Genomic DNA, 84,187 nt, shown 5'->3' on the forward strand with positions numbered 1-84,187 from the left:
CGGTCTCCAGCCGGCTCCGGGTGTACGCGAGCATGGGCCGCAGCTCCGCGAGGTGTTTGTCGGCGTTCGCCGCGAGGGCCTGGTACCTGATGACCTGCTGGAGGGCGTCGTCACGTAACTGGTGCTGTCGCACCAGCTCACCGCCGCCGGGCGGGGAGCCGGTGGTACGCCGCTCGGCGTCGGCGGCGTTCCACAGCTCCAGAGCCCGGAGGGCCTTGGCGTTGCGTGCCGGGCCAGGCGGGGTGTACGACTCCACCAGCTGTCCGACGAGCTGCTTGGGGATGAGTTTGGAACCGTTGAGGTAGTTGCCCCAGCTGGAGCTGCTGCACCCGAACCGCGTGGCCAACTGCCGGACCGACGCTCCCCTGGTCAAGCCGACCAAGAAGTCGGCCAGTTGACCGCCTGCCGTACCCAGGTCGATCTCACGCTGCGGCGACACCGCGCTCCCCCTCGACTGTGCCGTCCACGTCTGACCACGCGATGACCACGCCCGTAGCCCCTCCGACCAGGCCCGACACACCGCACCTGCCCTTGGACAGCCCTCTCGAGGCAACGCTCTCCCCACTGTCGGACCCACTACCAGGGAGAGCACATATGAGCATGACCATGTCCACGCTGTACTCCTTCCTCGCCCACGACGTCCTCGGCAACGCCCTCGCCACGGTCCTCGTGGCGGGGACGGCGTACACAGCCAAGAAGCTGCGGACCGGGCTCCGCAAGCGGAACGACCAAACCCGCGACACCGGCCAGTAGCCGACCGCACGGCCGAGGTTCCGAAATCGACCAGGTGCAGGGGGCGCGACCAGGTGCAGGAGGCGCAGGCAGGCTGAAGGACGGCGCCGGGCACGCTGCCACTGTCGTCCCGACCGGAGTCCGGCCTCTCCCGCCTTTCCCACCCGGACTTTCGATGAGTTTTACGCTCTCGGGCCAGGGGGACAGCCCGGAGCACCATCATTGGCCCATGACCGCACTCACCCCGGCCCGGCGCATCGCCGACCAGGTTCAGCACCTCCTCGGCGACGGTCCGTTCCCCCAGCCCGGAGGCTGGACGCACATGGGGGCCGTGGTCTGCGACGCCAGTTTCCATGCCCGTTGCAAGTACGAGGCGACCCTCCGGCCACGACTTCTGCGGCTGCAAGAAGCCTGGCCCGATGCCGCGACGGTACGCGGGTTTCAGGCGCGCCTCGCCACGCACGACCTGTCAGCCGCCATGGACTTCCACAGCGCCCGCAAGGTCGCAACAACTCACGCCATCACTGATCTGCTGGTTGCCCAGGGGGTCGACACCCGCGACGACCTCCATGCGTGGCTCGGCGAGCGGGTCAATCGTGCTGCTCTTCGCACGGTGAAGGGTGTGGGGCCGAAGAGCGTCGACTACATCGGCAACCTCGTCGGCCGTTCGCAGGTCGCCGTGGACGTACACCTGCGCACCTTCGCTGCGGATGCCGGAGTCTCGGGCCTCCCGTACGAGCAGCTGCGAGCCGTATACGAGGAAGCTGCTGCGATCCTTGGACATGAACAGGGCGGGCTGGAGCATGCCGTCTGGCGGTACAAATCGCAATCTCTTCAGCCCACCGCTTCGCCGCCCGACCACGGAGTGCGTCTCGGCCTGAGGCCCGGCTGAGCGGCCGTACGCGTCTTCGAAACCGATTGGCCTGCTTGCGCCGCGCTGCGATGATGCTTCTGTTCCGAGGCGGAGGACGTTTGTTCGTTTTCGTGTGCGCGGGGTGCGGCGCTGAACTCACCAACCCCGTGTCCCAGGTTGCCCTGCCGGTCCACGCCCATCAGAAGTACGGGAACGGGACTCAGCTGCCGGTGCTCATGGAGCCGGGCACGTTCGCCGTGGAACCGGAACCCTGGGGCCCGCCGTGGCGGACCTGGGAGAAGATCCATCCGGACGAGGCGGCCGCCCGCGGTGTCTACGCGCCGGTCTACGCCCTGTCCGACGGCGCGCCTGGTGCAACGGTCATCGCACCCGGCGACGCGCACGGCACCGTACTGATCCCGGAGCGAGCCGGCGGCTACTGCTGCGGCCTCGACGAGGCCGCCGGCCCCAACGTGGCGTGCGCGGCCTGTGCCCTGCCCGTGGCGAGCCGGATCGACGACTGCTCCCTCTGGCAGGCCATGTGGCTCGCCCCGAGCGCAGTACGCCGCCTCCCCGTCGACGGCACCGACGTCGGCGCCGACGTCGAGCCGCTTTCCTGGGCGCAGCTGATCGCGGAGGGCAAGGGCACACCCCCCTTCGAACCGATCGCCGCGTGGGGGTCGCGGCTGGGAGCGGGCCGCTGGTCGAATCACCGGTGGTCGTGGAGCCCGCGGTGGGAGGCGGCGGCCGGCCGGGCACTCGCCCACCTGCTGGCCGCCTCGGAAGGCCGGCCCGTGACGGTCCCGGACGGCTTGACCGCTGAGGTGTTCGGGCGTGCGCTCGACGCCATGCTCCCCGCGGGTCCGCCGCCGCGGCCCGCTGTCCTGGCGGGGCCGGGACGGCCGGCTCCCGACGGGGATGCCGGCATCCTCCTCGTGCCGACGCATCCGCAGACCGGGGAGGTCTGGGCCCCGGCCGGCGATGCGGCGTACCGGGTGCCGCTGCCGTTCGGGGTCTGGCGGTGGCTGGCCTTCCCCGAGCCGGACCCGCCCGTCCCCACATCGGGCGGCCTCCCCGACGGCGTCCTCCGCGACGACTTCGACCCGCCGGCGCCGCACCCCCGCCACCTGTTCCGAGCCGACCCCGAGATCTTCCGGCAGACCCTGGTCCGGCTGCCGGACGTCCGCAGCCCGTGGCTACGCGACATCCTCGACAACCTCACGCAGTACATGCGCGCCGGCTACTTCTAGCCCGCAATCCGCCCACCTGGTCGGCCGGGCGGCTGCGGGTCCCGAGCGGGTCTGTGCGGGGAGCAGGCGCCGAGACCGCCGGTGGATCCGGCCGAGGCAGGATTCCCCGGCCGTGAGCTCCATCTTCACGTGCCCCGCGGACGCCCCGCACCCGATCCGCCTGAACGTCCAGTAGCGACGCGCGACAGCATGATGCGACGGTTGTCCGGGTCGACGCCGATGATCCGGACGGTGAGGAGGTCGCCGACCCGGACCCCCTCCTCGGGCCGGTCCGGCATCGGTGTTTCGGCCGGTTCGGTGTGCTGCAGCAGTCCCTCGATGCCGTCGTCGCGGTCCTCGATGCGGACGTAGACGCCGGACGGTGTGAGCCAGGTGACCGGTCCGGTGACGATCCGGCCGACCTGCTGCGCGATCATCCGCAGCGGGTCTTCCTGCGATGTGAGCGACAGCGGCACCCGCTGCCGGACCAGGTCGACGTCGAGGATCTCGGCGGTGACCTCCTGGCCCACCGTCAGCACGTCGGTGGGGTGGTCGATGCGGCGCCAGGACACCTCGGGCAGATTGACCATCGCGGTGAAGCCGCCGATGTCGACGAAGGTGACGCCGAAGTCGGGCATGGCCACGACGGTGCCCGTGCAGATCTGTCCCCGGCGCAGGGTGGTGAGAACCGCCCAGTCGCGGTCGTCGGCGGTCGGCTCGGTCTGCCAGCGTGCCCGCAGGACGCCGTCCTCGTCGGGCAGGACAGCCGTCATGAGCGGTTGCCGTTCGTCGACGTAGAGGGACAGGACGGCTGCGGCACGGGCACCGGAGACGAGCGCCACGAGCTGCGCGAACTCGGTCTCGTCGGCGTCGGCGTCGGCGACGGCGACGGCGACGGCGACGGCGACGGCGACGGCGACGGCGACGGCGACGGCGACGGCGACGGCGACGGCGACGGCGACGGCGACGGCGACGATGCTTGAGATCCGGCCGTGCTCGTCCTCCCACACGAGCTCGACCAGGCCCTCCTCCGGCAGATCCGCGAGCACGGCTCCGACATCGCTGGAGAGGTCCGGCCAGACGGCGAGCCGGGAGCGGGGAGTCAGCCGGGCGCGGACCGCGGCCAGCGAACCGGCGTCGAGCCGGTGCCAGCGGGCGGCGTTGCCTACGTGGCGCTCCTCCAGGAGCATCGCCCGGCGCGACGCGAGGAGCCAGCCCACGCGGGCCCAGAAGACGTCATCGGCGGGCCGTCGCATCCCCGGCTCATCGAACTCGGCATCGTACGGGGAGACTTCCAGTGGTTCGGGGAACAGCCCGAGTGCGCGGGCACGGGCCACGGCCGTCGGGCAGGGCTCGCTGCTGCCGACGTAGACGTACTGGTCCCAGCCGACGTGGATCGCGAACCTGCCCTCCGCCTCCAACCGGCACCAGGCACCGCCGTCGCGCAGCATCGCGCGGACCAGTTCCAGGGCGACGGTGAGCGAAACCTGCGCGCCGTCGTGATAGCCCGCGTGGTCGGGCGGGAAGAGCCCCGCCAGGCCGTCGCCCTCGACGGCGGGTTCCGCGCCGAAGGCGGTGGATCCGGCCGCGACCTGCGGTTCGCGTATGGCAAGGCGGTCGATGCCGGTCTCTTCCGCGAACGCGGCGATGGCCTGGAGGTAGGCGGCTTCGACCGGACCGCGGTCGCTGTGCGTCTCCTCGGCGCCGGTGTAGTGGCCGTGCTGATCGCGATCGGCGGGATCGTACTTGGTGATGCGGTGGACGTAGGGCAGCACGCTACTGCCTGCCGTCGGACATGTGGGGATTGAGCATGCCCGCATCATGTCGCCGCGGAACACCTGCCCGCCACCTGCTTTCGCAGGCCAGGGCCCCGGCCGTCCGGCCTGGGTCTCCGGCCGGACGTCGACCCGGCACCTCAGTGCCGTCGGCGCCCGGACCCGTAGGGGAAACTGAGCCGACAGCGCGGATCCGTCGCCTGCTGCTCGTCAAGGCTCAGGCGTCTCAGTCCCTCGACCGCTCCGGCGCCGACGTACCAGCTCACCATGGGAGTTCAGCGAATGCCAGCACGGCCGACCCTCGTGGTGGTCAGCGGTCCACCCGCCACCGGAAAGACCACCCTCGCGCACCACCTCGCCCGCGAACTCGGCTGCCCCGCGATCATCCGTGACGAGATCAAGCAGGGGATGGTCATGAGCGCCACGGCCCACCGGCCCGGCCGGGGCGACCCTCTCGACGTCCCGGCCATGCACGCCTTCTTCGACACCCTCGCCGTGCTCCTCCGGGCCGGTGTCACCGTCGTCGCCGAGGCCGCCTACCAGGACCGGCTCTGGCGTCCCGGCCTCGAACCCCTGACGAAGGTCGCCGACCTCCGGATCATCCGGTGCAGCACTTCGACATCCACCATCATCCAGCGCATGACCGAACGCGCCGACTCGGACAGGCATCGCGCCGCCCATGACGACCGGCGACTCCTCACCGATATCGCCGTCGGCGCCTATCGCCCTGAGAAGTTCGTCGACATCTCCCTTGACGCCCCTGCCCTGCTCGTGGACACGTCCGACGGCTACCGCCCCGGGGCGGCCGAGATCGGGGCCTTCGTCCGAGCGCGCTGACCGCAAGGCCGTAGGCGTGATCCCTGCGGGCAGGGGCTCGGCGCTCGGCCGGGCTAATACGCGGGGGCGTGCGCCGTCACCAGGAGCGTCCCCAGCCGCTTGCCTTCGGGCGGCGGGATGATACCGGCGCTGATGTCCTCGAACCCCGCGCCCTTCAGCAGCAGCTCCCACTGCTCGGGCTCATGGTCGAACCGCTTCACGAACAGGGGCTCGTCGCCCGCCCGCTCCGGCTTCATCTGCGACACCTGCGCGCCGTAGCAGCCCGCGAGAGCCGGTGGATTGTGCGAGAAGGCATAGACACCGCCGGGGGTCAGCGCCTCCCGGACGAGCGGGAGGAGCGCGTCAGGGTCGGTGAACCACGACGCCCCGTAGACGGAGTAGATCACGTCGTACGGGGCGTCAACGGCGGAGAGGAAGCGTTCTGCCCGCTCGTGCCGGACTTCGAGACCGGGCCAGCGCTGCTGTGCCTGCACCACCTGGACCGCGGACATGTCCACGCCGACCGCTTCCGCGCCCAGCGTCGCCACGTGGGCCAGGTTCCCGGCGCTTCCGCACCCCAGCTCCAGCACCCGCCTACCGGGGCCGACGTTGCCGAGCACTTCCTCTCCGGGCCCCCAATCGGGGTACATGGTCCAGTTGAACCACGTTGACTCTCCTGCGCCGTTCACTTCGCGTCGTCCAGGCCGGTCACGACCCCAGACGTCCCACGCCAATACGTCCTGCACCTGTCCTCTTCCGTCGGGCTGCACAAGTGCCCCGCCCCCAGGGCCGCGAACGGCTCCGAGGACGGGGCGGGGTGGTGCCGTAGCTACTACTGCCCACCCGCGGGACTGTTGCTGCACCCTGCGTAGCACTGGGAGCAGTCAGCCGCCACCGATGGCCAGAATTCCTCGTCGACCGGGAACCCCGCGGCGGTGATCGCCGCGACGGTACGGTCCCGCGCCGCTTCCTTCAGTTCGATCGGGGCGGCCACGTCGGCCGGCTCGTGGTCGATGTACCCGCCCGCGACGAGGTCGGAGAACGTCCTGTAGGACCGGGTCCGGGCGATGAACGCGTGCCAGAACGTGTCCACGGGCTTGGACGGGGACAGGTCCGTGCGCGTACGTGCGCCGGCGACGAGGAACGCGACCATCTGCGTCACGCCCCGTTCGCCCTGGTCGTCCGTCAGCTCTGGCCATTGTGCGCGGACATCCGCGATGAGGTGGGCCCGGAGTTCCGGGCTGATGAGAGTCAGGGCCGCCGCCGGCCCACCCTGTGTGATCGTCACGTCTTTCGCCTTCCGTGGTCGGATGGTGCGTGAACGTTCTGGTTGCTACCCACCCCGCGAGGAGCCGACGTACGAGCCGACCCGCGAGCCGACATACGAGCCGACGCGCGAGCCGATCCGGGAGCCGACGCCGCGAGCCGATCCGCGAGCCGACGCGCGGGAGGGACAGCACTGCTCAGGGGCGTATCTGCTCGATAAGACGGATGTTGCAGGAAGCCTGGGACTTGCCCTTGCCGTTCTTCGGCAGCACCCAGAAGGACCCGTCTCCGTCGCGCCCGGTCACACGGGGCGTGGACCGCAAGGAATCCGGTACGTAGCCCCGCGCCGCCCTGTACAGGTCGACGAGCGCCTCCTCCCTGCTCTTGTTGCCGCTCACCGGACGAAGGGCCGTGACCTGCCGGTACGTCACCGCCCCGTTCTCCGTGACCGTTTCCTCCGCGATGATCAACCACGTGGGCATCGACGAGCCTCCTTCTGCATCGTGTTCGGGGGGCTGGGCGGGAAGGAGCCGGAGCCCCTTGCCCGCCCGGTCTGCTGCGTCAGCCGCGGCCGTCGCACGCCTTGCAGTCGCCGCTGCCCCTGCAGCTGTCACACTTGGCGCCGCTCCAGCCCCGGAATCCGGAACCGCCGCAGGTGGTGCACTTGCCGTCGCCCTTGCATCGCTGGCACATGTGGGTCATTCCTCTCGTGGTGGCCCCACCTACGTACGCCCGCAGGTAGGTAGGTAGGTAGGTAGGTAGGTAGGTAGGCGGGTACGCATCGGTGGGTGGACGAGGTGGTCGGGCCATCAGTAGGACCGGCTCGCCTCCCAGCCCCGGGCGCTGTTCAGCGAGACCTCGAAGTAGTGGTTGGGCGTCGTCCTGCCGTCCGGCAGCGAGGATCCGGTGAGGGCAGGGCTGTAGCTCCGGAAGATCTCCAGGGACTTGGTCAGGCAGTTGTTCGTCAACACGGCGTAGCCGTTGGCCTTCATCCGTCCGTACGTCTGCTGCGCGGCCGCGAGGTTCCCGCCGGCGGTGTTGATGCACCGGTAGTTGTCGTAGCGGGCCAGGCTGATGCTGCCGCGCAGCTGCTTCCAGGTGCCGCCCTTGATCCAGCTGCCGTTCGGGGAGCCGGCCGGGATGTACATGCCGTTCGCGGGGCCCTCCGTCGCGCCCCAGATCCAGTGGCCGGAGTCCTTCGGGTCGCGAACGGCCCAGGCCACGTGGCCGGCGCCCTGGGCGCCCTCCTTGTCCTGGAACAGGCATGCCCTGCCGAGCGGCGCGGCCTGCGCCTGGGCGGCGGGCAGCAGTGCGGGCGCCAGGGCCCCGAGCAGCGCTGCCGCGGCGAGGGTCGAGCCCGCCGGGCGACGCTTGCGCACGTTCGTTCGAATCATGGTGCGTTCCTCTCGTGTGATCAAGGGAGTTGAGGGATCGGCGGCGTGTTGGCCGCGCCGTCAGAATCACAGTGCCGGGCTCGGCGTACGGGAGGCGACAGGGCAGGGGCAGGTGCATGTTGCAGGGCAACTTGCACCTCTCCGACCAGCGCGAACCAGTGCCGGCGTGCAAGCGGAGAGAGGGTCTGCAGGGTGGGAAGCACGAACGAGGAACTGATCGACGAGTTCGGCGACGCGCTGGACGCGTGGGCGAGGGAGGTCAGGGAGGCCTGCCGCCTCTCGGCGGTTCAGCATCAGCAGCTCGCGAGCCGGATGACCGAGCTGAGGAAGCGCGGGACGGTGACCCCGTCCCGGGTCTCCAAATGGCTGAGCGGCCGCAGGATCGTCACAAGCGGTGGCGCGGGTCTGCCGGGCAGGGGCGTCTCCCGCGACATCGTGCGGGCCCTGGGCCTGGAGGGCGTACGCGCACAGCGGGTGATGCGCCTGGGCGAACGGATCGACCTCGTACAGGCCCAGTTGGAGCGCCGTTACCCGAGCGGGTGGAGGGTGGCAGCGCAGGCTCATCTGCTCGGGCATTCCACGCCCGCTGCGACCGTCACGGACGGTCCGGCTGTCGAGCAGGCTGGGGCTGTTGAGCGGGCCCAGGCTGCGGAAGGGGCCGAGGCTGTTGAGCGGGCCGAGGCTGGTGCGGAAGCCGAGGTTGCGTTACCCGGCGTGGCGGCGGGTCCGCCTCCACCGGCCGGGGCCGGCGGCGGGCCACACCCACGGAACTCCGCCGCGGCAAGGCTCATCGGCTCGGAGGAGCCTCTCCCCTCCTCCCCCTCTCCGGTGCGTACCGCCGCCGCGGGCGGTACCTCCCCGGATGACCAGCAGTCCGGTCTGCTGAGGCGGGTCAGGCGACGGCCGTGGCGGGACCGGCCGCGATGGATGCGGGTTCTGGCCGGCGGGCTGACCGTCGCCGCCACGGCCACGGCGATCACCGCCGCCGCGCTCCTGCTCCCGGCCGACGGGGAAGGGGGTTCCGGGGCAGGATCCGGTTCCGGGGCAGGATCCGGTTCCGGAACCGGGTCCGGACCTGGCCCCGTCCAGGCATCCGCGGACTCGGCAGCTGCGGGCGGCAGCCCGGTGGCACGCGCGGAGGCGACCAAGACCCTGGGGCTGGAGAAGGGGTCGCTCGGGGAGGACAGCCGGTGCAGCTCCCCGTTCCAGGGCCCCGATGTGATCACCTGGCGGGTGTGCGCGCGGGTGGAAGCGGAGCGCGTCTCCTTCGCCCTCAAGGTCACGAACGGGGGCCGCGCGGCCTCCACCGTCAGGATCCGGCTGGAGTACGCGCAACTGTCGGCGTTCCACCCCTGCCCGCAACAGCCGGACACCCGTTCCCTGGACATCCCGGCCGGGCAGACCGTCATCACGGATCCCCGGCAGTGCGCCGTCCCCCGGGAAAAGGTGCCGTTCGCGTACCAGGCCGTGGGCTGGGTGGTCACGCAGGAGTCGAACGGAGGCTCGTACGAACTCTCCCCCACGGCGCACGTCTACCCGGACCGGATCATCTGGAAGCCGGACCTGGTGTAGGCCCGGCCCCCGGACCGACCCAGGGCCAGGCGCGTCGGACGCGGACCCCAAATCCGCTCCGGGCAAAGGGCGTTCCGTGCCCGGACGCTCGGGATTCCAACCGGGTCTTCGGTATCCGACGGGATCCGCGACCGGTGCCACCGCCGGTGCGGGGGCGTTCCGAACACGACCCCGGTCCCGCACCGTCCGGGACGTTGACCTGGCCATTTGGCGTTCGGAACACGCCGGAACGGTCATTCGATCTTGCCATTGCCCGTCGGCCGTGGTGAGACTGGACGTGTGCGGCCGCTCCCAAGGGCGGCCGCGACCGTGCAATCTCCCGTCAAGTCCTCCTGGGCCCGGCGCGGACACGCCACGGAAAGGGGAGGGCTCCTGTTACCGGCAGGGGCCCTCTTCCGCACACGCTCCGCAGCCACGGCCGCCCTTCCGAACGACCCCCGCGGATCCCGGCGATCGTACCGAGCGCGCATGCCCGGGCACGCTGAAGACGTGAAGACGAAGACGTAAACGCACCCTCAGCCCGGCCGCCGGCACAACACCGCCGCACCCCCCGCCCGGCCGGCGCGGCAGGTCACCGCCCAGGGACGCAACCGCCTCTCGGCCCCGTCCGTCGCTCCGTCACCGCGTCCTCCCGTCATCCCGTCGTCCCGTGGTCCCGTCACGAAACGGCAACACTGGTCACGTTCCTCCCCGAAAGGCGATCAGATGAGGCCCCTCACGTACCCAGGGGATCCCATGAACCGAGCAACCCACGCCGCTGCAGCCGTCATCACCGCCGCGCTGCTCGTCGGCTGTAGCACCTCCACCAGTACGCCCACGGCGGCGACCCCCAACGGACAAGCCACCCCCGCGCCGGCCCCAGGCAAAGCCACGGCCGACGCCACCAGCGCGTTCGCCGCCCTGTCCGCCGCCGTCCCGTCTGCCAAGCTCGGCGGCACGGTCACCGCCGAGAACGACCCGAACCACTTCCTCGGGCGCCCTCACCAGTACACGTCAAAGATCACGTTTACCGACGGGCGGATTCCGGCCGGCGAGACGGAGGGCTACCAGCCCGGCGACGTCGAACTCGGCGGCAGTATCGAGGTGTTCCAGACCGAAGCGGACGCCAAAGCACGTCACGACTACATCCAGGCCGTGACCAAGGGAATGCCCGCCCTCACCGAATACGACTACCTCCAAGGCGAAACCCTGATCCGCGTCAGCAGGCTCCTCACCCCGGCACAGGCAACCGACTACGAGAAGGCCGCCGCCCATCTCCCCTAGGACCCGTCTTCAACTTGATCTTGCCCAGGTCCGGAGGGATGCGGGTGTAACTGCTGCTTCGAGGTCACGGGCGGATCGTCCCGGGAAATGAGCGGCAGGGTCCTCCTGCCACTCGGTCGGTGCGCCGATTTCAGCGATCAAGAAGTTCCGAGTGACCTCTGGCTGCGCGGAACCCTCGCGCCGTACACGCTTCTGGTGTGAAGCGCCGGGGTACGTCATACCGCCGCCACCGGAGGGGTTCACCACGTGGGACGACTTCCCCCCTGACTTCCCCCCCCTGCCTCCGGAGGGGCAGGGGTCATGGTTCGCCTGCAGCGCCGTCGGGCGTGGGCCCGCGCCTGTATGTCCAGCGCGTCCCCGAGGGGAAAGCCGCCGACAAGAACCGGGGGCATCTCGACGTCGGGGTGGCACCGGCTCGTGAGGGATGAGCGCCTCGCCACGCTCGAAGCCGAGTGCACACGACTGGTCGCGCTCGACGCGACCCATGTGCGAACGCCGTAGCCGATGAGGAAAGCGAGTACGTGCATCCCGATGCTGGACATCGGGGGCAACGAGTTCTGTATCGACTGAGCACTGTCCGAGCCGGGGAGGTTGGAACCACTCCCCGGGCTCTCTGATCTGGCAGGTACAGCGGACAGGTACGTCATCACGGGCCCTCACGAACCCCGCCGCACCCCGCACCACACGCCACTTCCGTACGGCCGAACCGGGCGCCGGCGCCGCCGCCCTGCAGGGCGGCGGCGGACCCGGCACGCTCGAATGGGCGGCGTCTGCCGGCAGCGGCTCAGGACCCCGTGGAGCGGAGCGAACCGGTGCTCGCGCCCCTGCTGTCGCCCAGGAAGCAAGTGACCTCGCGGTCGCCGAAGGTCCAGGACGTCAGCTGGGGATAGTAGTAGTACACGTCCAGCGTCTCCGAGAGCTTGGCGCTCCTGCCCACGTAGTCGGCCAGCTTCGTCCCGGCGCACTTCTCCTCGGCGATCGAGACGACCTTGTCCGTGCCCGGGTACGCCCCGTCCTCCAGGTTGAAGACGGCGTACGCCTCCCCCTTGTGGGGCTGGTCGCAGGACACGATGCGCACCGAGCGGCGGGCCTGGCCGCCCTCCTTCTCCTGGTAGGACGCCAGATCGTCGTCCGTGTTGAAGCAGTCGCCGGTGCGGATGTCGTTCACCGGGCTGCTGGGTCCCGAGCCGGTGACCTGGCCGCCGGTGTCGCGCTTCGGCGAGGATGCGTCGCCGGCGTGGCCCAGCGATCCGGTGAGCCCGAGGATCACGAAGATCGCATAGAAGGCGATGGTCGCACCGTGGATGGCAATGGCCGCGATGGCCAGGCCCTTGCCCTTCTCGCCCCGATTGCGGATCTGGGACAGGGCGACGATGCCGAGGACCAGGGGGACGAGCGGAATCGCGCAGACGAGCGACATGACGAACGCAACGATGGCCAGCGCGTTGGTCTTCTGCGACACCGGCGGCGGGTACCAGCCCTGCGGCGCGCCATGCTGCCCCGGTTGTCCGTACGGTCCGTGCGGCGGGTACGGCCCGGGGGACGACATCGGTTGCGGCGGTACGGACATGCGGCGGGGAACTCCTTGATCAGGGGGTGAAACGCAACCCGCAGTCACGGACTGCGCGCTGTGCAGCGCCACGGAGGGCAGCCTCGGCGGGTTGGCGGCCAAGGGGAGACCGGGGAAACGACCGATGCGGCGCCGCTGTCGAGCAGGGACCGCACCTCAAGTCGCTGCAACGGAGGCCACTTGCCGGATGCGCTCGTCCGGGGTGCCCTCGAAGCGCATGCGTCGGGCCGAACGTGGACGGAGGCGCCTGTGTGAGCAGGCGGACGCGCCGATGATCGTCTCCAACCCTACTATCCATCATGCACACCACAAGCTCCAAACCGCCGAGTGCATGACCGGGGAGGACGGGGCGCTCACGCCGGGGCGCTCACGCCAGGGCGCAAAGCTGCCGGCGGCCGCACGCCTGGAGGTGCTGCAGCCTCATCTGCCATCGGCGACTCGCCCGCCGACGTGAACTTGCGGCAGCTGCACCGCCATGCCTGCCAGCGGCTGGCTCTGCCGACAGTCGCGACGTGAGACCGTCGGCTGCAGCTATCAGGGTCCGGGGACGCGCCGGCACTCCTCCTGTCGGCAGGAGTCGTTTTGCCGGTGGAGTCGCCGAAGGTCATGCAGGGCGGCGACCGGGAAGGGGTGGGCGTCCCATTTCTTCCGGTATCCGGCCTCGCCGTGAGTCCGCAGCACCTCCTCAGCAGCCTCCATCACCGCGTGGCACAGCACGCTGCGGGGCTGAGTGGTGCTCCAGGAGAGGGACCCCGCGTCGTCGGGCTGGTCCCAGCTCGTCATGCTGTCCGGGAACCGGTAGATGTCGATGGTGACGTCCGCACCACGGCGCCGAAGTCGCCATCTTGCTTCGGCCGGTTCGAGCTCGAAGGAAATGCGCTCGACATCCGAGGCTCCGTAGAGCCCGACCATCGCATGCAACGTGTCGGCCAAGGCGTCGCTGAGGTAGCTGACGATGTCCTTCCACTCGGAAGTGCCATCGGCAATCCGGCACGTAGCCCACCCGGAACCGCCCAGTTCCCAGCTGAACCGGAGATCACCCGCCATTCCTGCCCTCCCCATTCGGTCTTACCCTCCCCATTCGGTCAAAACAGCGCATCAGCGGTTGACGCGGACCTCGTAGATGATCTCGCACAAGGCGGAGGAAATGACCGCGCCCGCCGTCTCCACCGGCTGCCCTGGTCCGAACAGTAGGAGTAGGCCCGCCTGATGCTGACCCTGCCGCCCCACGGGCCGGCGGGGGGTCAGTTCCCGTCCTCGTACCTGGAGCCGAGGTTGTTCCACATGAAGGCGTCTTTCCAGTCCGGGCGTCCCTTGGACCAGCCGTTGAGCGCGACGATCACCTTTTCCTGGGAGATCGTCCGGGTCTCGTAGTGCTCTGCGGGTGTCCCGTCACGGAACTCCAGCTGATAGGTGTTGTCGTTCCTCAGCCATGCCTGGACATACCAATCGCCAATCGTCGCATCATCGACGCGCTCGACGATCACGAAGGCGTTCCCCCGGCCGAGGTTGGCCACCATCCGGCTCAAAGCCGTGGGCCCCGGGTTCTTCACCTGACGACCGTGCTCGTCTCTCGCTTGCAGCATGGCCCGATCATCTCCTTGAAATCAGGGGCCTCGGGATTGCCGGAAATGGGGTCAGGCGCGGTCTCCACGGGCCTCCGGCAGCCGTCCGGCAGCGGTGCGCGACCCCAGCGCCGACCTCCTCCGAGCAGGCGCCCACCCGCCCGTCCACGCCCTCGACGAACAGGGCCTGACCTGGTGTTTTCCCTGGATCCACCTAGGCTTGAGGCTTCGCTGGAGACACCATTGGGGGACTTCATGAGTGACGCCGCCAACCCGTACGACGCCAGCCACATTCAGATGCTGGAGGGATGGGAAGCCATCCGGAGGCGGCCCGGGATGTACATCGGCTCGACCAGCCAACGCGGCCTGCACCAGGTGGTGTTCGAGGTCGTCGGCCGAGCGGTGAACGAGATCGTGGCCGGCCGCGCCGGCAGCGTCGACGTCACCCTCACGCCCGACGGTGGCGTACGTGTCGCCGACGACGGTCCTGGTGTCCCCGTCGAGACCTCCGGGGACGCCGGCAGTCCCGGCCTCGAAGCCCTGCTGACCCAAATGCAGTTCGGGGCCGAGCCAAGGGGCCGCCACGCTGTGGCAACGAGCCTCTTCGGCATAGGGCCCTGCGTCACCAACGCCCTGTCGAGCCGCCTGAGAGCCGAAGTGCGGCGCCAGGGGATCGGCTGGGTCCAGGAGTACACGCGCGGCGTCGCGCTCACCCCGCCCACCAGTACGGGACCGACGACCAGAAGCGGCACCACCATCGCTTTCTGGCCCGACACCGACATCTTCGAGACGACGGATTGCTCGTTCGCGACGCTTACGGAGCGGTTCCAGGAACTGGCCTTCCTCAACCAGGGCCTGGACATCTCGCTGACCGACCAACGCCCCCCGGACGGCCCCCGATCGGTGCGGTGCCGGTTCCCGGGCGGGGCTCGGGACTTCGTCATCTTCCTCGACGCGCAGAGGGGAGCGTCCGTTCACCCGGACGTCATCGGCTTCGAGCGGGAGGACCCACGGATGGCCGGGACGGTCGAGGTGGCCCTGCGGTGGCAGGACTCCCACGGGGAGCGGCTCCAGAGCTACGCCAACAGCGCGCCCACACCCTGCGGCGGCACGCACACGGCAGGATTCCGCGAAGGGGTGGCGGCCGCCGTCAACGCACACCTGCGCGAGCGGCGACTCCTGGCGGAAGCAGCGCCCGATCTCAGCGCCGACCAGATCGGCGACGGTCTCACGGCGGTCGTGTCGGTGAAGCTGGACCGGCCCGAGTTCTCGGGCTCTACGCACGGCGCCCTGGGCGGCGCCACGGTACGCGCCGGCGTCGCCAAGGCCGCACGGGAGCACGTCGGCACGTGGCTGGAGAGGCACCCGGAGCAGGCCTCGGCCATCATCGGCCGGATCATCCAGGGCACCGGCCAGAACTGACCAGCCGCAAACCGCCCCTGCCAGTGCCCGGAAAGTTCGCCGCCAGGGGCGGTCGGGTTGGAAGCGGTCCCAGGCCGCACGTTTGCGCAGTGCATCGATCGGGTGTCCGTGCTTACGGCCGTCTGGGCGGCCGCGAGAGGGCGACGCAGCCGTACAACCAGCCGTCCGTCGACAGCTCTGCCTGGCTGCGTGGGCGGTCGGTGCGGCGCGCACTCGTATCCGAGCCCCGTCGGCCTCAGGGCCGGCGCACGGCTCCGTGAGAGGCTGAGCGGCATGGGTGCTGAACTGGACGATCGCGCTGCAAGGGAGTTTTTGGCATCGATCCGCGTCGGTGACCTCTGCCGCGGGACGGTTACAGAGGTCACCCGGTCGCGAGGGCTGGCGGTGACCCTGGACGGGTTCCCGGCGCGCCCGCTGGGGATGGTCGGCCCCTTGGAGATGTCATGGCGGCCGTACCCGGCGAGTCCTCTGCAGGCTGGTCAGAGCATCACGGGTGAGGTGACCTGCGTCGATCTGGAGGAGGGCATCGCCTGGTTGTCGTTGGCCGCCGCCGAGAATCCTGAACTCTGGGCGTTCCTGCAACCCCTTCGCCCGGGCGAGATGCTCTCCGGGACAGTCGCTGCCATCGAGCCGTTCGGCGTGTTCGTGGCGCTGGATGAGGGCCCCGAGCATCCGGTCTTCCCGGGCGTCGGATTCATCTCGATCCCCGAGTTGTCCTGGCGGCGTTTCGACGCGATTGCGGACGTCGTCAAGGTCGGGGAACGCGTCTCGTGCGCGTTCCTCTACTTCGATACGTGGAACGGGGAAGCCAGGCTGTCCCTGCGAGAGACTCAGCCCGACCCGTTCCAGACTTTCGCGGACAGCCACTCGGTGGGTGAGACCCTGCGTGGACAAGTCATCAAGCTGGTCCCGATCGGCGCTTTCGTTCAGGTCGCGGACGGTATTGAGGGTCTGGTCCCGCTTCATGAGCTGGCGTCGCCGGCAGTGGATGATCCGGAGGAGGCCGTCCAGGTCGGCGAGGAGGTCTCGGTCGTCGTCATCGAAGTCGACCGACAGTGGCGCAAGGTGTCCCTGTCTCGAGGTCGAGTCGCTCCCCCAGACGTCCGCTGAGCCCTTCGTCGGACTCCGCTCCGGGATGCGCGGCGACGTTGCCGCCTCACGGTGCGGTCTTCGGGAGGACCGGCTCCTGGCCGCGGACGGAAGTCCCGGCCAGCGTCGCGGTAATTGCGGCTGCAATGTTCGGGGTATCCGTCAGGATGACCGGACGCGACCAGCCGATGGTGGGGCCGGCGGCCTGCGGGATGGGGAGACTGGGAGATGGGGGGCGGGGGGACGGTGCAGTCGTTGTCGGCCGAGGTGGAACGGGGCGCGATCGACCGGTTTCTGTCGGCTGTCGACGTGGTGATGAACAGCAACACCTTGCTGCTGAAGGCCGACGCCGGCCGGCCGCTGACCGTCGACAACCGGCAGGGGCTGCTGGACGCGTACCTGCGGAGCGACCTGTTCGAGCGGATGATGCGCGCAGCCGACCGACAGCGTGAGTGGTACAACCTCAGCGACTTCCTCGACGATCCGGACGAGATCGGGAATCCCGCAGGCGATGGCGCCCGGGTCGGACTGCTGCGCGAAGGATGCCGCGCAACAGTCACTGCCCTCCGGGAGGAGGAGTTCATCGAGCGGCTGCACTGGATGCTGACCGAGGCGCCGTCCCCGTACAGGCATCGGCTGCCGGTGGACGAGGCTGCCGGGATCGTCGGGGGCTTCCTTCGCGAGGTGCTGGGTCCGGCGGGGAGCGGTGGTCGGGCCGCCGGGCAGGGGTGGCAGTTCGCCTCCGTGGAGCCCGACTTCCTGCGCTCGACGGAGTACTACACGGACGAGCCCCCGCTCCACCCCGCCTACTTCGACGGGTCCGTGAGCGACACCGCCGCGCTCTTCCACTGCGGGCCGGTGTTCTACCTGCTGCTGACGAACGGCTCACCGTAGCCGTCGCCCCGCCCGTCTTCCTTCCGTGGATGGTCCACGGATGATCCACGGATGAAATCCCGCCCCTCGTTCCGGTCCGCATGGCAGCATGTGCCGCATGACGACGACCAGAAAGGTCCATGCCGCGTAGACGGCCGGGACACCTGCGTGCTGTGTTCCCACCGCAGCGCCGGACCCATGCATCGAGGCCGGGCATCGACGGTCTCTCCGGGCGGGCGGTGGCGGAGGTCGCCCGCCTCGAACACAGCCGGAACCACCTGGAGCCAGGAGACGTCATCCTGGCCCTGGACCGCTGGAAGCAGTACGTACGCGGCCCCGGGAACCGACTGTGGGACGAGTGCGAGTGGGGCGACGTGCACTGGTACTGCTGCGGCAATCCCCTGGAAGGCCGGGCGCTCCTCGACCGCGTGCTCCTGGCCATGACACCTCGCAGCGCCCGCGAACTCCGGGCAGTGCTTGCCGAGTACGACGCGCTTTGGGTCCCCCTGTCCCCCCTGTCCTGGCTAACGCGTCACGGCTGAGGCGGCACTCCCCGCGGCGGCCCCAAATTTCTGTCCGCGGACAAGAGTCTGAGTCTGCCGACCTTCCTCACCGCCACTCCCCCGCCTATAGGAGGAGATGCCGCGCCCCGTCCAGTGCCCCGGCGCCACTCGTGGCGATCTCGAAGCTGAGCTGGAAGCCCAGCTCCTCGAAGCCCAACGCGGCGGCGACGCGGCGGGAGGCGGCAGGGCGTGCACGCCACTGCGGCAGCAGCCCGGCCGCGAGTGCGTGGGAGACCGCCGCCGAGGCCGTCACCCGCGCGAGTCCGCGCCCTCGGACTTCCAGCGCCGTCAGGACGCTGATGTGGGCCGTTCGCCGTGGCCACATCTGGTATCCCGCGACGGAAACCACCCGGCCCTGCGCGCGGACGACGAAGGCGGGCGAGGTGATCTCGTCCAGAGCGGCCTCACCGGCGTCCTCCTGGCCGGCCGCCTGCTCCAGGCTCCGCACATCCGGATGGGCGGCCGGCAGCTGCTGCACCGCGGGCGCGTCGGCTCCCGCCGGCCGGAAACCCGCCGGGGATGCGTAGGACAGCGTCGCCGGCCCGAGCATCCGCGAGACCGCAAAGGCCTCGCGGATCAGAGCGCTGCCCCGGGCACCGTCCCTGAGGGCCTGCAGCGACAGTTCTCCCAGTACGTCACGAACGACCGCGGCGGCGCCGTCACTCGGTGCGGTCACGACCGCCGATCCACCCAGGGCCACCACTCCCACCCAGCCGGGCGGGCACAGCCCGGATTTCGGGGAGACCACCACGTTCACACCGCCCGGCGGTGCGAACGACACCGGTACGCGGGCCAGGTCCTCCCAGAGCCCGCGGGCCCTGGCGACCAACAGATCGATCGGCATGGCGTCGATCCTGCCAGTCGGGGCAGGCTGTCGAGCCGCGTATCGACGAGGGACATCGCCGGCTGCGGTATACGGGGCGGGACGACTGCGGCCGTCGGCCTCTCGCCGCGTTGATCCGGCGGACGCACCCCGCCATCATCGAGGAGTGTTCGACGTGCTGCCCGGAACGGGCCTCGCTCTGCCGCACCGTGCCGGCGTGCTGCGCTTCGGCATGTCCGAGCGGGAGTCCCAGTGGGCCGTATCGACACTGGCGGATGTGCGCGAGACCTGGATCTGTCAGACCGGCTGGGCGTTCACGGCCCGCTACGAGGGATTGGAACTGCTCGCGTACGGGGACTGCACGGACCGCTTCGGCCGGACCGGCCGCGACGTCCCCGGTCTCGCGGCCGTGCACCTGTGCCGGTCCCGGTCGGGTCCGACGGGGCCGACCGGGCCTTCCGCCGTACCGGTGGTTCTGCACGGCATCGACCTGTTTGGGTATCCGGCCGCCGAGGTGTTGGCCGCTCTGCAACCGGGCCCGCCAGCCGGGGTGAAGGCGGAGCCCGCCCGGTCTCCGAGCGGTTATCTACCGGAAGTCCGGCTCTCGGCGGGGTGACAGCCGAACCCCGGATGGAGCACTTGCACGTGCCGGGGCCGCCCCGGCCCGGAACGACCGAGGCCGGCGGGTCCTCCTCAGGTGGCGCCTTCGCAGGTGGTGCCGTGGTCCCCGTGGTGCCGTGGTCCTCGTGATCCCGCCGTCCCTGTCGTCCCCGTGGTCCCTGTGGTTCCCGTGATCCCGTGGTCCCGGGTGGTCAGGGGAGGAACTTCACTGCCGGGAAGGCCGGGGACGGGCCGTCGAGCAGGTGGCCCCGGCGGTGGCGCAGGTGCTCGTCGAAGAACGCGAGCGGGTACGCCTGCTGGATCTTCACCGCCTGGTCGGGATCGAGGGTGCCGATCACGTCCCGGAGCTGCTGCGCGCTCCATCCGTACACCTTCGCCACCTGGGGGAACAGCGCCTCGTTGTCGCCGTACGAGATGTGGACGGCGCCCTGGGCCCGGATGTCCAGCCGCCAGCCCCGCAGGTGCGACCAGAACGCGGCGGCCTCGGGGTCCGTGGCCCGGGTGAACGCGGCGGACATCATCATGAACGGCCGGTCCAAGTCGCCGGCCAGTGGCGGGTTCATCTGCATCGGGCCGTCGAGGCTGAGCCCGGCCCGGATGCGCTCGTCGGCGAGCGTGGCGCAGGCGGTGGCCGTTCCGCCCTTCGACCAGCCGAACGCACCCATGCGCCGCGGGTCGAGGGAGCCGAGCAGCCCGGCCGGCAGCTCCCTGCAGTCGACGTCGGGGTTGCGTCCGGCGGCGAGCTGCTCGACGCAGTCGAGGACGAAGCGCAGGTCGGCGGCGAAGTCCCCGGGCAGCGTCGGCCCCTGCCGGTCGCGGAGCGGGACGGCGATCCGGCCGTCGGGGTACTCGGTGTACGTGTCGTACTGGTGGGCCACCGTCACGGCCGCGTACCCGTGGCTGGCGAGTTCCTGGACCATGACGGTGTGGTCGCCCTGGTGGCTGCGCGCGCCGTGGGAGAAGACGACGACGGGCAGCCGTCGGCCCGTTCGCAGCACCGGAGCGCCCACGTGGCCAGCGGTGAGCGGACCCAGGGAGGCCAGATCGCTGAATCCGACGTCGGCGAGGAACGCCTGGAACGCGCCGGCCGGCATCCAGGGCGCCACCGGGTACCGCCCGACGTCGCGGGCGGGGTACCAGACGGTGGCCATCAGCTCGCGGAAGTGCCCGGGGCCCGCGATGTCGTCCGGACGTGACCGGTCGACGAGGTGCAGCTGGACCGTGCCCACCGGGTGCGGCCCGGTCGGCGCGGGCAGCATGAGCCTCGTCGCGGTGGGGGCGGGGGCCGGCGCGGGCGCGGCGGGGGCGGGCGACGCGGCCGGGGCGGCGGGATGGGCCCACGCAGGACCGGCAGTGACGGCGAGCGGCACGGCGGCGCCGGCGGCCAGCGCGGCTCCCAGCATGCCGCGGCGCGTGATGCCCTTCCGGCTGATGAACGGCGTGGTGGTCATGGGCCCTCCCGTGGTGACGGATCGTCAACCGTGCCGCGACGGATACTCCGTGGGCACAGTGGAACGCTGTCACGTGTGCCTGTCGGGCAGCATCGGTCCACGGGTGTACGCCCTGGGGCTGATGCGGTCTGGTCACGAGGGCGGGTCGTGATGCAGATGCTCTCCGGCCGGCCGGAGCGCGGTTCGCGCGGCGGCTCGCGCGGCGGCTCGGGCGGTCGGTACGCCCTGAGCAGCGCGTCCAGGGCCGCGTCACGGCTGCGAAGCTCCTGCTCGGCGGCCCGCTGTCGCATGTAGGGAGAGCCGCCCGCCGCCGGGGCGGCCCTCACCAGTACGGAGGCCGCCGGATACGACCGGCTCACCTACGGAAAGGCACCCTCGGGCAAGCGCTGGTTCTACGACGGTCCGGGCGAGAGGCCGATGGGCGCAGTGCTTCAGGTCAACGCCGTCGAGTGGGACGCGCGGCTGGCCGCGGAGAAGCGCACCTGACGCGCCTCGCGCGCCTTCCCCGGGCCGGGCCGAGCCGCCCGCGACGGGGCTGTCAGCGCCCACGGTTACAGTGCCGTTCGATTGTTCGTGCAGTGCCGGGGGTGGGGAGACATGAGCGCACGGCTGAGGGAGACCGCGGCGGAACTGGCCGTTCTGTTGTGGCGGGAGCACACCGTGTACCGGGAGAGATCGGGCGGGGTGGTCATCCGCGGGGACCACGTCGGGCGGTGGATCAGCCTGGCCCCGACGGGCGTCGACGGCGAACTGCTCGTCCGGGCCGGCCGGATCCTGCCCGGCGGGACCACGGCACCGGCCCGATGCGAGGCCGTGGCGGACCCGGCCTCGGGCACGCCCGGCCTCGCGGCCCTGTGCCGCCGCCTCCTCGCCGAGACCGCGGCCCCGGCCGTCCCCCGGCAGCGCGGCGGACACCCCGCCGGAGCCGGCCGCCGACGTGTGCGCGGCCGGCGTGACGCCCGCCGGACCGGACGTCACACGGGCGCCGCCTCCTGGGCGGTCCTCCTGGGCATCACGGGCCTGTTCGTGTACCTGTACCTCGCCACCCGCAGCGGATAGGACCACGAGGGGCCCGCAACCGGTCCGCAACCGGGTGGCTCCCACTAAGCCCAGGCCTACCGTCCGGGCCGTCCCACCCGGCCCGTTGCGGACGGCCGGGGTTGCCGGGGCGGCCGGGGCTACCGGGCCGGACCGGGTTGCCGGGACGGCCGGGGTTGCCAGCACGGACCGGGTTGCCGGCACGGACCGGGTTACCGGCACGGACCGGCTTACCGGCACGGACGGGGTTGCCGGACCGCGCAGTCGCCTGCCCACGGCCTGCTGCGCCGCGGGCGGGCGGTGACCCCGCGCCCGGTCACTCGCGGAGGACCGCGGCGCCCGGACCGCCTTCACCACCCGTGCCCGAACACCCATACCCGCCCCTCCCCTTGTGGCCGCCCCGCACATGGCGGGCGGTCACGGGCGGTCCTAGCCTCCCGGGAAATCCCCACCCACCGAGGAGGCCCCCGTGAAGCACAAGCCCCGCTTCCCGTGGCTGCGCCGGACGGCTGTGATGCTGCTGCTCACCGCCGCGGCTGCGGCCCAGGTCCCGACCGCGGCCGCAGCCCGTGCCGCGGCGTCGGCCCCCACCCCCGGCGAGCTGAAACCGCACCCCATCAGTGCCGCCTACACCGCCGGGGTCTCCTCCGGCGGCTACATGGCGACGCAGCTCCACGTGGCGTACTCCGGCACGTTCGCCGGATCCGCCGTCTTCGCGGCCGGACCGTACGGCTGCGCACAGGGCGACCTCTACCGCGCCCAGTACGCGTGCATGAAGACGTACCAGGACCTGCGGCTGGACGCCCTCGAACGCACCACCCGCGACTGGTCCGCCCAAGGGCTGGTCGACCCCGTCGCCAACCTGTCCGGCGACCCCGTCTACCTCTTCAGCGGGTCGGGGGACGCGACCGTGGAGCGGCCCGTGGCCGACGCCCTGGCCTCGTACTACGGCCGCTTCGGCGCGCGCGTGCGCTACGACGACACGACCGGCGCCGGACACGCGTGGATCAGCCCCCTCGGGCCGAACCCGTGCACCGTCACCCGGAGCCCGTACGTCAACGCCTGCGGCATCGACGCCGAGCGCGACCTGCTCGGCCACCTCACCGGGCCGGTGAACGACCCCGCCCCGGCCCCCACCGGCACGCTCGTGCGCTTCGACCAGAACCGCCACGTCCCCGGCGGCTCCGCGTCCGCCGTCTCCATGGACGACAGCGGCTTCCTCTACGAGCCGGCCGCCTGCGCCGACGGCGCCACCCCCTGCCGCCTGCTCGTCGCCCTGCACGGCTGCAAGCAGGGGTACTCGTACCAGGGCTTCGGCACGCGGTTCATGGAGACCGCCCACCTCGACGAGTACGCGGACACCAACCACCTGCTCGTCCTCTATCCGCAGGCCGCACCGACCGCCACCCCCGACAACCCCAACGGGTGCTGGAACTGGTGGGGGTACCTCGGCGACTCCGCGTACGCCCGGCACGGCGGCAAGCAGATCGAGGCCATCATGAACATGGTCCGCGCCCTCGGCGGCGCGGGCGGCGGCGGTACGGAGCCGCCGGCCCCGACGACCACCCTCACCCTCCCCTCCCTCGACGACCAGGACGGCTACGTGAAGGCCGCCCCCGACGGCTCCGGTGCGGAGGTGGGCACCCTGGAGGCCTTTTCGGGCCTGGCCCTCGGCCGCGGCGGCGACGCCAAGGACAACCGCACGCTGCTCTCGTTCGACACCTCCCGCATCCCCGCCGGGAAGGAGGTGGCCCGGGCGTACCTGACGGTCACCCGCGCCGGCGGCTCCGGCGACCCGTGGGCCTCCCCGGCCGGCAACCGCCTCCTGCTGGACCTCCGTACGGGCTGCTTCGGCGCCTCCTGCACCACCGAAGCGGGCGACTGGTCCGCCCCCGCGTCCGTCCCCGCCGTCGCCGAGCTGCCGGCGTTCTCCTCCGGCACCCGGAGTTCCACGGACCTGTCCCCCGCCGCCCTGTCCGCCCTGTCCGCGCCCGATCGCCCCACCACCATCCAGCTCCGGCTCCGCTTCGCCTCCCCGCAACCGTCGACCGCGTACGTCTTCCTGGCCACCTCACCCCGCCCCGCCCTCACGGTGGAGTACCGCTAGCTCAGGTCCACCGGCCCGGACCCGACCCGACCGGGCCCCTGCGGGGCCCCTGTCAGCGGCGGCCGGTACGGTCGGCACACCTGATCCGCGGAGGAGAACGACCCATGCGAGCGCCGGCCGAGCTGGACCGCGTCCAGTGGCACACCCTGACCCACGCGTACGGCTCCGCCGAGGACGTACCCGAGCTGATCGCGGCGCTCTACGAGGACGACGAGGAGACGGTCAGCGAGGCCCTCTACGAGCTGTACGGCACCATCCACCACCAGGGGACGGTCTACGCCGCGTCGGCGCCCGCCGTGCCGTTCCTCGCCCACGCCGCGCGGCACGCACCCGCCAAGCGCGACGAACTCCTGATGCTGCTCGCCGTGCTCGCCGACCACGACCCGGCGGACGTCGCACTGCCGCACTGGGCGGACACCCCGGTCGCCGCGATCTGCGCCGAACTGGCCCGGGTCCTCCCGGAGCTGCTGCCGTGCCTCGGTGACCCCGACCGAGCCGTGCGCCGGGCGGCGCTGCGGGTGGTCGCGGCCCCGGCCGGACAGCTCACGGCGCAGCAGCGGGCCACGGCCGTGGCGCGGGTCGCGGAGGTGTACGCCGGTGACCCCGTTGCGGCGGTACGGGCGGACGCCCTGGTGGCCCTGTCCCGGTACGGGCAGGAGGAGCAGGCGGCACTCGACAGCCCGCTGCCCGAGGTCAGACTGGCGGCCGCCGCTCTCGCCCTCGCCCGGTCCGGACCGCCCTACCCGGCCGGCCTGGTGGACGTGATCGCCGAGGACGGCGCCGACCCCGACCCGGGCGAGGACGCGTTCCCCTGGCCGGGCACGGACACCAACGGCCCGGACGATCACCTGCGGGACCTGCTCACCGAAGACCCGGATGCCGCGCTCGCCGTGGCCGCCCGCTGGATCGGGGCCGGAGACCTGGGCGCACGGGGATCCTGGCTGGCCGAGGGGGTCGCCGAAACCTGGCGGGACCGGGAACCGGCGGTCGTGGCCCTCATGGCGGCGGCCCTGCCCCATCAGCGGACCGCCACGGAACTCAACGCCCGCCTGCGCACCATCGGCCACTGGATCGACCACCTCCCGGAGCCGGACGCGGGACTGCGCGACACCCTCTTCCGGTACGCGGACACCGACGGCGAGACCGCCGCGCCCGCCCTCCTGGCGCTGGTGCCCTCCCGCGACCCCCGCGCACTGGAACTCGTACTGCGCCGCACCGCCGCCGGGCCCGCCGCCGGGGTCGGCGTGGCGGGGCGGCTGCTCGCCGCGGCGGCGCGCGCCTTCCCCGAGGCCGCCGACCGGCTGGTACCCGAGATCCGCCGCCTGCTGGCGGCCGGCGCCACCGGCAACGAGGCCATCGCCCTGGTCGGCGCCCTCGCCGAGTTCGGCACCACCGCCCGCCAGGCCCGGCCGGAGCTGGTCGGCTGCCTGCGCACCCGCCGCGCGGCCATCGTCGCCGCCCGCCGGCTGGGAGCGGACGGCGTCGCGACGCGCGAGGTCACCGACGTACTGCACGAAGCCACCGGCTCCTCCGACGCCTCGCTGCGTGCCGCCGCGGCGGCGGCCCACTGCCGGCTAACCGGGGACCCCGGGCCCGCTCTGCGCACCTTCGAGGAGCTGCTCACCGGTGGGGGCCAGGCCTCCTGGTACCTGGGCTCCCTGGCACCGATGGGCGACGCCGCCGCGCCCCTGCTGCCACTCGTCGAGCGGCACCTGGGGTCCGGGGACGCGTGGACCCGGCTGGCGGCGGCCGAAGCCCTGCACCGGATATCCGGCTCAGCGGACCGCAGCGTCCAAGTCCTCGCCGAGCTGGTCGGCCCCACGCCGGTGGGCCTGCGCGCGCTCGAGGCGCTCGCCGCCGTCGGCCGCGCCCCGGAGGAGGTCCGCCCCGTCCTCCACACCCTCGCCTCCTCCCCGCGCCGCCTGCTCAGCGACGCACCGCATTCCGGCACCGGCCACCCGGACGCCGAACTGCGCGCGTCGGCCCGGCGATTGCTCGAAGCCGGCCGGCCTCGGGAGTCGGCCTGACCTTCTCCCCCCAGCCGAACGCATGGCGGTGATGTCGCGCGGTCGCTGGACATCTACGCGCAGGGCGAGACGGCTGATCAGCCCCTGGAGTCCGAGCTCGCCGCAGGGTTCGCGAAGGCCGCCGGAACGGCGGTCCTCTTCCCTGCCGAGGAAGCACCCCCGAGTGCCTACTGGGTCGTGACGCCGGAAGGTCTCCTCACCCGTGCCCGGCTCGAACCTTCCGACGACGAGCCGCCGCTCTACTCGGTCACTGCCGTCGAGGCGCCGGTGCCTCACCTGCCCCGGGCAGCTGTCACGAGATTCGCCGAGATCGTAAGGGAACAGAGGCGTGACACCCCCCTGGCCCATGCCTTCGCGGCATCGGTGGAGAAGAGGAGGCGGGCCGCCTCGGACCTTGTGAGACCTTCCCCCGACGATGACGTCAGCAGCGCCCTCCGGTCCGCGAAGAGCAACCTCGTCGTGTGGGAGCGGGTGATCCGGGAGATGGAGTCAGGGTGGGCTCCAACAGGCTGGTATCCAGCCGCCCTCTACCGAGAGAGGCTGGAGGCCCGTGACGAACTCTCCGGCATCGGCGCCCGCCTCCCGCGTGAGGTCTCCGAGCTGCTTGGCGAGGTGCTGGAGGAATTGGATCGGCGGTTTGCCGCAGCAACGGAGGCCGACCCGTCCGGAGGCCTGCGCAGGGAACTGACGGGCGAGTCCGCAGCCCGGACCCCGGTCGGCGGCCGGTGGTGGCGGCGCCGCCCGGATCCCACGCCTTGGGAACAGGACTGACGGCGCGCACAGCATGCAGTGCATGCGGGAGAAACCGGATCCGACGGCTTCTGAACTACCTGCCGGGGGACGATGGTACGAGCAGAGGCGGGACGGGCCTGCCCGGCTTAGGAGCGGGACTTGGCGCGGCCGCCGTGCGGGCCGTACGGACGGCGCTGCCGTGCTGACGGGCCCCGCCTGGGCCGGCCCGGGTGGGGATCCGCATCATGGTCGCCATGGCACTGACATCGACACCGATCACGGACATGGACCTCACCGGCTTCACCGAGCGCGAGCAGGGGGTCTGGACCGACGAGCAGGGTCTCGTGTTGTCGGTCCACTTCTTTCCGCTGGTGCCGGACCTGCCGGCGCCGCTGCACGAGACCGACCGGCTGCGGCACGGCCTCGCCCGGTCCGTCGCCCGGGCGGGCGGGGGTCTGATCGAGGCCGTACCGGGCGAGGTGGACTCCGTCCCGGCCGTCCGTCAACTGGTCAAGATCCGGCGGCCGAACACCGAACACGGACTGGTCTTCCTCGCCTCCTGGACCGTGCCGAGGGCGAGCTGCAGCACCGTGATCAAGGTGCAGGCGGCCGAGCGCGGCACGACCGGGATGCGCGAGGCCCTCGTCGGCGCCCGGGTGGGCCACGAGAACTACTTCCGCCCGCACCCGTACGGGCCGGACGTCCAGGGTGGGCTGCCGTACCACGTCGCCGACTTCGAGGAGTGGGACGCGCAGTTCCCGGACCACCCGCTGACGCTCGTCCGCGGCGCGCTGCGGCGGATCGTGCCCACGGTGGCGCTGGAGGAGGGTTTCAAGGCCCTCCCGTCGTTCGGCCCGCCGGCCGCCCCTCGGCGCCGCTGGTTCCGCCGCGCCTGACCCGGAGCAGCGCGAAGGAGTCGGGGGGGCCGTCACCGATCGGGTGCGGGAGCCGAGCAGCGGGCCGCATAGCGTCTGTGGCCGGATGCAAGAGCTGGGAGTGAGGGGTGGGGGCATGAGGGCTCATCGTCCGGGGCGGCCGCAGGACCTTCCGGAGGCGGGCGTGTTGTGGGCGCGCTGGACGGCGTTCGCCGTGGCGACCTGGGACGCCGAGGAGGAGAACGAGCGCTTCCGGCACGGCTACTGGCTCGACGAAAGCGACGGTGACGGCGGCCACGGCAGCCACGGCGGCAGCCGGTTGCGCTTCGACGACGGCGCGTGCAGCCGGTGGGCGTTGGTCCGGGCCGGTGGCGGCAGGGCGGTTCTCTTCGGGCAGGACGATTCCGGCAGGGTCGGGCGGTACGAGCCGCCGATCGACCTCCTCGACGGGGCGCCCGACTGGGTGCGCCATGAGCTGCGCAACGATGTCGCGGGGCTGGGCAGGGTCGAGTGCGTCTACTGGTCCGAGGGCGGTTCCTGGCACCGCGCGCCGTACCCCGACGACCTCGGTGACGACGGACTCGACTGCGGAATGGGCCATCTGACCTCGCGTGAACACGCCCTCGGCGCGCTCTGTGCGCTGTTCGAGTTCGACGAGGACTGCGAGGGCGCCGTGGAGGCCTGCGAGCGGCTCATCGAGCACGCGGAGCGGGGCACGGTCGCGGATGCGGATGCGGATGCGGATGCGGATGCGGATGCGGTCGTACGGTCCTTCGCCGCTGATGTCTTCCGCATCCAGGCCGAGTACGAACTGCTCTGGCCGAAGGCTCCGATCCCCAGGTCGGAAGCGGACCTCGCCGCGATGGCCGCCCTGATCCGTCGGGTCTAGAGCGGGGCTACAGCGGGTCTGTCGGGTCGGGGCGGTGCGGTCCGCCTGATCCGTCGGACGCCGGCTGGGCCGATCGCAGCGCGGCCAGGAGACGGGTGTGCAGGAGGCGTACGGCCGGGGAGTGCTCGTCGGGGCGGGTGACGAGGCCGAGTCGGGCGTGCGTGGCGGCGTCGGTGAGCGGGACGGCCCGCAGGCCGGCGCCCTGCGCGGAGGAGGCGCTGAGGACGGCGACGCCCGCGCCGCGCTCGGCGAGGCGGAGCAGGGCGACGGGGGAGCTGGCGTCCAGGTCCACGTGCGGGTCGAGGCCGAGCCGGCGGCAGGAGTCCTCGTAGGCGGCGCGGATGCCGGTGCCCCGGGGCAGGCAGAGGATCTTCTCGCCCCGGAGGGCGGTGAGGGTCAGTTCCGCCCGGTCGAGGGGGTGCCCGGCCGGAACGACGGCGGCGATCGGCTCGTCGATGACGACGCTCGCCTCGAGACCAGTGGCGGCCTGGCCTGCGTAGCCGATCAGGGCCAGGTCGAGGGAGCCGGAGAGGACCTGGGTCTGCAGGTCGCCGGAGTCGCCCTCGTGCAGGCTGAGTTCGATGCCGGGGTGGGTGCGGCCCAGGTCGGCGAGGGTGTCCAGGAAGGGCGGGATCGAGCAGCCCGTGATCATGCCGATCCGGACGCGGCCGCGGACGGCGTCGGCGAACTCGGCGGCGGTGTGCCGGATGGCGTCGAGGGTGGCGAGCGCGTTCTTCGCGAGGGGAAGGACGGCCTCGCCGGCCGGGGTGAGGCGCACGTGCCGGCTGGAGCGGTCGAAGAGCCGCTGGCCCAGCTCGTGTTCCAGCTTCGCCACCTGGGTGCTGATGCCGGACTGGCTGATGTGCAGGCGCTGGGCGGCGCCGGTGAAGGTGCCTTCGTCCACCACGGCGGCGAAGTAGCGCAGCTGATGCATCTCCATGCCTACCGATGATAGCTGGAATCGGATTCATCTGTTGGACGGATGGAACGGCGGTGGGGAGGATGGAGGCATGACGACGACGAAGAGCGCACGCGAGCTTGCCGAGACCTACTTCTCCGCCTGGGAGGCGGGCGACTTCGAGACGATGCGCGGGCTGCTGGCCGAGGACGTCGACTTCGTCGGGGCGCTGGGAACGGCGCGCGGGACGGAGGAGGCCCTGGCCGGGCTGAAGGGCCTCGGGCAGGTGCTGGAGAAGATCGACGTGAAGGTGCGGGTCTCGGAGGGCGACGAGGTGATCACCTGGTTCGACCTGTGCACCGCCGTCGCGCCGCCCGCGCCGACGGCGAACTGGATGCACGTGGAGGACGGGAAGATCGTCCGGATCCGGGTGACCTTCGACCCGCGAGGGCTGCTGGAGGGGTTCGCGAAGTCGAGCTGACGCATTTCCGACGTCTGACATCCGACGTACTCCGACGTACGACGTCCGACGTCCGACGTCCGAATTCCCGGAAGGCGGCAGTTTCCCGACGGGTGCTGAAATGCGCATTTCCGGCCGAGCTGCCTGCTTCGGAGCACGGGTACCGAGCGCCGGCCGGCACCTTGCCGTGGTCACCGACGACTGCGGGTGGGTTCCGTGCGGCCGGGCGCGGTCACGTGCCGTCTGGACCGCCCCGCCTGCGGCCGGGCGCCGACCGCGGGGAGATTGTCCTATTGGATCGATCCGGAAGACTGCCTACTATGCGCCATAGTCGATCACTGGGAAGTGCGGGCGGTGTCCGGTTCGGGGTTCGGTCCCGGGCCGGCACAGGTATGCCTGCGCCATTTTGAGAGGGGGGCCGATGGGGCCTGACCTGCTGATTCCGCCGATATTTTCGCCCATCCAGCCTGAGATCCATCCCGCTCATGCGGAGATCGATGTTCAGACGGCGGCCTGGGCTGAAACGTTTCGCATCGGGTCCGAGGAGTTGCGGGGACGGCTCGTAAGGCAGGACATCGGCACGTTCGCGGCGAGGATCCTTCCGTCGGCGGGGCAGGCGTCGGTCTCCCTCCTCGCGGACTTCGTCTTCTGGCTGTTCGGCGTCGACGACGGGCACTGCGAGGAAGGTGAGCTGGGACAACGTCCGGGAGAGCTGGCCGGCGTACTCTCACGGCTCCTGCGCGTCGCCCAGAATCCGGATGCCCCGATGCTGCTGGACGACCCACTCGCCGCCGGGCTCCGCGACCTTCGTTACCGCGTGTGCAGCCACGGGACGGCAGGGCAGGCCGCGCGCTGGGTGGACTCGTTGAGGGAGTACTTTCTCTCCGTCGTCTGGGAGGCGTCTCACCGGAGGTCGGGAACGGTGCCCGATCTCAACGATTACACGCTGATGCGTCTCTATTCGGGTGCCACGTCCGTCGTCTTCCCGATGCTGGAGATGGGTGGCGGCTACGAGCTTCAGCCGCACGAGCGGGACCACACCCCGGTGAGGGCCATCGGCGAAATGGCGTCTTTCATCATCACCTGGGACAACGACATCTTCTCGCACCACAAGGAACGGAACGGGCTGAACTATTACGTGAATGCCCTCCGCGTGCTGGAGGAGCAGGGTCACAGCGCCGATCAGGCCCTGCGCATCGCGATTTCCCAAAGGGACCGTGTGATGTGCCTGTTCATGCGGCTGAGTTCAGCCCTTGCCCGCCAGGGCAGTCCACAGCTTCGCCGGTACCTGGACAGCCTGGCGTGTTTCATTCGTGGCGCACAGGACTGGGGAATCAGCTCCCTCCGGTACAGCTCCCCCGAATGCCCGGCCGGCAACCCCTCCGCGTTCTGCGACGTGCCGACCGATGCCCGCCACGAGCCCCTCGGCATAGCTGCCGTCGACTGGTGGTGGGAGCTCCTTCCGTCTTCCGGGGGCCGGCTCTCCCCCGAGATGGCTGTGCAGGGCGCGTAGCACGCGATCGCTCGGATCACCGAGCCGAAGCCCGCCTCGTGAACCTGATCGGCCTTCGAGACCGCAGAAGACACGTGGCGGGCGCCCGGTAGCGCCGGTCGGCGGGTCAGCCCTGACGGGGTTGCACGATCATGCGGATGCAGTCGGCGCGTGCCACGGCGGATGCCACTTCCCTGGGCTCGTGTCCCGCAACCGGCCTCAGCTGCCACCGGGAGAGCAGGGTCGCGATGGCGATCGTCGCTTCGGCCCATACGAAGCTGTCGCCGATGCATTTGCGGTTGCCCGCGCCGAACGGGACGTAGGCCTCGCGTCCGAGTCCGGCCTCGGCCTGCCGGTGCGGCAGCCAGCGATCGGGGTCGAAGGCGGCGGGGTTCTCGTACAGGTCGGGGTCGCGGTGGATGGCGTAGAGGCTGAAGGCGACCTCCGTCCCCGGCGGCAGCGTGAACCCTCCCAGCTCGACGGGGGCGGTGTTCCGGCGCATGAGCAGTGTCACGCCGTGCAGCCGGATCACCTCGTCGATGACCCGCCGCAGGCATTCGAGGCGAGGTACGTCCGCGATGCCGACGGGCCCGTCGCCCACGACGTCCCGGATCTCTGCGAGCACCTGCTCTTCGACCGCGGGGTGGGCGGCCAGCTCGTGGAAGGTCCAGGCGAGTGTCGCAGCAGTCGTCTCGGCGCCCGCGAAGAGGATGGTGCTGAGCTCATCGCGCACCTCGACGTCCGAGAGGCGCTGGCCGCTCTCGGTGTCCTGCGCGCGCAACAGCAGCGACAGGAGGTCGTCGCGGTCGGCATGCCCCGAGCGGCGGGCGGTGAGGATCACCTCGTCGATCACCTGGCGAAGGCTGGCCGACGCCTCGTCGAAATCGCGGTTGGCGCGGATGGGGATGCGGTCCAGGAACTTGGGGGAGGCCGCTCGTATCAGCAGGTTCTTCAGCAGGACGGGGAGGTTCCTGCGTACGGCTTCCACGGCCGGCAGGCCGATGTCCGCCGAGAACAGTGTCGACGCCAGGGTCTCGATGGCGTACTCGGCCATCACCTGTTCCAGGTCGACCTCTTGTCCCGGTCGCCAGGAGTCGGCCAGCGACCGTGCGTTGTCGCTCATGGTGGCGGAGTAGGCGGCGATGCGCTCCTTGGAGAACATCGGCTGGATGAGGTGACGGTGCTTCCGGTGGATCTCACCGTCGGAATTCGCCAGGCCGTTCCCGGCCAAGGGCCGCAGCCGGTCGAAGAAGCGGCCCTTCTCGAAATCCCGCGCTTTGGTCACCGTCACTTCACGAACCAGGGAAGCCGAGGTCGCGACGTACATGGGCATCGTCCCCAGGTCCACACGGACCAGGTCGCCGTGCTGCCGCAGGGAGGTGAGGAAGCCGAAGGGGTCACGCCACAGGCGCAGGGCGTGCCCCAGCACCGGTATCGCCCCTGGTGCGCGCGGCACGGACCGCAACTGAACATCTGTCACTCTGGGTTCCTCCAACCGGGTGTACGTGCGACAACTGCACCACAGCGTTCCGCCGGGGGTCCGGCGGGGTGGCGAGCCCGCGGGTGCCGGCGCGCCGCCAATGGGGGCATCCACGGTCCAATCCGTACCGACCGTCCCGCAGTTGATGGCACGACCGCCGTCCTGCGCGTACACCACCCCCCGTTATGCTGCGTGTCGCTGCTGTGACGTCATACCTCCTGTGAGGCACACCTCACGGACGTGGCGCTACTGCTGACCCGGCGGGCGCCGATGAGACGGTCGGCCCGACGGCCCGTCAATTCGGCGATGGGGGCTGCCCGGTCACCAGACAGCAGCACCGCTGATCCGGCCCGACCCAGGCCCGGCCCGGTGGTGGCTTGACCTGACGCCCATCCGTTCGTTCCCTCACCGCGCCTTTCGGAGGACTCGTGACCACCCCCTACCAAGACGCACCGGCCGCTTCGCCCGTGCCGCTCCCCCCTCCCGGCTGTCCCGCGCACGCGCCGGGCGGGGCCGGGACGGCCGGTGTGCAGCGGCTGTACGGCCCGGACGCGGAGGGCTCGCACTATGCCATGTACCAGGCCCTCCGCAAGGAGCACGGCCCGGTGGCGCCCGTCCTCCTGCAGGGCGACGTTCCGGCGTGGCTGGTGCTGGGGCACCGCGAGAACCTGGAGGTCATGCGCAACTCCAAGCTGTTCTCGAACGACTCGCGCATATGGACCGTCAAGCTCGGCCCGGATTCCCCGCTGCTGCCCGTGACCGCATGGCAGCCGCTGCTGGTCTTCGCGGACGGCAGTGAGCATGCGAGGCTGCGCTCGGCGATCACGGACAGCCTGGGTCGATTCCGCCGCCGTGGCATCCGCAGCTACGTCGTGCGCTACACCGAGCAGCTGATCAACCAGTTCTCCGCGAACGGCAACGCCGATCTCGTGGCCGACTTCTCCGAGAAGCTGCCCGCTCTGGTGGTGGCACGCATCTACGGGGTGCCGGAGGCGGATGCGCTCGCCGTGGGCGCGGCCGTGCGCGACATGGTCAAGGGGACCCCCACCGCTCTGGAGAGCAACGACTTCGTCGTCGGCGTGCTCACCGAACTGGTCAAGCACAAGAAGGAGAGCCCCGGTGACGACTTCGCGAGCTGGCTGCTGAGCCACGAGTCGCAGCTGTCCGACGCCGAGGTGATGGAGCACCTGCGGCACGCCCTGGTGGCGGCCATCGAGAACACCTGCAACCTGATCGCCAACACCCTGCGGATGGTCCTGACCGACCACCGCTTCCGCGCCAGCCTGTCCGGGGGTTCCATGACCCTGCCGGACGCGCTCGACCAGGTCTTCTGGGACGCCCCTCCGCTCGCCAGGGTCCCGACCCGGTGGGCGACGGCCGACACCCGGCTCGGGACGCAGGAAATCCGGGCGGGCGACATGGTGATCCTGGACCTGGCCGCCGGAAACGTCGACCCCGACATCCGCCCCGACCTGAGCAAGCCGGTGCACGGCAACCGGTCGCACCTCGCGTTCAGCAGCGGGCCGCACGAGTGCCCGGGTGAGGACATCGGCCGCGCGATCGCGGACACGGGCATCGACACGCTGCTGGCGAGGCTGCCCGACATCCAGCTGGTCGGCGGTGAGGACGAGCTGCGCGTGACCACCTCCCTGATCTCCAGTCGCCTGGACAACCTGCCCGTCGCGTTCGCTCCCCGCCGGGCCCAGAGGAGGAGCTCCGCCGAAGTGGCCGACGCGACCTCCGCCGACGTGACCTCCACGGGCGCGGCAGGCCGCCCGGCGGCGCCCGGGCAGCCGAGGACGGCGTCGCCGGCGTCGGCCGCCGGCTCCGCCGGCGGGACGCGGCAGCCCTGGTGGCGCCGTCTGCTCTCCGGCGGCCGATAGGAGCAGCCGTCAGACGGCAGGAAGCCCGGGCCAGGCGCTGTGCGCCGTGGTCCGGGCTTCGTGCCCGGCGCTCACCTGCCGGTGGGACCGAGACGGACCGGCAGCGCCTGGAGGCCCTGGAGCGCGATGGACCGCATGGAGGGGACCTCGTCACCGGCAAGACCGATCCGCGGGAAACGCGAGAACAGCATCTCCAGAGCCACCTCTGCTTCGAGTCTGGCCAGGGTCGCGCCGAGACAGAAGTGCGCGCCGTGACCGAACGCCAGGTGCTGGCGGGTGGAGCGTCCGAGGTCGAAGCGGTGTGCGCCGTCATGGACTTCGCCGTCGCGGCCGGCCGCGAAGAGCGCCGCGAGCACAGCATCCCCCCTGCGTATCGCGGTACCGCCGATTTCGATGTCCTCGGTGGCATAGCGCATGAGTGCGTAGCGCACCGGTGAGGAATGGCGCAGTCCCTCTTCCACGACGTCGCTCCAGGTGAAGGCACCTGCGCGCACGGCATCGAGCTGTTGCGGGTCGTTCAGGAGGCTGTGGACCGTCCCGGTGATCAGGAGGACGGTCGTCTCCTGGCCGGCGATCAGCAGCAGGAACATCGTCTGGAGGAGTTCTGCGTCGGTGAGGGAGCCGTCGTCCGCGTCACGCGCCGTGATCAGTTCCGTGGCGAGGTCGGCGCCGGGGGCCGTGCGCTTCAGGGCGATCAGTTGGGTGAGCTCTTCGGCGATCACCGCCTGCGCTTCCAGAATCCCCTGCCCGCTCTCGTCCAGCGGGTCGGGTGTCACCAGGCGGTCGAACGCTCCGCGCAGTCGGGTGATCGCCGAGGCGGGTACGCCGAGCAGCTCGCAGATGACGGTCAGCGGCAGTTGCCACGCGAACTCGTGACGCAGGTCCACCACCGGATCACGTGTGGCGGCGGTCTCGAGCTGATCGAGCAAGGTGGCTGCGATGTCCTCGATCCGGGGCCGCCAGGATTCGATGGACGCCCGCCGGAACGCGGAGCTGACGAGTCCTCGTAGTCTCGTGTGCGCCTCGCCGCCTGCGTGCAGCATCCCGGCGCCTTGCACGAGTGGGATGAGTTCCCAGTCGTCGGGTATCCGGCCGTCCGTCAGGGCGGGCCAGTGGGCCGGGTCCTTGGTCAGCTTCGGGTGTCCCAGTACCGCTTTCGCGCTCTCGTAGTCGAGGGCGGCCACTGCGGGCACGGCCCCCGGCAGCAGTACGTGCCGGACGGGGCAACCCTGTGCGAGCAGCTCGTGCGCTTCGGCCACGGGGTCGGCGGCCGGGTCGAGCGGGAAGGGGAGGGTATCGGGTTGCTCCACATGCACTCCTTCGGAAGTCGGCACACCGAGTGGCCGTTGATCCAATTCTGCCTGCCGGGTCACCCCCGTTCGGGCTGTTCACGGGCCGGGACCGACGGCGGCGAGCCACGAGGACTCCGCTGGTAGGGTTCGCGGCTGCGGGCGGGGAGCTGGGTGCCGCCGCCCGCAGCCGTACGTGACGCAGGTCACGGGAACCCCTCCGACCGTGCCGGACAGCCAGCAAGCGTGACGACAGAAATGCGAACCCGGATACGGTCCGGGGATCCGGACGCCTATGCGGAGCTGTTCGACGGCTACGCCCGCGCCGTCTACAACCATGCCTTCCGGATGACCGGGGACTGGGCCGTCGCGGAGGACGTCATGTCGGCGGCCTTCCTCGAAGCGTGGCGGCTGCGCGGCTCGGTCGACCCCGAGGGCGGGTCACTGCGGCCGTGGCTGCTGGGCATCGCCACCAACCTCGCCCGCAACCACTGCCGCAGCAACCGGCGCTACCGGGCCGTCGCCGCTGCCGCCGCGGCCGCGGCAGGTGCCGCGTCCGTGCCCGACCACGCCGAAGAGGTGGCCGGCCGGCTCGACGACCGGCAGCAGATCGCGGCCACGCTGAAGCAGTTGAGCGCACTGCGCGCACCCGAGCGCGAAGTCCTCCTGCTGTGCCTGTGCGAGGGACTGGAGTACGCGGAGGCCGCAAGGGTCCTCGGCATTCCGGTCGGCACCGTCCGCTCCCGGCTGTCACGGGCCCGTACGAAGCTGCGCAAGCTGGCCGACGCGGAACTGAGGAAGAACAGGCGGGAACTCGTGGCCCGGTCACGACAGACATATGGAGACCGCGACACGAAGGCGGTCCGGTCCGCACAGGAGGGAACCCGATGAACGCCGACCTTTCCCGACCCTCGTTCGTCGAACGCGAACTGCCCGCGGGCCGCCACCAGTTCCACAAGGAGCGCCTGATGACCCAGATCCACGACGACCTCCGAGCCTCCGGCGCCGGCCCCGCCGCCGCGCCGTCCCGTACCGGCACGAGGCGCAACCCGTTCCTGCGCCGTGCCGTCCTCGTGCCCGTCGCGGGCTTCGCCCTGGCCGGCGCGCTCGCCGCCGGGTTCTTCGGCTACGTGCAGCTGGGCGCCGCGGACGGCCCGCGCTCCACGATGGCCACGGGCCCGGCGATGACCACCCGCATCGGCGCCGCCGACGCCAAGGGAGCGCCGCAGCTCCTGGACCGCATCTCGCTGGCCGCCTCCGCTTCCTCGGCCGCGCACTCCGGGGTGCGCGCGGACCAGTACGTCTACATCGGGAGCAAGACGGCGAACACGTACGTGAAGACCGAGGGCGACAAGCACACGCTGGTCAGCGAGAAGCTGCACGAGCGCCACCAGTGGAACTCCCCGGACGGCATCAAGGGCTGGCTGATCGAGCCCGGCAACACCGGCCCGGAGGGCGTGACCCTGGAGGGGCCCGACGAGACGGGCCACACCCCGACGGCGCACCTCAACGCGCCCAGCTACAACTACCTCGCCCAGCTACCCACCGACCCCGACGTGCTGCTGCGCAAGATCTACGAGGAGACCAAGGGCAAGGGCCGCGGCCCCGACCAGGAGGCCTTCACCACGATCGGCGACCTGCTGCGCGCCAGCTACCCGCCGCCGGCCCTGACGGCCGCGCTCTACAAGGCAGCGGCGAAGATCCCCGGCGTGGTGTCGTTGGACGACGCGGTCGACGCCGCCGGCCGCCACGGCATCGCCGTGGCACGCCTGGACGAGCAGTCGGGCCAGCGGGAAGAGTGGATCTTCGACCGGCAGTCCCTCGCCTTCCTCGGCGAACGCACCGTCCAGGTGGAGGGCGAGTCCGGTGAGCAGGGCCTGATCAAGCCCGGCACGGTCGTGTTCACCAGCGCCGTCATGACCCGGACCGTCGTCGACCACATCAAGGAACGGCCGGCCACCTCGGGCTGACGGCGGCCGTCGCCGCGCCGGGCGGCCCAGCCCGGACACGTGGCCGCCCGGGTTCTGCCCGCCGGCGCGTGCGCCGGGTACTCGGCGGCGGTGTGCCGTGCGTCCGCTCACCCCAGGGTGAACAGGAAATTGACGGAGTTGTAGTAGTTGGGCAGCTGCACCAGGTCCGAACCCCTGCGCGGCGGGTCCGCCTTCGGCCAGTTCCGGGGGCCCAGCAGGTGGTCGGAGTAGTCGCTCTTCGGGACCGGCGGCACGAACCAGAGCCTGAAGGCGCCGGACCCTCCGGCCGGAGCGGACCTCCAGAGCTGCGTCGTACGGCCGCTGCCGGAGCGGCAGGTGCGCAGGACGACGTCGACGGCGTTTCCGCCGGAGGCGGTTCCGTCGAGGCAGGTGCCCGTGCCCGTGTTCCGGAACTGGTACGTGCCCTGGCCGGCCGGCAGGCGCTGCCAGCCCTGGGACGGGTCGCCGGTGCACGGCTGGAGCTCCAACGACCCCTCGGAGCCGCTGCCGGCGAGGCCGACGCACAGCCCCGAGGCCGTGTTGACCAGGGGCCGGCCGGTGGTGGGTGTGGGGTCCGGCGAAGGCGGCGCGGCGGACGCCGTGGGAACGACGGGTGCCGACGGGGCGCCGACGGGGGCGGTGGCCGACATCGCGACGCCGATGGACACGATCGGTGGCGCCGAGTCCGTCGGGGACGGGAACAGGAACGGGTCCCGTTCCTCTTTCGGGGCGGGGCTGGGTATCGCCACCTCGGGCGCGGGTGCGGCCCGCTCCGGCCGGTCCTCGGCCGGCAGCAGGACGAACGCGGTGAGCGTCGTACCCGCGACGGCCGCCGCCGCGGTCCACTTCCCCGCGCCGAACCGCGCCGCCGCCAGCTTGAACCCCACCGCCTTGCCCGCCGCCACGTGGTGGGCGCCGTGCACACCGGCGGACAGCGCGGACGAGGCCGGATGCCACAGCAGGATCCCGGCCGGCAACAGCGCACCGAGCCGGTTGTTGACGGCCCTCAGGTCGCGCTCGGCCCGCCCGCAGTCGGCGCACGCCTGCAGGTGCCGTCCCAGGTCCCGGCTGATGCGCTTGCCCGGTCGGCGCAGCGCGGCGGCGAGCTGGCTGCCGTAGTGCCGGCACTCGTCGCTCGCACTCTGGTCCAGGTGGGCGCGCAGGTACGCCTCGCGCAGGCCCTCCCGGGCGCGCGCCGCCAGGGAGTTGACGCCCCCCGCGGAAATCCCGAGGCGCCGGGCGGTCTCGGCCGCGGGCTCGGGTTCGACGACCGCGTGCCACAGCACGGACTGCCAGCGCTCCGGCAGCGACCGGTACGCCCGCAGGACCAGCGAGCCCTCCTCCGCCAGCAGGGCGGCGCCCTCGACGTCCTGGTCTGCGGAGAGTTCGGCGGCCCAGGTGTCGAAGTCGTCCGACAGCTGGGTGCGGGCACCGCGTCGTGCCCATTCGGTCGCCACCCGGCGCACACAGGTCAGCAGGTACGGCCGCCAGGCGTACTCGGGTCCGGCGCCCCAGGCGACCGCCCGGTAGGTGCGGGCGAAGGCCTCGGCCGCGAGGTCACTGGCGGTGGCCAGGTCCCGGCAGCAGGTGCGGGCGTAGGCGCGTACGGCGTCGTGGTGACGGGCGAACACCTCGCCCATCACGTCGCTGAGATCGGAGTCCGGCGCCGAGTCGCGCTCGCGGAGCAGCGCGCAGAGCTCTGCGTCGCTGAGGTCGTGGAGGTCCTGCCGGCGTGCAGTTCCCGATGTGCTCAACCTTGCTCCCGTTGACTTGCTGATGGCCGGCACGGCGAATGCCAGGCAGGTGGGCAGTGGGGGTGCGACGCTGCGCCCGGCCGGAATTCGCGCAAGTGTGCACGTTCCGGGGGCCTGTGGGCAACCAGGCTCCTCGCTACCGCGTGAGCCGACGCGAGTTCGGCAAAGGCCTGGCAAAGTCGCGGGACGCCGCCCCGCCCACGCCGTCTCCCCCGTACCGACGACCAGGCCTGGAGGCGCACATGCGGCACAGCGGAACCACCCCGCACGGGGGACGTGTCCCCCGCCGAAGAAGCCTTGAAATGCAGGGGCTTGGTCCGCCAAAAAGATTCGTGAGGTCCTTGCCGTGCTGGTAGGAAACGGGGATGGATACCGAGACCCTTGATCCCATGGACCGTCTGATCGCCGAGCGGGCCTGCGAACGCCTGATCGTGCAGTTCGTCCACGAGCTCGATCTGGGTGACCCGGGGGCGGTGGCCGACCTCTTCACCGAGGACGGGGTCTGGGAGTGGGCTCTTGACGACCGCAGGGTCCAGGGCCGTGCGGCACTTCGGGCCTACTTCGGCGCTCGGCCCGCGGACCGGCTCTCGCGCCGCATCTGCACGAACGTCCTGGTGACCCTCACCTCTGCCGCCACGGCCACCGCGGCCACGTACTTCACGACGTACCGGGTCGACGGACACACCGGCGACGGCTACGCGACCCCCCGGATCCCCACGCAAGTGGGGCACTACGAGGACGCGTTCCGCAGGGTCGACGGACGGTGGCTGCTCAGCCGGCGTTCCCTGTTCCTGGCCTTCGCCGGTCCGACCGAGCGCCTCGGACCGGCGGGCCTGCGGTAGTCCGAGGTCAGTCCTCCGCCTCCGCCAGGGGCTCGTCCGGGTCCGCGGCCATGACCAGCTGGGTGATGTCGTGACCGTCCGGGGTGCGGACGTCGATGCGGTACACGCCCGGGCGCGGGGCGGTTGCCGTTGCGGTGGCCAGGCCGTCCTCCCAGGTCAGGGTGAGGGGGGTCGGGCTGTCGGGGTGTTCCAGGTCGGTGAGGCGGCAGATCAGCCCCGAGAGGGTGTCGACGTCGGTGAGGTGGAGCTTCCACGGACGGCCCGCCCCGACCAGGTCGGGTGCGCTCAGCCCGCAGCCGGCTTCGCCCTGGGGTGCTCCGGGGTGGATGTCGTCGCGGACGATCTCGGTGACGGCTTCGAGGGCGGTCTTCGCCTTGGCGACGTCCCCGTGCTGGAGCGGCAGCGGGGTGACGATGTCGGTGAGGACCGCCGACTCCTTGTAGACGGTGCCGTCCCCGTACACCTGGAAGTAGCGGATGCGGTCGTGCCGGTCGAGGATGAAGGTCCCGTCGGAGTTCTGCCGGGCGCCGTCGAAGTGCGCCTCGACCTCGCCGCCGGTGATCGTCAGGTTCTGCCAGGTGGGCTGGTTGACACCGACGACCGAACGGTGGCCGGGCAGGGCGATGCCCTTCTGGACGTGGTGGAAGCGGGCCGCCCGGCGCGCCAGCTCCGCGTCGCCGCCGATGGCCGCGACGTCGCTCGGCGTGAGGTGGCGTACGTCGTCCCCCGCGCGCAGGCTGCGGTACTGCGGCAGCAGGTCGTGCAGGCCGGGCATCGTGGCGCAGATCGCCCGGAGTTTGCGGTGGGGCAGCCGTACGGGGGCGCCCCGGCCGGTGGCGAGGATGACGGCCGCCTTGACCGAGCCCTGGAACGGGGTGCCGAGGGTGATCACGCCCCGGGTGTCGGCCTGGAGGTCGCCGTCGTAGCCGGGGTCGAGGGCCGCACGGGTGACGAGGCCGCCCATGGAGTGGGCGACGAAGACGAGCCGGCCCTCCCGCTGGTCCTTCCGGTGGCGGCGGGCCTGGGCGTGGGCGGGGTGACGGCGCCAGGCGGTCAGGTGCAGGCGCGCGGCGTCGGCCAGGAGGCGGCCGTTGACCGCGACGGGCAGGCGCCAGTCGTAGGCGAACTCCAGGACCGCGGCGTCGTCGGCGACACTGGTGCGGATCGTGTCGACGAGATCGGTGTACGGCTCGCTGCCCGCGAGGTAGGGGGTCCAGGCGGAGTGTTTCAGGAGGCCGGTCGCCTCGATGCGGCCGGTCTTCCCGGCCAGCTCGTCCTCGGTCATCGCCAGGGACTTCAGGCCGGAGGGCGTGGTCCAGGCCTTCAGCAGCCAGGAGACGCCGCCGAGGCCCCAGACGTCCTTGCCCGTGCTCGTGTCACGAAGGGTGCTGCCCATGATCCCCGGTACGACGACCACCGCGTCCTGCGTGACGTGGTCGGGTAAGTCGTCGGTGCGGGACGGGCGTTGCTGCTGCGTGTTCATGGCAGTGAAGAATAGGGACCGTGGACGGGCAGCGGGGCGAGATCGGCTTAGCCGATGCGGTGCAGGAGGCTGCGCTGCCGGCGGAGGCCGAGCGGCGCGCCGGCACGTTGTACGTCCTGGTGATGGAGGACGGCACCACGGCACTGCGCGAGGCCCTCGACGAGCAGCTGGAGGCGGTCGCGCTGTGGTGGGAGCGGCCCCCTCCCGACGGCCCCGGGTTCGTGAAGGTCGCGCCCACGGGTTCGGTGACCAGCCGCCATGACGTGGAGTGCTTCCTGGAGTCGTCGAGGATCCGGGAGGCGGAGCCGGACGTGCCGGTGGTGCTGTACGTGTCGGGCCACGGGCTCACCTCGGGCGCGGCCAGGCACTTCGCGGTCCTGCAGCGGACCGAACGCCACCGGCTCCTGGGCACGGGGATGCGTACGACGGAGATCGTGACGGCCGCGCTCGACTCGCACGCCCGGGACGTCCTGGTGATCGTGAACATGTGCGAGTCGGCCGACGCGGCGGGGGAGCTGCTGGAACTCCTGCGGAGCCTGGACTCCGCGCGCACCGCGCGCGCCACCCTGAACGTCCTGACCACCGCGGCGCCCAAGATGCAGGTGCGGGGACGGGAGTTCGCGCTCGTCCTGAGCCGGGCCCACGAGTGGCTGCGTACGGCCGGCGGGATCACCCGCCCCTACCTGTCGATGGAGGAGTTCAGCCGGGCCCTGTACCAGGCGGCGCAGACGGTCGGCGCGGAGCTCGGCCGCAGTCTGTCCCTCGACTGCCGCGCACTGTCGACCGGCAAGCTGCACGTGCCGACCACCGCGCTGCCGAACCCGGGCCACCGGCCGGAGCAGGCCGCGGTGGAGGAGAGCCGGCAGGAGGTGGCGGCGACGCTGGAGGACCTGGACTACTGGCTGGAGAAGGCCAGCGGCCGCACCGGCGCCGACGACACCGGCTGGTACTTCTCGGGTCGCAGGCGCCTGAACGCCTCGCTGGTGTCGTTCCTGAAGGGCCCGCCGGGGGTCCTCGTCGTCACGGGCATCACCGCGAGCGGGAAGTCGGCGATCCTGGGACGCGCGGTGACCTTGAGCGACGCGAAGTTCAGGAACTCGGCGCTGTTCGGGGCAGCCGTCGGCCACTGCCCGCAGGACACCGTCCCGGACGAGGGCGCGGTGACCATCGCGGTCACGGCGCACCACCGGGAGCCGCTGGGGCTGCTGAAGGTCATCGCGAAGAAGCTGGGGGCGGCGGCCGACCCCTCGGGCAGGGACCAGCTGAGCCGCTGGCAGCTGGGCCTGCGCAGGTTCCTCGACTCGCCCGGCCCCATGGTGACGATCGTCGTCGACGCACTGGACGAGGCGACCGACCCGGCGGCGGTGGTCCACCAGGTCCTGGTGCCGCTGGCCGGACACCTGTACGGCCACCGGTCCGGACCGCCGACCGGGCCGGCATCCGGGCCGGCGTCCGGGCCGGCGGATCCCGTACGGCGCGGGGTTCGGCTGGTCGTCGCCGTCCGCAGCAGCGACGGCGCCGACCGCCCCGCCGCGGGCACCGGCGGCCGGGAGTTGCCGGGCCGGCTACGGGAGGCGTTCCCGGGGGCGGCCGTGCTGCGTACCGACGACGGGGACATGGGCGGGGACGTCGAGGGATACGTACGGGCGCTGCTGGCCGGCGAGGCCGACTGGGCGGAACACGACCTGACCGGCATCTCGCGCACGGTGGCCGCGGCGGTCGGGCGGTCCTTCCTCGACGCCCGCGTGGCGGCGCACCAACTGCGCACCGAGGGACCGCGGCTGTCGGCCGACGACGGCTGGCTCGCGCGGCTGGGCGGGGGCACGGCGGGACTGCTGGAGGACGATCTGGCGCGGTCGGCGGAGGACGGCCTGGGGGCGCAGGAGGCGCTGGCGCTGCTGCGCGCGACGGCGTTCGCGCAGGGGCGCGGCACGGCCTGGGGCGAGGTGTGGCCGGCGGTCGCGTCCGCCGTGCACGGGGAGGCCCTGCCGGACGCCGATGCCAAGATCCGGGTGCTGCTGGAAGGCCGCCTGGCTGGGTATCTCACCCGTGACGTGGAGGAGGACCAGCGGGTGTACCGGCCGGCGCACGAGCGGCTGGCCGCTGTCCTGCGCGCCTGGCCCGCGGGCGGCGCGGCACCTGGTGGGGGGATCGGGATGGGAATGACGGACGGTCAGGACGAGCCTGTCGACAGGGATGGTGGGACCGACGGGACTGATGAGGTCGAGGGGGACTACGAGGGCGGGAGAAGGGGCACGGGCACCGACCCGGGCGCAGCCACGGACACGCGCGCGGGCGCGGACCCGGGCACGCGCGCGGGCGTAGCCACGGACGCGGAAACGGCCACGGGCACGCGCACAGCCCCGGGCGCGGGCACGGACGCGGGCACACGCACGGACGCGGGCGCGGGCACGGGCACGGCCACGGACCCGGACGCGGACGCGGACGCAGCCGTGCACGCCCGTATCGCGCAGGCGCTCGCCGGTCTGGCCGCGCCGCACACCGGCCGCCACACCACCGGCACCGCCCCGCACCCGTACGTACGGCGGTACCTCGCGCGCCACGCCCGCCTGGGCGGGGTGCTGGACGACGCGCACGTGCCGGCCGACGTCCTGCCGTGGCTGACCGGCAGCCCCATCCGCGGGCTGCTGGGCCCGGGCCGGGGGCAGGAGGGCCGGCTCTGGCTGGAGGCGTGGGCCGCGGTCGAGCCGTACCTGCACCGGGCGGACGGTGACGACCACCCCTCGCGCCTGGCCAGCCTGCACCTGGCGTACACGGCGCTGCGCCACCCCGGTCTGCCGCGCCCGCGCACCCCCGAAGAGGCGGCGGGACCGCTGGCGGTGCTGTGGTCCCGGTGGATGCCGCCCGTGAACGTCCTGGCCACCCTCGACGTCACCGTACGGTCCCTGACGGCGGTGCCGGCACCCGACGGGCGCCCCGCGCTCGCGGCGGGCGACGACGACGGCGGCATCGAGCTGATCGACGCGGTCGAGGGAACGCCGGTCCGCGAACGGATCGCCGCCCACGAGGGATCCGTACGCCGACTGGTCCTCGCGCCGCGCCCCGCGCAGTCGCCGCTGCTCGTGTCCGGCAGCACGGACGGCACCGTCCGCGTCTGGGACCCTGCGACCGGGCGCCTCGTCGACCAGGTCCACCGGCCCGGCGGGATGTGGATCGCCGACGTGTGCGCGTACCGCGACGGCGGGCACGAACTCGCGGTGGTCAGCGTCAACGGGGACGGGGCGGTGGTCTGGTGGAACGAGCGGATGGGCCCGCTGGACCTGCTGACCCTGCCCGGCGACACACCCCGGACGGGGACCACGGCGCTGGCGGCGGTGGAGCACCCGCCCGGCCGGCCGCTGCTGGCGATCGCCGACTGCGCGTTCCTGATCTTCCGGGACACCGCGGCCGAGACGGAGGTGGCGCGGTTCGAATTCCCGGCCGAGGTGCGCGCGCTGGCTCCCACCACGCGGCCGGGGACGGTCGCGGCCGGGCACGCGGACGGGAGCGTCACCGTCTGGGGCGTGGGCGGCCCGCTCGCCACGCTTACCGGCGCCGACGGCCCGGTGAGCAGCCTGACCGCGCTCACCGTGGGCGCACGCCACCTCGTGGCCGCCGGGACGGGCAGCCGCATCGCCGTGTGGGACGTCTCCCGGTGGGACACCGCCGCGAAGGAGCCCGCGACGCTGCTCGGCGGGCACACCGGTGCCGTGACCGCGCTCGGCCCCGTCGACTCCCCCGGTTCCGGGATCCTCGCGTCGGCCTCCACCGACGGCACGCTGCGCCTGTGGAACCGGGAGGTGCTGGAGCGCGCACTGGCCGGCGCCCGTACCCGTACGGCGGCCGCCGAGCAGGCGCCGACGGGCGGGGTGCTGCTGCTGCCGGAACCGGGTGAACTGCACGGTCCGTCCTGGTTCGCACTCAGCGGCAGCGGCGGGCACGTCGAGGTGCGGGACATCGGCACGGGGGACACGGCCGCCCGCGTCGACACCGGACGGCCGCCGTCGGCGATGGCCTGGGCACGCCGCCGGGCGGGGCACGTGCTGGCGTATGCCGGGTCCCGGGACGCGTCGGCCGGGTCCCCGGCCCACGGCATCCGGCTGTGGGACGCGGGAACCCGGCAGGCGTTACCGGACGTTCTGCAGGGGCATTTCCTGCCCGTGCGCGCCCTGGCCGGCTGTGCGACGGCGGACGGACGGCACCTGCTGCTGAGCGGCGGGGACGACGAAACGGTCCGGCTGTGGGACCTGGACCGCATGGCCCCGCTGCGGAAGTGGACCGGGCACGGCCTGCGGATCCTGGCGGTGGCCGCGGCCTCGTGCGAGGAGAGCGTGGACTGGTTCGCCTCCGCAGGCTCCGACGGCACCGTACGGCTGTGGGACGCGGAACGCGGTGGTGCCGCGGGTGCGCCCCTGCGCTGCGACCAGGGGCTCCTGCACGCCGTCGCCGTCAACCCCGGCCCGTTGGACGGCCTTCCGCCGCATCTGGCCAGCGGCGGCGACACGGGGACGGTGCGGCTGTGGGACCTGCGCGAACGCCGCCCCCTGGGCGAGCCGCTGAGGGGCCACACCGGGGCCGTGCACGCCCTGGCCCTGTGGAACACGGAGGGCCACGGCAGCTTCGTCGCCTCTGGCTCGGCCGACGGGACCATCCGCGTCCGGGACGCCGCCACCGGGCGGTGCCGGCTGCTGCTCGCGGTGGGAAGCCCCGTACGCAGCCTCGACGCGCACCCGGCGGCGGCCGGCGGGCGCGTCGTGCTCTCCTTCACCGGTGACGCCGGAGCCGCCGCGGTGGAGATCGACCTCGCACAGTGCCGCGCGGGCGGGACCTGATCGCCGCCATGCGCCCCCCGCGTTCCCTCGTGCGCCCCCGGTGGCCACCGCAACCCGGTCGCATCGGTCGTACGAGAGCATGAAAATGATCGTTCGGCATGTGCCCCGGACCGATACGCCGCAGGGCCCGCGCCATCCGCTCCTGAGCGCCCCTCATGAGCACCACACCGTCACGGACCGGCTCTCCCGGCGGCCGGGCCGCTCCGCCGGCCCGGCCGCCGCCACGAGCCACGAGCATCATCGGCCCCGCGCCTGGCGGCGGGCGGCCGGAGCAAGGAGAGCGGCCGCATGAGCCGGGACACCGTACAGCAGGACGTCGTCCTCATCCCCGCGCCCGAACGCGGCGTCTGGCGCCTGGGAAAGGCCAAGAACCCGTTCACGTACGAGCGGATCAGCCAGGAGGACGCGTCCCGGACGGGCGGAAACCGCTGGAGTCTGGTCAGCTACGACACCCTCTACTGCGCCTCCCAGCACGACGGGTGCTTCGCGGAGGCCTTGGCACCCTTCCGCGTGGCCCCCAAGATGCTGGAGGTCATCGGGGACGAGTGGACGAAATCGTCCTTAATGGCTCCCGGCATGATCCCCCGTGACTGGATCACGCGCCACATCCTGGTCCGCGTGCAGCCTCCCAAGGAGGCCCGCTTCCTCGACGTGGACGACGAGCGGACCCTGGAGACACTCTCCAGGGAACTCAAGGACGAGCTGGCGGAACAGGGCGTGGACGCGCTCACCGTGGAACACATCCAGGGGTTCAACCGCCGGATCACCCGGCTGATCTCGGCCTGGGCCATCACCCAGCGGACCGGCCCCTCCCGGCAGGAGCGCCTCATCCACGGCATCGCCTACCGCTCCCGCTTCGGGATGCGCCAGTGCTGGGCCGTCTTCAACGACGTGGAGCTCAAGCAGGAGGAGACCAGCCTGATCTTCCCCGAGTCCGAGGCGCTGCGGCGGGTGGCGCAGGAGTACGACCTGACGATCCTGTGAGGCGGGGGGAGCCTCCCCCTCCCCCCTGAAGCCCCTCCCCCAACCCACCTGAAAACACGACTGAAGCCCACCCGTAAGCCGCTACACCACTGTCGTCCAAAAGAGCGAAACAACCCGCCGCCCACCGTTCCGACAGGACTTCATCTGCGCAGGTCAGAGGCCAAGTTCCGGTCCAAACGCGCTACTTGACGCGCCGTCGACAACGAGCCGGATTCTGCCTAAAAGGTGGAGTTGGAGGATGATAATGGGTAACCTAACCGGTACATCGACCAACGTGGAGCATGTGGGGGATCTCATGAGCAACACCCGTTGCACCGTAAGTGCGTTCTTAGCCGTGGGGCTCGTGCCGTGCATCGCAGCCCCACCACCTCTCCAGGGCTCAGCACCCTCGGATCACCGCAGGCATTCATGCGCCGGATCCCCACGGACCGGAATACATCGATGCTGAGCGCCGACCGCTAGTCGGCACGCCCAACCACCCGCGCTGGTACACGCTTCCCGGCGGGTCGGGGACACACCACGAAGCGTTCGCAGCTCGCCGAGACCGAGCATCCCTTCCGTCTGCCCCCGCGGCAGCACGCGACAGCCAGGTCTTGCGGGCACACCCCGACACCCGTCGCCTGAACACGCGACCCGTCAATGCACGGGCGCGCAGTCAGGGCAACGAGGGAGACCTGACCATGCCTTCTGACACCACCACGCCCCCCGGGTCCGCAGCCGTCGCCAAGAGCGTCGCGAGCGCCGAAAGGGCCCATGTCGCGACGGTGCGCATGCACATCAGCGAGATCGCCCGCTTCCTCCAGGAGACCCTGGGGCAGCGCCTGACCGCACGCATCGCCAACATCAGCGACCCCAAGCAGGTCGGCAAGTGGGCGTCGGGCGACACCACGCCCCGCCCCGAATCGGAGCAGCGCCTGCGCGCCGCCCTCCAGGTCTTCCAGCTCATCCAGGACGCCGAAAGCCTCTACACGGCCCGCGCATGGATGATCGGCATGAACCCGCAGCTCGAAGACGAGGCGCCGGCACAGTGCATCGCCGACGGCAGGATGCGCGACGTGATGGTCGCGGCCCGCGCCTACGTCGACGGCGGCTGACCCCACGTACCGCCTCGGGACAGGAGGGCTACGGCACCAACCGTGCCGTAGCCCTCAGACCGCTGACCGCTGACCGCTGACCGCGCGCAAACGCCCCGGATCCTCAGGCCTTCGACCGGCTGTACGCCGAGGGTCCCCGCCGCCGTCTGACCGGCGCTGCGGACAAAGCCCCCGCCTATACCCGGCTCGAAGCGCTCACACTCCCGGGGCCGCTACCCGGCGGCCACCACCTGGCCGGCCGTGACCTGGGGAGGGTTGGGCAGCAGGGAGGCGAGGCTGTCCCGTACGAACTCCGCCGCCCTCTTGATCGATTCTTCGGCCCCGGCCTGGTCTTCGAAGACGCTGGTGGAGACCATCACTCCACCGCCCGCGTCGATCCAGTAGTAGGCCACGAATCCGGGCACCTGGCGCAGGAGGGGGACGAATCCCTCGTCCACCCGGCGTCCCGCCTCGGCGGGATCAGTCACCCCTGCATACCGTCGAACCACTGCGTACACCGCTGTCTCCTCGTTAGGCCCAAGGCAACCTCGCGCGAACGACATACCCCCACTGCCCGTTCCTCGCTCGCAGGACGCCCGGAGGGCACTCGGACAGACGCATCGGCGACGAGAACCACAATGGGCGCCGGCGAACGCCTCACCCCCCAGCCCGCGCAGAACGACGCTCAACCCCGCCCCTTCGGCCACACCCACTACACACCGCCCAAGCCGGCCGGTGGAATGCAGTCGGTGTCATGGCCCTCCAACCGCACTGCCGCTCCGGTGCTTCGCCCCGGCGAAAGGATCGGCCCGGCTGTGCGGGCAGCGATGGCGCAAGACCACGGCGTCTCCGAGGCGCGAAGGTGTGGGCCCGCGGATCGACCTGCGCCGGATGCCATGGGTGGCAGGGCGATGACATCAGGGATGATGAGTGGATGTTCGTCCGTACGGAACCCCTGCTGCACGCCTCGCGGCAACCCGTGCCGGTTCGGGTGCACACCCCCATCGGGTCCGCCGTGGTGCTCTGGCGTGGTGATCCCCGAGAGGCAGACGGCCGGCACCTCGTCGAATGGACCGTCGACGAGGACATCCAGTGGGGTCGCAACACCCTGGCGGCCTCTGTCACCGGGCCGGAACTCCGGCAGGAGGGCGACCAGGTGATCATGAGCGGCCGCCTCCACCTGACCGACGACGGCGTAGCCCGCCTCCAGATGGGCCACTGGTCCGTGCTGTTCGATCTGGCCTCACCCCTCCCCGGCACCCGGGACGGTTCCTGGGTACGGATCAGCGTCGAATGGGACAGTGTCGCCCTGTACCCCTACCGCACCTGATCTCCGAGGAACCCGGATGCCGACGGCTGCCTTGGCGAAGGCCTCCGCCGCTTCGGGCTTGGGGCGGGCCGGCTGCTAGAATGGACGTGTCGGCCTTCGGCGCCCCTCTTGGGTGCGCGCGGAGGCTTTTTTCATGCCTTCTAACACCTCCGTCCCCAGCCCGCTCCCCACCACCGGCTACCGCGCACTGCTCCGCAACCGTGAATTCGCCGGGCTGTACGCCAGTTTCACCCTGACCACCGCCGCCGGCACTCTGTCGGGCTTCGCCCTCGGAACGCTGGTCAGCCACCAGACCCGGTCCCCGTTCCTGACAGCCGTGAGCATGTACGGCGCCACGTTCGCAACGGTGCTCGGTGCGTTGACGCTGATGTCGGTCGCGGACGGACGCCGTCCGCGCCGGACCCTCGTCGGGCTCCAGTGCGTCTCGCTCGCGGGTGTTGCCGCGCAGGCGGTCCCGGGGCTGCCCCTGGGTGCCCGGTTCGGACTGCTCCTCGTACTCGGGTTCTTCCAGTCCCTGGGGACGGGAACCCGGATGGGGCTGCTCGCCGAGGTGGTGCCGGTCTCCGCGTACGCACTGGCCCGTTCGCTGATGAACATCACCTCGGGCGGCATGGCCGTCCTCGGCTACGCCATCGGCGCCGTACTCCTGCGGTATCTGACCCCGCAAGGGGTGTTCGTCGCCGCGACGGCGCTGACCGGAGTCGGAACGGTCATCGTGGCGGCGACCGTGCGGGACCGGTCGATCCGGCTGACCCGTCGCCCCGGACTGCGTCAGACCTGGACGACGAACACCGCCCTCCTCTCCCACTCCGGCCAGCGCGCCCTGCTGCTGAACCTGTGGATCCCCAACGGCCTGATCGTCGGCTGCGAGGCCCTGTTCATCTCCTATGCCCCCCAGCACGCCGGCGCCTTCCTGGCCGCCGGATCCGCGGGCATGCTCCTCGGTGACCTGACCGTCGGGCGGCTGCTCAGCGCCGGACAGCGACGGCGCCGGGCATTCGCCCTGCGGTTGCTGCTCGCCGTCCCCTACCTGCTGTTTGCCGTCCACCCGCCGCTGCTCGTGGCGACGGCCGCGGTGTTCGTCGCCAGTACCGGGTTCGCCGCCACCCTGCCGCTCCAGGAACAGCTTCTCGCGTTGACCCCCGACCCGGTCCGGGGCCAGGTCCAGGGAGTCGAGTCCGCAGGTCGGATGACGTGGCAGGGCATCGGCGCGGCGATCGCCGGCGGCCTCGCCGAGCACTTCACCCCCGGTACGGCCATCACTGCCGTGGCCGCGGTCTCCGTCGCCGTCACCGTCCTCTCCCGGCCCCACGTGATCCGCGCCCGGGCCGTGCGCGTCGAGACGACCGGCGCATAGGTCAGACCTTGTCGTACGTTCCGGTGTTCCAGAGGGCGCCGCCCTTGCCGGGTCCGCCGGTCTTCTTGTAGACGACGAAGTTTCCATCGTCCTGGAGCAGGGCCCAGGCATCCGGGTTCCCGCCGGTGCGGGTGCGCCAGCGGACCAAACCGTTGGCGTCCCCCTGGGTCAGGGTCAGGTCGCCCTGGTCCTTGTAGGCCATCTGCAGGGTCACCCGGGAGCCGCCCCCGTACGTACCGCTGTTCCAGACGGCCTTGCCGTCGCTCTTGCGGTACATGACCAGGTTGTTGTCCTTCTGGAGCACCAGCCACACGGTGGCGGACTGGGCCCAGGCACCCGTCCACCAGCCTTCCACGGCCGTCGCGAACCCTGAGCACAGCTGGTTCTGGCGCTCCCGGCTGCCCGTGGACCACATCTGGGTGGCGGCGCTGCTCCCACGACCCTCGACGACGAACTCGCCTTCGAGGAGGGATGCCTTGGGGGTGAAGGCGGTGCTGGTGCCGTAGGTCGCGGTGTGCCAGAGGCCGCCCCCCGTCTGGGGGCCGCCGCCCTGCTTGTAGACGACGAAGTTGCCGTCCTCCTGCATGGTGGCGTACGCACCCGGGTTCCCGTAGGTGCCGCTGCTCCACAGCGGGAGCCGGTAGCCACCGGGGGTGCCGAGGGCGTAGAGCACCAGGTTGCCGTCGGGCTGCATGACGAGCTCGGTCGTGCTCACCTTGTCCACGAGACGTGAGCCCGGCTCCAGCCGCTGGCCCGGATAGATCGTCGCGAGAGTGCCGCCCCTGGAGGAGCGGCACTCGGCCGGACCGGCCGCAGCGGCCGGGGTGGCAATCGCCGGGACCAGGACGGTCACTGCCGAAACGGCGAGCACGGATACGAGCGCTCTGCGGAGCGCGCGGGCACGCATGATCGAATTCCCCCCAAAGGAACCTGTGTGCCCTGTCGACCGAATCGGGCACGTGAGGGGCTCTTTCTACACGGCTGCGCCACGGGGTCGTCGACCGGCCCGCGCGAGTGGGTGTTCGAGTGATCCGAAACAGCAGTTCGGGGCTGAGCCCGGTGCGCCGTCGCCCGTGGAGGAGCCTGGTACCTAGCCTGGTACCTAGTCGGCGTCGAGGGGCGCGGCTTCGCCCGGTCGGCCGCGGGTGGCGTCGGCCGTCTGCCGGCTCGTGGGGCGGGTTCGCTCCGCCCACGCGGCCACCGGTGGGCCGGCCGACCCCACAGCCGCGAAGAACGCGCCGAGCAGCAGCCAGCCCGCGTGCCCGAGTCCGAGGACCGCTCCCGTGAGGATCACCGGAGCCAGGGCCTGTCCGGCGTCGAACCCGATCCCGAACAGGCCCTGGTACTGCCCCTGTGCGTGGTCGGGGGCGAGACCGAAACCGAGCGCGAAGCCGGCCGAGGACTCCCACACCTCTCCGAGACTGTGCACGCAGACGGCGAGGACGGCGAGCACCGGCGCGATCCAGACCGGAACGTCCGCGGTCAGCGCCATCAGGGGGCAACTGACCAGGAAGAGCAGCCCGGCGAACCGGAACGCCCGGCCACCCTGGCGCACGGTCTCCACCCGGGAGCCGATCCTGCTCTGGAGCAGTACGCACACCCCGCTGTTGACCGCGTACACGGCCGCCACGGTCCACCGGGGCGCGTCGGTGTGGGCGGACAGCCAGATCGGCAGCAGCAGGGAGACGGTCTGGTACTGCAGGCCCATGGAGCTGTAGAGCGCGACGAAGGACACGAAGGGCCGGTCGGCCAGCACGGCCCGGCCGTGGTGGTCCGGGGGACGGGGCAGGGGCCGGTAGTCCGGGACGGCGATCAGGGCGATCAGGCCGGCGCAGGCGAAGCTGGCGGCGTTGGCGAGGATGAGCGCCGTGTACGCCGGGCGGGTGTTGACGCAGACGGCAACGGCGGCACCCAGGGTGCCCAGGACCACGCCGAGGTTGACGAACGTGCGGAGCTTCGCCCTGAATGCGGCCGGGCGCTCGCCACCGGCGCGGGCGATGAGCGCACCGCCTGCGGCGGCGCCCGCCGTCGCTGCCAGCCGGTCCAGGGTGGCGATGAGCGTGAACGTGGCCCAACTGCGGATGAAGACGAAAGCCGCCATCGTCACGGCTTGCAGCGCGATGGACGTCAGCCAGACCGTGCGCGGCCCGTACCGGTCGGCCAGATTCCCTGCCGGGATCCCGGCCAGCAGCCCGGTCAGCCCGGCGATGGTGAGGCCGACACCGACCTGCGCGGCGGGCAGGTGCACGACCAGCGTGAAGTAGAGCGCCGAAGCGGTGTTGAACAGCCCGTTGCCCACCCGGCTGACGAAGCTCGCGACGATGAGGGCGCGCTGCGGACCGTCCGGCGCCGGCAGGCTCGATATCCGCTCTTCGGGGCCCTTCTCGATCATGCGGAGCAGGCTAGCAGCGCCCCTTGCAGGACCCTGCGGGTGAAGGCGACGGCGGAATCCGACACCATGGCACGGCCCCGGCCCGGGCCCTGGCACCGGCCGCGCGCCTACCCCGACCGGACCCCGGCCCCGGCCCCGCGCCGGGCGCCGACCCCGGCAGCGCGGCGTGCCCGGGTGAGGCCCGAGCCTTCGGTGTCACTGACGTGGCAGCCTGGAGGCGTCCGCCGTGCATACCCGCCGGGGCGACGGGTACGACGCCGGTCGTACAGGAAGGTCGCGGAAGCGACCGAGGCGAGGAGGGGTGCCGGAAGTGATTCGAAAGCTGCAGGCGATCGCGCTGGACTGTGCCGATCCCGAACGGCTCGCGGCGTTCTACGCGGATCTGCTCGGCGGCCGGGTGGTCCCGGATCCGGAGGATCCCGACTGGATCGAGGTGCACGGGTTCGAGGGAACACCGTTGGCCTGCCAGCGGGTCGACGGCTACCGGCCGCCGCAATGGCCCGGCCAGGAGCGTCCGCAACAGCTGCATCTGGACTTTGACGTGGACGACCTCGACGCGGAGGAGGAGCGGGCGCTCGCCCTCGGCGCAACCGTGCTGGAGCGGACGGACCAGCTTCGCCCGGAGGCCAATTGGCGGGTCTACGCGGACCCGGCCGGCCATCCGTTCTGCCTCTGCCTCCACTGATCCACCAACGCGTGACGGGTGGGCGGCCGACACCGCAGGCGTGCCCCATGCGGCCGCACCGATGACGGGGTCGATCGCGGCGGCCACGTCCTCGGCGACAGGGGCGGGCCGGTAAGCGTCCCGGGGCCACGGCCGTCCGTTCGACACCCCACGGTCCTGCCGGCCGGGCGGGCTTCCCCGGAGACCGGCTTGCTGCCATCGCCTGTCAAGGGGACGCGAGCGGGTGGGGGTGATGCTGGCCGGCCAACTGGTCGCCAAGAGGGCTGCGGCGGTACAGAACCTGCCGTCCGTCGCGAGCCCGGGTCAGAAGGCCCGTGGCGTGCAGCACGCGCAGGTGCTGGGATACGGCACTCGGGGTGACCCTGAAGCGACGAGCGATCTCGCTCGTGGGCAGTGGCTCGTCGAGGAGGGCGAGGAGTCTCGCCCTGGGGGCGCCGAGCAGCGACACCAGGGCAGTTGCGTCAGGGGTGGGCGCCGGGGTCCACAGCGTCGCCACTCCACGGCTTGGGTAGGACAGCGCCGGCGGCTCCTCCGGACTGACCGGAGGTGCGGGCTTGTGAGCGAACACCGACGGCAGGAGCAGCAGGCCCCGACCGGACGCCGCGACGCGGTACCTGCTGATCATTTTTTCGATGTGCAGGGCACCGTCCTGCCAACGGAGGTTCGGGTGCATGTCCGCGAACAGAAGGCGGGCGCCTCCCACGGCCAGTTGCCGTGCGCGGTAGGTCATGTCGGCTTCCAGCAACAGTCGGATCTGCGCCCACATCGGCTCGACGGCGATCTCCCAGTACTGCCGCAGGAGCTCGCAGAGGGCATCGCGGAGTGCGATGACAGCTTCGTCGGCGGCGGCTGTGGCATCGCGCAGGGCTTCGGGAAGCGGGTCCGGCGCGTGCGTGGCCAGCAGATCGCGGCGCACCGTCCGGGGAGGGGTCCGGCGGACGACGGCCAGTTCTTCTTCGAAGGCCGGGGCGAAGCTGGTGGGCCGCGGGGTGAGGAAGTCAGGGAGGGTGCGCCTGGCCGAGACCAGGGACATCAACAGACCGGTGTCGAGGACTCCGAGTCGGCCGAGAACGGATCTGCGCCACGGGAGGTGCAGCGCGGACAGGCCCGGATCCTGCAGCACCCGTAGGCTGACCACGGTCTCGTGCAGGGGCGAAACGGCGAACCTGGTGTCCGCGAGATCCTCGACGTCGAGCACAAAGCTGATCATTAAGCCGTACGCTACATCGATTGGCAACGGCAAGCAGGTGCCGTGGACTTCGCTCCATGGCGCACACAACTCCTCAGCGGCACACGGCAATCGTCACAGGCGCGGCACGCGGCATCGGCGCCGCGGTGGCCCGACGGCTGGCGCACGACGGCCTGGCCGTCGGCGTGATCGACCTGGACGAGGCGGACTGCGTCGGCACCGTCGAAGCCATCACCAGCAGCGGCGGATCAGCGACAGCCGTCGCCGCCGACGTCTGCGACGAGACCGCGGTGACGGCCGCCGTCGCCCGGATCGCCGCCGTCTTGGGGCCGCCGACGGTACTGGTCAACAACGCCGGCATCGGTCCCCGCGCCGAGCTCGTCGAGATGAGCACGCAGCAGTGGGACACCGTCACCGGGGTCAATCTGCGCGGCCCGTTCCTTCTCGCCCGGAGCGTCTGCCCGCACATGATCGCGGCTGGGTGGGGGCGGATCGTGAACATGTCCAGCATTTCCGCAGTCGGTGATGCCGCCCGCGTCGACTACAGCAGCGCGAAGGCCGGTCTGATCGGCTTCACCAAGTCACTGGCCCTGCAACTCGGGCGGCACGGCATCACCGCCAACGCCATCGCTCCGGGCTTTGTCGTGAGTGACATGACCCGGGCGTCCGCCCGGAGGCTCGGCCGCGACTTCGAGGAGTTCCGGCGCAGCGCGGCGCAGTCCATCCCGGTCGGACGGGTCGGCGAACCGGAGGACATCGCACACACGGCCTCCTTTCTGGTGAGCCGCGGGGCGGGATTCGTCTCCGGCCAGGTGGTCTACGTCGCCGGCGGACCGGTGGACTGAGGATGAACCGTCGGATGACCCTGCTCCTGGCCGTGACCTGTGCGGTGGCCGTGGGCAATATCTACTTCCCGCAGGCGATCATCCCGCTGGTTGCCGCAGGGTTGCATGCTTCACCCGATGAAGCCTCCTTGGCCGTGACCGCCACCCAAGCCGGTTACACGGGCGGAATGTTCCTGCTGGTGCCCCTCGGCGACCGGCTCCCCCACCGCTCCTTCCTTGTCACACTGCTCGCCCTGACGGGCCTGGGCCTGCTTGCCGCGGGATGCGCCCCGAGCCTGCCGTTCCTCCTCGTCGCCAGCGCCCTCATCGGCATCACCACCGTGGCCGCTCAGGTCGTCGGCCCGCTGGCAGCCGGACTGGTGGCCGCCGATCGCCGGGGAGCGGTGATCGGCACTCTGCTCAGCGGCTCGATCGGCGGCATGCTGCTCGCCCGGGCCTTCAGCGGTTGGCTGGGCGAAGGGCTCGGATGGCGAGTGCCCTACCTGGCGACCGCGGTCCTGACCCTGCTGCTCGCCGGCATTCTGGCCCTCACCGTGCCCGTCGCGACCCCGCCCTCACGTCAGCCGTATCCAGCGCTCCTGGCTGAGTCCCTGCGCCTGCTGCGCACCGAGCCGGACCTGCGTCGCTCCTGCTTCTACCAGGCAATGGTCTTCGCCGGATTCTCGGCCGTGTGGACGTGCCTGGGGCTCCTCCTTGGCGGTCCGGTCTACGGCATGGGTGCCCAGGCCGTAGGACTGCTCGCCCTGGTCGGCGGCGCAACCATGCTCTGCACCCCGCTCGCCGGACGCCTGGTGGACCGTCACGGCCCGGACCCGGTGAACCTCGTCTGCATCCTCGCCGTCCTCGTCTCAGCCGCGGTCCTGGCTGCCGGCGCCTGGGGCGGCGTACCCGGGCTGACCGCTCTGGTCGTCGGAACGCTGCTGCTCGACATCGCGATGCAGTCCGGCATGGTCGCAAACCAGGCCCGGGTCTACGCCCTGCGTCCCGACGCCCGCAGCAGGCTCAACACCGCCTATATGACCTGTGCCTACCTGGGCGGCAGCGCGGGTTCCTGGCTCGGCGTACGCGTCTACGGCCAGGCCGGGTGGCGCGGCGTGTGCGCGCTCGTGGCGCTGCTCGCTGCACTGGCCATAGCCCGTCACCTCGTGGCGCTGTCCATGTCTTCGTCACCCTCGCGGAGGGGATCCGCGAACTCACCCTCGTCCGGGGGGACGTCCGGGATCACGACGTCCGAGATCACGACGTCCGAGATCACGACGTCCGAGATCACGACGTCCGGGATCACGGCCACGCCCACGCCGTCACAGAACAGGGGGGCCTGACACAGCCTGCCATGCAGTCCATCTCGTCCTCCGTCGTCGCCGCAGCGGGCGCGACCACCGCGGGCGCACGCCCCGCCGCCTCCGCCACTGTTCAACTCCCCCGGAGCCGTCCACCCTCACGCCGGGGCCGCGGTGATCTCGCCCTGCGGGCTGCGCGGGCCCGGCACCGTCCTGGCCATGGCGGTCGGATCCAGGTCCAGACGGCTGTTCACGTCCAGCTCGAAGCGGCCGTAGAGGGGTTCACATGCGTCCAGAACAGCGGTGACAACGCCCGTCGGTCCGCCTCGGTGAGCTTGTCCGCCCACTTCGGGCCGGCTTCCTGGCTCTCCTTGTCGGCCCCGGCCGGACCGCCGTCCTTGCCGGAGAAGAGGTCCGTGTTCGCGGAGTTCCAGCGCCGTGCGTGTCGTTGTACTGCCGGTCGACGACCACCAGGACAGGGCTCCGAGCCCGTGCGGAGCGCGGCGCGCGGTCGGGCGCCGACCGTTCCGGCGCTGCCTGCGGATCAGCCCGCGTAGTCCCGGATGACGCGGCCGGCCAAGGCGGCGCGGGCCGGGGCCAGTTCCTGGGCCACTGCCGCGGCACGCTCCTCGTCGTACGTGACCTGCGCCGGGTACGGGCCGGATGCCGCGGCACACCGGCGGCGCAGGTGGGTGGGCGGATGGGTGCTGTCCACGCTGTGGCCGCGCAGGGCCGCGACCCTGCGCAGGCGCTCGTACTCGTGCTCCGGTACCGCGCCCATGCGCTGCGCCAGCCGCTCCCACAGTCCCTGTTCCGCCCGCTCGCGGGCCTCGCGTCCGGCCGGGCCACCCCGCATTCCGGCGGCCACCGACTCGCGGAGCAGCTCCGGACCGACCGCCGGCATGAGCAGCATACGGTCCATCAGACCCGTCGCCGCTTGCGTGGAACCGGCCCGGGCCGCACTGGCGTCGGCCAGGTACTCGGCACGCTGCGAGGCGCGCAGCGTCAGGTGGTCGAGGAGTACGAGCAGTCCGTAGACCGCCCATCGGGGCAGGAACGTCACGGCGTTCACGAACCGGTCGAGGAGGCCGCACGGCGGGATCGGCGCCAGCATGTGGAACCAGGTGGCCAGCGCGTCCACCGCGCCTCCCGTGACGATGCCGCGCCGGGTGTCCCCGTGGGCGAAGTGCCCCAGCTCGTGGCCCAGCAGCGCCACCCGCTCCTGGGGCGGCAGGATCTCCCACAGGCCGAGGCCCAGGACCATCATGCGACGGGCACGCCAGCCGTACGTGGTCACCCCCGCGTTGGCTGCGGGAGTAACCACCACGGCATGCACGCCGGCCGTCCCGACGGCGGTTCCCACCTCGTCGATCAGCTCGAACAGCCGTGGCGCGTCGGCGCGGTACAGCACCGGCGCTTCCTTCGGCAGCCGCGGCGGCCGGGGCCGCAGCAGCGCCGCGAGGCCGAGCAGCAGCGCGCCCAGCACGGGCTGGATGCCGGTGTCCCAGCCCAGCACCACCAGCAGGACCCCGGCCACCGCCAGCATCACGGTCACCCCGTGCACCATCAGGGAGAGTACGAACGCCGACACGGTTGCGGCATCGCGGCCCACAGGCCGGCTCCGGCCCCCGCTCTGCTCCATCTCGGCGGCGAGCTGCTCCCCGTACGCGTGTGCCAGTCTGCGCCGCACGGCCGCGATCCGGCCCGGTTCGGGGTCCGGTGCACCCGGGTCCACGTTCCAGTCACACGCGGCGCACCAAGCGACGAACCGGTCGTCCACCGGTACCGCGGCCCCGCACTCCGGGCACCCCCGAACGGACGTCGTCTCTGCGGTCCTTCTGCTTTCCATGGCTCCCTCCCCGCCACGGGCCGGAGAGGTCCGCGGTCCGGGCAGGATAGGGCGCCCGCCCCGGCCCGCGAAACTCCGTTTGACCTGCAGCGTTCTCTCCGCGTGCGCATGATCGTCCGGTGCCCGGTCCTCGTCTCGGCCGAGTTGCGGGACCGGCCGGGTTGCGGGGCCGGTGCCGGGGATCGCGGGCGTCCGGGGGCGGGTTCCGGCGGGGCCCGAGGGCGTCGACAGTCTGCCTTAATACCCGTTCAGCAGATGATCACTTCTGCTGATGGCGGTGCGTGGCCAGGATGAGGGCATGCAAAGGATCTGCGTCATCGGCGGAAGCCGTTACTTCGGAAAGCTCCTGGTGGAACGTCTGCACGCAGCGGGCCACCAGGTCACTGTGATCAACCGCGGCTCCACCCGGCCGCCCGCCGGTGTGGAGCACCTGACCGTCGACCGCAACGACGAGGCCGCCCTGACGGCAGCGCTCGGCTCCCGGACCTTCGACGTGGTGGTCGATCAGATCTGCTACACCCCCGTGCAAGCCGCGATCGCCGCCCGCGCCTTCGCCGGCCGCACCCGGCGGTACGTCATGACGTCGACGATCGAGGTCTACGACCCGGCGACCGCCGCACTGCCGGCCGTACCGCCGGGCACGCCGGTGCCGGAGGAGACCGTCGATCCCGCCGCCTGGACCGTGGACCTCGGACTTCCCTGGGACGACGACGCCTACCTGGAGGCGCACTACGCGGAGGGCAAGCGCCAGGCGGAGGCCGTCCTCAGCCGCGCCACCGGCTTCGAGTTCGCCTCGGTGCGCAGCGCGCACGTACTCGGGGGTGGCGGACGGGAGTTCACCGGCCGGCTCGCTCACTACGTCGAGCGCATCACCCGGGGCGAGGAGATCGCCGTGCACGCGAACGCGCTGCCCACGGCGTTCGTCCACTACGAAGAGCTGGTGGACCTGCTGCTGTGGGCGGCTGCGGCCGAGTTCACCGGCCCGCTCAACGCCTGCTCCGAGGGCCCGCTCGACGTGTACGGGCTCACCGCGGTCATCGGTGCGTCGGTCGGACGGGAGCCCGTCCACCGGAGCGTCCCGGCAGGAGCGGAGGCGTCGCCGTTCTCCTTCGACCGCCACTACGCCATGAGCAACGCCCGCGCGACGCGGCTGGGCTTCGCCTTCTCCCGTACCTCCGACTGGCTGCCCGGCGCCGTCGCCGAAGCCGTTTCCGAAGTCGTCGCCGAAACAGTCGCCGAATCCGTCACCGAAGCGGTCGCCGAAGTGGTCGCCGAATCCGCCATCGAAGCCGTCATCGCCTGACGAACGGAGCCACCGCCATGCAGTACCGCACCATCGCAGACACCACCGTCAGCGCCATCGGCCTGGGCGCCATGCCGCTGTCCATCGAACACCGTCCGGACGAGACCCGGGCCGTCGCCACCCTGCACGCCGCCCTCGACGCGGGCGTCACGCTCATCGACACCGCCGACAGCTACCACTGGCACGCCGACGAGACCGGCCACAACGAGCTGCTGATCGCCCGCGCCCTGGCCCGCTACGGCGGCGACACCTCACGCGTCCTGGTCGCGACCAAGGGCGGCCGCGGCCGGCCCGGCGACGGCGGCTGGACCGTCGACGGCAGGCCGGAACACCTCAGGCGGGCCGCCGAGGCCTCCGCCCGGCGCCTGGCCGTCGACGCCATCGGCCTCTACCAGTTGCACAAGCCGGACCCCTCCGTGCCCTGGGCGGAGTCGGTCGGCGCGCTGCGCGAACTGCTCGACGCCGGCACGATCCGCGCCGCCGGCATCTCCAACGTCACCACCGCGCAGATCCTCGAAGCGCACGCGGTCCTGGGCGACGGACTCGCATCCGTGCAGAACCAGTACTCGCCGGCCGTGCGCGACGGCGAGGCCGAACTGCAGCTGAGCACCCGGCTTGGCCTGGCGTTCCTGCCCTGGAGTCCCCTGGGCGGCATCTCGCGAAGCTCCCTCGACGGCCCCTCCGGCCCCACTTCGGCCGGCACCGCGTTCCATCGCGTCGCGGACGACCGCGGCGTCAGCCCGCAGCAGATCGCGCTGGCATGGCTGCTCGCGCGCTCCCCCGCGGTGATCCCGGTACCGGGGGCCGGCCGCCCGGCCTCCATCGCCGACTCGGCCAAGGCCGCGGACCTCGAGCTGACCGCGGAGGAACTGGCGCGGCTCGATGCCGCGCCGCCCGCTTGAGGCACGCGGTCCCGCCGTGCGTCCGGTCCGGGCCGGTCCGGGCGGGGAGGGCGGCGTACACGTCGACGGGAAGCATGGTGTTCACTCCTGCCGTGACGGAACACCAGGACGAGACCAGGGCCGCCTACGACGGGGTCGTCGACCTCTACGCCTCGATGTTCGCCGACGGGCTGGAAACACGGCCCTTCGCGCGGAACATGATCGCCACCTTCGCCGAACTGGTGCGCGGGGCGGGGAACCCGCGCGTGGCCGACGTCGGGTGCGGGCCCGGACATGTGACGGCCATGCTGCACGACCAGGGGCTGGACGCCTTCGGCCTCGACCTCTCACCGGGCATGGTCGACCACGCCCGTCGGGCCCATCCGGCGCTGCGGTTCGACGAGGCCCGGATGGAGGCCCTGCCGATCCAGGACGGCGCGCTCGGCGGAGTCCTGGCCCACTACTCGATGATCCACACCCCGCCCGGGGAACTGCCCGCGCTGCTCGCCGAGCAGGTACGCGTCCTGGCGCCCGGGGGCCTGCTCCTGGTCTCGTTCTTCGCGACCGACGGACCGGAGCCGGTCCGCTTCGACCACAAGGTGACTCCCGCCTACAGCTGGCCGGTGGACCGGTTCGCCGAGCTGCTGGCCGCAGCCGGCCTCGCACCGTTCGCCCGGCTGGTCCACGACCCGGCCTCCGAGCGGGGCTTCCTCGACGCCCACGTGCTGGCCCGCCGCCCGTAGCCACGGAGCGCTATCGCATAGCGGACCGCTCGACCGGTCGGGCAGGGTGCGCGGTGATGAGTCATCACGACGACACCCGCGGGCCGGCGCCGCCGCCTGGTACTGGCTCCGCCGCCCAGTCGGTTGGTGCGGGTCCCGGGCAGCGGCGTCCGGGACTTCCCCCGCCTGTGCCGCATCCCCCGCGGAGTTCCGGCAGCCCAGCGCCGGACGTACGCTGCGATCGTGACTCCTCCCCCTCATAAATGAGGGGGCTTCTCGCTATGCCGGTGCGGCTTCGCGACGGACCAGCCCGGCCCGTAGAACGTTGAGTGCCCCGACGTGGTCGGCGTGTGCCTGGTGGTCGCACGAGACGCAGTGGAACTTCTCCTGTGTGGGCCGGTTCTCCGCGCTGACGTGCCCGCATTCGGGGCAGGTCCGCGAGGTATTGCGGGGGTCCACTGCGATCACGGTCCGTCCGGCGCTTTCAGCCTTGGCGTGCAGAATCGTCAGGAACACCCCCCATCCGGCATCCGAGATCGAACGGTTCAGGCCCGACTTCGCAGCGGCCCCGTTGGGCAGGAAGGCGGCCGACGTCTCGGGGTCGGGCTTGGGCGCGGCCGTCTTGACCATGTTGCGGATCTTGAGATCCTCGTGCGCTATCAGGTCGTGGTCACGGACCAGTCCGAGCGCAGTCTTGTGCGCGTGGTCGAGGCGCTGGCGGCGGACCTTGCGGTGCAGGTCGGCACGCGCTGGACGGCCCGCTGGTGGTTTCCGGTTCGCTTGTCGCGGCGGACGCGCCCGAACCGGGACAGCTTCTGCTGGGCGGCTTCGAGCTTGGCGGCGGCCTTCCGGGCGTGGCGCGGGTTGGCGACGTGCTCATCGTTGGAGGTGGTCAGGAACGAGACGATTCCCATGTCGATGCCGACCACGCTGCCTGTCGCCGGAAGCGGTTCAGGCTGGGCCTGTTTGGCGGTCAGCACCACGTACCAGCGCTTGCCTTCACGCTTGACCGACACGGTCTTGACCTTGCCGACCACGGGCCGGTGCTGGTTGACCTTGACATGTCCGACACCCTGGAAGCGGACGCGGGTGACGGGGTCCTGCGGGGTGGAGTTCCAGCGGCATCCGTCGCCGTCCTTGGGGAATTCCACGGTGTCGAACCAGTTGGCCCCACGGAAGCGCGGGTAGCCCGGTGCGTCCCCGGACTTGATCCGCCGGAAGAACGCGGCGAACGCCTTGTCCAGCCGGCGGAGCGTCGCCTGCTGCGAGGAGAATGACCAACGCCCCTGACGCTCCGGATCGAACGCCCGGATCTCCTTGAGCTGAGCGGACTGCATCCCGTACTTCACGGACGTCTTCGACACGTGCCGGTAGGCGTCACGCCGTTCCTGCAGCGCACCGTTGTAGAGCGAGCAGTGATCCCGCAGCATCTCGCCGAGCGCGATCGCCTGGCCCACGGTGGGCCGCATGAGGAACTTGTACGCGCGGATCACCCGGCCCACCTCCTTTCAGTCAAGTTCGATTGAACATACTATAGTTGGCGTATGTCGCCACGCTGGGCACCAAATCCCGATGTACGTACGGGCCGTCACGTCACATACAACCTGCATGCTCATTTGGTGTTCGTCACGAAGTACCGGCGCAGTGTGTTCGATGACGACATGCTGAAACGCTGCGAAGAGGTCATGCGCGAGGTCTGCGGCAAGTTCGAGACCGAGCTGAGCGAGTTCAACGGCGAGGCCGACCACGTGCATCTGCTCGTGCACTACCCGCCGAAGATCGCCTTGTCGAAGCTGATCAACTCACTCAAGGGAGTCTCGTCCCGGTACCTGCGGGCCGAGTACACCGGCCGGATCAACCGCATCGGCGTGGGTTCGGTCTTCTGGTCCCGCTCGTACTTCGCAGGCTCATGTGGCGGCGCACCACTGACCATGATCCGTCAGTACATCGAGGGCCAGGCACGTCCGATCTGACCGTCACGGCGGAGGCGTAGTGAGCTCCGGCTCTTCGCGCCTCCGCCCCAAGGATGCATTCCCTCCCCGGCTAAAGCCGGGGATACCCTGCAAGATCAGGGATGGATGACCCCGTGCTGACCGCCCGCGAACTCGTGCAGGAACGTTTCCCCGCCGCACGCCCACGTCCGATCTGGGCATCGTGGTGCTGCTGGACGGGCCGCCCGCCCCCAGCCGGGAGAACCTGGTGTACCGCGGCTGGCCGGTGGAGCTGTTCGTGCAGACGGAGGCCGTCTGGCACGGCTTCGCCGACCAGGAGACCGCGAAGCGGAATTCACCGCTGCTCGCCATGTGCGCCGAGGGCATGCTGCTGGTGGACACGGACGGGCTCGGCGCTTCGCTCCAGGACGAGGCGCGCAAGCGTTGGGCGGCGGGCCCGCCGCCGCTCTCGGACCGGGAGCGCGACCATCAACGGTACGTCCTGACCGACCTGCTCGACGACCTGCGCGGCTGCACGGACCCCGCAGAGCGGGCGTACCTGGTCTCGCACATGCTCCAGCGCGCCTCGGAGCTGGCCCTCCAGGTCGGCGGGCACTGGCTCGGCGGAGGCAAATGGCTCTCGCGGCGGCTGGCCGCGGCCGACCCCGGGGTGCACCGCGCGTTGTCCGAAGCGGCCGGGCGGGCGCTCGCCGCCGGGGAGACGAAGGACTTCTCCGCGGCGGTGATACGGGTGCTGGACCTGGCCGGCGGTCCGCTGTGGGACGGATACGCCATCCCGTGAACCGGAAGACGTGCGCAGCCGGCCGGGCCGCCCCGGGAGGCGGCCCGGCCGGCTGCCGCACGGCGTGACCCCGCGGATCAGGGGCAGCCGGTGGTGATGTTGATGGAGACGACGGCGGAGCCGAGGCCGAAGCTCTGACCCGGGCGGATCTGGTCGGTGTAGCCGCTGGCGTACTGCAGGTACGCGCAGTCGTCGTGGCGGGCGTTGGTGACCCAGCGGGCGGTGCGGGTCTTGGCGCTGGTGGTCTGCCAGCCCGTGTCCTTGTACATCGTCAGGATGTTCTCGCTGGAGTCCTGGAAGCACACGTACGGCCACGGGCACGTCTGGGCGGCCGCGGCCGGGGACGCGGTGGCTGCGCTCAGGCCGGTGGCCGCGAGGACGCCGGTCAGTGCGACGGAGGCGAACTTCAGTCTCTTGAACATGATGGATCTGCCTAAGTTCAGGTGGAGTGGGTCGAGTCGGCGCCACGCGTCAGGCGCGACGGACAGGTCAGTCGAAGTCGCCGGGGAGGTAGTTCCAGCAGTAGCCGCGGCCCGACAGCGAAGAGCCGTTGTAGCCCTGGTCGCCCAACGTAAGCAGGCGCGAGCCGGTGGCCGGACCGACGACGCCGTCCTGGTCGACGCGGACCATCTTCTGGAACCAGCGGACGTTGGCATCCGTCTTGGGCCCCCACGCGCGGTCCTCGGCGAGGGTGCGGTAGGGCGGAGGCGTCGTGATGGTGCCCTGGGCGTAGAGCTGGTTCACGAGGAAGTTGATGTTGTGCTGCACGCACCACACTCCGTTGCCGGAGGTCGTGTAGCCGTATCCCAGATAGGGGGCACCCGGGGCGGCGCTCGCGGCGCTCGCCGTACCCAGCACCACGGCCCCCGCCGCCGCGAGAGCGGCGGCGTTCCTGACAAGCCTGGTCCCGATGGACATGAAGGACAATCTCCTTAGCTACGCGCCCTATTCAGGTCACGTGGCCTGATTGTATAGGTCTCCAGTTCGACGGGGCGCAGCCCTTGACGGCTGCTCAGGAGCGCGCTGCGAAAGACGACTCGTGGTGCGGTGCGCATGGCTGTCGGCGCCGCCAAGTAAGGTTCAGTTAACGTGTGCGCACCTTACGGGAGGATCTGGATGGACGCCGGACTCGTACGTTCGTGGGTGGAGGGCTGGGTCGTCTCACGGGGAGCCGCGCCGCCGGTCGCCGAGCCCTGGGGCTTCACCGTCGACGTGGGCCTGAGCGGCCACGTCACCCGGCACGTGCTCGCCGACGCCGACGAGGCGCTGGTCCGCAAGCTGACGGAGACGGCCACCGCCCCGGGCACCTGGCTCAAGGTCTTCCTCCCGCCGCAGACCGTCGCCCCGTGGGTGGCGCCCGGCTGGGGCTTCGACGACGACGGCTTCCTGATGTCCGCGCCGCTGCGACCGACCGCCGCGACGGCCCCCGAGGGGTACCGGGTGCGCACCTGGACGCGGGGCGGTGTCACGCGGGTGCTCGTCGCGACTCGGGACGGCGCGTTGGCCGCCCGGGGGCAGGTCGCCGTGCCGGGCCCCGGGGGGACCGCCGTCTTCGACCAGGTCGAGACCTCCGCGGCGCACCGCCGCAAGGGCCTCGGCCGCCTGGTCATGCGGACGTTGGGGAATGCCGCCGCCACCACGGGCTCCCCGGCCGCCGTACTGGCCGCGACGACCGAGGGACGGGCGCTGTACGAGTCCCTGGGCTGGCGCACCCACGGCCCGCTGACCAGCCTTTCCCGCGAAGATCCGGCACGGCCGCCGGGGACTTGAGCCGTGCAGCCGCGGAGCTGATCCGCGTGGCGCCCGGCTTCCGTCCGCCTGCCGACGGAGGTCGGGCCGTTCCGCCGGAACACCGCGCCGGCCGGATATCGAATGCATGTCGGCCGTGTCCCATGTCCTTGCCGGGGTAGTCGAAGTCATCGACGATGCTCGCAGGCTCCCCCGGCCGGGACGTCTTCGGGCGGCCCGGCCGGGGCATCGCAGAACTGAGGAAGCATGAAGAGACACCGTGTGGTGAAGGCGTTCCCCATACCGGCGGCGGCGTCGGCGCTCCTGCCGGTCCTCGTGGTGGCCGGGCTGCTGCTGGGCCCTGCGGCGACCGCCGCGGCGGCCGAGCCCGTCGTCCGGCAGGCGCCGTCGACGGCGGCGCTCGCGCCGGGCGGACTTCCCGCGGCGGGTACCGGCTCGGCAACGCTCTCCGCGGCGTCGGTGTCGTCCCCGGTACAGGTCGTCACCGGAAACAAGAAGCCCAAGAAGAAGAGCAAGAAGAAGAGCGGCGGGTTCATCAAGACGCTCGTGATCATCGCGATCGTCGTCGTCCTGCTGATCGTGGTCGCCTACGCTGTCGTCCGTCTCCTCCGCCGCAGGTCCGCGTAGCCGTGTGAGCGACGGAGGCCGTACGGGCGAACGGCCGCCCCGGTCCTGGCGTGAAACCCCGGGCTACTCCGCCGGGTCCGCGAGTTCGCCCAGGACCCGGGCGGCTGCCGCCGGGGCGACCAGCCACTTCAGGTGGCTGCCGTCGAGGGTGCGGACGTCATAGGGGTTGTCCGGCGTCAGCGCATCGCCCTCGCGGATCAGCCGGTCCTGCATGGCGGGCGGCAGGCTCGTGTCGTCGGCCAGGCGGACGTAGGTCTTCGGGATACGGCCCCAGGTCTCGGCCCGGGCCCGGTCTGCGGAGGTGCCGACGTCGAGGTTCTCGTCGGGCTGGAAGGTGTTCAGGAAGGTCAGGAACTCCTCGTCGGTGCCATCGGCGAGGAAGGCCGCCTTGAAGGCCGCGAGGGCGTCCTGGTTCGCGGTGCGGAAGTTGACCCGGAGCAGACCGAGTTCGGCCGGGTCCCCGGCCAGCGCCAGCCCCAGGGAGGCGGCGTCGACGGTGGCCATCTCCGGCTCGCCGTAGTAGTCGTTGACGTCGAGATCGACCGGGCACCAGGCCGATACGTACACGATGCGGTCGATCAGGTCCGGGCGTATGTTCGCCGCCGCGGTGGCCGTGATGCCGCCGCGGCTGTGGGAGACGAGGATCACCGGCCCGTTCCGCTTGGCCCGTTCGAGAATCCCGATCAGGTGCGCGGCGTTGTCGGCGAGCGTGACGCCCTTGATGGTGCCGGGCGTGGTGGCGAGACCTTCGGCATCCTGCGGCGCCTGGTAGGCGCGCGTGAAGGTGGCCCCGAAACCGTGGCCGGGCAGGTCGACGGCCACCGAACGGTGCCCGAGGAGCCCGAGCTCGGCCTGGAGCGGTGCGAAGGAGAAGGAGTTCGAGAAGGCTCCGTGAACCAGTACGAACGTCGGCTGCGTGGGTGGCATGGGGCTGCTCGCCTTCCGGGGTGCTGGGGCATCAGACCTGATGATCATCAATGTTCGATGACACGGGGCTCCAATCACAACCGAACACCGAACACCGAACACCGAAACGCAGCGGTTCGGGCCCCCGCGAACGCGCGGCCGCTTCGTGGCCGGGCGATGTCCGGCAGCCGGCCGGGTGAGCGCACCCGGTCCTGCCGGCGCGTCCGGGTCCCGATCCCGGGCCCGGCCGTTACGCCCCCAGGGGCTTGGCGTGTGTGACCGGCGCCTCGGGCTGCGGCCGTTCGGCGGCCCGGTCGTGGCGTCGTGCCCAGCGGACCACGAGGGGGGCGGCCAGGCCCGTGAGGGCGAACAGGGCTCCCACGACGTACCAGCCGGGGCGGCCCCAGGTGATGCACAGGGAGATGAGCAGGGCCGGGCCGGCGGCCTCGGCCAGGCCGGCGCCGAGGCCGAAGACGCCGAGGTACTGGCCGGTGGCCTGCCGGGGCGCAAGGGCGAAGGAGATCTCGAACCCCGCGGCCGCATGCCACAGTTCACCGATCGTGTGCACGGCGACTGCGGCCAGCAGGAGGGCCGCCGCGGCCCAGCCGGGGATGCCCTGGGTCAGCGAGATCAGCACGCACGCCAGGAGGAAGGCGAATCCGGAGCGGCGGTAGGCGAGGGCGCCGGCCGTGGGGGTGTCGATGCTGCGGCTCGCCCGCATCTGACAGGTGACCACGACGACGGTGTTCAGCAGCATGGTGCCCGAGATCAGCCAGTGCGGGGCCGTGGTGGCTGCGATCAGCCAGAGCGGGACGGCGACGGTCAGCACCTTGAACTGGATGGCCATGATGCCGTCCAGGACGGTGAGCGCGAGGTACGGCCGGTCCCGTAGTGCGATCCAGCGGGGGCCGTCCGCGGCCGGCTCGGGCTTGACCGGCCGCAGGCGGAGCACGATCAGCGCGGAGGCCGCGAAGGCGATCGCGTTCCCGATGACCATGAGCTGGTAGGCGCTGTGGGTGCCGACCTGCACGGCCCACCCTGCCAGCACGGCGCCCAGCGAGATGCCGATGTTGGTCACCGCGCGCAGATAGGCGCGGAACTCCTGGGGCCGGTCCCCGCCGTGGTGACGGATGATCGGGCTGCGCGCGGCGAGACCGGCGCCCTTCGCGCCGGTGGCCGCGCACACCGCGACGACGAACGGCCAGAAGCTGTCCGCCAGCATGAAACCGGCCGTCGCCAGGGCCTGTACGACGAGGGTGCCGGCGTACACCCCGCGTGCACCGCGCCGGTCCGCGAGGTGGCCCACGGCGATCCCCACCGCGAGCGAGAGGATGCCGGCGATCCCGAGGCCGAGACCGACCTGGGCTGCCGGCAGGTGGACCGCCTGGGTGAAGTAGAGCACTCCCGCGGTCAGATAGAGGCCGCTGCCGACGGTGTAGACGAAGTTCGAGGCGGCGATGGTGCGCTGTGGCCCGGGGGCCGGTAACAGGTGGGACATGGGGGTGCTCCGCATCCTGGGGAGGCGCCAAGCGTAGGGCTTATTGCGAACTACTTGCAATAAGCCCTTGGGGGTTGGTCCTCCCGGAGCGCCCGCAGTACCCCGCGTACCACGTCGCGCAGCCACCGGTGTGCGCCGTCGGCGCCGCCGCGACCGGCTACGCCCGCGCCTACGGCCTGGAGACGGTGGCCACGCTCGCCACCTGATGCCCCTCCCCGACCGGGCGGTGCCGCCGCCCACCGGCGGGGGCTCCGGCCGACTTGCACCCGTCAGCGGCAAGTCGGGTGCAAGTCGGCTGCAACCGGGGTTCACAGACTGGGTGTCATGACTTCGAGCAACACTTCCGACTCCACCGTCCACCCCTACACCCGCGAGATGGCGATGATCCACCAGGTGTTCCGCCGTGAATCGCGCCTGCTGGCCGAACTCGTCCAGGACGTGAAACCGGCCGACACCGACCGGTCCCGGATCCTCGCCGAGCACTGGCGGCAGTACTCCATCGGCCTGCACGCCCACCACACCGGCGAGGACGAGATGCTCTGGCCGGTGCTGCTGCCCCACCTGGACCTCGACGCCGAGCAGGTCCTCGCGATGGAGGCGCAGCACCGCGAACTCGACGAGGGGATCGCCGAGGTCCAGCGGCTGATGGACCGCTGGCAGGCGCAGGCCCTGGCCGAGGACCGCGACGAGCTCGCCGACGCGCTGCGCCGGCACCACCGGCAGCTGTGCGCCCACCTCGACGAGGAGGAGCGGGAGGTGATGCCCCTGGTCGCGCTCCACGTGAACGAGGAGCAGTGGCACGCGGTGGGCGAGCGGGGCCTGGCCGAGACGCCCCGGAACCGGCTCATGATCGCCCTGGGCGCCATCCTGGAGGACACCTCGCTGCAGGAGCGTGCGGAGTTCATGGCCCGGCTGCCCCTCCCGGCCCGGGTGCTGTGGCGGCTCCTGGGGCAGCGGCAGTACCGCCGTGAGACCGACCGGATCCGCGGTGGCCGGCGTGCCACGGCCTGACCAGCCGCCGTCGGCGTCGGCGTTGCCGTCGGCGCCCCCGTCGCCGCCGCCGTCGTCGGCACCCCCGTCGCCGCCGCCGTCCGCGTGGGCGTCGGCGTCGGCGTCGGCGTTCCCGTCGTCGTTCCGTCCCGTACCAGCGAGGAAGTCCCACCGATGCGCATCGGATTCTCCGTCCCGCAGTTCGGCCCCTTCGCCGACCCCGACCGCACCGCCACGATGTGCACCGCACTCGAAGCCCTGGGGTGTCACAGCCTCTGGGTGGCCGACCGGCTCCTGGCACCGGTCGTTCCCGCCGAGGGATATCCCGGCGGGAAGCCGATGCCCCTCCGCTACGGCACCCACCTCGACCCGTTGCTCGCCCTGGGCGTGGCGGCCGGGGCCACCGAACGGGTCCGCCTCGGCAGCAGTACGCTCAACGCCCTGTGGCAGCCGCCCCTCGTGCTCGCCCGGGCGCTGACCACCCTCGACCTGATCAGCCACGGCCGTCTGGACGTGGGCATCGGGCTGGGCTGGATGCGCGAGGAGTACGCGGCCGCGGGGGTGCCCTGGCAGGGGCGCGGCGCGCGGCTGGAGGAGACCCTCGACGTCCTCGACGCCGTGTGGCGCTCCGAGCAGGTCGTCCACACCGGTCCGCTGTGGACGATCGCCGAGTCGACCGTACTGCCCAAGCCCCTCCAGAGCCCGGGGCCGCCGGTCCTGCTGGGCGGTTTCACCCCGCACGCCCTGGAACGCGTGGGCAGGCGTGCGGACGGCTGGCTCGCCGCGTCGATGCCGCTGCCCTATCTCGTCGGGCTCTGGGACGTCGCGACCGAGGCGGCCGAGCGGGCGGGGCGGGACCCGGCCGCGCTGCGCCGGGTGTTCCGCGTGAACCCGGACGTCACCACGGCCGAGACCGACCCGGCGGAGGCCCACCACCGCGGGACCGTGCGCCAGATCTGCGACCACCTCAAGGTGATGTGCTCGGCGGGGACCGACGAGGTGCTCGTGGACCTCCAGCTGACGACGGACTCGCCCGAGGAGTACCTCGACGTCGCGGCGCAGTTCATGGCCGAACTGGCCGAACCGGCCTAGGCCCTGTCGTCAAACTCCCGTCGTCGCCCGGAGGGCGGCCTCGCGGCGTCTGGTGCGTGCTCTCGGCGCGCCGGGCGGAAGACCGCGTACTGGACGTACTTGGCTTTCGCCCGGTGCGGCGAGAGCGCGTGCCAGGCGTCGCGGGGCAGACGGCAGTTTGACGACAGGGCCTAGAGGCCCACGACCGGCCGGGGGGTGGCGTTGCGCCGCACGGGTGGTCATGTGCACGGCAGAAACGATCTTGCATGTGCCGATGTCATAGTCCGGGATGGGCGGTGGGACGGTGGGGGCACCCCGCCGGAACCGCCGGCGGCGAGAGAGCGGAGTGAGCCATGAGCAGCACCAAGGGACTGCCGCCGGGCGTCGTCGAGATCACCCCCGAGGGATCGCCGTGCCCGCCGAAGACGCTGGGCCTGTGGCGCCATTACAACTGCGGCGGCGAGGGGTACGGCATCGGGGCCGGATTCGACGTCGACCTCAGCATGTTGCCCCTCCACGACGGCGGGAACATGTCCAAGAACGTGTCGTCCTGGGTGAACAACACGGACAGCGACGCGAAACTGATCAGCAGGAGCGGCACGCGGATCCTGCGGGCCGGCGACAAGCTGGAAGAGCCCAAGCAGCACAACGACACCGTGGAGCAGGTCAGCTGGGAACTCTGACCCGGCCGACAGACCCCCCGTCGGACCCGGCCGGCCGGCCCGCCGGCTGACCCGCTCGGCTGACCCGCTCGGCTGACCCGGGGCTCGAACGGCGGCCGGCCTACGCGGGCGCCGGTGGCAGGGCGGCCAGGCCGGACTGCGCGGCGTCCGCCCAGAGGGGTGAGTCCCAGGCGGCCGCCACCCGCACGGCTTCGAGGTAGTGGTTCCTGGCCTGTTCGGGGCGGTCCAGGAACCGGGCCAGTTCGCCGAGGGTCTGCGCGACGGGCCGCAGGACGAGGCTGAGGCTGCTCGCTCCACCCGCCAGCCCCTGCAGGGGCAGCAGGTCCTCGTACACCTCCGCGGCCGCAATCCCGTCGCGGAAGGCGATGGCGGCCATGCCGCGCAGCCCGGCCAGGACGGGGTAGGCGAAGTCCCGCCGCAGGGGCACGCGCTGCGCGAAGATCTCCCGGGCCTCTTCGGGGCGGCCGGCGGCCAGCAGCGCGAGGGCGGCGAGGGCTTCGTTGTGCGGCTTGTACTGCTCCCACACCGCGAGCAGTACGGGCAGCATCTCGGCGAGCCGGCCCTGCTGCAGGCGGATGCAGCCGACGCTCAGGGCGGCCAGCCCGCTGAGGTCCACCGCCCCGCGCGCCCGGAGCTCCGCCACCGCGGTCCCCAGGGCCTGCTCCGCTTCGTCGAAACGGCCCTGTGCCATGGCGAGCATGGGGTGGCGCAGCCTGGCCACCGCGAACGCGCCCTGGAGCTCGTACCTGCGGGCGATGCCGTCGGCTCGTAGGAGGCACCGCTCCATCTCCGCAGGGTCGTTGCGCCCGGCGGCGATCCGGGCGGCGACGTATGCGCTCATCCAGGAGTACTCGGGGCTGTCCTGGGCTTCGGCCACCTCGGCGAGTTCCCGGTGGAGCTCCTGGTAGGCGGCGGGTTCGAGTTCACCGTCGACCTTGCGCAGCAGCGACGTGAGGGTCAGGCCCAGCAGCCGGGGCTCGCCCACGGTCCGGGCGAGTTCCACGGCCCGGCGCGCCTCGGCGACGGCGCGGGGATCGGTGTCGTCGAGCGCGTCGGACAGCTGATCGAGGAGCAGGCACCGCTGTCGGTCGGTCAGCTCCGGGTCCTCGAGCAGCTTCCCGAGCTCCTCGACGGCCTCGGGATCGGAGGCCGCGTACGGGCGCACGCGCCAGGGCGTCGGCTCGGTCCACGTCGTGTAGGCGGCGGTCAGCAGGTCGGCCCGGCCCTCCGCGCGGGCCACCCGCACGGCCTGTTCCTGGGCCTCGCGGGCGGGTACCACGGCCCCCATCCGGATCCGGCAGTCCACCAGCTGCCCCAGCAGCATCACCCGCAGCAGGGCCGCATCCTGGTCGGCGAAGGCGGCCGGATGGTCGGTGAGGAGGCCGAGGGCCGCGTTCAGCAGGGCCTCGGCGTTCTGCGGGGCGTAGCGGCGCACCGCCTGCTCGCACGCCAGCCTGGCGTGCCGGACCGCCGGCGCGGCGTCGGCGGTCACGACCGCGGCCGCCTGCAGGAGGTGGTGGGCGGTCGCGGCGACGTCGTCCGAGCCGAGGGCGATCAGTCCCCTGCCCAGGCGGGAGTGCATCCGGGCCAGCCGCAGGCGCGTGAGGTCGCCCTCCAGGGCGTCCCGTACGAGGGCGTGGGTGAAGCGGACCGTGCCCGGACGCGGCTCGGTGAGCAGCCCGGCGGTGACGCCCGCGTCCAGGGCGTCGAGGAGCTGGTCGGTGTCGCTGTCCGCGGCGTGGACGAGGAGGGCGACCGGAGCCTCGCGCCCGGCGACGGCCGCCAGCCGCAGCCCGGCCGTGACGGTCGGCGCGAGCAGGGCCAGCCGTCGCCGCAGTACGTCCTGGACGCCCTGCGGGACGCGGGCGAGGGCCTGTTGCTCTCCCTCGCCGGCCAGCAGGAGCGAGCTCTCCCGGAGGTGGAAGGGATTGCCGCCGGCCCGGTCGGCCAGGGCCGTCGCCGCGTGCTCGCTCATGGCGGCCACCCCGCGCCGCAACAGCTCCTTCGCCTGGGTGACGGTCAGCCCGCCGAGCGCCAGCCGTACGGGCGAGCAGGCGGCCAGACGTCCCAGCGCACCGGTGAGATCGCCCTCGCCGGTGCGGTACGAGCCCACCAGCAGCAGCGGTACGTCGCGCAGCTGCTCCGCGCAGATCAGGAACAGCTCGATGCTCTCCTGGTCACCGCGGTGCAGATCGTCCAGCACGATCGCGAGCGGCCGCCGCAGTGCCGTGTCGCGGAGCCAGCCGAGCAGCGCCCTGTGCAGGTGGAAGCGCCGGGCCGGGCTGCCGTCCGGCGGCCCCGCGTCCCGCGCGGTGCCTGGGGCCAGGAGCGGAGCGAGCTCATCGGCGTACGGGCCCGGCGGGGCGGCCTCCGCCAGGCTCGGCAGCATGTCGAACCAGGCCCAGCCGGGCGGGGCGCCGTCGGTCTCCGGGCACTGCCCGGTCCCGACCAGCCAGCCCTGATCGGGCAGTTGACGGACGGCGGCCTCCAGGAGGCTCGACTTTCCGATGCCCGCCTCACCGGAGATCAGGACCACCTGCGCCCGGCCGCTCCGGGCCCGGTCCGCGGCAGCGGCGAGCGCGGCAAGGTCCTCGTCGCGGCCCAGGAGCCGGTCCGCCGTCAGCGACGTCGGCGTGGCGTCGGCGGCAGGGGCACCCGGCACCTGCGCCCGGTCCCGCAGGGGCGCCGCGGCGGTCGGGGCGAGGACCGCGCCGGGAGGGCGGGGGGTGCCGGTGGGTGTGCCGGGGGTGCCGGTGGGTGTCCCCGGGGCGGTCGCGGATGCCCCCGCAGTGGTTGCGGAAGTCCCGGGGGTGATGGGTGTCCCCGGGGTGGTGGCGGATGCCCCCGGGGTGGTGGCGGATGCCCCCGGGGTGATCGCGGAAGCCCCCGAGGTGGTGGCGGGTGTCTCCGCGGTGGTGGCGAGTGTTCCCGCGGTGGTGGCGGGTGTCCCGGGCGTCGTCCCGGTCGCCCGGTGGAGGACGTCCAGACGCTGGTGCAGCAGGGCCTGTTCCAGCTCCAGCAGGGTGGGCCCGGGCTCGACGCCGAGTTCCTCGCCGAGGACGTTCCGGGCCTGCCGCAGCGCGGCCAGGGCGTCTCCTTGACGGTCGCGGGCCCACAGGGCCAGGGCCAGCAGTCGCCAGCCCTCCTCGTGCAGCGGCTGTTCCCGGGTCAGCGCGCCCGCGTCGGCGAGGGCCTGGGCAACCTCCCCGCCGGCCAGCCGTGCCGCGGCGAGCCGCTCGCGGGCGGTGCGGTGCAACTCCTCCAGGCGGGCGCGCTCGCCGTCGGTCCGCTGCTCGTCCGAGAACTCGGCGTACGGCTGCCCGCCCCAGGACGCGAGCGCCTCGGCCAGACGCTGCGCGACGACCCGGGCCGGCAGCTCCGGCGCGGAGCAGGCCGTCACCCGTCCCTCGAACACCCAGGCATCCACCGCGTCGGGCTCCAGGGCGAGGGCGTAGCCGTAGGGCGCGCTGATCAGCAGCCGCGCGGGCGTGCGTGGCGCGCGTTCCGGTTCGAGGACGCGCCGCAGGCGCGCGATGTAGGCGTGGAGGGACGCCTGCGCGCTCGACGGGACACGGGTCGGCCACAACCGTTCGATGATCCGCTCCGTGGGCACGACCGCCCCTCGGGCGAGCAGCAGTTGGACCAGCACCATCCGTGCGAGCCGGCCGCCCGCATCGACCGGGCGACCGTCGACCTCGACCCGGAACGAGCCGAGCACCTTCATTGTGACCATGACAAGCACCATCGTAAGCGGCACACCGCGGCCCGCTGCTCTTGCCGGCCGGGTGGTCGAGCCGACGCGCCGTCGGCGGTGCCCACCCCCACGGAGACGGCGACCGGCAGGGCGAGCGCGACCGGCAGGGCGCGTACACACGTCGGATGTCGGATGTCGCGTGGCGATCAAATCCAGACATGCTCCGCGGCCCGCGCCGTTGGTGGCACGGTCCGGTTCGAGGGACGGGACGCGACTCGGAACGTCCACGGGACGTGCCCGGGACACCGTGGGACGGGTGCGGGACCCCCCGGGACGGGCCGGGCGCGAGGAGGTCCGGGGGTGGCGACGGGCCCCTCCGACCGGCCTGCGGCCTTACACCGCACCCCTCTCGCCGCCCTTCCCGGGATGCAGGACGCCCTCGGGACACTGCGCCGGAGGCGGAATCGGGGGTGGCCGGATCACGACTAGGTTTCTCGCCACCGGACGGCAACACGCCGACCACTCACATCCGTTCGCATCCGATCGCCTCAGCTCGCATCGGACCGCACCTCGGGGGTCGACCACCCATGAAGCTCAAGCGCACGCTCGCCACCATCGGCGCCACCGCCGCGATGACCGCCGGCCTGATCGGCTTCGGCACGACCGCGCACGCGGCCATCGCCGGCTGCACCGACTACGCGATCTACTACAGCGGCCCCGCCAACGCCTGGTACACGAAGGTCCCCACGATCGGCTCCCAGGGCACCAACTTCTGCACCCTGCGATCCGGCGCCAGCGGAATGCAGGTGTACTACCTCCAGGACACCCTGAACTACTGCTACGGCCAGGACCTCGGCGAGATCGACGGCAAGTTCGGCCCGAAGACGGCGGCCGCCCTCGCCCGCGTCCAGAAGAGCCTGGGCCTCGACCCCGACGGCGTCTACGGCCCGCAGACCCGCGACAAGCTGAAGTGGCACTGGATGACCCTGAACGCCAACAACACCTGCAACACCCTGTACGGCGCCGGCGCGCACTGACGCCCCTGCCCCGCTGTCCCCACGGGAGCCCGACGCGTCCGCCGTCGGGCTCCGCCGTGTCCCCGGGGCCCCTTCGGTGTGCCGACGCTCCTACCGGATGACCCGATCGCGCTCTACGCCGACGCCGGACCGGTACCGGCGCCGCCCCTGTCGGAGCTGGAGAGGTCCCGGGTCATTCGGTACCGAACGTAACCCGGCTCAGCCGCACCGGCCTCGATGCGGTTCTCGTCGAGTCCGTTGACGAGCCGCAGCCGGTCCCCGGCGAAGGCGAATTCCACCGCCACCGTCCCGGCCGCCAGGTCACGGTCCGTCGGCCGCCACTCGAGGAGCGCGACCTCGTCCAGTTCCAGGCCGAGGAACGGCTCGATGTGCTCGTCGCCGTTCGACCACCGGGGCGTCGGCTCCACCTCCTCCCACCCGGTGATGGGCGCCGCCGTGTCGATCGTGTCCCAGCCGATCGAGAGCTCGTCGAACTTCCAGTGGCACACCTCCACCTGTATGCCGTCGAAGTCCAGTACCACCGGGCAGTCGGCGTACCAGTCCCCGTCGGCGAAACGCACCAGGGCGAAGCCCGTCAACCGCCTGCCGGCGAGGGCCGCCAGGCGCGCTCCGTGCGCCTGCCGGACCGCCTCGATCCCCACCAGGAAGGACGGCTCGAAACCTGAGATCCCCATGTCCACAGCATCGGAGTCTGCCTGCGTACGGCCGACTGCCCAAAACGTGGCCTGTCGTGTCCGCCCGGCCCGCAGCAGCCGCCCCAGCGGCTCCGGATCTTCGTCGTCCCGACCAGGTCGCCCGGACTCAACAGCAGGTCCACCCCCGGCCCGTGCCCTGCCCGGGCCATGCCGAAGCCCTTGGGGAGCGCACCCCAGGTGGTGAGTCCCGGCTCGGCACGCTACCCGGCGCCGCGGCCACCGCGTTCGGGGGCCCTACCATCGGCTCATGCCCCCTACGCCGTCACGGGTTGAACTGTGCCCGCTCACCCTCGCCGACCAGGACGAGTTCTGCTCGCTGGTGAGGGCCAGCGCCGAGCTCCATTCCCCGTGGATGCAGCTGCCCGCGACCGCGCAGGAGTTCCAGGGCTGGATGAGCCGCTTCGGCGACGGCACCAACCTGGGCTTCCTGATCCGCGTCCTGGAGACCGGCGCGGCTGCCGGCATGGTCAACATCAACTCGATCATCCGTGGCCGCTACCAGGGCGCGTCCCTCGGTTATGCGGCCTTCACCCCGTCAGTGGGGCGGGGTTACATGGCAGAAGGGCTCACCGTCGCGCTGCGGCACGCCTTCGGCGACCTGCGGCTCCACAGGCTGGAGGCGAACATCCAGCCGGGGAACAGGGCGTCTTTGGCCTTGGTGCAACGCCTGGGGTTCCGCTACGAAGGCATCTCGCACGCCTATCTCTACATCGACGGAGCCTGGCGCGACCACGAGCGGTGGTCCCTCACCGCACCCCCTTCCTGGACGCCCGATCCCTCGCTGCCCGAGGTCTAGGCCCTGTCGTACGGCGGTGGCCTGGCGGAGGGTTACTTGGATTCGACCCGCCCCACCGGGGCGGCTCCGCTCGTCAGGGCCGCGCACGCGGTCTGCCACGCGGGGGAGCCGGGGTGGAGCCGGGTGTGGAGGTAGGCCGCGGTGAGCCGGGCCAGGGCGGCGACCCGTTCGGGGTTCTCGTCCGTGGTCTCGGCGGCGTCGTATCCGGCGATCCCGCCGAGTCCGTGCTCCGCCTCGAACAGGGTGAGCAGGGTCTTGGGGGCCGGGGCGAGGGTGTAGGGGTCGGCGTGCCAGTCCGGTCCCATGTCCGTGAAGTGCCGGGGGTCGTCCTGGTCGCCGACGACGACCAGTGCGGGTGTGGTCATCGTCGAGAAGTCGACGGCCCCGATGATCGGCCACTGCTCGGCCATGGGCCCGTTGAAGACCTCGCCGCCCCGCCCGGGCGCGGCGAGCAGCACGCCCGCCTTGATCCGGGGGTCGGCGAGGTGCACCACGTCCCCGGTGTCGGGGTCCTTGAGGCCGGCGCCCAGCAGCAGAGCGGCGGTGAAGCCGCCGAGGGAGTGGCCGGCGAGGGCGATTTTGGCGGGGTCGATGCGTCCCGCGAGCTGCGGCACGGCCTTCTCGATCTCGTCGAGCCGGTCGAGGACGTGGGTCATGTCCTCGGCGCGCGAGCGCCAGAAGTCGGGGGCGCCGGGTGCGTCGGCGACCAGGTGGCTCAGCGTCCGGGACGTGAGGTGGGTGGGCTGGACGACGGCGAAGCCGCGGGCCGCCCAGAAGTCGGCGAGCGGCGCGTATCCGTGGAGTGAGGAGAGGTGGTGCGAGGGGCCGTGGCCGTGGGAGAGGAGGATGACGGGGAGACCGGTTCCCGTCGCCGGTACGGAGACGCGTACCTGGAGGTCCACGGGACGGCCGGGTACGGAGAGGACCACGGGGCTGAAGGACAGGACGGGGACGGGACTGCTCAAGGTGTCGGCGCCGGTGGTGGGATCGGTGGTGGGGTCAGTGGTGGCATCGGCGCCGGTGGTGGCGCGGGTGGTGGCAGTGGAGGTGCTCACGGTAGGTGTTCCCTTTCGGTGGCACCTGCTGTCCGCCCTGTCTCCTGCGACGGGCGGACGGACAGGTGGAGAGGGTCAGGAGCGGCCGTTTCAGCCGCTTCAGCGTTGCCGCTAAACTGAAGCGGAGCGCCGCTCCATTTAGTATCCGGAGCACCGCTCCGTTTTGTCAATCGACGTGGAAGGACCATGCGATGGCCGCCGAGAGCCCCACAGGGCAGCAGTCGCCGTCCCGAGGAAAGCGGGCCGACGCCCAGCGCAACCGGCAGACGGTGCTGGATGCCGCCGCCGAGGTGTTCGCCACCTCCGGCGTCGATGCACCGATCCGCCAGATCGCCGCCGCGGCGGGCGTCGGGATGGCCACGATCTACCGCCACTTCCCGACCAGGGCGGATCTCGTCACCGCCGTCTACCGCCACCAGATCGAGGGGTGCGCCGAGGCGGGCCCGAACCTGCTGGCCGACGCCGGTTCCCCGTTCGACGCGCTGTGCCGCTGGATCGACCTGTTCGTCGACTTCCTGGTCACCAAGCACGGACTGGCCGACGCCCTGCAGTCCGACAGCGACCGCTTCGCCGCGCTGCACGCCTACTTCCTCGACCGCCTGCTGCCCGTCTGCGCCCGGCTGCTCGACGCCGCGGTCGACGCCGGGGACATCAGGCCCGGCACACAGCCCTACGAGCTGATGCGCGGCATCGGCAATCTCTGCATCGGCCGCGACGACGACCCCCGCTACGACCCCCGCCGACTGATCGCCCTCCTCCTCCAGGGGCTCAAGGAGCCTCACGCGTCCTGACGGGCAGTGGGGCGAGGCGAGGCCGCTCCGTTCCTTGGTGACGTTCTGTCGGAAACCGCATGGTTCCGGTGGAAGTAGGCTCTGGCGTCAACAAGACTTCAGACACGAGGAGTTGAACCTGATGAGCGACGACTCGGTGCGGATCGGTTCCAGGGCGAGCAAGCTCGCGAGAGCACAGGTCGCGGAGTGGCTGGGGCCGGTCGCCGAGCAGTTCCCCGGCGTCCGGTTCAAGCGGGAGACCATCCTCGAAGGCGGGGACCAGGACCGCAGCACGCCCACCCTCGCCGAGGTGGCGAAGACCGCCGGCGGGTCCGCGTTCTCCACGAACCAGGAAGAGGCCCTGGTCACGGGGAGGGTCGATGTGGTCGTGCACTCCCTCAAGGACCTCCCCACCACGGTCCGCGAAGGGACGACCCTGCTGGTCACCCCCGGTCCCCGCCAGGACGTCCGGGACGTACTGTGCGGGGCCACCCTCCAGGGCCTCCCCCGGGGCGCCCGCGTCGGCACCGGGGCCCCGCGCCGCGTCGCCCAGCTCCTCGCGCTCCGCCCGGACCTGGACGTCATCCCGATCCGCGGGAACGTGCCGGGGCGGCTCGCCCGCACCACCAAGGGCGGCCCCGACGCCGTCGTGCTCGCGGCAGCAGGGTTGAGCCGGCTGGACCTGATGCCGGAGGTCCACGAAATCCTGGACCCGGCCGTCTTTCCCCCCTCCCCCGGACAGGGTGCACTCGGCATTCAGGTCCGCACCGGCTCCGCGGCTGCCCGGCTCCTGGCCGGCACCGGTGATCCGCAGGTCGACGCTTGCGTACGCGCCGAACGCGCCCTGCTGGCCGAGCTGCACGGTGGCTGTTCCGTCCCCGTCGGGGCCTGGGCGCGGATCGGCCAGGACGGCATGCTGCACCTGTCCGCCGCCGTGACCTCCCTGAACGGCGCCCAACAGGTCACGGCTGCGGGGAGCGGGCCGGTGGACGCGCCGGAGAAGCTGGGTGCCTGCGTCGCCGCCGATCTCCTCGACCAGGGCGCGGCCGGCATCCTGGCGGAGATCAGGAAGCCCTGAACGCCCGAGGGGCGGCCGCGAGCCCCCTCCCTCGCCGGCGCGGGAGAGCGCCTCAGTGGCCGTCGCGGACCACCGCCAACCCGCCGACCCGGGTCGTGATGCCCGCCGGCCCGCGTCGGGCCGAAGCGAGCACGCTGGCCGGCCGGCCGAGCGTGTCGCCCTGCTCCACCTCGATCGCGACCGTCTGCGCCCCTGTCGTGTCGAGCAGGTGGGCGGCCAGGCAGCCGGTGCTGTTGGCGTTGGCGACGTCCTCGTCGACACCGATCGCCGGCGCGAACATCCGCGCCGCGCCCGGTCGGTCGTCCACCGGGGGTACGTACACGAAACAGCCGAGGAGCCCGTACCGCCGGCACGCCTCTGTCAGCCTGCCCAGGTGTGGGCGGACCCGGAGCAGTGCCGACCGGTCGTGGACCGGTACCAGCATGCGGGGTGCGCCGGGCGCGGCGATCCGTGGCGCGTCGGCCGGATGCGCATCGTCCGCGGTGAGCCCGAGCGCGGCGACGATCGCGGCGCGCTCCTCCGGTGCCGGGTGACGCAGCGCGACGAGGCCCTGGTCGAACCACACCTCGATGCCGGCGGGGCGGCGGATCGCGACGGTGTCGAACGTGCGGCCGCCGGTGTGCTGGCGGTCTTTCAGCTCACCGAGCGCGGTGCGGGCCAACCGGACGGCCTGCGCCGCAACGGTGCCGTGGCCGCAGCCGGACAGTTCGGCGGCGGCGGTGAAGAACCGGACCGGCCGGCCACCGTCCGGCGCCCGCCCCGGGCCGATGAACGCCGCGTGCGAGGTGCCGGCCGCAGCGGCGACCGCACGCCGGTCCGCGTCCGTCGCCGCCGGGTCTTCGTCGGTGACGGCCGTGGGGCTACCGCCCCGGCCGTCGCGCCGCACGCACGCATCGACCACCGTCACATCCGGCCAGGACATCGGCCCCCCTTCGACGCTCGACGAACCGGCAACCGCGAACGGCATCCGCCGCTGGCCGGACCTGGCCGCAACGGCCGACCGAACGCGTCCCGGAGCGTACCGGCCCGCCTCAGCCGGTGCCTTCCTGAACCGGATAGTGGATGACGACCGCACCGCCGGTGGCGTAGTTGGCGACATCGGCGGCCACCCGCCGGCCGTGCGGCGACGCCCGCGCCGCGGCCATGGCGGCGGCGTCAGCGAAGTCACCTTCGAAGACCGCGAAATACGGCGCTTCTCCCTCGGTCGCCGCCACGTCGAAGCTGTAGCGCCACGCAAGCAGGCCGGGCCAGTTCCTGACCAGCGGAAGGTGGTTGCTCACGTAGTAGTCGCGGAAGTGGTCGGGGTCGGCGGGCTCGGAATACAGGACAACCAACCTATGCATGGCGATCTCCGTCCCAGTTCGTTTCGAAATAAGAAACGTACGGGTTGATGCTAGTGTTTCGAATAAAGAAACACAAGGAGGGACATGCCGACGCCACGCCCAGGAACACCGGTTCGTGGATCAACGACCGGCCGTCCCCTCATGGCCGCGATGGACCTGTTCGGCCGTCGGTGGGCGCTGCGCATTCTCTGGGAGCTGCGTGCGGGTCCGCTCGGAGCCCGCGCGCTGCTGGCACGGTGCGAAGGGCTGTCATCCAGCGTCCTCTACCAGCGGCTCCGCGAACTCACATCGAGCGGGATCGTCGCGTCCTCGACCGATGGCTACGAGCTCACCCGGCTGGGCACCGCACTCGGTCACGCCCTCCGTCCGCTCGACGAATGGGCGACCACCTGGGCGCAGGAGCAAGAACACGACGATCAGGAGCCCACGCAGACGTGAGGATCCGCCCGGCGCTTCACCGCATGGGCCCCCGCGGGGCCGAGAGCGGCAGCGACCGCCGCTTCCCCATCCGCTGCGGTGATGTCCTGGCCCTCACCGTCAGTCGTGGCCGCCTAAGAACTCCTAACGAAATAATCTTCAAGATGGTTGGATCACTCCGGGACGGATTATCCGGGGGTGCGGGGTGGCGCGGCCGAAGCCATGGG

At 71.7% G+C, this 84,187-nt stretch carries 78 protein-coding genes and 2 pseudogenes (1 of these 80 cut by a window edge); 48 read left to right on the plus strand and 32 right to left on the minus strand.

All coding sequences use genetic code 11. The annotated features are described in order from the left end of the window. Nucleotides 1–439, minus strand: the 5' end (the start) of a protein-coding gene (locus ACIPK4_RS33370; RefSeq protein WP_402319816.1) for a hypothetical protein. It extends 1,025 nt beyond the left edge of the window; only the first 439 of its 1,464 coding nucleotides appear in the window; the start codon lies at nt 437–439; its stop codon lies beyond the left edge, outside the window. A 155-nt stretch (nt 440–594) separates the two neighbouring features. On the opposite strand from ACIPK4_RS33370, the gene ACIPK4_RS33375 reads away from it, so the two are divergent. The 3 genes from ACIPK4_RS33375 (at nt 595) to ACIPK4_RS33385 (ending at nt 2,835) form a co-directional block, all read left to right on the plus strand. Beyond that, nucleotides 595–753 (plus strand): hypothetical protein, encoded by a 159-nt coding sequence (locus ACIPK4_RS33375; protein WP_402319819.1) that lies wholly within the window; start codon nt 595–597, stop codon nt 751–753. A gap of 208 nt (nt 754–961) precedes the next feature. Then, a complete protein-coding gene (locus ACIPK4_RS33380; protein WP_402319821.1) occupies nt 962–1,624 on the plus strand; it encodes a hypothetical protein in 663 nt (220 codons plus the stop codon). Nucleotides 1,625–1,704: 80 nt separating this feature from the next. Continuing rightward, complete coding sequence (locus ACIPK4_RS33385; protein ID WP_402319824.1) at nt 1,705–2,835, plus strand: hypothetical protein; 1,131 nt, start codon at nt 1,705–1,707, stop codon at nt 2,833–2,835. Nucleotides 2,836–2,960: 125 nt separating this feature from the next. Here the strand turns inward: ACIPK4_RS33385 and ACIPK4_RS33390 are convergent, their stop codons facing one another. Continuing rightward, nucleotides 2,961–4,589, minus strand: a complete 1,629-nt coding sequence (locus tag ACIPK4_RS33390; RefSeq protein WP_402319827.1) for a S1 RNA-binding domain-containing protein — start codon at nt 4,587–4,589, stop codon at nt 2,961–2,963. 282 nt (nt 4,590–4,871) lie between these two features. Here ACIPK4_RS33390 and ACIPK4_RS33395 point away from each other — a divergent pair, with 282 nt between their 5' ends. After that, a complete protein-coding gene (locus tag ACIPK4_RS33395; RefSeq protein ID WP_402319830.1) occupies nt 4,872–5,426 on the plus strand; it encodes an AAA family ATPase in 555 nt (184 codons plus the stop codon). Between the two features lie 53 nt (nt 5,427–5,479). On the opposite strand, the gene ACIPK4_RS33400 is transcribed toward ACIPK4_RS33395, so the two are convergent. The 4 genes from ACIPK4_RS33400 to ACIPK4_RS33415 form a co-directional block, all read right to left on the minus strand. Further along, nucleotides 5,480–6,055, minus strand: coding sequence for a class I SAM-dependent methyltransferase (locus ACIPK4_RS33400; RefSeq protein WP_402319833.1), 576 nt, complete (start codon nt 6,053–6,055; stop codon nt 5,480–5,482). Nucleotides 6,056–6,237: 182 nt separating this feature from the next. Then, the gene (locus ACIPK4_RS33405; RefSeq protein WP_402319835.1) at nt 6,238–6,693 is read right to left on the minus strand and encodes a glycine-rich domain-containing protein; all 456 of its coding nucleotides are present in this window, start codon (nt 6,691–6,693) and stop codon (nt 6,238–6,240) included. Between the two features lie 175 nt (nt 6,694–6,868). Next, a complete protein-coding gene (locus tag ACIPK4_RS33410; protein ID WP_402319838.1) occupies nt 6,869–7,153 on the minus strand; it encodes a hypothetical protein in 285 nt (94 codons plus the stop codon). 327 nt (nt 7,154–7,480) lie between these two features. Further along, the gene (locus ACIPK4_RS33415; RefSeq protein WP_402319840.1) at nt 7,481–8,065 is read right to left on the minus strand and encodes a Tat pathway signal protein; all 585 of its coding nucleotides are present in this window, start codon (nt 8,063–8,065) and stop codon (nt 7,481–7,483) included. Between the two features lie 192 nt (nt 8,066–8,257). Between ACIPK4_RS33415 and ACIPK4_RS33420 the strand changes: the two genes are divergently transcribed. From ACIPK4_RS33420 to ACIPK4_RS33430, 3 genes and pseudogenes are all read left to right on the plus strand, one after another. After that, nucleotides 8,258–9,637: a hypothetical protein gene (locus tag ACIPK4_RS33420; protein ID WP_402319842.1), complete on the plus strand. Its 1,380-nt coding sequence runs from the start codon at nt 8,258–8,260 to the stop codon at nt 9,635–9,637. A 735-nt stretch (nt 9,638–10,372) separates the two neighbouring features. Continuing rightward, nucleotides 10,373–10,900 carry a hypothetical protein gene (locus ACIPK4_RS33425; RefSeq protein WP_402319844.1) on the plus strand — a complete coding sequence of 176 codons (528 nt, stop codon included), beginning with the start codon at nt 10,373–10,375 and terminating at the stop codon, nt 10,898–10,900. A 127-nt stretch (nt 10,901–11,027) separates the two neighbouring features. Next, nucleotides 11,028–11,470, plus strand: a pseudogene (locus ACIPK4_RS33430) (VOC family protein). 214 nt (nt 11,471–11,684) lie between these two features. Here the strand turns inward: ACIPK4_RS33430 and ACIPK4_RS33435 are convergent. From ACIPK4_RS33435 to ACIPK4_RS33445, 3 genes are all read right to left on the minus strand, one after another. Next, entirely contained in the window at nt 11,685–12,362 is a 678-nt protein-coding gene (locus ACIPK4_RS33435; RefSeq protein WP_402319847.1) for a DUF4190 domain-containing protein, read from the minus strand. A gap of 642 nt (nt 12,363–13,004) precedes the next feature. After that, nucleotides 13,005–13,517, minus strand: coding sequence for a hypothetical protein (locus ACIPK4_RS33440; protein WP_402319850.1), 513 nt, complete (start codon nt 13,515–13,517; stop codon nt 13,005–13,007). Between the two features lie 197 nt (nt 13,518–13,714). Further along, a complete protein-coding gene (locus ACIPK4_RS33445; protein ID WP_402319853.1) occupies nt 13,715–14,056 on the minus strand; it encodes a hypothetical protein in 342 nt (113 codons plus the stop codon). Between the two features lie 234 nt (nt 14,057–14,290). On the opposite strand from ACIPK4_RS33445, the gene ACIPK4_RS33450 reads away from it, so the two are divergent. The 4 genes from ACIPK4_RS33450 (at nt 14,291) to ACIPK4_RS33465 (ending at nt 17,961) form a co-directional block, all read left to right on the plus strand. Continuing rightward, nucleotides 14,291–15,457, plus strand: coding sequence for an ATP-binding protein (locus ACIPK4_RS33450; protein ID WP_402319856.1), 1,167 nt, complete (start codon nt 14,291–14,293; stop codon nt 15,455–15,457). A 273-nt stretch (nt 15,458–15,730) separates the two neighbouring features. Next, on the plus strand, nt 15,731–16,567 hold the full coding sequence (locus ACIPK4_RS33455) for a S1 RNA-binding domain-containing protein (RefSeq protein ID WP_402319859.1): 837 nt from the start codon (nt 15,731–15,733) through the stop codon (nt 16,565–16,567). Nucleotides 16,568–16,792: 225 nt separating this feature from the next. Then, complete coding sequence (locus ACIPK4_RS33460) at nt 16,793–17,440, plus strand: hypothetical protein (RefSeq protein ID WP_402319861.1); 648 nt, start codon at nt 16,793–16,795, stop codon at nt 17,438–17,440. Between the two features lie 152 nt (nt 17,441–17,592). Next, nucleotides 17,593–17,961 carry a hypothetical protein gene (locus tag ACIPK4_RS33465; protein ID WP_402319864.1) on the plus strand — a complete coding sequence of 123 codons (369 nt, stop codon included), beginning with the start codon at nt 17,593–17,595 and terminating at the stop codon, nt 17,959–17,961. Nucleotides 17,962–18,046: 85 nt separating this feature from the next. Here the strand turns inward: ACIPK4_RS33465 and ACIPK4_RS33470 are convergent, their stop codons facing one another. Continuing rightward, nucleotides 18,047–18,826 (minus strand): GNAT family N-acetyltransferase, encoded by a 780-nt coding sequence (locus ACIPK4_RS33470; protein ID WP_402319867.1) that lies wholly within the window; start codon nt 18,824–18,826, stop codon nt 18,047–18,049. Between the two features lie 145 nt (nt 18,827–18,971). Between ACIPK4_RS33470 and ACIPK4_RS33475 the strand changes: the two genes are divergently transcribed. After that, the gene (locus tag ACIPK4_RS33475; RefSeq protein ID WP_402319870.1) at nt 18,972–19,421 is read left to right on the plus strand and encodes a hypothetical protein; all 450 of its coding nucleotides are present in this window, start codon (nt 18,972–18,974) and stop codon (nt 19,419–19,421) included. Between the two features lie 196 nt (nt 19,422–19,617). Here the strand turns inward: ACIPK4_RS33475 and ACIPK4_RS33480 are convergent, their stop codons facing one another. Then, nucleotides 19,618–20,877 carry an alpha/beta hydrolase family protein gene (locus ACIPK4_RS33480; RefSeq protein WP_402319873.1) on the minus strand — a complete coding sequence of 420 codons (1,260 nt, stop codon included), beginning with the start codon at nt 20,875–20,877 and terminating at the stop codon, nt 19,618–19,620. A gap of 597 nt (nt 20,878–21,474) precedes the next feature. Between ACIPK4_RS33480 and ACIPK4_RS33485 the strand changes: the two genes are divergently transcribed. The 6 genes from ACIPK4_RS33485 (at nt 21,475) to ACIPK4_RS33510 (ending at nt 28,545) form a co-directional block, all read left to right on the plus strand. Beyond that, the gene (locus ACIPK4_RS33485; protein ID WP_376196780.1) at nt 21,475–21,936 is read left to right on the plus strand and encodes a hypothetical protein; all 462 of its coding nucleotides are present in this window, start codon (nt 21,475–21,477) and stop codon (nt 21,934–21,936) included. A 448-nt stretch (nt 21,937–22,384) separates the two neighbouring features. Further along, nucleotides 22,385–24,022, plus strand: coding sequence for a poly(3-hydroxybutyrate) depolymerase (locus ACIPK4_RS33490; RefSeq protein ID WP_402319876.1), 1,638 nt, complete (start codon nt 22,385–22,387; stop codon nt 24,020–24,022). Nucleotides 24,023–24,126: 104 nt separating this feature from the next. Then, complete coding sequence (locus tag ACIPK4_RS33495; RefSeq protein WP_402319879.1) at nt 24,127–26,049, plus strand: hypothetical protein; 1,923 nt, start codon at nt 24,127–24,129, stop codon at nt 26,047–26,049. A gap of 177 nt (nt 26,050–26,226) precedes the next feature. Beyond that, nucleotides 26,227–26,820, plus strand: coding sequence for a hypothetical protein (locus ACIPK4_RS33500; RefSeq protein WP_402319882.1), 594 nt, complete (start codon nt 26,227–26,229; stop codon nt 26,818–26,820). 215 nt (nt 26,821–27,035) lie between these two features. Beyond that, the gene (locus ACIPK4_RS33505; RefSeq protein ID WP_402319885.1) at nt 27,036–27,677 is read left to right on the plus strand and encodes a hypothetical protein; all 642 of its coding nucleotides are present in this window, start codon (nt 27,036–27,038) and stop codon (nt 27,675–27,677) included. Nucleotides 27,678–27,792: 115 nt separating this feature from the next. Next, entirely contained in the window at nt 27,793–28,545 is a 753-nt protein-coding gene (locus ACIPK4_RS33510) for a hypothetical protein (RefSeq protein ID WP_402319887.1), read from the plus strand. Nucleotides 28,546–28,552: 7 nt separating this feature from the next. Here ACIPK4_RS33510 and ACIPK4_RS33515 read toward each other — a convergent pair whose 3' ends face one another. After that, nucleotides 28,553–29,485: a LysR family transcriptional regulator gene (locus ACIPK4_RS33515; protein WP_402319890.1), complete on the minus strand. Its 933-nt coding sequence runs from the start codon at nt 29,483–29,485 to the stop codon at nt 28,553–28,555. A gap of 70 nt (nt 29,486–29,555) precedes the next feature. On the opposite strand from ACIPK4_RS33515, the gene ACIPK4_RS33520 reads away from it, so the two are divergent. Then, nucleotides 29,556–29,924, plus strand: coding sequence for a nuclear transport factor 2 family protein (locus ACIPK4_RS33520; protein WP_402319893.1), 369 nt, complete (start codon nt 29,556–29,558; stop codon nt 29,922–29,924). Nucleotides 29,925–30,324: 400 nt separating this feature from the next. Next, nucleotides 30,325–31,416: a selina-4(15),7(11)-diene synthase gene (locus ACIPK4_RS33525; RefSeq protein ID WP_402319896.1), complete on the plus strand. Its 1,092-nt coding sequence runs from the start codon at nt 30,325–30,327 to the stop codon at nt 31,414–31,416. Nucleotides 31,417–31,522: 106 nt separating this feature from the next. Here the strand turns inward: ACIPK4_RS33525 and ACIPK4_RS33530 are convergent, their stop codons facing one another. Further along, nucleotides 31,523–32,875, minus strand: coding sequence for a cytochrome P450 (locus ACIPK4_RS33530; protein WP_402319898.1), 1,353 nt, complete (start codon nt 32,873–32,875; stop codon nt 31,523–31,525). 467 nt (nt 32,876–33,342) lie between these two features. On the opposite strand from ACIPK4_RS33530, the gene ACIPK4_RS33535 reads away from it, so the two are divergent. Further along, nucleotides 33,343–34,758: a cytochrome P450 gene (locus tag ACIPK4_RS33535; RefSeq protein ID WP_402319901.1), complete on the plus strand. Its 1,416-nt coding sequence runs from the start codon at nt 33,343–33,345 to the stop codon at nt 34,756–34,758. A 71-nt stretch (nt 34,759–34,829) separates the two neighbouring features. Here ACIPK4_RS33535 and ACIPK4_RS33540 read toward each other — a convergent pair whose 3' ends face one another. Continuing rightward, the gene (locus tag ACIPK4_RS33540; protein WP_402319904.1) at nt 34,830–36,068 is read right to left on the minus strand and encodes a cytochrome P450; all 1,239 of its coding nucleotides are present in this window, start codon (nt 36,066–36,068) and stop codon (nt 34,830–34,832) included. Between the two features lie 237 nt (nt 36,069–36,305). Between ACIPK4_RS33540 and ACIPK4_RS33545 the strand changes: the two genes are divergently transcribed. Both ACIPK4_RS33545 and ACIPK4_RS33550 read left to right on the plus strand, forming a co-directional pair. Continuing rightward, nucleotides 36,306–36,938: an RNA polymerase sigma factor gene (locus tag ACIPK4_RS33545; RefSeq protein ID WP_402319906.1), complete on the plus strand. Its 633-nt coding sequence runs from the start codon at nt 36,306–36,308 to the stop codon at nt 36,936–36,938. Further along, entirely contained in the window at nt 36,935–38,017 is a 1,083-nt protein-coding gene (locus tag ACIPK4_RS33550) for a CU044_5270 family protein (RefSeq protein WP_402319909.1), read from the plus strand. The genes ACIPK4_RS33545 and ACIPK4_RS33550 overlap by 4 nt, the downstream gene beginning before the upstream one ends. Before the next feature lie 107 nt (nt 38,018–38,124). Here ACIPK4_RS33550 and ACIPK4_RS33555 read toward each other — a convergent pair whose 3' ends face one another. Further along, entirely contained in the window at nt 38,125–39,771 is a 1,647-nt protein-coding gene (locus ACIPK4_RS33555; protein ID WP_402319912.1) for a sigma-70 family RNA polymerase sigma factor, read from the minus strand. Nucleotides 39,772–40,136: 365 nt separating this feature from the next. On the opposite strand from ACIPK4_RS33555, the gene ACIPK4_RS33560 reads away from it, so the two are divergent. Then, the gene (locus ACIPK4_RS33560) at nt 40,137–40,613 is read left to right on the plus strand and encodes a nuclear transport factor 2 family protein (RefSeq protein WP_402319915.1); all 477 of its coding nucleotides are present in this window, start codon (nt 40,137–40,139) and stop codon (nt 40,611–40,613) included. A 7-nt stretch (nt 40,614–40,620) separates the two neighbouring features. Here ACIPK4_RS33560 and ACIPK4_RS33565 read toward each other — a convergent pair whose 3' ends face one another. Then, entirely contained in the window at nt 40,621–42,096 is a 1,476-nt protein-coding gene (locus tag ACIPK4_RS33565; RefSeq protein ID WP_402319918.1) for an esterase/lipase family protein, read from the minus strand. Nucleotides 42,097–42,116: 20 nt separating this feature from the next. Here ACIPK4_RS33565 and ACIPK4_RS33570 point away from each other — a divergent pair, with 20 nt between their 5' ends. From ACIPK4_RS33570 to ACIPK4_RS33580, 3 genes are all read left to right on the plus strand, one after another. Beyond that, nucleotides 42,117–46,928 carry a hypothetical protein gene (locus tag ACIPK4_RS33570; protein WP_402319921.1) on the plus strand — a complete coding sequence of 1,604 codons (4,812 nt, stop codon included), beginning with the start codon at nt 42,117–42,119 and terminating at the stop codon, nt 46,926–46,928. Between the two features lie 288 nt (nt 46,929–47,216). Beyond that, nucleotides 47,217–47,912 carry an RES domain-containing protein gene (locus tag ACIPK4_RS33575; protein WP_376202983.1) on the plus strand — a complete coding sequence of 232 codons (696 nt, stop codon included), beginning with the start codon at nt 47,217–47,219 and terminating at the stop codon, nt 47,910–47,912. A 680-nt stretch (nt 47,913–48,592) separates the two neighbouring features. Further along, nucleotides 48,593–49,006 carry an XRE family transcriptional regulator gene (locus tag ACIPK4_RS33580; RefSeq protein WP_376202986.1) on the plus strand — a complete coding sequence of 138 codons (414 nt, stop codon included), beginning with the start codon at nt 48,593–48,595 and terminating at the stop codon, nt 49,004–49,006. A 212-nt stretch (nt 49,007–49,218) separates the two neighbouring features. Here ACIPK4_RS33580 and ACIPK4_RS33585 read toward each other — a convergent pair whose 3' ends face one another. After that, complete coding sequence (locus ACIPK4_RS33585) at nt 49,219–49,473, minus strand: hypothetical protein (RefSeq protein WP_402319925.1); 255 nt, start codon at nt 49,471–49,473, stop codon at nt 49,219–49,221. A 446-nt stretch (nt 49,474–49,919) separates the two neighbouring features. Between ACIPK4_RS33585 and ACIPK4_RS33590 the strand changes: the two genes are divergently transcribed. Continuing rightward, on the plus strand, nt 49,920–50,315 hold the full coding sequence (locus ACIPK4_RS33590; protein WP_402319928.1) for a hypothetical protein: 396 nt from the start codon (nt 49,920–49,922) through the stop codon (nt 50,313–50,315). A 133-nt stretch (nt 50,316–50,448) separates the two neighbouring features. Next, the gene (locus ACIPK4_RS33595; protein WP_402319931.1) at nt 50,449–51,672 is read left to right on the plus strand and encodes an MFS transporter; all 1,224 of its coding nucleotides are present in this window, start codon (nt 50,449–50,451) and stop codon (nt 51,670–51,672) included. 1 nt (nt 51,673) lies between these two features. Here ACIPK4_RS33595 and ACIPK4_RS33600 read toward each other — a convergent pair whose 3' ends face one another. Both ACIPK4_RS33600 and ACIPK4_RS33605 read right to left on the minus strand, forming a co-directional pair. After that, entirely contained in the window at nt 51,674–52,579 is a 906-nt protein-coding gene (locus ACIPK4_RS33600) for a hypothetical protein (RefSeq protein WP_402319933.1), read from the minus strand. 195 nt (nt 52,580–52,774) lie between these two features. Beyond that, nucleotides 52,775–54,064 (minus strand): MFS transporter, encoded by a 1,290-nt coding sequence (locus tag ACIPK4_RS33605; protein WP_402319936.1) that lies wholly within the window; start codon nt 54,062–54,064, stop codon nt 52,775–52,777. A gap of 310 nt (nt 54,065–54,374) precedes the next feature. Here ACIPK4_RS33605 and ACIPK4_RS33610 point away from each other — a divergent pair, with 310 nt between their 5' ends. After that, nucleotides 54,375–54,749 carry a VOC family protein gene (locus ACIPK4_RS33610; protein WP_376202998.1) on the plus strand — a complete coding sequence of 125 codons (375 nt, stop codon included), beginning with the start codon at nt 54,375–54,377 and terminating at the stop codon, nt 54,747–54,749. A gap of 205 nt (nt 54,750–54,954) precedes the next feature. Here the strand turns inward: ACIPK4_RS33610 and ACIPK4_RS33615 are convergent, their stop codons facing one another. Beyond that, nucleotides 54,955–55,959: an ArsR/SmtB family transcription factor gene (locus ACIPK4_RS33615; RefSeq protein WP_402319938.1), complete on the minus strand. Its 1,005-nt coding sequence runs from the start codon at nt 55,957–55,959 to the stop codon at nt 54,955–54,957. Between the two features lie 56 nt (nt 55,960–56,015). On the opposite strand from ACIPK4_RS33615, the gene ACIPK4_RS33620 reads away from it, so the two are divergent. Beyond that, nucleotides 56,016–56,783 carry an SDR family oxidoreductase gene (locus tag ACIPK4_RS33620; protein ID WP_402319941.1) on the plus strand — a complete coding sequence of 256 codons (768 nt, stop codon included), beginning with the start codon at nt 56,016–56,018 and terminating at the stop codon, nt 56,781–56,783. A 14-nt stretch (nt 56,784–56,797) separates the two neighbouring features. Then, nucleotides 56,798–58,105, plus strand: a complete 1,308-nt coding sequence (locus tag ACIPK4_RS33625) for an MFS transporter (protein ID WP_402319944.1) — start codon at nt 56,798–56,800, stop codon at nt 58,103–58,105. Nucleotides 58,106–58,221: 116 nt separating this feature from the next. Here ACIPK4_RS33625 and ACIPK4_RS33630 read toward each other — a convergent pair whose 3' ends face one another. Both ACIPK4_RS33630 and ACIPK4_RS33635 read right to left on the minus strand, forming a co-directional pair. After that, on the minus strand, nt 58,222–58,410 hold the full coding sequence (locus ACIPK4_RS33630; protein ID WP_402319947.1) for a hypothetical protein: 189 nt from the start codon (nt 58,408–58,410) through the stop codon (nt 58,222–58,224). A gap of 197 nt (nt 58,411–58,607) precedes the next feature. Further along, nucleotides 58,608–59,912: a M48 family metallopeptidase gene (locus tag ACIPK4_RS33635; RefSeq protein ID WP_402319950.1), complete on the minus strand. Its 1,305-nt coding sequence runs from the start codon at nt 59,910–59,912 to the stop codon at nt 58,608–58,610. A gap of 298 nt (nt 59,913–60,210) precedes the next feature. Between ACIPK4_RS33635 and ACIPK4_RS33640 the strand changes: the two genes are divergently transcribed. From ACIPK4_RS33640 to ACIPK4_RS33650, 3 genes are all read left to right on the plus strand, one after another. Beyond that, a complete protein-coding gene (locus tag ACIPK4_RS33640; protein ID WP_402319953.1) occupies nt 60,211–61,215 on the plus strand; it encodes an NAD-dependent epimerase/dehydratase family protein in 1,005 nt (334 codons plus the stop codon). A gap of 17 nt (nt 61,216–61,232) precedes the next feature. Next, nucleotides 61,233–62,117, plus strand: coding sequence for an aldo/keto reductase (locus tag ACIPK4_RS33645; protein WP_402319956.1), 885 nt, complete (start codon nt 61,233–61,235; stop codon nt 62,115–62,117). A gap of 92 nt (nt 62,118–62,209) precedes the next feature. Further along, entirely contained in the window at nt 62,210–62,839 is a 630-nt protein-coding gene (locus ACIPK4_RS33650; RefSeq protein WP_402319959.1) for a class I SAM-dependent methyltransferase, read from the plus strand. A 258-nt stretch (nt 62,840–63,097) separates the two neighbouring features. Here the strand turns inward: ACIPK4_RS33650 and ACIPK4_RS33655 are convergent. After that, nucleotides 63,098–64,311, minus strand: a pseudogene (locus tag ACIPK4_RS33655) (RNA-guided endonuclease InsQ/TnpB family protein). 51 nt (nt 64,312–64,362) lie between these two features. Here ACIPK4_RS33655 and tnpA point away from each other — a divergent pair. After that, complete coding sequence (gene tnpA / locus ACIPK4_RS33660; protein WP_402319962.1) at nt 64,363–64,791, plus strand: IS200/IS605 family transposase; 429 nt, start codon at nt 64,363–64,365, stop codon at nt 64,789–64,791. A gap of 181 nt (nt 64,792–64,972) precedes the next feature. After that, a complete protein-coding gene (locus ACIPK4_RS33665; protein WP_402319965.1) occupies nt 64,973–65,551 on the plus strand; it encodes a nucleotidyltransferase domain-containing protein in 579 nt (192 codons plus the stop codon). A gap of 77 nt (nt 65,552–65,628) precedes the next feature. On the opposite strand, the gene ACIPK4_RS33670 is transcribed toward ACIPK4_RS33665, so the two are convergent. Together ACIPK4_RS33670 and ACIPK4_RS33675 are read right to left on the minus strand one after the other, a co-directional pair. Further along, nucleotides 65,629–65,973: a hypothetical protein gene (locus ACIPK4_RS33670; RefSeq protein WP_402319967.1), complete on the minus strand. Its 345-nt coding sequence runs from the start codon at nt 65,971–65,973 to the stop codon at nt 65,629–65,631. A 67-nt stretch (nt 65,974–66,040) separates the two neighbouring features. Next, the gene (locus ACIPK4_RS33675; RefSeq protein ID WP_402319969.1) at nt 66,041–66,469 is read right to left on the minus strand and encodes a peptidoglycan-binding protein; all 429 of its coding nucleotides are present in this window, start codon (nt 66,467–66,469) and stop codon (nt 66,041–66,043) included. 198 nt (nt 66,470–66,667) lie between these two features. Between ACIPK4_RS33675 and ACIPK4_RS33680 the strand changes: the two genes are divergently transcribed. Further along, nucleotides 66,668–67,321, plus strand: coding sequence for a GNAT family N-acetyltransferase (locus ACIPK4_RS33680; RefSeq protein WP_402319972.1), 654 nt, complete (start codon nt 66,668–66,670; stop codon nt 67,319–67,321). A 225-nt stretch (nt 67,322–67,546) separates the two neighbouring features. Beyond that, nucleotides 67,547–67,927 (plus strand): hypothetical protein, encoded by a 381-nt coding sequence (locus ACIPK4_RS33685; protein ID WP_402319975.1) that lies wholly within the window; start codon nt 67,547–67,549, stop codon nt 67,925–67,927. 63 nt (nt 67,928–67,990) lie between these two features. Here the strand turns inward: ACIPK4_RS33685 and ACIPK4_RS33690 are convergent, their stop codons facing one another. Next, nucleotides 67,991–68,854: an alpha/beta hydrolase gene (locus ACIPK4_RS33690; RefSeq protein WP_402319978.1), complete on the minus strand. Its 864-nt coding sequence runs from the start codon at nt 68,852–68,854 to the stop codon at nt 67,991–67,993. A 229-nt stretch (nt 68,855–69,083) separates the two neighbouring features. After that, a complete protein-coding gene (locus tag ACIPK4_RS33695) occupies nt 69,084–70,331 on the minus strand; it encodes an MFS transporter (RefSeq protein WP_402319981.1) in 1,248 nt (415 codons plus the stop codon). 74 nt (nt 70,332–70,405) lie between these two features. Between ACIPK4_RS33695 and ACIPK4_RS33700 the strand changes: the two genes are divergently transcribed. The 4 genes from ACIPK4_RS33700 (at nt 70,406) to ACIPK4_RS33715 (ending at nt 73,075) form a co-directional block, all read left to right on the plus strand. Beyond that, complete coding sequence (locus tag ACIPK4_RS33700; protein WP_402319984.1) at nt 70,406–70,537, plus strand: hypothetical protein; 132 nt, start codon at nt 70,406–70,408, stop codon at nt 70,535–70,537. Nucleotides 70,538–70,655: 118 nt separating this feature from the next. Further along, nucleotides 70,656–71,342 carry a hemerythrin domain-containing protein gene (locus tag ACIPK4_RS33705; RefSeq protein WP_402319987.1) on the plus strand — a complete coding sequence of 229 codons (687 nt, stop codon included), beginning with the start codon at nt 70,656–70,658 and terminating at the stop codon, nt 71,340–71,342. A 153-nt stretch (nt 71,343–71,495) separates the two neighbouring features. Beyond that, nucleotides 71,496–72,413, plus strand: coding sequence for a TIGR03619 family F420-dependent LLM class oxidoreductase (locus ACIPK4_RS33710; RefSeq protein WP_402319990.1), 918 nt, complete (start codon nt 71,496–71,498; stop codon nt 72,411–72,413). 332 nt (nt 72,414–72,745) lie between these two features. Then, nucleotides 72,746–73,075, plus strand: coding sequence for a peptidase inhibitor family I36 protein (locus ACIPK4_RS33715; protein WP_054223870.1), 330 nt, complete (start codon nt 72,746–72,748; stop codon nt 73,073–73,075). Between the two features lie 100 nt (nt 73,076–73,175). On the opposite strand, the gene ACIPK4_RS33720 is transcribed toward ACIPK4_RS33715, so the two are convergent. After that, nucleotides 73,176–76,808 carry an AAA family ATPase gene (locus ACIPK4_RS33720; protein ID WP_402319993.1) on the minus strand — a complete coding sequence of 1,211 codons (3,633 nt, stop codon included), beginning with the start codon at nt 76,806–76,808 and terminating at the stop codon, nt 73,176–73,178. A gap of 548 nt (nt 76,809–77,356) precedes the next feature. Here ACIPK4_RS33720 and ACIPK4_RS33725 point away from each other — a divergent pair. Next, nucleotides 77,357–77,806: a peptidoglycan-binding protein gene (locus ACIPK4_RS33725; protein ID WP_402319996.1), complete on the plus strand. Its 450-nt coding sequence runs from the start codon at nt 77,357–77,359 to the stop codon at nt 77,804–77,806. A 113-nt stretch (nt 77,807–77,919) separates the two neighbouring features. Here ACIPK4_RS33725 and ACIPK4_RS33730 read toward each other — a convergent pair whose 3' ends face one another. Further along, nucleotides 77,920–78,480, minus strand: coding sequence for a hypothetical protein (locus ACIPK4_RS33730; protein ID WP_402319999.1), 561 nt, complete (start codon nt 78,478–78,480; stop codon nt 77,920–77,922). Nucleotides 78,481–78,748: 268 nt separating this feature from the next. Between ACIPK4_RS33730 and ACIPK4_RS33735 the strand changes: the two genes are divergently transcribed. Continuing rightward, a complete protein-coding gene (locus tag ACIPK4_RS33735) occupies nt 78,749–79,297 on the plus strand; it encodes a GNAT family N-acetyltransferase (protein ID WP_402320002.1) in 549 nt (182 codons plus the stop codon). A 32-nt stretch (nt 79,298–79,329) separates the two neighbouring features. Here the strand turns inward: ACIPK4_RS33735 and ACIPK4_RS33740 are convergent, their stop codons facing one another. Further along, complete coding sequence (locus ACIPK4_RS33740; protein ID WP_402320023.1) at nt 79,330–80,262, minus strand: alpha/beta hydrolase family protein; 933 nt, start codon at nt 80,260–80,262, stop codon at nt 79,330–79,332. A gap of 281 nt (nt 80,263–80,543) precedes the next feature. Between ACIPK4_RS33740 and ACIPK4_RS33745 the strand changes: the two genes are divergently transcribed. Further along, the gene (locus ACIPK4_RS33745; protein WP_402320005.1) at nt 80,544–81,143 is read left to right on the plus strand and encodes a TetR/AcrR family transcriptional regulator; all 600 of its coding nucleotides are present in this window, start codon (nt 80,544–80,546) and stop codon (nt 81,141–81,143) included. Nucleotides 81,144–81,264: 121 nt separating this feature from the next. After that, on the plus strand, nt 81,265–82,200 hold the full coding sequence (gene hemC / locus ACIPK4_RS33750) for a hydroxymethylbilane synthase (protein WP_402320008.1): 936 nt from the start codon (nt 81,265–81,267) through the stop codon (nt 82,198–82,200). 52 nt (nt 82,201–82,252) lie between these two features. Here the strand turns inward: hemC and ACIPK4_RS33755 are convergent, their stop codons facing one another. Both ACIPK4_RS33755 and ACIPK4_RS33760 read right to left on the minus strand, forming a co-directional pair. Then, nucleotides 82,253–83,122, minus strand: coding sequence for a PhzF family phenazine biosynthesis protein (locus ACIPK4_RS33755; protein WP_402320011.1), 870 nt, complete (start codon nt 83,120–83,122; stop codon nt 82,253–82,255). A 109-nt stretch (nt 83,123–83,231) separates the two neighbouring features. After that, on the minus strand, nt 83,232–83,543 hold the full coding sequence (locus ACIPK4_RS33760) for an EthD family reductase (protein WP_402320014.1): 312 nt from the start codon (nt 83,541–83,543) through the stop codon (nt 83,232–83,234). Nucleotides 83,544–83,684: 141 nt separating this feature from the next. On the opposite strand from ACIPK4_RS33760, the gene ACIPK4_RS33765 reads away from it, so the two are divergent. Next, nucleotides 83,685–83,981: a winged helix-turn-helix transcriptional regulator gene (locus ACIPK4_RS33765; RefSeq protein ID WP_402320017.1), complete on the plus strand. Its 297-nt coding sequence runs from the start codon at nt 83,685–83,687 to the stop codon at nt 83,979–83,981. Nucleotides 83,982–84,187: the final 206 nt, after the last annotated feature.

The sequence above is a fragment of the Streptomyces sp. NPDC086989 genome (assembly GCF_044745505.1).
In the GTDB taxonomy this organism is placed as follows: Bacteria; Actinomycetota; Actinomycetes; order Streptomycetales; family Streptomycetaceae; genus Streptomyces.

Excerpts from the sequence above, each read along its gene's own strand:
- hemC (WP_402320008.1), top strand. The coding sequence starts at position 81,265 with ATGAGCGACGACTCGGTGCGGATCGGTTCCAGGGCGAGCAAGCTCGCG.
- ACIPK4_RS33495 (WP_402319879.1), top strand. The coding sequence starts at position 24,127 with ATGCGAGCGCCGGCCGAGCTGGACCGCGTCCAGTGGCACACCCTGACC.
- ACIPK4_RS33600 (WP_402319933.1), bottom strand. The coding sequence starts at position 52,579 with ATGCGTGCCCGCGCGCTCCGCAGAGCGCTCGTATCCGTGCTCGCCGTT.
- ACIPK4_RS33635 (WP_402319950.1), bottom strand. The coding sequence starts at position 59,912 with ATGGAAAGCAGAAGGACCGCAGAGACGACGTCCGTTCGGGGGTGCCCG.
- ACIPK4_RS33645 (WP_402319956.1), top strand. The coding sequence starts at position 61,233 with ATGCAGTACCGCACCATCGCAGACACCACCGTCAGCGCCATCGGCCTG.
- ACIPK4_RS33565 (WP_402319918.1), bottom strand. The coding sequence starts at position 42,096 with ATGAACACGCAGCAGCAACGCCCGTCCCGCACCGACGACTTACCCGAC.
- ACIPK4_RS33670 (WP_402319967.1), bottom strand. The coding sequence starts at position 65,973 with ATGTTCAAGAGACTGAAGTTCGCCTCCGTCGCACTGACCGGCGTCCTC.
- ACIPK4_RS33725 (WP_402319996.1), top strand. The coding sequence starts at position 77,357 with ATGAAGCTCAAGCGCACGCTCGCCACCATCGGCGCCACCGCCGCGATG.
- ACIPK4_RS33545 (WP_402319906.1), top strand. The coding sequence starts at position 36,306 with ATGCGAACCCGGATACGGTCCGGGGATCCGGACGCCTATGCGGAGCTG.
- ACIPK4_RS33560 (WP_402319915.1), top strand. The coding sequence starts at position 40,137 with ATGGATACCGAGACCCTTGATCCCATGGACCGTCTGATCGCCGAGCGG.
- ACIPK4_RS33415 (WP_402319840.1), bottom strand. The coding sequence starts at position 8,065 with ATGATTCGAACGAACGTGCGCAAGCGTCGCCCGGCGGGCTCGACCCTC.
- ACIPK4_RS33515 (WP_402319890.1), bottom strand. The coding sequence starts at position 29,485 with ATGGAGATGCATCAGCTGCGCTACTTCGCCGCCGTGGTGGACGAAGGC.
- ACIPK4_RS33375 (WP_402319819.1), top strand. The coding sequence starts at position 595 with ATGAGCATGACCATGTCCACGCTGTACTCCTTCCTCGCCCACGACGTC.
- ACIPK4_RS33445 (WP_402319853.1), bottom strand. The coding sequence starts at position 14,056 with ATGCTGCAAGCGAGAGACGAGCACGGTCGTCAGGTGAAGAACCCGGGG.
- ACIPK4_RS33760 (WP_402320014.1), bottom strand. The coding sequence starts at position 83,543 with ATGCATAGGTTGGTTGTCCTGTATTCCGAGCCCGCCGACCCCGACCAC.
- ACIPK4_RS33470 (WP_402319867.1), bottom strand. The coding sequence starts at position 18,826 with ATGCCGATCGATCTGTTGGTCGCCAGGGCCCGCGGGCTCTGGGAGGAC.
- ACIPK4_RS33755 (WP_402320011.1), bottom strand. The coding sequence starts at position 83,122 with ATGTCCTGGCCGGATGTGACGGTGGTCGATGCGTGCGTGCGGCGCGAC.
- ACIPK4_RS33640 (WP_402319953.1), top strand. The coding sequence starts at position 60,211 with ATGCAAAGGATCTGCGTCATCGGCGGAAGCCGTTACTTCGGAAAGCTC.
- ACIPK4_RS33480 (WP_402319873.1), bottom strand. The coding sequence starts at position 20,877 with ATGACCACCACGCCGTTCATCAGCCGGAAGGGCATCACGCGCCGCGGC.
- ACIPK4_RS33620 (WP_402319941.1), top strand. The coding sequence starts at position 56,016 with ATGGCGCACACAACTCCTCAGCGGCACACGGCAATCGTCACAGGCGCG.
- ACIPK4_RS33735 (WP_402320002.1), top strand. The coding sequence starts at position 78,749 with ATGCCCCCTACGCCGTCACGGGTTGAACTGTGCCCGCTCACCCTCGCC.
- ACIPK4_RS33510 (WP_402319887.1), top strand. The coding sequence starts at position 27,793 with ATGAGGGCTCATCGTCCGGGGCGGCCGCAGGACCTTCCGGAGGCGGGC.
- ACIPK4_RS33615 (WP_402319938.1), bottom strand. The coding sequence starts at position 55,959 with ATGATCAGCTTTGTGCTCGACGTCGAGGATCTCGCGGACACCAGGTTC.
- ACIPK4_RS33745 (WP_402320005.1), top strand. The coding sequence starts at position 80,544 with ATGGCCGCCGAGAGCCCCACAGGGCAGCAGTCGCCGTCCCGAGGAAAG.
- tnpA (WP_402319962.1), top strand. The coding sequence starts at position 64,363 with ATGTCGCCACGCTGGGCACCAAATCCCGATGTACGTACGGGCCGTCAC.
- ACIPK4_RS33440 (WP_402319850.1), bottom strand. The coding sequence starts at position 13,517 with ATGGCGGGTGATCTCCGGTTCAGCTGGGAACTGGGCGGTTCCGGGTGG.
- ACIPK4_RS33485 (WP_376196780.1), top strand. The coding sequence starts at position 21,475 with ATGAGCGCACGGCTGAGGGAGACCGCGGCGGAACTGGCCGTTCTGTTG.
- ACIPK4_RS33765 (WP_402320017.1), top strand. The coding sequence starts at position 83,685 with ATGGCCGCGATGGACCTGTTCGGCCGTCGGTGGGCGCTGCGCATTCTC.
- ACIPK4_RS33550 (WP_402319909.1), top strand. The coding sequence starts at position 36,935 with ATGAACGCCGACCTTTCCCGACCCTCGTTCGTCGAACGCGAACTGCCC.
- ACIPK4_RS33680 (WP_402319972.1), top strand. The coding sequence starts at position 66,668 with ATGGACGCCGGACTCGTACGTTCGTGGGTGGAGGGCTGGGTCGTCTCA.
- ACIPK4_RS33705 (WP_402319987.1), top strand. The coding sequence starts at position 70,656 with ATGACTTCGAGCAACACTTCCGACTCCACCGTCCACCCCTACACCCGC.
- ACIPK4_RS33695 (WP_402319981.1), bottom strand. The coding sequence starts at position 70,331 with ATGTCCCACCTGTTACCGGCCCCCGGGCCACAGCGCACCATCGCCGCC.
- ACIPK4_RS33625 (WP_402319944.1), top strand. The coding sequence starts at position 56,798 with ATGACCCTGCTCCTGGCCGTGACCTGTGCGGTGGCCGTGGGCAATATC.
- ACIPK4_RS33425 (WP_402319844.1), top strand. The coding sequence starts at position 10,373 with ATGAACCGAGCAACCCACGCCGCTGCAGCCGTCATCACCGCCGCGCTG.
- ACIPK4_RS33595 (WP_402319931.1), top strand. The coding sequence starts at position 50,449 with ATGCCTTCTAACACCTCCGTCCCCAGCCCGCTCCCCACCACCGGCTAC.
- ACIPK4_RS33525 (WP_402319896.1), top strand. The coding sequence starts at position 30,325 with ATGGGGCCTGACCTGCTGATTCCGCCGATATTTTCGCCCATCCAGCCT.
- ACIPK4_RS33720 (WP_402319993.1), bottom strand. The coding sequence starts at position 76,808 with ATGGTCACAATGAAGGTGCTCGGCTCGTTCCGGGTCGAGGTCGACGGT.
- ACIPK4_RS33710 (WP_402319990.1), top strand. The coding sequence starts at position 71,496 with ATGCGCATCGGATTCTCCGTCCCGCAGTTCGGCCCCTTCGCCGACCCC.
- ACIPK4_RS33455 (WP_402319859.1), top strand. The coding sequence starts at position 15,731 with ATGGGTGCTGAACTGGACGATCGCGCTGCAAGGGAGTTTTTGGCATCG.
- ACIPK4_RS33685 (WP_402319975.1), top strand. The coding sequence starts at position 67,547 with ATGAAGAGACACCGTGTGGTGAAGGCGTTCCCCATACCGGCGGCGGCG.
- ACIPK4_RS33575 (WP_376202983.1), top strand. The coding sequence starts at position 47,217 with ATGAGCCGGGACACCGTACAGCAGGACGTCGTCCTCATCCCCGCGCCC.
- ACIPK4_RS33715 (WP_054223870.1), top strand. The coding sequence starts at position 72,746 with ATGAGCAGCACCAAGGGACTGCCGCCGGGCGTCGTCGAGATCACCCCC.
- ACIPK4_RS33605 (WP_402319936.1), bottom strand. The coding sequence starts at position 54,064 with ATGATCGAGAAGGGCCCCGAAGAGCGGATATCGAGCCTGCCGGCGCCG.
- ACIPK4_RS33410 (WP_402319838.1), bottom strand. The coding sequence starts at position 7,153 with ATGCCCACGTGGTTGATCATCGCGGAGGAAACGGTCACGGAGAACGGG.
- ACIPK4_RS33400 (WP_402319833.1), bottom strand. The coding sequence starts at position 6,055 with ATGTACCCCGATTGGGGGCCCGGAGAGGAAGTGCTCGGCAACGTCGGC.
- ACIPK4_RS33590 (WP_402319928.1), top strand. The coding sequence starts at position 49,920 with ATGTTCGTCCGTACGGAACCCCTGCTGCACGCCTCGCGGCAACCCGTG.
- ACIPK4_RS33675 (WP_402319969.1), bottom strand. The coding sequence starts at position 66,469 with ATGTCCATCGGGACCAGGCTTGTCAGGAACGCCGCCGCTCTCGCGGCG.
- ACIPK4_RS33505 (WP_402319885.1), top strand. The coding sequence starts at position 27,036 with ATGGCACTGACATCGACACCGATCACGGACATGGACCTCACCGGCTTC.
- ACIPK4_RS33690 (WP_402319978.1), bottom strand. The coding sequence starts at position 68,854 with ATGCCACCCACGCAGCCGACGTTCGTACTGGTTCACGGAGCCTTCTCG.
- ACIPK4_RS33580 (WP_376202986.1), top strand. The coding sequence starts at position 48,593 with ATGCCTTCTGACACCACCACGCCCCCCGGGTCCGCAGCCGTCGCCAAG.
- ACIPK4_RS33520 (WP_402319893.1), top strand. The coding sequence starts at position 29,556 with ATGACGACGACGAAGAGCGCACGCGAGCTTGCCGAGACCTACTTCTCC.
- ACIPK4_RS33730 (WP_402319999.1), bottom strand. The coding sequence starts at position 78,480 with ATGGGGATCTCAGGTTTCGAGCCGTCCTTCCTGGTGGGGATCGAGGCG.
- ACIPK4_RS33450 (WP_402319856.1), top strand. The coding sequence starts at position 14,291 with ATGAGTGACGCCGCCAACCCGTACGACGCCAGCCACATTCAGATGCTG.
- ACIPK4_RS33380 (WP_402319821.1), top strand. The coding sequence starts at position 962 with ATGACCGCACTCACCCCGGCCCGGCGCATCGCCGACCAGGTTCAGCAC.
- ACIPK4_RS33395 (WP_402319830.1), top strand. The coding sequence starts at position 4,872 with ATGCCAGCACGGCCGACCCTCGTGGTGGTCAGCGGTCCACCCGCCACC.